Source organism: Bifidobacterium simiiventris, assembly GCF_019331715.1.
Lineage (GTDB): Bacteria > Actinomycetota > Actinomycetes > Actinomycetales > Bifidobacteriaceae > Bifidobacterium > Bifidobacterium simiiventris.
The window spans coordinates 1-115343 of sequence record NZ_JAHBBG010000002.1; the positions used below are offsets into that span (position 1 = coordinate 1).

General features: G+C 64.3%; 79 protein-coding genes, 1 tRNA gene and 3 pseudogenes. 47 read left to right on the top strand and 36 right to left on the bottom strand.

Features of this window, described 5'->3' with window-relative positions; translation table 11 throughout:
• Positions 1–4148, bottom strand: a 4148-nt coding sequence (locus KIH76_RS02495; RefSeq protein ID WP_219069201.1) for an Ig-like domain-containing protein, incomplete at its 3' end; no start/stop codon positions are given.
• A gap of 367 nt (positions 4149–4515) precedes the next feature.
• On the opposite strand from KIH76_RS02495, the gene KIH76_RS02500 reads away from it, so the two are divergent.
• Positions 4516–5871: a hypothetical protein gene (locus tag KIH76_RS02500; RefSeq protein ID WP_219069203.1), complete on the top strand. Its 1356-nt coding sequence runs from the start codon at positions 4516–4518 to the stop codon at positions 5869–5871.
• 155 nt (positions 5872–6026) lie between these two features.
• Here KIH76_RS02500 and KIH76_RS02505 read toward each other — a convergent pair whose 3' ends face one another.
• A complete protein-coding gene (locus tag KIH76_RS02505) occupies positions 6027–6983 on the bottom strand; it encodes a conjugal transfer protein (protein WP_219069205.1) in 957 nt (318 codons plus the stop codon).
• A gap of 210 nt (positions 6984–7193) precedes the next feature.
• Here KIH76_RS02505 and KIH76_RS02510 point away from each other — a divergent pair, with 210 nt between their 5' ends.
• From KIH76_RS02510 to KIH76_RS02535, 6 genes are all read left to right on the top strand, one after another.
• On the top strand, positions 7194–8339 hold the full coding sequence (locus KIH76_RS02510; RefSeq protein ID WP_219069207.1) for a hypothetical protein: 1146 nt from the start codon (positions 7194–7196) through the stop codon (positions 8337–8339).
• On the top strand, positions 8336–8974 hold the full coding sequence (locus KIH76_RS02515; protein WP_219069209.1) for a TetR/AcrR family transcriptional regulator: 639 nt from the start codon (positions 8336–8338) through the stop codon (positions 8972–8974). Before KIH76_RS02510 ends, KIH76_RS02515 begins: the two co-directional genes overlap by 4 nt.
• A 163-nt stretch (positions 8975–9137) precedes the next feature.
• Positions 9138–11483, top strand: a complete 2346-nt coding sequence (locus KIH76_RS02520; RefSeq protein WP_219069211.1) for a glycoside hydrolase family 3 N-terminal domain-containing protein — start codon at positions 9138–9140, stop codon at positions 11481–11483.
• 275 nt (positions 11484–11758) lie between these two features.
• A complete protein-coding gene (locus KIH76_RS02525; RefSeq protein WP_214373205.1) occupies positions 11759–12292 on the top strand; it encodes a MarR family winged helix-turn-helix transcriptional regulator in 534 nt (177 codons plus the stop codon).
• Positions 12289–14190, top strand: a complete 1902-nt coding sequence (locus KIH76_RS02530; protein ID WP_214373206.1) for an ABC transporter ATP-binding protein — start codon at positions 12289–12291, stop codon at positions 14188–14190. Before KIH76_RS02525 ends, KIH76_RS02530 begins: the two co-directional genes overlap by 4 nt.
• Positions 14187–16205 (top strand): ABC transporter ATP-binding protein, encoded by a 2019-nt coding sequence (locus KIH76_RS02535; protein WP_219069213.1) that lies wholly within the window; start codon positions 14187–14189, stop codon positions 16203–16205. Before KIH76_RS02530 ends, KIH76_RS02535 begins: the two co-directional genes overlap by 4 nt.
• Before the next feature lie 205 nt (positions 16206–16410).
• On the opposite strand, the gene ilvD is transcribed toward KIH76_RS02535, so the two are convergent.
• Complete coding sequence (gene ilvD / locus KIH76_RS02540; RefSeq protein WP_214373208.1) at positions 16411–18273, bottom strand: dihydroxy-acid dehydratase; 1863 nt, start codon at positions 18271–18273, stop codon at positions 16411–16413.
• Between the two features lie 111 nt (positions 18274–18384).
• Positions 18385–19098, bottom strand: a complete 714-nt coding sequence (locus tag KIH76_RS02545; protein WP_236036782.1) for a 3'-5' exonuclease — start codon at positions 19096–19098, stop codon at positions 18385–18387.
• A gap of 68 nt (positions 19099–19166) precedes the next feature.
• Here KIH76_RS02545 and KIH76_RS02550 point away from each other — a divergent pair, with 68 nt between their 5' ends.
• Entirely contained in the window at positions 19167–21329 is a 2163-nt protein-coding gene (locus tag KIH76_RS02550) for a GTP-binding protein (RefSeq protein ID WP_214373209.1), read from the top strand.
• 87 nt (positions 21330–21416) lie between these two features.
• Here the strand turns inward: KIH76_RS02550 and KIH76_RS02555 are convergent, their stop codons facing one another.
• Together KIH76_RS02555 and KIH76_RS02560 are read right to left on the bottom strand one after the other, a co-directional pair.
• Complete coding sequence (locus KIH76_RS02555) at positions 21417–23918, bottom strand: bifunctional lysylphosphatidylglycerol flippase/synthetase MprF (protein ID WP_236036810.1); 2502 nt, start codon at positions 23916–23918, stop codon at positions 21417–21419.
• Between the two features lie 185 nt (positions 23919–24103).
• The gene (locus KIH76_RS02560) at positions 24104–25480 is read right to left on the bottom strand and encodes an alpha/beta hydrolase (protein WP_236036783.1); all 1377 of its coding nucleotides are present in this window, start codon (positions 25478–25480) and stop codon (positions 24104–24106) included.
• Between the two features lie 410 nt (positions 25481–25890).
• Here KIH76_RS02560 and KIH76_RS02565 point away from each other — a divergent pair, with 410 nt between their 5' ends.
• Entirely contained in the window at positions 25891–28002 is a 2112-nt protein-coding gene (locus KIH76_RS02565; protein ID WP_214373332.1) for an LTA synthase family protein, read from the top strand.
• A 91-nt stretch (positions 28003–28093) separates the two neighbouring features.
• Here the strand turns inward: KIH76_RS02565 and KIH76_RS02570 are convergent, their stop codons facing one another.
• The 4 genes from KIH76_RS02570 to KIH76_RS02585 form a co-directional block, all read right to left on the bottom strand.
• Entirely contained in the window at positions 28094–28633 is a 540-nt protein-coding gene (locus KIH76_RS02570; protein ID WP_214373211.1) for an arsenate reductase/protein-tyrosine-phosphatase family protein, read from the bottom strand.
• A 223-nt stretch (positions 28634–28856) separates the two neighbouring features.
• The gene (locus KIH76_RS02575) at positions 28857–29804 is read right to left on the bottom strand and encodes an ROK family glucokinase (protein WP_214373212.1); all 948 of its coding nucleotides are present in this window, start codon (positions 29802–29804) and stop codon (positions 28857–28859) included.
• 259 nt (positions 29805–30063) lie between these two features.
• Positions 30064–30828, bottom strand: coding sequence for a DUF4391 domain-containing protein (locus KIH76_RS02580; protein WP_219069216.1), 765 nt, complete (start codon positions 30826–30828; stop codon positions 30064–30066).
• A gap of 279 nt (positions 30829–31107) precedes the next feature.
• A tRNA-Arg gene (locus tag KIH76_RS02585) sits at positions 31108–31183 on the bottom strand.
• A gap of 215 nt (positions 31184–31398) precedes the next feature.
• Between KIH76_RS02585 and KIH76_RS02590 the strand changes: the two genes are divergently transcribed.
• Positions 31399–32403 (top strand): endonuclease/exonuclease/phosphatase family protein, encoded by a 1005-nt coding sequence (locus KIH76_RS02590; protein ID WP_236036785.1) that lies wholly within the window; start codon positions 31399–31401, stop codon positions 32401–32403.
• Positions 32404–32525: 122 nt separating this feature from the next.
• Here KIH76_RS02590 and KIH76_RS02595 read toward each other — a convergent pair whose 3' ends face one another.
• Together KIH76_RS02595 and xseA are read right to left on the bottom strand one after the other, a co-directional pair.
• A complete protein-coding gene (locus KIH76_RS02595; protein WP_219069218.1) occupies positions 32526–32822 on the bottom strand; it encodes an exodeoxyribonuclease VII small subunit in 297 nt (98 codons plus the stop codon).
• A gap of 85 nt (positions 32823–32907) precedes the next feature.
• Positions 32908–34170, bottom strand: coding sequence for an exodeoxyribonuclease VII large subunit (xseA, locus tag KIH76_RS02600; protein WP_219069220.1), 1263 nt, complete (start codon positions 34168–34170; stop codon positions 32908–32910).
• Between the two features lie 301 nt (positions 34171–34471).
• Here xseA and nrdD point away from each other — a divergent pair, with 301 nt between their 5' ends.
• Positions 34472–36868, top strand: coding sequence for an anaerobic ribonucleoside-triphosphate reductase (nrdD, locus tag KIH76_RS02605; protein ID WP_219069223.1), 2397 nt, complete (start codon positions 34472–34474; stop codon positions 36866–36868).
• Positions 36869–37049: 181 nt separating this feature from the next.
• The gene (gene nrdG, locus KIH76_RS02610) at positions 37050–37760 is read left to right on the top strand and encodes an anaerobic ribonucleoside-triphosphate reductase activating protein (protein WP_219069432.1); all 711 of its coding nucleotides are present in this window, start codon (positions 37050–37052) and stop codon (positions 37758–37760) included.
• Positions 37761–37861: 101 nt separating this feature from the next.
• Here the strand turns inward: nrdG and KIH76_RS02615 are convergent, their stop codons facing one another.
• On the bottom strand, positions 37862–39193 hold the full coding sequence (locus KIH76_RS02615; protein WP_219069225.1) for an MFS transporter: 1332 nt from the start codon (positions 39191–39193) through the stop codon (positions 37862–37864).
• 659 nt (positions 39194–39852) lie between these two features.
• Here KIH76_RS02615 and KIH76_RS02620 point away from each other — a divergent pair.
• The 7 genes and pseudogenes from KIH76_RS02620 to pafA form a co-directional block, all read left to right on the top strand.
• Positions 39853–43219, top strand: a pseudogene (locus KIH76_RS02620) (acyl-CoA dehydratase activase-related protein); the annotation flags it as partial.
• Between the two features lie 86 nt (positions 43220–43305).
• Positions 43306–45000 (top strand): annotated as a pseudogene (locus KIH76_RS11740) (activase); the annotation flags it as partial.
• A 224-nt stretch (positions 45001–45224) separates the two neighbouring features.
• Complete coding sequence (locus KIH76_RS02625; RefSeq protein ID WP_214373218.1) at positions 45225–46496, top strand: glutamate-cysteine ligase family protein; 1272 nt, start codon at positions 45225–45227, stop codon at positions 46494–46496.
• A 98-nt stretch (positions 46497–46594) separates the two neighbouring features.
• Positions 46595–48235: a depupylase/deamidase Dop gene (dop, locus tag KIH76_RS02630; protein ID WP_214373219.1), complete on the top strand. Its 1641-nt coding sequence runs from the start codon at positions 46595–46597 to the stop codon at positions 48233–48235.
• A 126-nt stretch (positions 48236–48361) separates the two neighbouring features.
• Complete coding sequence (locus tag KIH76_RS02635; RefSeq protein WP_214373220.1) at positions 48362–49189, top strand: inositol monophosphatase family protein; 828 nt, start codon at positions 48362–48364, stop codon at positions 49187–49189.
• 87 nt (positions 49190–49276) lie between these two features.
• Complete coding sequence (locus KIH76_RS02640) at positions 49277–49468, top strand: ubiquitin-like protein Pup (protein WP_214373221.1); 192 nt, start codon at positions 49277–49279, stop codon at positions 49466–49468.
• Entirely contained in the window at positions 49468–50928 is a 1461-nt protein-coding gene (gene pafA / locus KIH76_RS02645; protein ID WP_219069230.1) for a Pup--protein ligase, read from the top strand. The genes KIH76_RS02640 and pafA overlap by 1 nt, the downstream gene beginning before the upstream one ends.
• A gap of 141 nt (positions 50929–51069) precedes the next feature.
• Here the strand turns inward: pafA and KIH76_RS02650 are convergent, their stop codons facing one another.
• From KIH76_RS02650 to purB, 3 genes are all read right to left on the bottom strand, one after another.
• Positions 51070–51351 (bottom strand): HU family DNA-binding protein, encoded by a 282-nt coding sequence (locus tag KIH76_RS02650; RefSeq protein WP_163228992.1) that lies wholly within the window; start codon positions 51349–51351, stop codon positions 51070–51072.
• 234 nt (positions 51352–51585) lie between these two features.
• Positions 51586–54114 carry a lysylphosphatidylglycerol synthase transmembrane domain-containing protein gene (locus tag KIH76_RS02655; RefSeq protein WP_214373223.1) on the bottom strand — a complete coding sequence of 843 codons (2529 nt, stop codon included), beginning with the start codon at positions 54112–54114 and terminating at the stop codon, positions 51586–51588.
• Between the two features lie 51 nt (positions 54115–54165).
• Positions 54166–55602, bottom strand: a complete 1437-nt coding sequence (purB, locus tag KIH76_RS02660; protein WP_214373224.1) for an adenylosuccinate lyase — start codon at positions 55600–55602, stop codon at positions 54166–54168.
• Between the two features lie 255 nt (positions 55603–55857).
• Here purB and KIH76_RS02665 point away from each other — a divergent pair, with 255 nt between their 5' ends.
• The 4 genes from KIH76_RS02665 (at position 55858) to KIH76_RS02680 (ending at position 59494) form a co-directional block, all read left to right on the top strand.
• Positions 55858–56619: a response regulator transcription factor gene (locus KIH76_RS02665; protein ID WP_214373225.1), complete on the top strand. Its 762-nt coding sequence runs from the start codon at positions 55858–55860 to the stop codon at positions 56617–56619.
• A gap of 129 nt (positions 56620–56748) precedes the next feature.
• Positions 56749–57696, top strand: coding sequence for an ATP-binding cassette domain-containing protein (locus tag KIH76_RS02670; RefSeq protein WP_214373226.1), 948 nt, complete (start codon positions 56749–56751; stop codon positions 57694–57696).
• The gene (locus KIH76_RS02675) at positions 57693–58568 is read left to right on the top strand and encodes an ABC-2 transporter permease (protein WP_214373227.1); all 876 of its coding nucleotides are present in this window, start codon (positions 57693–57695) and stop codon (positions 58566–58568) included. The genes KIH76_RS02670 and KIH76_RS02675 overlap by 4 nt, the downstream gene beginning before the upstream one ends.
• Before the next feature lie 92 nt (positions 58569–58660).
• Positions 58661–59494 (top strand): sensor histidine kinase, encoded by an 834-nt coding sequence (locus tag KIH76_RS02680; RefSeq protein ID WP_219069232.1) that lies wholly within the window; start codon positions 58661–58663, stop codon positions 59492–59494.
• Positions 59495–59528: 34 nt separating this feature from the next.
• On the opposite strand, the gene KIH76_RS02685 is transcribed toward KIH76_RS02680, so the two are convergent.
• The 9 genes from KIH76_RS02685 to KIH76_RS02725 form a co-directional block, all read right to left on the bottom strand.
• Complete coding sequence (locus KIH76_RS02685) at positions 59529–61130, bottom strand: alpha/beta fold hydrolase (protein WP_214373335.1); 1602 nt, start codon at positions 61128–61130, stop codon at positions 59529–59531.
• A complete protein-coding gene (locus KIH76_RS02690; protein ID WP_214373229.1) occupies positions 61130–61468 on the bottom strand; it encodes a hypothetical protein in 339 nt (112 codons plus the stop codon). The genes KIH76_RS02685 and KIH76_RS02690 overlap by 1 nt, the downstream gene beginning before the upstream one ends.
• A gap of 193 nt (positions 61469–61661) precedes the next feature.
• Positions 61662–62240 (bottom strand): DUF6466 family protein, encoded by a 579-nt coding sequence (locus tag KIH76_RS02695; RefSeq protein WP_214373230.1) that lies wholly within the window; start codon positions 62238–62240, stop codon positions 61662–61664.
• Positions 62237–63265, bottom strand: a complete 1029-nt coding sequence (locus KIH76_RS02700) for a vWA domain-containing protein (RefSeq protein ID WP_214373336.1) — start codon at positions 63263–63265, stop codon at positions 62237–62239. The genes KIH76_RS02695 and KIH76_RS02700 overlap by 4 nt, the downstream gene beginning before the upstream one ends.
• A 14-nt stretch (positions 63266–63279) precedes the next feature.
• Positions 63280–64353 (bottom strand): vWA domain-containing protein, encoded by a 1074-nt coding sequence (locus tag KIH76_RS02705; protein WP_219069434.1) that lies wholly within the window; start codon positions 64351–64353, stop codon positions 63280–63282.
• Positions 64353–64886 (bottom strand): hypothetical protein, encoded by a 534-nt coding sequence (locus KIH76_RS02710; RefSeq protein ID WP_219069234.1) that lies wholly within the window; start codon positions 64884–64886, stop codon positions 64353–64355. Before KIH76_RS02710 ends, KIH76_RS02705 begins: the two co-directional genes overlap by 1 nt.
• Positions 64883–65818, bottom strand: a complete 936-nt coding sequence (locus KIH76_RS02715; RefSeq protein WP_219069236.1) for a DUF58 domain-containing protein — start codon at positions 65816–65818, stop codon at positions 64883–64885. The genes KIH76_RS02710 and KIH76_RS02715 overlap by 4 nt, the downstream gene beginning before the upstream one ends.
• Positions 65815–66912 (bottom strand): AAA family ATPase, encoded by a 1098-nt coding sequence (locus KIH76_RS02720; protein ID WP_219069238.1) that lies wholly within the window; start codon positions 66910–66912, stop codon positions 65815–65817. The genes KIH76_RS02715 and KIH76_RS02720 overlap by 4 nt, the downstream gene beginning before the upstream one ends.
• Positions 66913–66948: 36 nt before the next feature.
• Entirely contained in the window at positions 66949–67662 is a 714-nt protein-coding gene (locus KIH76_RS02725) for a uracil-DNA glycosylase (protein ID WP_219069240.1), read from the bottom strand.
• A gap of 121 nt (positions 67663–67783) precedes the next feature.
• Between KIH76_RS02725 and KIH76_RS02730 the strand changes: the two genes are divergently transcribed.
• The 3 genes from KIH76_RS02730 (at position 67784) to groL (ending at position 70778) form a co-directional block, all read left to right on the top strand.
• Entirely contained in the window at positions 67784–68506 is a 723-nt protein-coding gene (locus KIH76_RS02730) for a LytR C-terminal domain-containing protein (protein ID WP_219069242.1), read from the top strand.
• Positions 68507–68700: 194 nt separating this feature from the next.
• Positions 68701–68904: a cold-shock protein gene (locus KIH76_RS02735; protein ID WP_094729628.1), complete on the top strand. Its 204-nt coding sequence runs from the start codon at positions 68701–68703 to the stop codon at positions 68902–68904.
• 254 nt (positions 68905–69158) lie between these two features.
• Positions 69159–70778: a chaperonin GroEL gene (groL, locus tag KIH76_RS02740; protein WP_214373237.1), complete on the top strand. Its 1620-nt coding sequence runs from the start codon at positions 69159–69161 to the stop codon at positions 70776–70778.
• 83 nt (positions 70779–70861) lie between these two features.
• Here groL and KIH76_RS02745 read toward each other — a convergent pair whose 3' ends face one another.
• Positions 70862–71152 (bottom strand): WXG100 family type VII secretion target, encoded by a 291-nt coding sequence (locus tag KIH76_RS02745; protein ID WP_219069244.1) that lies wholly within the window; start codon positions 71150–71152, stop codon positions 70862–70864.
• Between the two features lie 86 nt (positions 71153–71238).
• On the opposite strand from KIH76_RS02745, the gene KIH76_RS02750 reads away from it, so the two are divergent.
• The 5 genes from KIH76_RS02750 to KIH76_RS02770 all read left to right on the top strand — a co-directional run bounded on the left by KIH76_RS02750 (position 71239) and on the right by KIH76_RS02770 (position 76498).
• Complete coding sequence (locus KIH76_RS02750) at positions 71239–72087, top strand: TPM domain-containing protein (RefSeq protein ID WP_219069246.1); 849 nt, start codon at positions 71239–71241, stop codon at positions 72085–72087.
• Positions 72088–72141: 54 nt separating this feature from the next.
• Positions 72142–72885 carry a response regulator transcription factor gene (locus KIH76_RS02755; protein WP_219069249.1) on the top strand — a complete coding sequence of 248 codons (744 nt, stop codon included), beginning with the start codon at positions 72142–72144 and terminating at the stop codon, positions 72883–72885.
• Between the two features lie 152 nt (positions 72886–73037).
• On the top strand, positions 73038–74978 hold the full coding sequence (locus KIH76_RS02760; protein ID WP_219069436.1) for a sensor histidine kinase: 1941 nt from the start codon (positions 73038–73040) through the stop codon (positions 74976–74978).
• 89 nt (positions 74979–75067) lie between these two features.
• Positions 75068–75457, top strand: a complete 390-nt coding sequence (locus tag KIH76_RS02765) for a cold-shock protein (RefSeq protein ID WP_219069251.1) — start codon at positions 75068–75070, stop codon at positions 75455–75457.
• Between the two features lie 3 nt (positions 75458–75460).
• Positions 75461–76498 (top strand): DUF3027 domain-containing protein, encoded by a 1038-nt coding sequence (locus KIH76_RS02770; RefSeq protein ID WP_236036788.1) that lies wholly within the window; start codon positions 75461–75463, stop codon positions 76496–76498.
• 88 nt (positions 76499–76586) lie between these two features.
• On the opposite strand, the gene KIH76_RS02775 is transcribed toward KIH76_RS02770, so the two are convergent.
• Complete coding sequence (locus tag KIH76_RS02775) at positions 76587–77549, bottom strand: universal stress protein (protein ID WP_219069253.1); 963 nt, start codon at positions 77547–77549, stop codon at positions 76587–76589.
• Between the two features lie 151 nt (positions 77550–77700).
• On the opposite strand from KIH76_RS02775, the gene KIH76_RS02780 reads away from it, so the two are divergent.
• A complete protein-coding gene (locus tag KIH76_RS02780) occupies positions 77701–80304 on the top strand; it encodes an ATP-dependent Clp protease ATP-binding subunit (RefSeq protein WP_219069256.1) in 2604 nt (867 codons plus the stop codon).
• 370 nt (positions 80305–80674) lie between these two features.
• On the opposite strand, the gene KIH76_RS02785 is transcribed toward KIH76_RS02780, so the two are convergent.
• Positions 80675–82144 carry a DUF349 domain-containing protein gene (locus tag KIH76_RS02785; protein ID WP_219069258.1) on the bottom strand — a complete coding sequence of 490 codons (1470 nt, stop codon included), beginning with the start codon at positions 82142–82144 and terminating at the stop codon, positions 80675–80677.
• Between the two features lie 103 nt (positions 82145–82247).
• Here KIH76_RS02785 and hisS point away from each other — a divergent pair, with 103 nt between their 5' ends.
• Together hisS and aspS are read left to right on the top strand one after the other, a co-directional pair.
• Entirely contained in the window at positions 82248–83642 is a 1395-nt protein-coding gene (hisS, locus tag KIH76_RS02790; protein ID WP_214373247.1) for a histidine--tRNA ligase, read from the top strand.
• 80 nt (positions 83643–83722) lie between these two features.
• Positions 83723–85519, top strand: a complete 1797-nt coding sequence (aspS, locus tag KIH76_RS02795) for an aspartate--tRNA ligase (protein ID WP_219069260.1) — start codon at positions 83723–83725, stop codon at positions 85517–85519.
• Positions 85520–85727: 208 nt separating this feature from the next.
• Here aspS and KIH76_RS02800 read toward each other — a convergent pair whose 3' ends face one another.
• Positions 85728–85877: a hypothetical protein gene (locus KIH76_RS02800; RefSeq protein WP_219069262.1), complete on the bottom strand. Its 150-nt coding sequence runs from the start codon at positions 85875–85877 to the stop codon at positions 85728–85730.
• A gap of 231 nt (positions 85878–86108) precedes the next feature.
• Here KIH76_RS02800 and KIH76_RS02805 point away from each other — a divergent pair, with 231 nt between their 5' ends.
• Positions 86109–87797: a DUF6020 family protein gene (locus KIH76_RS02805; RefSeq protein WP_236036789.1), complete on the top strand. Its 1689-nt coding sequence runs from the start codon at positions 86109–86111 to the stop codon at positions 87795–87797.
• Between the two features lie 35 nt (positions 87798–87832).
• Positions 87833–88474, top strand: a complete 642-nt coding sequence (locus tag KIH76_RS02810; protein ID WP_219069266.1) for a response regulator transcription factor — start codon at positions 87833–87835, stop codon at positions 88472–88474.
• 130 nt (positions 88475–88604) lie between these two features.
• On the opposite strand, the gene KIH76_RS02815 is transcribed toward KIH76_RS02810, so the two are convergent.
• Positions 88605–89369, bottom strand: coding sequence for a hypothetical protein (locus KIH76_RS02815; protein WP_219069268.1), 765 nt, complete (start codon positions 89367–89369; stop codon positions 88605–88607).
• A gap of 247 nt (positions 89370–89616) precedes the next feature.
• On the opposite strand from KIH76_RS02815, the gene KIH76_RS02820 reads away from it, so the two are divergent.
• From KIH76_RS02820 to KIH76_RS02840, 5 genes and pseudogenes are all read left to right on the top strand, one after another.
• Entirely contained in the window at positions 89617–90168 is a 552-nt protein-coding gene (locus KIH76_RS02820) for a YbaK/EbsC family protein (RefSeq protein ID WP_214373253.1), read from the top strand.
• A 121-nt stretch (positions 90169–90289) separates the two neighbouring features.
• Complete coding sequence (locus KIH76_RS02825; RefSeq protein WP_236036790.1) at positions 90290–91093, top strand: amino acid ABC transporter ATP-binding protein; 804 nt, start codon at positions 90290–90292, stop codon at positions 91091–91093.
• A 62-nt stretch (positions 91094–91155) separates the two neighbouring features.
• On the top strand, positions 91156–91956 hold the full coding sequence (locus KIH76_RS02830; protein ID WP_214373340.1) for a glutamate ABC transporter substrate-binding protein: 801 nt from the start codon (positions 91156–91158) through the stop codon (positions 91954–91956).
• The gene (locus tag KIH76_RS02835; protein ID WP_214373341.1) at positions 91956–92633 is read left to right on the top strand and encodes an amino acid ABC transporter permease; all 678 of its coding nucleotides are present in this window, start codon (positions 91956–91958) and stop codon (positions 92631–92633) included. Before KIH76_RS02830 ends, KIH76_RS02835 begins: the two co-directional genes overlap by 1 nt.
• A 6-nt stretch (positions 92634–92639) precedes the next feature.
• Positions 92640–93737: pseudogene (locus KIH76_RS02840) on the top strand (amino acid ABC transporter permease); the annotation flags it as partial.
• 311 nt (positions 93738–94048) lie between these two features.
• Here the strand turns inward: KIH76_RS02840 and KIH76_RS02845 are convergent.
• Positions 94049–94816 carry a fibronectin type III domain-containing protein gene (locus KIH76_RS02845; RefSeq protein WP_214373255.1) on the bottom strand — a complete coding sequence of 256 codons (768 nt, stop codon included), beginning with the start codon at positions 94814–94816 and terminating at the stop codon, positions 94049–94051.
• Between the two features lie 311 nt (positions 94817–95127).
• On the opposite strand from KIH76_RS02845, the gene KIH76_RS02850 reads away from it, so the two are divergent.
• The 4 genes from KIH76_RS02850 to KIH76_RS02865 all read left to right on the top strand — a co-directional run bounded on the left by KIH76_RS02850 (position 95128) and on the right by KIH76_RS02865 (position 105751).
• A complete protein-coding gene (locus KIH76_RS02850; protein WP_214373256.1) occupies positions 95128–99243 on the top strand; it encodes a 5'-nucleotidase C-terminal domain-containing protein in 4116 nt (1371 codons plus the stop codon).
• Between the two features lie 187 nt (positions 99244–99430).
• The gene (locus KIH76_RS02855; protein ID WP_214373257.1) at positions 99431–100411 is read left to right on the top strand and encodes a PPK2 family polyphosphate kinase; all 981 of its coding nucleotides are present in this window, start codon (positions 99431–99433) and stop codon (positions 100409–100411) included.
• 211 nt (positions 100412–100622) lie between these two features.
• Positions 100623–103001, top strand: a complete 2379-nt coding sequence (locus tag KIH76_RS02860) for an alpha-L-rhamnosidase (RefSeq protein WP_214373258.1) — start codon at positions 100623–100625, stop codon at positions 102999–103001.
• Between the two features lie 185 nt (positions 103002–103186).
• Positions 103187–105751 (top strand): DEAD/DEAH box helicase, encoded by a 2565-nt coding sequence (locus KIH76_RS02865; protein WP_214373259.1) that lies wholly within the window; start codon positions 103187–103189, stop codon positions 105749–105751.
• A 68-nt stretch (positions 105752–105819) separates the two neighbouring features.
• Here the strand turns inward: KIH76_RS02865 and KIH76_RS02870 are convergent, their stop codons facing one another.
• Positions 105820–106959: a hypothetical protein gene (locus KIH76_RS02870; RefSeq protein WP_214373260.1), complete on the bottom strand. Its 1140-nt coding sequence runs from the start codon at positions 106957–106959 to the stop codon at positions 105820–105822.
• 217 nt (positions 106960–107176) lie between these two features.
• Here KIH76_RS02870 and KIH76_RS02875 point away from each other — a divergent pair, with 217 nt between their 5' ends.
• On the top strand, positions 107177–107887 hold the full coding sequence (locus KIH76_RS02875; protein WP_214373261.1) for a response regulator transcription factor: 711 nt from the start codon (positions 107177–107179) through the stop codon (positions 107885–107887).
• A gap of 189 nt (positions 107888–108076) precedes the next feature.
• A complete protein-coding gene (locus tag KIH76_RS02880) occupies positions 108077–109507 on the top strand; it encodes a sensor histidine kinase (protein WP_214373262.1) in 1431 nt (476 codons plus the stop codon).
• 107 nt (positions 109508–109614) lie between these two features.
• Here the strand turns inward: KIH76_RS02880 and KIH76_RS02885 are convergent, their stop codons facing one another.
• From KIH76_RS02885 to thiC, 4 genes are all read right to left on the bottom strand, one after another.
• Positions 109615–110988 carry an MFS transporter gene (locus KIH76_RS02885; RefSeq protein WP_214373263.1) on the bottom strand — a complete coding sequence of 458 codons (1374 nt, stop codon included), beginning with the start codon at positions 110986–110988 and terminating at the stop codon, positions 109615–109617.
• Between the two features lie 196 nt (positions 110989–111184).
• On the bottom strand, positions 111185–111556 hold the full coding sequence (locus KIH76_RS02890) for a thiamine-binding protein (protein WP_214373264.1): 372 nt from the start codon (positions 111554–111556) through the stop codon (positions 111185–111187).
• Between the two features lie 133 nt (positions 111557–111689).
• Positions 111690–112556 (bottom strand): bifunctional hydroxymethylpyrimidine kinase/phosphomethylpyrimidine kinase, encoded by an 867-nt coding sequence (thiD, locus tag KIH76_RS02895; RefSeq protein WP_214373265.1) that lies wholly within the window; start codon positions 112554–112556, stop codon positions 111690–111692.
• A 29-nt stretch (positions 112557–112585) separates the two neighbouring features.
• Positions 112586–115201: a phosphomethylpyrimidine synthase ThiC gene (gene thiC, locus KIH76_RS02900; protein ID WP_420829249.1), complete on the bottom strand. Its 2616-nt coding sequence runs from the start codon at positions 115199–115201 to the stop codon at positions 112586–112588.
• Between the last annotated feature and the right edge of the window lie 142 nt (positions 115202–115343).

Sequence of the window (115343 nt, forward strand, 5' to 3'; positions counted from 1 at the left end):
TAGGTGTACCAACCGTCGCATGAGGCTGACAGGCTGACGTATTTGACCGTGTCGCCGATGCGGTAGTACATCTTTGCCCCGTCCCACGATGCGGCCGGCTTGTAGTACACCGTCATCGGCTGCTTGGCAGCGGGAGCTGAACATTCAGGGGCCGTCGAGGATGTCTTGCCGTTCGTGACTGCAAGAATCTTTCCGCTGCCCCAGTAGCCGTTGGATTGTCCGTTGGTGCTGCCGTTGTTGTCGGTGTGCTTGTTCGGCCCGTCGGTGAATACGAGCTTTACCTTCGTTCCGCCGGTGTCCTCGATCTTGTAGGTGTACCAACCGTCGCATGAGGCTGACAGGCTGACGTATTTGACCGTGTCGCCGATGCGGTAGTACATCTTTGCCCCGTCCCACGATGCGGCCGGCTTGTAGTACACCGTCATCGGCTGCTTGGTCGCGGGCTTGGTGACGGTGAGCTTGACCGTGGCCTTCACGTTGCCGGATTCGGCGGTGATGGTGACGGTGCCGGTGGACTTGGCGGTCACCTCGCCCGTGCCCATCACCGTCGCGATGGACGAGTCAGAGGAGGACCAGGAGACGCGGGCCGTGTCCTGCGCGGACGCGGGCGTGACGGTGGCCTTCAGAATGGCCGACTTGCCGACCTGCAAGGACAGCTTGCCATTCTTCACACCGTCACCCGAAATCGTGATCTTCTCGACAGAAGCCACACACGGGCTTACGGAGCCGAGCTGGCCGTTCTTGAGCACGATGGTCGCGCCGGACGCCTTGTAGTTCTGGCCGCCGTTGTTGTCCCACTGGCCGGAGCCGTTGGTCACCACGAACTCGACCTGCTGCTCCTTCACGTCCTTGATCGTGTAGGAGACCCAACCGTCGCAGGCCGCGGTCATCTTCACGCCCGGAACGGTGGTCCAGGTGCCGGAACCGACACGGTAGTGCAGGTAGGTGGAGTTCGCGCCGAAACCGGTGCTCGGGTAGAACACGGTCGTGTTGTTCGCCACGGGCTTCTCACCGGTCACGGTCATGGCAACGGTCGCGGACTTGCCGCCCGCGGTCGCCGTAATCGTCGCGGTGCCCTTCTTCACGAACGTCACGAGGCCGTTCTTGTCAACGGTCGCGACCGAAGTATCGGACGACTTCCACGTGACCTTCTTGTTGGTCGCATTGTCAGGCTTGACGGTAGCGGTCAGCTGTGCGGAGGTCTTGCCGGCGGCCAGATCGGCCGTCAGCTTGCCGGACTTCACGCCGTCGCCGGAGATCGCCACGGACTCGACCTTCACGGTCGTGTCCTCGCCGGAACCGCCGTCGGAGGAATCCGAACCGCCGATGCGTGCGAAGTTCACGGTGAAGTTGTCCTGATCGGACTTCTCGAAGCTGTTGTTCTCCTGCGAGCCGGCCGAATCGTCCAGATCGGCGTTGTCGTTGACCGCGAGATCGTACGGGAGCGCATCCATGCCGGACTTGCCCATCGTGGCGACCAGCTGCACGCCGAGACCGCTCTTCGCGATCTTCGCCGCGTCGGTACCGAGTTCGCTCAGCGGGATGGACATCTCATAGTGGAAGTCCATCGTGGACGAGTTGTGGCCCTTCTCGTTGAAGTTGACCCAGTTCGCCTTGCCGTCGGCCTTCATGTCGCCGGGCACGCGGCCGTTGTTGGTGCCGTACGCGCCGTCGATGCCGTTGACCTGCGAGCTCAGAATACCGGTGCCGTACTTGAACACGATGCCGGACTTCTCGGTCTCGGTCTTCGCGTTGGCCGCCGGGCCGTACTGCGCGTTCGCGTTCAGGCCGTCGCTGTCGCCGCCGTAGATCCACGGGCCGTTCGCGCCGTTCGTGGAGATCGCGAGCACCTTGTTGAGCTTGTTCTGCCAGGTGATGCCGGAATCCCACAGCGTGCCGCCGGTGTTGAGCTGCGCGCTCTTGCCGATGCGCGTGGAGCTGTCGCCGGTGTCGAACGCGAAGAAGAACGGGACGTTCATGTTGTTAAACAGCGTGCCCTGCGTGAGCGGGTAGTTGTCGTTGGGTGCGACCACGTCCTGCACGTTGGTCATCTCCCACATCAGGTACAGGTTGTCGTCGTCGTACGTGCCGTACAGCGTGTACAGATCGATCGGGACCTCGTACATCGAGTTCGGACGGTACACGCGCGGATCGTCGTTCGCGGCGCCCTGCGCGATGATCATCGAGCTGTCCCAGTCGTTCGTGTCGCCGTCGACCGTGATGGTCTTCTTCGTGGCGTTCGTCTTCGTCTGGTACTGGGCGGCGAGATTTTGCGCTTCGACCTCGGTCTTCGTGTACGTGTACGTGTTCTTGAGCGTCTCTCCGGTCTCCGCGTTGGTGGCGGTAACGGTCACGGTGACCTTCTCGCCGATCTTCAGGGAGCCGCCGACTTCGATGGTGTCGCCGTCCTTGAACGAGCCGGACTTGCCTTCGGAGGTGGTGTACTTGGCGTCCTTCACGTTCTTCGCGTACAGCGTGACGGTGGTGGAGTCGGTGCTGAACGACTTGGATGCGGTGGCGGAGACGGAGGCGACCTTCGCGGTGCTGCCTTCGGCATCGTAGTAGACGCTCACGGCGTTGCCCTTGGCGGTGCCTTCGGTGATCTTGCCGCCCGCGACGGTGATGGTGCCGCCGTTGACCTGGTCCTTGTACGTGCCGTCGTCCAGCGTGGTGGCCGAACCGACCAGGCTTGTGTCGCCGCCCATGTTGGCGACCACGACGCCGTCGTTGGCATGGTTGCCGTCGGAGACGTAACGCTCGACCATGAGGCAGGAGTTCTGGCCGCTGCAGTTGCGCAGGTACTCGGCCTCGCCGTCCATCGCGTTGCGGAAGTGGTTGACCGCCACGACGGACTTGTCCTTCCACATGTCGTCGCCGGCGTCGCCGAGCTGGCTCTTCTCCGCGAACTGCGGGTTCGAGCCGCCGGATCCGACCGGACGGTTGAAGTACAGCGGCGCGCCGGCCTGACGGGAGGCGACGAGCGCCCAGCCCATCTTCAGCTGGTAGTCGTTGAGGTACGTGGATTCCTTGTCGCCGTTCGCGTAGTTGTCGTGCGATTCGACCCACGTGACGAGCTGGTCGTTCTTCGCACCGCCGTTCGACAGGTTGTTGAGCGTGCCGGCGCTCAGGTTGCCGTTCTTGATCGCGGCGCGCACGGTCTGGCCGTAGCTGGACGCGGTGTTGCCGCCGCCGTCCGACGAGTACTTGGTGAACAGGTCGGCGTAGCCCTTGTAGTTGAGGCTGGAATCACCCTGCAGCACTTCGCCGTACTGGTACTGCGCGCCGTTCTGCAGGATCGTGTCCCAGTAGATCGAGTGCTCGCCCAGCTCGTCCGGCAGCTCGACGTGCTTGGCCGCATCGAAGCGGAAGCCATCCACGCCGTCCGAGACGGCCTGCACGAGGAAGTCCTTCATCTTGTTCGCGGCGGTCTGGTTCTGCGTGTTGATGTCCCACAGGCCGAGCAGGTGGCACTGGGTGACCTGCCAGCGGTTGGAATAGTTGATGTTGTCGCCGTTCGCGCCGGAGCAGTTGGTGCGCTTGTGGAAGAGGCTGGTGTCCTTCCAGTCGGAGTCGATGGCGTTCCAGTCGGAGGTGAAGTGGTTGGCGACCACGTCGACGATGATGCGCACGCCGTACTTGTGCGCCTCGGCGGTGAGCGCCTTGAGATCGTCCTCGGTGCCGACGACGAAGTTGCCGATCTTCGTGTTCGTGGGCTGGTAGACGTAGTACCAGTTCTCGGTGAACTTCTTGCCGTTGGCGGTGTTGACCTTGATGTGGCTCATCGGTTCGGTCTGCACGGAGGTGTAGCCGGCCTCGGCGATGGCGGCCATGTTCTCCTTGATGGTGTTGAACGACCACATCCAGGCGTGCAGGATGGCGCCGGAATCCATTGATTCGGTCAGGCCGTACTTCTCGCGGGCGGCCTCGAACGTGGCGTTGCCGCGGGTGTTGGCGTAGCTGTCGGTCACGCCTTCGTCGGCTGTGGCCGACATGGTGGCGACGGATACGCCGCCGAGCAACGTGGCTGCGGCGGCGAGCCATGCGACCGCTTTCTTGCCAACCTTTGCAAACGGGGATTTGCGGCGGGCATGGCGCGGTTCTTGCGAACGCGCGCCGCCTTCCGAATCCGATGGATAGCCGGTATACATGCTGCTCCTTTGCTTCTGTGGTCTCACAAACGCGCGAACTGACGTTGAACTATGCACACGTTCCCATGTGTTTTGTTCGACGAAAATCGCTGTTTACTGCCGATTTCACCGCGTTTGCAGTATGTTGGCGGCTATTCTTCGACAACGTTTGCACTATTGGGTTATGTCGAGGGCAATACCTTGCTGTTCCGGTGGGCTTGTGGCTCCGGTTCATTCCGGTGCTGTGGAGAGGAACGCTCTCTTCAGCGTCTTTGCTTACTCTTGCACTCAATGGTAACCCATTTTTGCAAGCGTTGTCAATTTGAGGGATGTTCGTTGAACGGTGCGTTCGTTACGTGGGTGCGTTAGCATCGGGGCGATGACTGATGTGACTGAACCTATGATGATGCGGCGCGACGCGCGTGCGCTGACGTGGCTGTTTCCGATGTCCGACCGCAGCGACCTGCTGCTCTACCTGGCCGTGATCATGCTGCCGGTGGACGGCACGGTGGTCGGGCCGTACGCGCCGTTCTGGACGCCGATCTCGCCATGGCTGTTCCTCGCCTACGCGGTCGCGAACTGGCGCGACCTGCCGCGCGTATACCGCCGGTTCCGCGAATGGATGCTGCTGCCGGCCGTGCTGGTCGTGCTGTCGGCGCCCGGATGGGCGACATTCGCGTTCCATCCTGTTCCCGCGTTGACGAGTCTCATGGCGGTGGTCTGCGCGCTGGCCTGTCTCGCCTCGCTGGACATCGCCCTGCGTTGCAAACGGTTGCCGTGGCAGGGCCTGCTGCGTGCGCTCATCGCGGCGTACTGGTTCGCGTTCGCGGTGGGCGTGGTGCAATGGCTGGGCATCAGGCTGCACCTCGGCTCGGTGAAGTCGTACTTCACGCATCTCATGGCCCGCGAATACATCACCAGCACCTCCCATTGGGGCGGCGGACGCCCGCAGTTCCTGTTCGCCGAACCCAGCTACATTGGCATGCACCTGTTCGGTGTACTTTTACCGCTGCTGTGGGTGATACGTTCGCGCGACTCCATCTATCGCAAGCGTCTGCGCGACCTGATCGTCGTGTTCGCGGCCGGATCGGTGGTGATGGGGGCCGGCGTGCGCATCATTCTCGATTCGTTGGTCGCCCTGATTGTCGTGATCGTCGAACGCGTGCATTGGCGGCAACGCTCCCAGCGCAACCGCGGCATCGCGGCATTGGCCGGCACCATGCTGCTCGGCGCGGTCAGCATCGCGTTGAACAGCCGTCTCAACAGCATCGCGGCGAACGGCATGGACGGCGACGGTTCGTTCTACGGTCGCATCTGGCAGTCGCTGGGGCCGATCTGCGGACTGTTGCGGCATCCGCTGTACATCCTGACCGGCTACGGTGCCGGTAGCATCGCCGACGCCACCCATGCCGGGGCCCGCGACGCCGTGCGGTTGCTGGGGTCGCTGCATCTGAACACCGCCAGCCCGGTCGCATGGTATAGAAGTATGACGGCCGACAGCATCTGGACGATGAGTGCCTACACGAGCTTCCTGACCGAATACGGTCTGGTCGGGTTGGCTCTGGTCATGGGATTGCTGGCGTGGCGCATCACGGCTCGCCGCATGTGGACCAAGACGGTGATCTGCTGGTTCGTGCTCGTGGCTTACTTATACGTCCAGTTCGAAGGATACGCGTTCTACGCCATCCCGTTGCTGACGTGGTTCGTCGAGTGCGACGCGCGATCGTCGACGCACGCCATATAAACGACGGTGGGGGCGTTTCCGTATCGTTTGGAAACGCCCCCACCGTCGTGTGCTGGAAGATCAACTAATGCTTTGTCGGACTTAACGTGATGGGTCTGACGCTCCCTCAGTCGGCTTTGCCGACAGCTCCCTCGGCCGAGGGAGCCGAGAACAAATTAGGCCCGGTGAGCGCCGTGCGTATGTGTGTCGCGCTGGTACTGCGCGAAGATCTTTACGGCGTAGGCCAGCGTGGTCAAGATGGCGACCGCGACCAGAATCATCACGGTCGTGGCACCGGTCGAGGCGAGCGTGCCGGGCTGCTGGGTCTCGTTGGAAGCCGTCGCATGGGAAGCGGAGCCGGTACTGTTGGTGTTGTTGGACTTCGTGGCAGTCGCCTGGGTGGTGGACTTGCCGGTCGTTGCGGTGCCGGCGGATCCGTTGGACTGCGAATCCGTGCCGCTGGTCTTGGAGCCGTTGCCGGACGTGGTGCCGGAGACATTGGTGGTGGAACCGTTGACGGAGCTCGAGCCGCTCGTGCCGTTGCCGACGTTCTTCGTCGCGTCGGCGATCACCTTGCTCAGATTGTCGTGCCACTGCTGGAGCGTGTTCACGAGATCGAGATGATCTTGCTTGAGTTGGTCGTGATCCTGCTTGAGATCCTCGTGCGTCTGATCGAGATGCGTCTGCGCGTCCTGCGCATCCTGATGCAACGTGTCATGCGTGTCCTGCAGCCGATCCTTCGCGCCGTCGGCCGCATCCTTGATGTCGTCATGGGTCTGCTGCGCGTTCTGCCACGCCTGATCCGCATCCTGCCGCAGGTCGTCCGCGTCCTGATGAGCCTGATCATGCACATCCTCGGCATGCTGCTTGGCCGTATCGGCATCCTGCTTGATCTGATCCTTCGTATCGTTCGCATGCTGCTTGGCCGCGTCGATATCCTGCTTGATCTTGTCGTTCGTGTCCTTCACCTGCTGCAGGGCGTCGTCGATCTTGTCCGGCAGCGTACCAGACACGTCGGTCTGTCCGTCGATCGTCACATCCAAGCCATCCGCCATCGCGCCGGCCGGCAATCCGAACGCCAGACCGCACGTCGACAACACGGCGACCGTCGCCGCGAGGATCCTCTTCTTCATAGCCGTCGTCTCGTTTCCTTACGTTTTCGATATATGCTCATACGGGTTTCAACCCGGTATTATAGGCCGCCCGCGGGTTTGCGTCATCGGACAGTTGTATGGTTGTATGTCTATTGAGCGGGGAAGCGTTGCCGGTTTTCGACGATTGTCCGGTGAATGATGATAACGGATGCTGCGTGGCATGCCGGATGATGACCGAAGGAGCGAACCATGGAGACGTTGACGACATTGGCGGTCGACCCACACGTCGAACAGATGTCTGATCTCGAACCGGCCGGGCCTGATCTGCCGGATTTCTTCGACGGTGAGGAGCCGTCGTCGTGCGATTGGGAGGACGGTTGGTGCTCGGAACTCGCCACGCACTACATTCTCGCGTACTGCAGCTATCCGGACTGCAAGGACGACCATACGTCGCGGTACTGCCTGCGGCACTACATCATCAATCTTGGCCTCAAACTCGATCATCTTAAGGTGTGCCCGTCCATGCGCATCGCCTCGACGCCGGACGATATTAGGCGTGTGGTCATCGAGCATGTGCCCGGCTTCGGCGAGATCGGCGCGGAATCCCGCCGGCGGGGCAATGACGCGGCGCGTGACGATGCGGATCGTGACACGGTTCAGGATCCCGCGGAGGAACGGATGGCGGATGATGACAGGGTCGACGACGAGTTTGCCAAACTGGAGGAGTCTCGCGTCCACTCCGGCTCATACGACTCGCTGCACATGGACGAGACCACGACTCTCGCCGACGTGCAGCGGTGGCTGGACGGCCTGGAACTGTGCCATTGGCGGATGCGCGTCATGTATTTCAGCTGGCTGGACGACGAACTCATGTATCTGCAGGAAAGCCGGTACGACAATTCATGGGAGGGTGACCCGTACCGCTCCCGCGTCTACGATCCGATCGCGAACGAACTGGAATGGTCGGCGGCCGACAGTCTGTCGATCGAGCGTCGGGGACTGCTGGCGCCGAAACTCGTCACCGACCAGAATCCCGATACCGGTGAACTGCGGTACTGGTACACGTGCGACACGCTGCGGGCGCAGGAGATGATCGAATCCGGCCAGTTGACCGACAGCGAGATGATTCGCGTGCCGAAGACGTTCGCCCTCGTGGAGGAGCGCACGGACACGGTGATGCCGTTCACCGACGGTTCGTGGCTGCAATGGAAGGCGCAGTTCGACGGCGACGAGAACCAGATGACCATCTGCGATGCGGCGACGTTCCGGCGCTCCATCGTGCCGTACCTCGAGTACTACGACGAGAATCGGCCGCTTGACGTCGCCGAGGCGATGGCCAAGGCCGCGCAGCTCGAGGGGCGGATCAACCGCATGATCAGGGACGGTGTACGGTGAACGCCGCGGTGCATGAGGGCCGGCGTGTGCGCAAATCGCCCGATGAGCGGCGGCGTGAAATCCTCGACGCGGCCGTACGGCTGATCTCCGAACGCGGGTACAATGGCATCTCCCTGCAGGACGTGGCCGACGAGGTCGGCGTGACCAAGCAGGGCGTGCTGCGGTACATCGGCAGCAAGGACAACCTGCTGGCGATGGTGTACCGCGACAACTACAACGCCACCGGCAACGTCGAGGAATTCATGGAGTCGGGCCTGCCGGGCAGTGCGCCCGACGATCTGCGGTTCCCCGCCTACCTGCGGTTCCTGGTGCGGTACAACTCCGGCCGACGCATGCTGGTGCAGCTGTTCTCCGTGCTGCAGGTCGAATCGTTCAACCCCGATCATCCGTTGCACGCCGAGTTCGCGGGGCGTGCGGATGGGATGTGGGAATACTATTCCGCGTTCGACTGGCGTATTCCGCCGCGGATCGGCTCATGGGACGAGCATATGCGCCCGGTCGTCCGGCGCGCGATGGAGACGATGGACGGCGTGCAGCTGCGATGGCTGCGCGAGCCGGCTATCGATCTCAACGAGGAGTGGGCCGATCTCGAGCCGCTGCTGTTCCCGGCAGAGGTGTGGAAAGGGTATTGCTGACGGTTGGTTTAGCCATGGCGTGAGCTGATTTCGATGTCTGGCCATACGGCGTTTTCATGCGAATTACCTGTGCGCATGTGCGTGTCGTGCGCACCTTCATATTAAACTACCAATTGGTAACTATAAATTGTCGTTTGATTTCACCGAAGAAAGAGAAAACGCCATGGCCATAACCGCATCAACCTTGCCATATCGCGATCCGAGCCTGACGGATGACGAACGCGTCGCTGACCTGCTCTCCCGCATGACGCTGGAGGAAAAGGTCGGCCAGATGATGCAGCTCGACGCCCGCAGCGCCGACCTCGAGGACCTGATCGTCAACAAGCACGTCGGTTCGATTCTGCACACCAGCCCGGAGGGCCTGCCCCGCGCGGTCGAACTGGTGAACACGAAGACGCGCCTGGGCATTCCGCTGGTCATCGGCGACGACTGCATCCACGGATACTCGTTCTGGCCGGGCGCGAGCATCTTCCCCGAACAGCTCGGCATGGCCGCCAGCTGGGACGCCGACAAGATCGAGGCCGTGGGCCGCGCCACTGCCGAGGAGGTCTCCTGCACCGGCGTACATTGGACGTTCTCCCCGGTGCTGTGCATCGCTCGCGATACCCGCTGGGGACGCGTGGGGGAGACGTTCGGCGAGGATCCGTATCTGATCGGCGAACTGGCGTCCGCGATCGTGCGCGGCTATCAGGGCGGCGCCAAGGCCGGCGAACCGCTGCCCAAGGATGCGATCCTCGCCTGCGCCAAGCATTTCGCCGGTTACTCCGAGACGCAGGGCGGGCGTGACGCGTCCGAGGCCGATCTGAGCCACCGCAAGCTCGAGTCCTGGTTCCTGCCGCCGTTCGAGCGCGTCGCGAAGGAAGGCTGCGGCACGTTCATGCTCGGCTACGAGTCGATCGATGGTGTGCCGGTCACGTTCAACAAGTGGCTGCTCACCGACAAGCTGCGTGGGGCATGGGACTACCGTGGCATGCTCATCACCGACTGGGACAACGTCGGCCGTTCCGTATGGGAGCAGAGGATCAAGCCAGACTATGTGCGTGCCGCCGCCGACGCGGTCAGGGCCGGCAACGACCTTATCATGACCACGCCGCAGTTCTACGAGGGCGCGATCGAGGCCGTGCGCACTGGCCTGCTCGACGAATCACTCATCGACGCCGCCGTGAGCCGCATCCTCTCGGTCAAGTTCCGCCTCGGCCTGTTCGAGGACCCGCGCCTGCCCGACAAGGCTCGCATCGCATCCGTCATCGGGTCGGACGAACATCAGCGTCTCAATCTGGAAATCGCCCGGGAATCCGTCGTATTGCTGCGCAACGACGGTACGCTGCCGTTCGCTGCCGACGCGGTGCGCCGCATCGCCGTCGTCGGTCCGCTCGCCGACGATGCGCAGACGCAGCTCGGCGACTGGGCCGGCAGCTCCGGCCAGGTCAACTGGATGCCCGACGGCCAGCCGCGCGACATGATCGCCACCGTGCTCGACGGCATCCGCGAACTCGCCGGCGATTCCTGCGATGTCGTGTATTCGCGCGGCGCGAACGTCGTCGACCTTGTCGACGACCCGGCCGGCAAGTTCTTCCCAGACGGCCAGCCGCGGCCGAAGGTCGCCGTCAATGCGGCCGTCGACCAGGATCTGATCGACGAAGCCGTGGACAATGCGCGTCAATCCGACGTGATCGTCGCCGTGGTCGGCGACGTGGTGCAGCTGATCGGCGAAAGCTGTTCGACCGCCACGCTCGATCTGCTCGGCGGGCAGAACGCACTGCTCGACGCGCTCGCGGCCGTCTCCCGTGAAACCGGCAAGCCGATGGTCACCGTGCTCATCAGCTCCAAGCCGCAGATCCTGCCCGCGAGCATTGTCGGTGCGAACGACGTGTTCGCCAAGCGCTGCAACGATCCGGCAGCCGGCGTCGGTTCGATCCTGTGGGCGCCCAGCCCGGGCATGGAGGGCGGGCGTGCCATCGCCGAAATCATTTTTGGCCGGATCAACCCGTCCGGACGTCTGCCGATCACGTTCCCGCGTCACGCCGGCCAGCTACCGGTCTACTACAACCAGATCCGCGGCCAGCACGGCGACCGGTACGCCGACCTCACGCAGGATCCGGCGTTCGCGTTCGGCGAGGGGCTCGGTTATTCGACCTTCGAGTACGGCGATCCGGCGATCACCGGCGGTGCTTCGCACGGCGACGGCACATTCGCGGTAGACGACACCGTGCATGCCTCGATCACGCTGACGAACATCGGCGACCGGACCGGCACCGAAGTCGTGCAGGCGTACGTCAGCGACGTCGTCACCTCCTACAGCTGGACCGACCGCGAGCTCAAGGCGTTCCGCCGCGTGACCCTGGAGCCCGGCGAAAGCGCGACCGTCACGTTCGACATCCCCGTCGCCGACTGCGCGATCGTCGACCCGGACGCGCGCCGCATCGTCGAACCCGGCGAGTTCGAACTGCTCATCGGCCATTCGTCTCGCCGCGAGGATCTCAAGTCGATCTCGTTCATCGTCTCGTGACGCCCGCTGCGGCGAGATTCGGATAGGGGCGCGTGCCCGCATGCGGCAATGCGTGCGGGCACGGGGTGGCCGATCCGCAGGTGTTCGGGGACGATCGGGTGCTCGCCGTCGTCCGTGTCGGGGTGTTTCCCGCTCTCGCGTGTGTTGCAGTGACGTGCGACACGCCGATTGTTGTATGTGCAACTGTTGTATGAGGGGCGCATTAGTCTTTGATGTTGCATATACAACAGTTTCATATGGGACTGTTGCAGGTACAACATCATGATGGGAGGAATATGGATCAGCATGTCCTCAGCATCGAAATGCGTTCGCTGAGCAAGGCAGTGGATCGCTATCTGGGCGAAAGCATGCCGGAATCGGCGCGTGTGGCGACCGGGGGTAACGCGCATATCATCGTGTTCCTCGCCCGTAATCGCGACAAGGACATCTACCAGCACACCATCGAGCAGAAATTCTGCATCACCCGTTCCACCGCGTCTCGCGTACTTGCCCTGATGGAGAAGAAGGGGCTCATCATACGCGAACCGGTACCGCATGACGCACGGCTCAAACGCATCGTGCTCACCGCCAAGGCCGATGACATCGTCGCCGATCTGAAGGCGAACGCCGAACGGACGGAACGACTGCTGGTCGAAGGGCTGAGTCCCTTGGAGCGGGAGACACTGCGCCAATGCATCCGCCGCATGCGGCAGAACATCAACGAGGCGCAACACGAGTTTGAACAACATGCGGATTCCCGTGCGCATGCGGCGCTTGCGCCGGACGAGGAACCCGAAAACGACGACGATATGAAGGAGGAAAGCAAATGAGCGATAACGCAGCCGCAACCGAAGCGGCCATCGAACGGTCGCGCAAGGCCGTCGAACCGGACCGGCCGAAGCACATCATCCGCACACTGGCCGGATCGATGCGCGAGTATAAGAAGGAGAGCCTGCTCGCGCCGCTGTTCGTGTTCATCGAAAGCATTCTGGAAATCGTGATCCCCACGGTCATGGCCTCGCTCATCGATCAGGGCATCACCGGCGGCAGCATGCCCGCCATCGTCAAGTTCGGCCTGATCCTGCTCGTCTGCTCGCTCGTCTCGCTGTCCTGCGGATTCCTCGCCGGCAAGTTCGCGGCCATCGCCGCCGCCGGCTTCGCGAAGAACCTGCGACGCGACCAGTTCGAGAAGGTGCAGGCGTTCAGCTTCACCAACATCGACCGGTTCTCCACCGGCTCGATCATCACCCGCCTGACCACTGATGTGACCAACCTGCAGAACGCCTACGGCATGATGATCCGCATGGGCGTGCGCGCCCCGATCATGGTCGTCGTCGCATGGATCTTCTCGTTCCGCATCTCGCCGTCGATCTCGCTGGTGTTCCTTGCCTGCGTGCCGATCCTCGGCCTGGGCCTGTGCGGCCTTGCCGTGCTCGTGCACCCGGTGTTCGAGCGCGTGTTCCACACGTACGACGCGTTGAACAACGTCGTCGACGAGAACCTGCAGGGCATCCGCGTCGTCAAGTCCTACAACCGCGAATCCCATGAGATTTCCAAGTTCGACCGCATCTCGCAGCGCATCTTCAAGGACTTCACCAAGGCCGAGCGCATCATGAGCTTCAACAGCCCGATCATGATGTTCTGCATCTACGCGTCGATGATCCTCATCTCGTGGATGGGCGCGCAGCAGATCGTCGCCTCCGGCAACAACGCCGCACTCGGTCTGACCACCGGCGACCTGACCGCGCTGGTGACCTACGCGATGCAGATCCTCATGGCCATGATGATGCTGTCGATGATCTTCGTCATGATCATCATCTCCCAGGCGTCCGCCGAACGCATCTGCCAGGTGCTGCAGGAGGAAAGCACCGTGACGAACCCGTCCAAGCCGATCACGACCGTGGCCGACGGCTCGATCAGCTTCGACCACGTCACGTTCCGCTACTCCGGCACCTCCGAAAAGCCGGTGCTCGACGACATCGACCTCGGCATCCGCTCCGGCATGACCGTCGGCATCGTCGGCGGCACCGGCTCGTCCAAGTCGTCGCTCGTGCAGCTGATCCCGAGACTGTACGACGTGAGCGCCGGCTCGCTCAAGGTCGGCGGCGTGGACGTGCGCGACTACGATCTCGAGGTCCTGCGCGACCAGGTCGCGATGGTATTGCAGAAGAACGTGCTGTTCTCCGGCACCATCGCCGAAAACCTGCGTTGGGGCAACCCGGACGCCACCGACGAGGAGATCCGCCACGCCTGCCAGCTCGCGCAGGCCGACGGCTTCATCCAGGAATTCCCCGACAAGTACGACACGTACATCGAACAGGGCGGCACCAACGTCTCCGGCGGCCAGCGCCAGCGCCTGTGCATCGCGCGAGCGCTGCTCAAGAAGCCGAAGATCCTGATCCTCGACGACTCGACCTCTGCCGTCGACACCAAGACCGACAAGCTGATCCGCGCCGCGTTCCACAACGAGATCCCGGACACGACCAAGATCATCATCGCCCAACGCGTCGCCTCCGTGCAGGAATCCGACATGATCCTCGTCATGGACAACGGCCGCATCATGGCCCGCGGCACGCACGACGAACTGCTCAAGACCTGCGACGAATACCGGTCCATCTACGAATCCCAGACCAAGAACACCGCCGAAGGCCAGGCCGCGCTTGACGCGGAGGCCGCCCGCGAAGCCGCCGCGGTGCGCGAAGCCGCACAGGAAGGAGAGGCACGATGAGCGATAAGAAGCAGAACTTCAACAATCGCAAGCCGGGCATGGGCAAACCGGCCCCCGGCACCACCAAGCGCATCTTCGGATACATCATGGCATACCGGTGGCGTGTGGTCGCCATCGTGATCTGCATCCTCGTCGGCGCGGCCGCACAGGCCGGCTCGGCGCTGTTCCTCCAGTCGCTCATCGACACATATATCCTGCCGATGGTGGGAGCCGAGAACCCCGACTGGGGGCCGCTGCTGAGGGCCGTGACGCTCATGGGATGCCTGTATGTCGTCGGCATCGTGGCGAGCTGGCTGTGGCAGTGGCTCATCGTCACCGTCGAACAGGGCACGCTCAAGAAGATCCGCGACGACATGTTCGCCCACCAGCAGTACCTGCCGATCCGCTACTTCGACACCAACGAGCACGGCGACATCATGAGCCGCTACACGAACGACACCGACACGCTGCGCCAGGCCATCAGCCAGTCGTTCCCGCAGATGTTCGCCTCGATGATCTCCGCGATCGCCGCCATCATCTCCATGCTGTGGCTGTCCATCCCGATCACCGTGTTCGTGCTGCTGTTCACCGTGCTGCTCTTCTTCATCATCCGCAAGGTCGTCTCCCGCGCCGGCCGCTACTTTGTTAAGCAGCAGCAGTGGCTCGGCGACGTGAACGCGTTCGTCGAGGAATCCGTCAACGGACAGAAGGTCATCAAGGTCTTCAACCACGAGGACGCCACGCAGAAGACCTTTGACGAGAAGAACGAGGAACTGTTCGAGGCGGCCGCCGAGGCGAACACGTGGGGCAACGTCACCATGCCGATCGTCGGCAACATGGGCTACATGCTCTACATCCTGCTCGCCATCGTCGGCGGCGCGATGGCCCTCGGCGGGGTCGGCAACGTCGGCCTGTCGGGCTTCGGCACGCTCACGCTCGGCACCCTCATCTCCCTGCTCACCCTGTCGCGCTCGTTCATCAACCCGCTCGGCCAGGTCTCCATGCAGCTCAACATGGTGATGATGGCGCTCGCCGGCGCCTCCCGCATCTTCGCGCTCATGGACGAGCCGGTCGAGGCCGACAACGGCACCGTGACGCTCGTGAACGTCGAGCTGGGCGAGGACGGCCGCACTATGCGCGAGGTCGATCATGAGACCGGCCACTGGGCGTGGAAGCGCGAGGAGGGCGACGACGGTACCCGTTCGCTCAAGGCTGCCGAAAAGCTGCGCGGTTCCGCCCGCGAAGTCGCCGTCAAGGCCAAGGAACAGGCCATCACCTCGCCGGACGGCCGCTACACGCTGCTCAGGGGCGACGTGCGCTTCACCAACGTGACCTTCGGCTACAACCCCGACAAGCCGGTCTTGCACGACATCACCTGGTTCGCCAAGCCCGGCCAGAAGGTCGCGCTCGTCGGCGCGACCGGCGCGGGCAAGACCACGGTGACCAACCTCATCAACCGGTTCTACGACATCCAGGAAGGCCAGATCCTCTACGACGGCATTTCGGTCGCCGGCATCAAGAAGCCCGATCTGCGTCGTTCGCTCGGCATCGTGTTGCAGGACGTGAACCTGTTCACCGGCACCGTGATGGACAACATCCGCTACGGCCGGCTCGACGCCACCGACGAGGAATGCATCGAATCCGCGAAGCTCGTGAACGCGGACGGCTTCATCCGCATGCTGCCGCAGGGCTACCAGACCGTGCTCGAAGGCGACGGTTCGGGCCTGTCGCAGGGCCAGCGCCAGCTCATCTCGATCGCGCGCGCCGCGGTCGCCGACCCGCCGGCCCTGATCCTCGACGAGGCGACCTCGTCGATCGACACCCGCACCGAGGAGGTCGTGCAGGCCGGCATGGATGCGCTCATGAAGGGCCGTACCGTGTTCGTCATCGCACACCGTCTGTCCACCGTACGCAACTCCGACGTGATCATGGTGCTCGACCACGGCAACATCATCGAACGCGGCTCGCACGATGAGCTCATCGCGCAGCGAGGAGAGTATTACCAGCTTTACACGGGTGCGGTGGAACTCGAGTAATAGCCGATACGGACGGCCTGACGGCCGACTGTCGACATACCTCAGCGCTGCCGCGCTTCGGCGTCGCCTACGGACAGTCCACTGGACTGTCCGCTTGACGGCTCCGCAGCTCTACACGGGTGCGGTGGAACTCGAATAGGTTCGCCGCATACGAAGAAAGCCTCCGCGATTGCGGAGGCTTTCTTCATGATTGACGGAGAATCCGTCAGGCCAGACCGGAGAGCTTGTTGATCAGATCCGGATCGCGGGTGGCGCCCTTGTCGGCGGAGCGGGCGAAGGCGGCGTACGCCTTGAGCGCCTGGCTCACCTTGCGGTCGCGATGCGCCACATAGCCGTCGCCGGCCTCGAGCTCGGCACGGCGCTCGGCCAGCTGCTCGTCGGTCAGCTCCACGTTCACCGAACGGTTCTCGATATCGATGTTGATGATGTCGCCGTTCTTGATGAGCGCGATCGGGCCCTTGTTCGCGGCCTCAGGCGCGATATGGCCGATCGCCAGACCGGACGAACCGCCGGAGTAGCGGCCGTCGGTCAGCATGGCGACCTGCTTGCCGATGCCCTTGCCCTTGACGAACGAGGTCGGGTACAGCATCTCCTGCATGCCAGGGCCGCCCTTCGGGCCCTCGTAACGGATCACCAGCGCCATGCCCGGCTTGAGCGTGTCGTTCAGGATGACCTCGATGGCCTGCTCCTGCGATTCGACGACCAGCGCCGGGCCACGGAACTTCCAGATCTCCTGCGGCACGCCGGCGGTCTTCACCACGCATCCGTCGGGCGCGAGGTTGCCGCGCAGCACGGCCAGACCGCCCTCGTGGATCTCCGGGTGATCGATGTCGTGGATCGCGCCGTTCACGCGGTCGGTGTCGAGCGAGTCGAACAGCGTCTCGTGCGTCCACGGTTCCGGAGACACGATGTGGCCCGGTGCCGCGTGATACATGGTCTTGGCCTCTTCGGTGCAGGTCGGGCGCATGATGTCCCAATCGTCCAGTTTGGCTTCGAGCGACGGGTAGTCGACCGAATGCACGTCGCGGTGCAGCTTGCCGGCGCGGTCCAGCTCGCCGAGGATGCCGGTGATGCCGCCCGCGCGATGCACGTCGGAGATCTCCCACTTGCCAGACGGGGACGCCTTGCAAATGCACGGCACGGTGTGCGAGATACGCTCGATGTCGTCCAGCGTGAAGTCCACGTCGGCCGACTGCGCCATCGCGAGAATGTGCAGCACGGTGTTCGTGGATCCGCCCATCGCGACGTCCATCGTCATCGCGTTCTCGAACGCGTGCTTGGTCGCGATCGAACGCGGCAGCACGGAGTCGTCGTCCTCGTGATAGTAGCGGTTCGCGATGTGCACGATCTCGCGCGCGGCCTTGCGGAACAGCTCCTTGCGGAAACCGTGCGAGGCCAGGATCGTGCCGTTGCCCGGCAGAGCCAGGCCGATCGCCTCGGTGAGGCAGTTCATCGAGTTCGCGGTGAACATGCCGGCGCACGAACCGCAGGTCGGGCACACGGTCTTCTCGTAGTTGAGCAGATCCTCCTCCGAGATGTTGTCGTCGGCGGACGCGTACATGACGGAGATCAGATCGGTGTTCTTCTTGACGGTGCCGTCGGCCAGTACCGTGGTGCCAGCCTCCATCGGGCCGCCGGAGACGAAGATCGTCGGGATGTTCAGGCGCAGCGCGGCCATAAGCATGCCCGGGACGACCTTGTCGCAGTTCGGGATGCAGATCAGCGCGTCGGCGCAGTGCGCGTTCACCTGGTATTCGACCGTGTCGGCGATGATGTCGCGGGACGGCAGGGAGTACAGCATGCCGGTGTGGCCCATGGCGATGCCGTCGTCCACGGCCATTGTGTTGAACTCGCGCGGGATGCCGCCGGCCTCCTTGATCGCCTCGGAGACGATGCGTCCGACCTTGTTGAGGTGCACGTGGCCGGGAAGGAACTCGTCAAACGAATTGGCGATGGCGATAATCGGCTTGCCGAAATCCTTGCCGTCGACACCGGCGGCTCGGTAGAGGGCTCGGGCGCCCGCGAATACGCGCCCATTCATCAGTTTCGCGGATCTCATTTCTGCCATGACTCTATTCAAGCCCTTAATCGAGACACGCGTGTTGTCAATAGTCGGATAGTGGAATTCACATATCGTTTACGTTGCGCGGCGTCCGGGACACCGCGCGCAACTCCACGATCAGCGGTCGTGATCGCGCATCCATTCGAAGCACATGCGCGTCTGCTCGGCATCGGCCAGCGCACGATGTTCCTCCACATCGGCGATGTCGAACCGCTGGATCAGGTCGAGCAGCCGGTGGTGCCGTTCGTCGGGGAACATCGCCCGGCTCATCTCCAACGTGTCGATCACGCGGTTCGGCACCGGCCGGTGCAGCAGACGATCCGCCGCGGCGGCGATGAACCGGATGTCGAAACGGATGATGTTGTGCCCGATCAGCACGTCGTCGCCGCACCAGTCGAGGAACACAGGAAGCACGTCGTCTAGATCGGGGGCCGGCTCAAGCATGTCGTCGGTGATGCCGGTCAGCTGCGTGATGCGCCAGTGCAGTGGCCTCATCGGGTTGACGAGCTGCTGGAACGTGGCGACCGGTTTGCGATCGCGCACTTTGACCGCGCCGAATTCGATGATCGTGTCGCGCTGCCAGCTGATGCCGGTCGTCTCCAGATCGAGCACCACGTAATTGTCGGGCAGCTGCATGGTCATCGTCGTGTCTCCATATCTTTGTGATAATGCCGAACACCGCCGTCCGTCGCGCGGGTGCAGCATCGTGCGGTCCGTGCCGTGACGCGTGGGCGAATCATCATCATACAGGCATGCGGGCGACCGGCGCACGACGATGGGTATGCTGGTGGGGTAATGGCCGGACAGGCCGCGGAACAGGTCGTGGATCATGGATCATATGGTGCGGCGTCACGCGGCCGGCAGGCCGTATGGGCGAGGCAAAGGAGTTCGGGAACGGCATGAAGCACATCGTCGCAGGCATTCTCGCGCATGTGGACGCGGGCAAGACCACGCTGTCCGAGGCGTTGCTGTACTCCACTGGTACGATTCGCAAGCTCGGCCGCGTCGATCACGGCGACGCGTTCCTCGACACCAACGTGATGGAACGCGCCCGCGGCATCACGATCTTCAGCGAACCGGCCGTCATCGAGTCCGGAGACCTCGAACTCACCCTGCTCGACACGCCCGGCCACGTCGATTTCGCGGCCGAAACCGAACGCACGCTGCGGGTGCTCGACTATGCGGTGCTCGTCATCTCCGGCGCGGACGGTGTGCAGGGGCATACGGAGACGCTGTGGCGGCTGCTCGCGCGATACCGGGTGCCCACGTTCCTGTTCGTCAACAAGATGGATGCGCCCGGCGCGGACCGTGCGGCGTTGCTGGCGCAGCTCAAGCACCGGTTCGGCGACGGCGTGACCGATTTCGAGGATGCCGCGGCGACCCCCGAGACGAGCGAGGACGTCGCGATGCAGGACGAGGTGGCGACGGACGCGCTGCTGACGGACGGCATGATACCGCTCGACGACATCCGGCGCATGATCGCCGAGCGCAAACTGTTCCCCTGTTTCTGGGGTTCGGCGCTCAAGATGGACGGCATCGACGCGTTCCTGGCCGGATTCGAACGGTATGCGCGCGAACCGGATTATGATGCCGCGCCCGAATCGTTCGGCGCCCGCGTGTACAAGATCTCGCACGACGCGCAGGGCAACCGGCTGACGTGGCTGAAGGTGACCGGCGGCGAACTGAAAGCGAAGACGATGGTCGACGGCGGCTTGAACGGCGACGGGGCGCCGGACGCCATGCACGACGGCCGCGATGCGGACGCCGGGGACGGCTGGAGTGAGAAGATCGATCAGGTGCGCGTGTATTCCGGCGCGAAATTCACGACCGTCGAATCGGCGCCGGCAGGCTCGATCTGCGCGGTGACCGGCCTGACGTGCACGTTCCCCGGCGAGGGACTGGGCCGTGAGCGTGACGCCGCCAGCCCGAGCCTGCAGCCGGTGCTGACGTATACATTGCTGCCCGGTGACAACGATGTCCACAAATGTCTGCTGGCATTGCAGCAACTGGATGACGAGGATCCGCTGCTGCATGTGGTGTGGGTGCCGCGACTGCAGGAGATCCACGTGCAGCTCATGGGCGCGGTCCAGCTGGAGATCGTCCAGCAGATCCTGCACGACCGGTTCTCGCTGGACGTTGAATTCGGGCCGGGCGGCATCCTGTACCGTGAGACGATCACGCATGCGGTCGAAGGCGTCGGCCATTTCGAGCCGCTGCGGCATTACGCCGAGGCGCATATCCTGCTCGAACCGCTGGAACCCGGCAGCGGACTGCGGTTCGAAAGCGCGGTGAGCGTCGACGAGCTCGCGCGCAACTGGCAGCGGCTGATCCTGACCCATCTGGCGGAGAAGGAGCATCTGGGCGTGCTCACCGGCTCGCCGATCACCGATATGCGGCTCACGCTGGTCGCGGGGCGCGCCCATGAAAAGCACACGGAGGGCGGCGATTTCCGGCAGGCCACATACCGGGCCGTGCGTCAGGGCCTGATGATGGCGCGGGCCGAAGGCAACGTGTCCGGATACGGTTCCGATGCCGAAGATACGGCTTCGGATGGTATCGGTTCCGCGGCGGCCCACGATGACAACGCTGGCATGTCCGACGGCCGAACCACCGCTGCGAACGATGGCGACGATCGTCCGATCGAGCAGGGCTGGTGCCGGCTGCTCGAACCGTGGTACCGGTTCCGACTGGAAATCCCGCAGGATATGGTCGGCCGCGCGATGGCCGACATCCAGCGCATGGCCGGCACGTTCGACCCGGCCGATATCGACGGCGACTACGCGACGCTGACCGGCGACTGCCCGGTATCCGAAATGCGCGACTACGCGATGGACGTGAACGCCTACACGCACGGGCTCGGACGCCTGTCGTGCACATTCGGCGGCTACCGGCCATGTCATAACGCGGACGAGGTGATCCGCGAGAGTGCATACGATCCCGAATCCGATCTCGACAACACCCCGGACTCGGTGTTCTGCGCCCACGGCGCCGGCTACCCGGTCAAATGGTATAAGGTCCCCGAATTCATGCATCTCGGCTACGCCACCGCGATAGCGGTGTGAGCCTGACGGATGCCGCGGCCATGCGCCGATCGTGATACACATGGCCGCGGCGAGTCGGAAAGACGCGAAACGAACGGCCCGGATCCGTCACCGTTGCAGGGTCTTGAGCATGGCCAGGGCCTCGGACACGCTCACGGACGGTACATAGGCGCGCATGACCGCAAGCCCCAGCTGCGGCAGGGCGGCTGGATCGGGATAGCACACATACACCGGCTCCTCGCTCGGCTGGAACTTGCGCTTGAAGTTGAACAGGGAATGGAAACCGTACGCCGGCTCCATCCAGTCGGCCACGATCTGCAACGCGTGCTGCAGCATCGCCGTGCCGGTATCGGTGTGCCCGGTTCCGTCTGTATTGTCTCGGTCGGGATTCATGCCGGCCAGCGGCGCGGCCGACAGACTCATGAACTCGACCGCGCGGTCCGGATCATCCTGTCCCTCGTCACGCAGGCGTTCGGCCATGCGCGCGATCAGGAACTCCATGACGCCGTTCGGGGAATCGGTCCGATGCCGCATGAAATCCAACGTCCAGCCGACGATCCGGCCATCGCGCCACGTCGGCAGCCAACTGGTGACGCCCAGCACCAGTCCGTTTTCGTCGACCGCATACAGGATCCGCACGCGCGGGTCGCGCAGCTCCTCGACACCGCCCAGCGTGAACTTCATCTCCGGCAGCGCCTTCTGTCCGGCCCACTGCTCGGAAATCTCCTCGATCTGCTCGCGCACGTCCGCACCGGCGTCATCGAACGTCGTGAGCACGTCCACGATGCCGTCGCGCTTCGCCTTGTTGATCGCCGTGCGGATGTCCTGCCATTTCTTGCCGGTTGTCTTCCACGTGCGCGGATCGACGACCATCTCGCCGCCCACTTCAAGCGAATACCAGCCGGCGGCCACCAGCGCGTCTCGCTGTTCGCGATGCACTGCATAGAACGCCGGCGACCACGAATGCGCCGCGCAGAACCGTGCGAACTCGCGCAGATCGCTCAACCATTCGCTGCTCTCGCCGAACGGGCCGGTGCAGGTCAGGGCGATGCCGTTGACCACGCGGTACGCCACAGCGGAACGGCCGGTCGGGGAATACCAGTATCGGTTACCTTCCCACGTGGTCATGAAACTCATCGATTCGCCGTCGTGCTCGACCAATGCGCCGGCTTGATGTCGCGCGCGGTCGTCGATGACGAGCACATCGCGCAGCCAACGTACGCATACGATCAGCACCACCGCCCAGAACACAAAACCGACGCCCTGATACACCACGGACGCAGGTACTGTCAGCGGCATGAACCGCAGGCGTGTGCGGCTCAGGAACCCGATCGGAATGAACCGGCCCGGCAATTCGGCCAGCAGATCGGGCAACGTGGCCGATGGGCTGAACTCGCCCGGCCACAGCAGACCGTACCCGAGATAGACGACTACACAGGTCAGCAATGCGGCCAGCATCGAAATCAATCCCCGCCGCAGCCGCCGGGCATCGGTACGAATCGGGAAATGATGCAGCGACATGAGCAGCGCGGCGGCGAACGCGACGGGCAGCAGCGCGTTCGCCAGACATGCCATGATCGCCCCGTGGCGGGTCAATGACGCCAGACCGTCCGGGGCGAACGCCAGCGGCATGACCAGATAATAGACGACAGTCAGCGCGGCCGCGCCCAGATTGCACAGGGCCGTCACCCAAGCGGCGAGCCGGCGGCCACGATACAGCCCCCACGCCATGATGACCATCACCGTGGTCGGCAGCAGCGAACGCAGGATCGCGCCCGGCATCGAGGTGCGCAACAGATCGAACTGGAAGAAACATCCGCGATGCGCGGCACCTGCCAGACATGCGGCCAGACGGGTGGTATCCGGGTCGGCCGGGCTGAGCATCAGGCCAAGCGAGCTCAACGGTCCGACATGCGTAGGCGAGGTGATCGCGAGGATCGGGCCGAGCGCGAGCACCAGCGCGAACGCGGCGAACATGCGACGAGCCTCGAACGACGTGTTCAACTGCCAATGCATCGGATCGATGTGCGACGTGGCGGCACCGGAGCGCCGCACCATGAGCGAGCCGATCAGATGACCGGTCAGTGCGGCCGCCAGCATGCAGTAGTTGCCGGGATTGCCGCTGAACAGCAGCACGGCGAAGATCGACGCGTAGCCGATCAGCCTCATACGCCGCCTCCACAGCGGCCGGCTGAACGCGCTCGCCGCCATCAGCATGCCCACGCCAAGCGTCAGCGGACTGAGCACGAACCGAACACGGTCGATGACGGGCGTGCCCTGCATCAGCGCCGCGAAACCGGCGCACAGCAACAGTCCAAGCACCGTGCCGGCCAGCGTCGACACGGCGCCGACCAACAGCATGCGGACACGTCCCAACAGCGGTTCCGACAGCGACAACATGACCAGCAGCAGGACGACGTCGATCAGCAGTTGCAACACGCCTCGAGCCAGCAGCAGCGTCGCGAGCAGCTTCGACAAACTGAACTCGCCCATCGACGTGGCCAGTTCGGTCAGCGGCAGTCCATGACCGAGCATGGCGGCGATGATCCAGACGACCACGTTGCAGACCGCGAACGTGGCGGCGAACCAGACCGAAAGCAGGTGCGCCATGATCCAGCTGCGGACGTCGCCGAACAGCGCGCGCAGGGCGGGGGAGTACTGCTTGCTGGGCCAGGCGCGACGTCCGGTGCGGCCGCCGGTGGATGCGCCGTTGCGCGCCCCGGGTTCCGGCGGTTGTTTCACTGGCTCCGGCTGCGGCTGTGCCGGCTGTGCCGGATTGATATCTGTCGATACGCTCATCGAATCACCTTCAGTCTCGTGTAGTCCGACCATGTCTTGTCCGTCCTTCCCAATCCGATCCGCGCGCACCACCACGGCAGGGCCGCCTGAAGCGTCGCGTTCACCGCATGCCAGTCATGCCCGGTGCCGGGAACCTCCAGTGTGACCGTGTCCATGCCGGCCTTGCGCGCCGCCGCGCCGATCGTGCGCACATTGGCGAGTGACGTCTTGTCGTTCTCGCCGGCCGCCAACACCGCCGCCTGATCGGACGGCGCATGCGCGGCGATCGCGTTCGCCGGAACCTGAGATTCGTAGGCCCGCCTGTCGCCGCCGAAATACGTGGTGACCATGTGGTCCACGCTGCCGTCGGTCGGTGCGATCTCGCCGTCCACGGCGATCATCGTGCCGAACAGTTCCGGATGGCGCGGCGCCAGCTGCGTCGAACAGGTGCCGCCCTGCGAGAACCCGCCGATCGCCCAGTCCGCGGCTTTCGCGGACACCGGAAGGTGGGCTCGAATCCAAGCCGGCACATCGCCTGTCAGATACGTTTCCGCCTTGCCATGTTTCGTTGTGTCGGCGCACAGGCTGTTGATCGTGTCCGCACCGTTCTGATCAGGAGAGACAACGATCGGAGCAAGACCGTCATGCTCGGCGGCATAGTCGTCGAGCAGCGCGGTGATGCCGCTGGCCGACATCGCACGCCCCGGGCTGCCCGGCTGGCCGGCGAGCAGGATCAGCACCGGCAGTCGCGGCGGAGTTGTGCTCAACGCTGCCGGCGGCAGCCAGACCAGCGCGTCGCGCGCCTGAAAACCGGAGCGCTCATTGCCGATATGCTGCGAATACGTTTTGCCGTGTGCCGGCATGGACGGCAAATCGTCATCCGCCGCCAGCCTGCGCCACCGGGCCACGCTCATCGAGCCGTCTTTGAGTCCGGCCGAGTCGACCGACCGGTACGGCGTGTATCCGAACAACGAGCCGATCGTCTGGTATTCGCCGTAGATCGCGTCGATGCGCAAGCCCGTGCAGACCAGCAGGATCGGCACCATAAGCGCCGAGAGCGCGCGGCGTACACCATGTGCCTGCACCGCCGTCGCGACCGCGAATCCCATGGCGGCGCACCCTGCGGCGGCCGTGAATATCACAGGCCAGCCCAAGGAAACGCCGAACACCATGATGCCGTCGGAGATCAGCCATGCCGCCAGCAGTCCCAGCGCGCCCGAACCGAGCGCGACGGCAGCCTGCATGAGCAAAGCCTTCCTGTCGTCACGCAGCATCTGCCATACGACCAGCGATACGAGCCCGACCGCGCCCAGCGCGAACGCCGTCGACGGCACCGGTCCCGAGACCAGCCCGACCGACATTAACGAACGCATCCAAGCTGTCAACTCCTCCATATCGTGCCTCCCCATGCATGATCCAACCGCGATAGTGTAGGCGGCGAATCTGCAAGCGCAAATCCGCCGCGGGGACGATATCGGCGCGCGTATGCCGGTCGATACGATCGATGTCTCGCATACGCCGGGCGAAACACGAAACAATCGTGAACATCGCATGCGCCATGCGCGCTTTGTCAGCAACGGCGAGGACAATAGACGCGATATGCCGTCATGCATGGGGCCAGGAGGGCGAGGCGCCCGATCCCGATGACGGCTGACCGCGAAGCAAGCAGACAGTGAAACTACTCGTGAAGTGCAGGTTTATGACCAACGACAACAAACACGCTGTAAACGACGATGAGATCGAGGAACTGTGGATCGCCCGCAAGGGGGAGCGCCCCCACGTGGAGCCATCGACGGCCGGCACCATGCCCGATACCGCTGACGCGACCGACGGGAACGACGCTGCCGCGGATGACGCGCAGGACGACGACCAGTCTGACGAGCAGGCGGAACGCAACGAACGCCGGTGGTTCAAATTCCGCAGCAAGCCGTTCCCCGGCTGGCTGTACGCCATCTTCTTCGTCCTGTTCGATCTCGCCGCCGTCGCCGCACTGCAATGGGGCGTGTCGCTCAAAAGCACCCGCGTCAAGCTTTCCAGCCCCACCGTCGGATGGGGATTCGTCACCAAGATGTGGCTCAGCCACAACTTCGTGCTCGTGCTCAACCTCATCTTGTGGGGCGTCATCTATCTGATCCTGCTCATGCTCATCAACCGGTTCTGGATCGCCACACCGATTTTCCTCGCGATCGCGATCGTCATCGCCGTCATCGAGCATTTCAAGGTGCAGATCCGCTACGAGGCCGTGCTGCCCAGCGACCTGAACTTCCTCAAGGCCGATAAAGGCAACCTGCTGAGCTTCATGCCGCCCGGGGCCCACTGGACGATCATCGGCGCCAGCTCGATCTTCGTGGGCGTGGCGCTCGTATGCTACCTGCTGTACCGCATGGACGGACGCAACGGCCGACTGATCCGCTTCGACAACCGCGGACTGGGCTTCACGGTGCGTCTGCTGCTCATCCTCTTGCCGGGCATGTTCTTCACCCTGTACACGATGCAGGTGAGCACCGTTGGCTCGTGGGCGAAGTCGTTCGCCACCGTGATGGGCGACAAACCGAGTATGTGGGATTCCGTCTACGACGCGCAACGCAACGGCCCGCTCGTCTCGTTCACGCGCCAGCTCAACCCGCGCATCATGGAAAAGCCCGCGAACTACAGCGAGGAGACGATGCAGGCGCTCGCCAAGAAGTACGCGGGCGAGGCCGAGACGATCAATGAGAACCGTTCTGCGGACATGACCGATTCGACCGTGATCTACGTGCTGAGCGAATCGTTCTCCGACCCGTCGCGCGTACCCGGCCTCAAGGTCAACAAGGACTCCATGCCGAACATCCGCAAGATCAAAAGCGGCACCACATCCGGCCTCATGTTCTCGTCCGGGTACGGCGGCGGCACCGCGAACCTCGAGTATATGGGCCTGAGCGGCCTGAGCATGGCGAACTTCGATTCGTCGCTGTCGAGCCCGTACCAGCAGCTTGTGCCGAGCGAGCACTGGACGCCGACGATCAACCAGATGTGGGGCGCGGCCAAGTTCTCCGAGGCGTTCCATCCGTACGAATCGTCCATGTACTCGCGCCAGACGAATTATCAGAAGTTCGGGTTCTCGCATTTCTATACGCTGACCGGCGACGGCAAGGGCAACGACATCATCAAGTACCAGGACAAGATCGACGAGTCGCCGTACGTGTCCGACGAGGCGACGTACCGGAGCGCGCTCGAGGAGATCTCGAAGACGGACGAGAACCAGTTCATCCAGATCATCACGATGCAGAACCACATGCCGTACAACAACTGGTACTCCGACAACGATTTTACGGCCGAATCGACTGATCCGTCGCAACCGCTCGAGAAGGACGAGACGAAGTCGATCGAAACGTACCAGAAGGGCGCGAGCCTGACCGACGAGGCGACTGCCGCGTTCCTCGACGAACTCGACAAGCTCGACAAGCCGGTCACGGTCGTCTTCTACGGCGACCATCTGCCCGGCATCTACGAGACGGCCAGCGCGGACACGAACAACTCGCTCGCGCTGCATCTGACCGACTATTTCATCTGGTCGAACAAGGCGAGCGGTTCGCAGGGCACCGACATCGACAACGACGCCTACTCGTCGCCGAATTTCTTCGTGGCACAGGCGGCCGAGCATATGGATGCGAAGGTGTCGCCGTATCTCGCGTTCCTGACCGAGATGCATGCGAAGATCTCCGCGATGGAGCCGCCGGTGGTCAATTCGATCCAGGGTTGGGACCGGATTCCGGAAGGCCAGAACATCTACCTTGATGCCGACGGCAAGCCGATGGCCGAGTCCGATTTCGACGAGGAGACCAAACAGCTGTTGGAGGACTACCGGCTGATCCAGTACGACATCACAGCCGGCAAGAACTATCTCAAGTCCACCGGCTTCATGGATCTGCCGTAACGGAGGATATGCCCGTCCATCGTCTGCCTGGTACGGCGATGGACGGGCGCGGACAGACGGTGGACGGGATACGCAGGGGCGCGAAGGATTGTTATTCGGTGGCCTTGGCGATGATGGTCAGGGCCTGGCAGATCTGGTCGTACGCCTTCTGGAACACCGGGAAGTCCTTGCGGTGAGGGTCCTCGATCGAGATCGGGGCGGGCAGCATCGGGCGGATCATGGAAGCGTTGTCGATCACCGATTCCAGCCGTTCCTGGCGAGTGGAACCGATGATGAACCCCTGATTGGCGCAGTAGGCGCACATGTTCGCGAAATCGGGCAGCAGGAACGTGCGGCGGCCTGCGCGTGGCGCGATCGTGGCGATGTCCTGACGCTGGTGCGGTTCGAAGCAGAAGATCAGATCGGCAGAATCGGCCAGTTGCGGCGTGATGCGTTTGGAACGGAACGCGCTCGGGTCGATGCCGGCCTGTTCCATGAGTTTCGCGCTGGACGGGTCGATCGCGTGGCCGGCAAGGCCGCGGGTGCCGGCGCTGTCCACGGTGATCGACGGATCGTTGATGTAGTGGGGGAGCAGCAGCTCGCCCATCGGGGAACGGCAGATGTTGCCGGTGCACACGAACAGAATCTTCATGCCTACCACCTTAGTTCGGGGGAAAAGGGTGTGACGTCAGTGCGTGTCGGTTCCCGGGATCGGCCTTACCGGTCCCGGGAACCGGAAAAGTGACATATATGCACATTCGCACATTGCGATATCCCGGAATACCGCCGTTTCGTGCGAAAAAACGATCATGGCCGGTTCCCGGGATTTTCCGTGTGAGATCCCGGGAACCAGCCATGAGCTGCCATGCGGACGCTTAGCGCAGGGCGAGGTTCGCCGCACCGATCAGGCCGGCGTCCTGGCCGGCGGTGGCGGCGACGATCTTCGCATGGCCGCGGTAGGCGCTGCCTTCGAGGAAGCGGGCGTAGTTGTAGCGCGCCGGCTCGAGCAGGATGTCGCCGACGGCGACCACGCCGCCGCCGATCACGAAGATGTCCGGATCGAGCACCGCCGCGGTGGCGGCCATCGTGCGGCCCAGCCACTCGCCGATCTTGTTGAAGGCGTACAGGCCGAGCACGTCGCCCTCCTGGGCGGCCTGCGAGACCATCGGGCCCTCGAGCTTGGTGATGTCGCCGTCGCACAGCTCCAGCAGACGCTTGGCGTCCTGCGGGCGGCGGCGCACGGCCGACTTGGCGAAGTTCTCGAGCGAAGTGCCCGAGGTGTAGCGTTCGGCGCAGCCACGCAGGCCGCAGCCGCAGTGGTCGCCATCCGGGACCATCGGCAGGTGGCCGATCTCGGCGGCCATGCCGAAGGAGCCGCGGTACAGCTCGCCGTTGATCACGATCGCGCCGCCGAGACCGGTGCCCACGGTCAGCGCCACCATGTTCTTGCTGCCCTGGCCGGCGCCATGCACGTACTCGCCCCAGCCGGCGCAGTTCGCGTCGTTCTCGATGACGACCGGCACCGCGTGGTCGATGAGCGCGCCGATATGCTCGGACAGGTCGTAGTTGATCCACGCCGGGATGTTCGCGGCGAAGGTCATGGTCTTGCGATCCGCTCCGACGTTGCCGGCGGCGGAGACGCCGATCGCCTTGATGTCGTGGCCGGCGGCGGTGGCTTCGCGGTAGACCTTGGCGATGTTCTCGTTGATCGCGTCGGCGTTCATCGGCGTGGGGACGCGCCAGCGCTGGACGATGGCATCGTTTTCATCGCACACGGCCGCGGCGATCTTGGTTCCTCCGATATCGACGGCGAGGGTGGACATGGCTCTCCTTTGATTGTTCCTATGCCTGTTAGACACTGGAATGATAACGGTTGCGTGAGACGATGCGGACGATTTGCGCTTAGGATGCCGTCAAAACGTCGCCGTTGGTATGCTGGGAGCGTTCACACTCGGCGTGTCTTAGTTACCAACCGTCAAGCAAACGATGTCAGACGCAATCCGCTCCACGATGCGTGGTGGGCCGCTCCCTTTGCGGAATGTCTGGCCAGAGCAGCCTCCACGCATGCTTCGAGGGCGTGGGTTACTGGGCGCGCAATTCCTCCAGCTGCTGCCGGGCCTTGTGCAGCTTCGCGAAGATCTCGTTGCGCTGGTCGGCGTCCTTGGCCCGCTGGTGGTCGCGGGCCAGCTTGTCTATCGTCATCTCCAACTGGCCGATCTGCGCGCGGCGCACGATGCGCGCGTCCAGATCGGTGCCGTCCGTCGTGCCGAGGATGACCTGAGCGCACAGCGACGACCACAGATCGTCGACGGATGCATCCGTTCCGCTCTTCGCGACGGCATCCGTGTCGAGCCTCGCCTCGCCGGCCGGCCGCCACTCGTCGGCGAACACCTCGTGCACGGGCAGATGGCCGGCCCGTCCCGGCAACGCGCGTCGCACGGCGATCGCGCATTCCTCGCGGGACTCGCCGGCATGCGTCGCCTCGCGCACCACGGCGAACACGATGCCGGACTTGCGTTGGGCCGCGATCAGATCGATTACTTCACTGGGCACGGTGGTGGCCTTCGGCGCGAGCCTCAGGCCGATCACCAGGATCTCCGGCACGCGCGTGCCCGAGGCAAGAGCGGTGTTGGACGCCCTGAGCAGCGCCAGCATCGTGATGGATTCGATGTCGCTGGTCAGACGCTGCCGCAGTTTCGCGGAGATCTGCGCGCGGCCGACGAACATCGCCTTCGGCAGTCTGGATTTGGCTTCCGGGATCGCCGTCGTCGCGGGCAATCCCAACGTGAGTGCGGAAACGGAACCGCAATGCGCGATCGCGTGCGGCGCCTGCTGTTCGTCAGTCATCGTCGACCTTCCTTTCCGGTCCCTGCCGTGCGGGGGAACGGCTGCCCCGTGCCCCTCGACGGCATCAGGCCGTGTGCGTGACATCGGTCACTGACCACCCTAGCGCATCCGTTCGCTGAACGGTATGGTACGGCCGAAAACGGGAGTGGACCGAAAGCGTGGCCGGCTCTTCGCCGCCGGTCGCGGCGGGCGATTCGCAGGCAAAACGCGATGCCGTTCATGATCGCGGCGAATGCATATGCGAAGGGCTTGGAACCATGCGGATTCCAAGCCCTTCGATGGTGCCCTGGATCGGATTCGAACCGACGACACCCGCTTTAGGAGAGCGGTGCTCTATCCCCTGAGCTACCAAGGCGCAAGTGTCCATTGTACATGGTGCCGGCGGCATTGCGTCACGCGTGCCTCGAATTCGTGAAAGGAATGGAAAAATCGTGGCGATGATCGGCAATGACGCGATGGCGGCCGGGCATATCCGTTACAGTGGTCGCCGTGCGTGTGAAGCAGAGGAAACAAATCCGCAAGCCGGTTCGAAAGCCGGTCCGCCAGTCGCCGGCGTGGCGTGTTCGGGTCATGGGATGGATCGCATGGTTGCTGGCGGTGGCGGCGGTCGTGAGCACGGCCGCGCGCATGTTGCCTGCCGACATGCAGGCGTTGCCGTACGTGCCGGTGCTTGTAGCCGTCACGCCGTGGTTTGCGTTGGTCGCGGTGTTGGCTCTGGTACTGGCTTTGCTGGGCCGGCGCTGGGTTGCGGCGTTGATCGCGGTGCTGTGTCTCGCCGTACAGGTGTGGTGGCAGTACCCGTTCTTCCGCGCGTCAGCCGCATTGCCGGCCGAGGCCGGGCGGGCGGTGTCGGGAGCGTCGGCGAACACCGGCGACCGGTATGCCCGCGTCATGACCTGTAACGTCTATAAGGGACGTGCGGATGCGGCCGCCATCGTCGAACTGGTGCGCGACCAGCGCGTCGAAGTGCTCGCGTTGCAGGAGACAAGCGACGATTTCGTGGCGGCGCTCGATGAGGCCGGCATCAAGGATTATCTGCCGTACTCGCAGGTGTCCACGTCGGACGGCGTGTACGGCAATGGACTGTGGTCGGCGGCCCCGCTGGAGGATCCGGCCGACGACGACGTCAATTCGAGCGCATCGTTCATGCCGGGCGGCACCGTGACATTCGTCGGGGATGATGCGCAGGAGATGCCGATACGGTTCGTGTCCGTGCACACGACCTCGCCGACGCCGGGATACTGGGCGCAGTGGAAGCGGTCGCTGGACGAGCTGGCGCTGATGCGCTCGCACACCGATGCGAGGTACGTGTTCATGGGGGATTTCAACGCGACCGTTGACCATACTCCGTTCCGCATGTTTCTCGGCGACCGGTTCACGGACGCCGCATGGCAATCCGGCCATGGCTTCACGTTCACGTGGCCGGCCGACAAGTCCCCATTGCCGCTGTTCGCGGGCATCGACCATATCGTGCTCGACCAGGGCATCGTGGCCGGGCAGATGCAGGTTCGCAGGATCGCCGGCTCGGATCACGCGGCACTGCTCGCCACGATCGCGGTGGAACCGGCGAAGTGAGCGGCCGCGGTAGCGAGTCGCGAAGGGAACTCAGTCGAGATTGGACTGGGCTGAGCCGTTAAGCGGACGCGCAGCGTCTGTAGGCGAAGTGAGCGGCCGCGGTAGCGAGTCGCGAAGGGAACTCAGTCCAAATTGGACTGAGTTCCAGCGGTATCCGCGCTGGTGGCCTGTTCGGCCTGTGCCGCGTCGAGCTTCGCCCTGACGTCGTTCAGCAGGCTCTGCGCGCGCTTGGCGAGTGCCTCGCCGATCTCCCACTGGCGCATCGACTGGTCGAGGTTGAGGCCGCCGGCCTCGAGCGCCTGCACGGCCTGGATGAGCTTGTCGCGAGCCTCCTCGTAGGGCATCTGCGCGATGGCCTCGCGCTCCTTGTCGGTCAGGGAGGAGGTGGCGGCGGTGGTCTTATTGGTCTTGTCGGTCATGGTGAATTCCTTGTGTAATGGTGGGCGTATCCGCCCGGGTCGGTTTCGCTGACGTCTCCTTGTGCGGGAGTCGGGGGCACACGGTTCAGGAGACGGTGGCGTTGAGCGGCCCGTGCTTCAAGGTGATGGTCAACGGGTCGCCACTCGAGACGGCAGCGGGATCGTCGAGTACATGTCCGCCGGCCGCCTGCACGACCGCATAGCCGCGGTCGAGCGTCGATTGCGGGCTCAGCGCGGTCAGACTGGCGTGCAGCTTCTCGACCGTCAGGCTTGCGTCGTCCACGATGCGAGTCAGGCCGATGTCCATGCGCCGTCGGGCGTCGTCAAGGAACCGCTGATGCGGTTCGAGCATCGTCAACGGTCGAGTCAGGCTCGGCCTGTTCGCATATCCCTCGACCAGTCGGATCTCGCCTTCGACCCGTGCCTCGATGCGCATGCGCGCCCGATGGATCGCGTTGTCGATCAGCTGCCATTGCTCACGTACGTCCGGCACGACCTTCTTTGCTGCGTCGGTCGGCGTCGAGGCGCGCAGGTCGGCAGCCAGGTCGATCAGCGTCCAGTCGTCCTCGTGCCCGATCGCCGAGACGATCGGCGTGACGCAGGCCGCGGCCGCGCGCACAACCGACTCGTCCGAGAATCCGATGAGATCCTCGAACGCGCCGCCGCCGCGGGCCACGATGATCACGTCCACATCCGGATCCTCGTCCAGTCTGCGGATCGCGGCCACGATGTCGGGCGGGCATTGCGGTCCCTGCACGTGCGCATGCACGACCTTGAACCGCACGGACGGCCAGCGCAGGTTCACGTTCGTGATCACGTCGCCCTCCGCGCGGGCCTGTGGCGCGCAGATCAGGCCGATGCACGACGGGAACTCCGGCAGCGGCACCTTGCGGTCCGCGTCGAACAGTCCTTCGCCCTTGAGCTTCTTGCGCAGCTCGTCGATCTGCTCCTTGAGCCCTCCGCCCGAACCGATCTTGCGGATCTCATCGCCGATGAAACTCAACCGGGTCTGCTTGACCCAGATGTCGGCCTTGCCGTGGATCACCACGCGGTCGCCCTGCCGGAACGCAGCGGCCTGCGCGGCGAACGCGCGCCAGCCGGACACGGAGATCGCGATGTCCTCGAAGTCGTCGCGCACGGTCAGATACGCCGAACCGGCGCGGCGCGTGTTGATTTCGGTGATCTGACCGCAGATCCACGCGGACGGCCACTTCTCCACGGCGGTGTGGAACTTCTGGCTCAGCACCGACACCGGCCACGGCCGTTCCGCGGTCGTTTCGCTGGCCAGTCGCGGCAGTTGGTCGAGCGGCTGCGGCGCCGGCGCGTTGGTTCCCATATCCCAGTTCATACAGTCCAGATTCACCTATATAACGGACAAGGCCCGCTGGCAGGCAGCATTCGTCCGGGCGCCGCGGCGCGATCCCGCAGGGCTTGAGCGCGACACGCTGGGAGCAATTCGTTACGTAAATCACACAACTGCGCTTTCGGCTTGATTCTGCCACTTACCACTATATTTAGGAGAAACACGGCGCGCCGACACTAGATATCGGGGTGGGGTTGCCGTACAGTACATAGGGCTTAAAACTTAACGGCCATGGCTCGGCCGGCGGAAACCGGGCGGGACAGCCAGACGACAGGAAGGATTTCAGATGGAAACTCAGGTGATGGACACCGCCTCGACGACCACCCGTGCCACCAAGGGCGCGGTGCTGGTCGAGAAGCGTGACGGTCGCGTGGTCGACTTCGACCCGATCAACATCATCGAGGCCGTGAAGTCCGCCTTCGGCGACCTCGACAAGCAGATCGGACCCGAAGAGGAGAAGATGATCCGCGGCTTCGCCAACCAGGTCGAAGGCGAGATCAAGGGCCGCTACAACGGCCCGGCCAAGATCGAGGACATCCAGAACCTCGTCGAGCACGCGCTTATCGACGCGCACCTGTACGACGTGGCACGCGCCTACACCAACTACCGTCTCGACAAGGACATCCAGCGAGCCAAGGCCACCGACGTGAACGAGGCCGTCGCCCGCTTCATCAACCAGGACCCGACCCTGATCCACGAGAACGCGAACAAGGACGCCAACGTGTATGCCACGCAGCGCGACCTGCTCGCCGGCGCCGTCTCCAAGGCCGCCGCGTTCAACATGCTGCCGCCGGCCGTCTCCAACGCGCACATGAAGGGCGACATCCACTTCCACGACGCCGACTACTCGCCGTTCACCGCGCAGTCCAACTGCTCGCTGCCCAACTTCTGGGACATGCTCGCCAACGGCTTCACGCTCGGCAACGCGCCGATGGCCTCCCCGAAGTCCATCGCCATCGCCGCCACGCAGATCACGCAGATCATGAAGGACGTGGCCTCCAGCCAGTACGGCGGCCAGACCGCCAACCGCGCCGACGAGCACCTCGCCGTCTACGCGCGCAAGGACTACGAGAAGTTCCTCGAAGAGGCCCGCGAGACCATCCCCGACGGCATGCCGGTCGAATTCGCCCGCCGTCAGGTCGAGAACGCGAAGAAGAACGAGCCGACCAAGCTGCACTTCGGCTCCCGCGAGCCGCTGCCGATGGACACGCCGTTCCACACCGACGTCGACGAGCTTGAGCAGGAGCGCGAGATCCTCGCCAAGATCCGCACCCGCAAGGCCATTTACGACGCCATGCAGACGATGGAGTACCAGATCAACTCCAACCGCGTCTCCAACGGCCAGACCCCGTTCGTGACGATCGGCTTCGGCCTAGGCACCGACTGGTTCGCCCGCGAAATCCAGCGCGCGATCCTGTTGAACCGCATCCGTGGCCTCGGCAAGGAGCATCACACCGCCATCTTCCCGAAGCTCGTGTTCACCGTCAAGCACGGCGTGAACGCCGACAAGGGCGATCCGAACTACGACCTGAAGCAGCTTGCGCTCGAATGCGCCACCAAGCGCATGTACCCGGACGTCGTGTTCTACGAGAACATCGTCAAGATCACCGGCTCCTTCAAGGCGCCGATGGGCTGCCGCTCCTTCCTGCAGGGCTGGATCAACCCCGCCACCGGCAAGGACGAGGAAGACGGCCGCATGAACCTCGGCGTCGTCTCCGTCAACGTGCCGCGCATCGCGCTCGAATCCCACGGCGACAAGAACCGCTTCTGGAAGCTGTTCGAGGAGCGCATGGAAGTCGCGCACCAGGCCCTGCAGTTCCGCATCATGCGCTGCAAGCAGGCCACGCCGGTCAACGCCCCGACCCTGTTCCGCTTCGGCGCGTTCGGCCGTCTCGGCGCGAACGACAACGTCGACGAGCTGTTCAAGAACGAGCGCGCCACCGTCTCGCTCGGCTACATCGGACTCGCGGAGACGACCGCCGTGTTCTACGGCAAGAACTGGATCCGCGACCACGGCTGGGATCCGGAAGGCAAGGAGTTCGCGCTCTCGATCGTCAAGCGCATGAACGAGCTGTGCAAGCAGTGGAGCAAGCAGGAGGGCTACCACTACTCCGTGTACTCCACGCCGGCCGAGTCGCTCACCGACCGCTTCAACCGCATGGACCGCGAGAAGTTCGGCCGCGTCGAGGGCGTGACCGACCACGACTTCTACACCAACTCGTTCCACTACCCGGTGTGGCTGCAGCCGACCCCGATGGAGAAGCTCAACTACGAGAAGGACTTCCCGTACTACGCGTCCGGCGGCTTCATCAACTACTGCGAGTACCCGTGCCTGCAGGACAACCCGAAGGCGCTCGAAGCCGTGTGGGACTACGCCTACAATGTCGGCATCGGCTACCTCGGCACCAACACGCCGATCGACCACTGCTTCGTGTGCGGCTTCCAGGGCGACTTCGAGCCGACCGACGAAGGCTTCAAGTGCCCCGAATGCGGCAACTCCGACCCGGACAAGTGCAACGTGACCAAGCGCACCTGCGGCTACCTCGGCAACCCGGTCCAGCGTCCGATGGTGCACGGCCGCCACGAGGAGATCTCGCACCGCGTCAAGCACATGAGCGGCGAAACCGGCCACGTGACGCTGGCCGACGGCCAGACCCGCGAGTGGTTCGAAGAGGCCAAGTAACTACTGATATCGCGAAAGGTGTCCGCGTCCCGCTGGGGAAGCCGATACATGTTGCGTGACACGCTCCAGGCCGCTCGGCCGAGTCTTACGGTCTCGCAACATGTATCGGCTTCCCCAGCGGGACGCTCGTTTTCGCTCAACGTTACGGTTGGGCGGGAGCGGAAGGGGTAGGAGAGTGATGATGGATAAGACGCCGACGTTGCATGATTTTGCGGCGGGGGAGACGGGGCGGGGGCCTTCGATTCCGACTGGTGAGGCGAACAATCCTCGGGCCGGGCAGTGGGATGGAAGGCGCATGTCCAAGCGGATGATCGCCGACTACAAGACGTTCATCGTCACCGACGGCGAAGGCGTGCGCAACTCCCTGTACGTGTCCGGCTGCCCGTTCCACTGCGTCGACTGCTTCAACTCGTCCATCTGGGACTTTCAGGCCGGCCACGAATACACTCAGCGGCTCGAGGACAAGATCATCGACGACCTTCGCGCCCCGTGGGTGCAGGGCATCACGTTCCTCGGCGGCGAACCGCTGCTTAACACGCCGGTGCTCGTGCCGCTTGCCGAACGCATCCGCGCCGAGTTCGGGATGACCAAGGACATCTGGTGCTGGACCGGCTACACGTGGGAGGAACTCATGCGTCCCGGCGAAACGCCGGACAAGCTTGACCTGCTGCGTCTGATCGACATCCTCGTCGACGGCCGCTACATCAAATCGCAGCATGATTCGCTGCTGCAGTTCCGCGGTTCGAGGAACCAGCGCATCCTCGACGTCCCCGCCTCGCTTGAGGCCGGCAAACCGGTCATCTGGGCCGGTCTGCACGATCAGGAGCGCGACATCCCCGAAATCTACCTTAAGGACCGCATGGCCGGCGAGGACTCGCAGTCGTCGTCGTGACCGATCTGCGAACGTCTCTGCAATACATATGATGATGGCCCCGCACATGGCAAGATGTGCGGGGCCATCATCATATATGCGACTATCCGTCCGATCGTCGCTCACTTCACGCGCTTGACGGCGAGAATCAGCAGGCCGCCGATCACGCAGATGATCGTCTCGGTCGGGAAGATCCAGCGGTAGTCGTTGCCGGAGATCGTCAGGATCGCGCCGGCGATGGCCGGTCCGAAGATCTGGCCGAGCGTGTTCGCCATGTTGATGATGCCGAGGTCCTTCGCCGCGGTCTTCGGATCGGGCAGCACGGCCACGTTCAGCGCGCCGTCCACCGCGTTGTACGCGCCCATGCCGATGCCGGCCACCAGCGCGTACGCGTACATCGTCCACGGTTCGGCTGCGAAGAACGGGAAGAACGCGCCCACGCCGAGCATGATCGTCGTGATCGCGACCGGCAGCTTGAGCCGGTGGAACCGGTCGGCCAAGGGCCCCGCGATCACGCAGAACACGATGCCAGTGACCATCAGGATCATCGACATGATCTTCAATGCCGCGTTCTGGCCGTCCGCATCGAGCTTCATGTAGTCGCTGAAGATGTACAGCTGGTAGCCGACGATCACGTACTGACCGGTCACCATGAGCATCTTGCCGACGAGCGCGAAGTAGTAGTCGCGGCAGTTCTTCGTCGGGAACATGAAGTTGCGTTTGATCGACTCGGCGTCGAACTTGGCGCGCGCGGCGTTCAGATTGCTCGGCTCGCGCATGATGATCGGCGAGACGACGCCGCCCACGGCCGCGATGAGCGCGAAGATGAGCACGCCGGTCGAGATGGCCGCGTTGTCCTTGATGAAGCTCGACGCGATGATGCCCGAGCCGTAATTGCCGATGGCCATGCCGATGCCCCAGCACGAGGAGATCGTGCCGCGCCAGCGCGGGGCGATGCGGTCGGAGATCTGGGCGATCATCGGGGCGGTCACGCAGTTGAGCGCCACGTTGTACAGCGTCCAGATCACGAGCAGTGTCGGCCACGAGCCGGCGAACGCGAACCATACGAAGAACAGGCCGCACGCGATCGACGCGCACACGATCCACGGGGAGCGAGAGCCGAAGCGGGAACGCGTGATGTCGGACAGGGCGCCGGCGATGATGTTGGAGATGGTCGCGGCGATCATGGCGACCAGCGAGAACAGCGGGATGAGCGCGACCTTCTGGCTGGGGGCGAGGATCTGCAACTTGGCGGGCAGCAGCGTTGCGGACACGCCGACGTAGGCGAGCATCCAGCAGGCCGGGCCGACGAGGAGCCCTGCACCGAGGCGGGTGGGCAGCGTGGGCTGCTGGTCGTTGGTGACGCCGTACGCGGGCTGGTGTTCGGCGATTTCCATGGATGTGGTTGCGTTATCAGATCCGTTGCCTGCAGACGGCACTGTTTGTTCTGACATGCGATATTCTTCCTCTATTTGTCAGGCTTGTAGAAGGTCTGACTCCGTTTATTGATGATGTTTGCGTAAACATTTGCGTGATATATCATACGACATGCTGTGACATTGTGTGCACAAAAGTTACGAAATGTTGAACTTGCGACGGCAGATGTGGTGATGGACGCAGCCGTGGTTGCGGTGGCGGATACGGTAATGGCAGCAACGATGGGTGCAGTGATGACGGTGACGATGAGTGCGGTGGCGGGTGCGATGACGACGAAGACGCGATCCTGCGACCGTCAACCGTCATCATGTTCGAGTGATGATGAGAGCGGCTCGAACATAGTGATGATTCGGGTGGCTGAACCGTCACTATGTTCGAGCGGTGTCCGTAAAGACTCGAACATAGTGACGGTTACGGTGGCAGTCCCTTGGCCGCAATCCGACAAAGCGGGGAGACGTGCGGGGTTTACCGCCTTCCTCTGTTAGATAAATCACGCCGGCCCAGCTCCCCAGACGGCTGCTTGGGCGGGGCTTCAGACTACAGTATGAAAGCTGAGAGGCCGGGCAACGCATGAATCGGATGCGCCACGGGATGGCACGCATCCGCGACGGACGAACCGCGAAACAGCGAGCAGACCCATGATTTCATGCCCCGGAAGCAGCTTAAAGAGGTTTACATGGTGAACGAAGCACATACCGCGGCGGACCGCCACGATACGAAGCCGTTGCGCGTGGGACTCGACATCGGTTCCACCACGGTCAAGGCCGTGGTGCTCGATCAATCCGACTCACTGTCCGACACCATCTTCTCCGACTATCGCCGTCACCATGCCAACGTGCGAGCCACCGTCGCGGGACTGCTCGTCGACATCCACAAGGAACTCGAAACCCGAGGCCGCGGCGACGAGCCGATCCGTCTGGCCATCACCGGCTCCGGCGGCCTCGCGCTCGCCGACAGCATGCACGTGCCATTCGTGCAGGAGGTCATCGCCGAAACCGAGGCGATCGACAAGGAATACCCGGCCGCGGACGTCATCATCGAACTCGGCGGCGAAGACGCGAAGATCACGTACCTGAAGCCCACGCCCGAACAGCGCATGAACGGTTCGTGCGCGGGCGGCACCGGCGCGTTCATCGACCAGATGGCCACACTGCTTGACACCGACGCCTCAGGTCTCAACGAAATGGCAAAAAGCTACGAGAACCTGTATCCGATCGCGTCGCGCTGCGGTGTGTTCGCCAAAACCGACTTGCAGCCGCTCATCAACGACGGTGCCGCCAAGCCGGATCTCGCCGCGTCGATCTTCACGGCCGTCGCCACACAGACCATCGCCGGCCTCGCCTCCGGCCGCCCGATCCACGGCACCGTCATCTTCCTCGGCGGCCCGCTGTTCTTTATGAGCGAGCTGCGCGCCGCGTTCCAGCGCGCGCTCGACGGCAAGGTCGACGAGTTCATCGTGCCGACCAACGCCCACCTGTACGTCGCGTACGGCGCGGCATTGCAGGCCGACATGGACACCGACGACGAAGGACACCATTTCGAGGCGCGCACCTGCGACGACATCTTGCACCGTCTCGACGAGCTGAAGAACCTGCCGTCCAACACGCCCACCATGCCGCCGCTGTTCCCGACCGAGGCCGACCGCGAGGCGTTCAACGAGCGCCACCACCGCGAGCACATCCACATCGGCACACTCGACGGCGCGCACGGCCCGCACTTCCTCGGCATCGACGCGGGTTCGACCACCATCAAGGCGACCCTCGTCAACGACGACCGCGAGATCGTCTGGTCGAGCTATGCGAACAACGAGGGCAGCCCGCTGACCGCCGCGATCAACATCGTCAAGAAGATCCAGTCCCAGCTGCCTCAAGGCGCGTGGATCGCGCGATCCTGCGCGACCGGATACGGCGAGGGCCTGATCACCACCGGCCTGCACCTGGACGAGGGCGTGGTCGAGACGATGGCACACTACCGCGGCGCCGAAATGGTCAGCCCCGGCGTCACCGCCGTGATCGACATCGGCGGCCAGGACATGAAATACCTCGCCATCACCGACGGCGTGATCGATTCGATCGCCGTCAACGAGGCATGCTCGTCCGGTTGCGGTTCGTTCCTGCAGACGTTCGCCATGTCGATGGGCCTGACCATTCAGGAGTTCACGCAGAAGGCGCTCGCCTCGACCCATCCGGTCGACCTCGGCTCGCGCTGCACCGTGTTCATGAACTCGTCCGTCAAGCAGGCGCAGAAGGAAGGCGCCTCGATCGAGGACATCGCCGCCGGCCTGTGCTATTCGGTCGTGCGCAACGCACTGTACAAGGTCATCAAACTGCGCGATTCCGGCGAACTCGGCGACACCGTCGTCGTGCAGGGCGGCACGTTCCTGAACGACGCCGTGCTGCGCGCGTTCGAGCTGCTCACCGAACGTCAGGTGACCCGACCGAACATCGCCGGCCTGATGGGCGCGTACGGTGCGGCGCTCACCGCGCGCATGCACTACGAGGATATTGCCGACGACGATCACGAGCATGTACTCGCGGACGGATCGTCGGCCGAATCGAACGACGCGGCCGCCGCGAACGGCACCGGTACGGTCGCCGCCGACGGTGAGGCCAAGTCGGCCGACATGGCCGGCGTCGACGTGACCAATGCGGCCGACATTGCCGCCGGACACGAGCACGAGGTCGTCGTCGACGGCGTGCACCACACCGCATCGTCGATCCTGACCGGGGAAGCCCTCGACAACATGTCGATGACCACCGAACGCGACGTGTGCAAGCTGTGTCAGAACCACTGCAAGCTCACCATCACCACGTTCTCCGACGGCTCTCGCTTCGTGACCGGCAACCGCTGCGAACGCGGCGGCGACGCGAAGAAGCGGCGCTCCGACCGTCCGAACCTGTACGACTACAAGTACAAGCGCTGCTTCGCCTACCGCCGCCTGACCGACAAAAAGGCCACCCGCGGCGAGATCGGCATCCCGCGCGCGCTCAACATGTACGAGAACTACCCGTTCTGGTTCACGCTGCTCACCTCGCTCGGTTTCAAGGTCATGATCTCCGGCCGCAGCTCGCACGAACTGTTCGAGACCGGCATCGAATCGATCGCATCCGAGAACATCTGCTACCCGGCCAAGCTCGTGCACGGACACATCAAGTGGCTGCTCAACAAGGGCATCAAGACGATCTTCTACCCGTGCGTAAGCTACGAGGACAACCTCGTGCCCAACACCGACAACCACTACAACTGCCCGGTCGTGGCGAACTATCCGCTCGTCGTCGGCGCGAACATGCCCGAACTGCGCGCCGAGGGCGTGCGCTACATGCACCCGTACTTCAACCTCGCCAACCACGAGCTCATGGTCGACCGTATCGTCGAGGAGTTCGCGTGGGCGAACGTGACGCGCGAGGAGGCCGAAACGGCCGTCAAGGCCGCGTACGCCGAGGACAAGGTGTTCAAGAACGACGTGCAGCAGGAAGGCCTGAAGGCGCTCGCGTACATGAAGGAGCACGGCTGCCGCGGCATCGTGCTTGCCGGCCGCCCGTACCACGTCGACCCGGAGATCAACCACGGCATCCCCGAGACGATCTGCTCGCTCGGCATGGTCGTGCTCTCGGAAGACTCGATCTGCGAACTGCAGCCGGGCGAAAAGCTCGATTTGACCGAGTTCCTGGCCGCCGGCGAGGAGGACCCACGCAAGAAGAACGCGAACGGGTTCCGTCACGTCGGTGACCGCAAGGTGAGCGTCAACCGCATGCCGCTGCGCGTGACCAACCAGTGGGCGTACCATTCGCGGCTGTATGCGGCGGCGCATTTCGTTGCCTCGTATCCGGGACTCGAACTCGTGCAGCTCAACTCGTTCGGCTGCGGCCTCGACGCGATCACCACCGATCAGGTGTCGGAGATCCTCGCCGACAAGGCCGACGTGTACACGCTGCTCAAGATCGACGAGGTGTCGAACCTGGGTGCGGCGAAGATCCGTCTGCGCTCGCTCAAGGCCGCGGTCGAGGAGCGCGAACGCAACAAGGCGAAGGCGATTGCGGCCGTGTCCGCGGCGGCCAGTGCCGGTTCGCTCGGCGCGCAATCCGTCAGCAAGCATGATCAGGCGGTCTCCGCCGCGCCGTCCGCAGCCGACATCGAGGCTCGCAAGGCCGCCCAGGCCAAGGCGCAGGCCGATCTGGCCGCCGCGGAAACGCAGCTTCAGGCGGCGAAGGAACAGCTCGCCGCTGCGCAGGCAGCAGTCAAGGCCGCCGAAGCCAAGCGTGCGGCCGCCGGTGACGCTGCGGCTGCGGCCGCAGCACCAAAGTCGACCGGATTCCGCAAGACCGGTTCGGCCGCGCCGACCCCGGGCCGTCAGGTTTTGCTCGATACGACGATGGCCGCCAATCCGAAGCTCACCGAATCGGTGCGTCGCGCCTCGCGACTCGCCGCGCAGCGCGACATCGAGGCCGCCGCCTCACAGACTGGCACCGGCACATCGGCCGAAAAGCAGTCCAAGTCCGGCCACAACAACGCGACCATGTCGCGCTACGCGCACCGCCAGAAGTTCCTCAAGGACATGAAGAAGGACTACACGATCGTCGCCCCGCAGATGAGTCCGATCCACATGTCCCTGGTCGAGGCGGTCATCCGCTCCGGCGGCTACAAGTTCGATATCCTCAAGCACGCCAGCCGCGAGGACGTCGAAACCGGCCTCAAATACGTGAACAACGACGCCTGCTATCCGGCCATCATGGTCATCGGCCAGCTCATCGACGCGATCATCCAAGGCAAGTATGATCCCGACCACGTCGCGCTCGCGATCACGCAGACCGGCGGCATGTGCCGTGCAACCAACTACTTCGGCCTGATCCGCAAGGCCCTGATCGACGCGGGCTACCCGCAGATCCCGGTCATCGCGATCTCTACGCAAGGCCTGGAGGACAACCCGGGCTTCAAGGCCACGCCGGCGCTGCTGCATCGCGCGATCAAGGCGCTGATCCTCGGCGACCTACTCATGAAGTGCCTGTACCGCGTGCGTCCGTACGAGGTCGAGCCGGGCTCGGCAAACAAGCTGTACGAGCAGTGGGACACGATCGTGCGCGAGACGCTCGAACATCACGGCTTCTCGAAGACCGCGGCCAAGACCCCGTGGCTGGGGAAGGCGTACTTGCCGTACGGCACGCTCGCGGCCGAGATCGTCAAGTCGTTTGATGCGTTGCCGCTTAAGGACATCCCGCGCAAGGTGCGCGTCGGCGTCGTCGGCGAGATCCTCGTCAAATACCAGCCGGATGCGAACAACCATGTGGTCGACGTGATCGAATCGCAGGACTGCGAGGCCGTGGTGCCCGGCATCATGGAGTTCATGACGACCCGTCCGTACATCACCGACTGGAACGAACGCAACCTCGGCATGGGCGGCAATCAGCAGCTGTACGCGCTCATGCGCTGGGGCCTCGACCGGTACAACGCGCCGATCCGCAAGGCCATCGCGCTCGCGAACGGCAAGTTCAAGCAGGACGATCCGATGCCCGAGCTCGTCAAGAAGGCAGCCGAGGTCACGTCGATCGGCGTGCAGGCCGGCGAAGGCTGGCTGCTGACCGCGGAGATCCTTGAGCTGATCGAACAGGGATGCCCGAACGTGATCTGCGCGCAGCCGTTCGCATGCCTGCCCAACCACGTGACCGGCCGCGGCATGTTCGGCAAGATCCGCCGCCTGCACCCGGAGGCCAACATCGTCTCCATCGACTACGATCCGGGCGCGAGCGAGGCGAACCAGCTCAACCGCATCAAGCTCATGATCGCGGCGGCCAAGAAAGCTCACGACAAGTTGATTGCGGCGGATTAGTCTGTGATTGGGTGGCTTGGCCGCCGCCTTCGCGGGTTGCCTGTATTGCAACCCGCTCACTTCGCCTACGGACAGTGCACTGCACTGTCCGCTTAACGGCTCAGCCAAGAAAGCTCACGACAAGTTGATTGCGGCGGATTGATTGGCGGCCGGGTAGTCCGTTATCGGTTTTTCGTATAGCCGGACGGCCGCGTCGCGGCATATTCGTCGGCTAAGCTGGGCGCATGAGTACACCGCGCATCAGTTATGCCCATTTGCTGGCCAAACCGAATCCGAAGCATGTCCAAAGCCTGCTCGACTTCTTCGAGCATGGCCGGTCCAAACGCGGAACCGGCGGCTTCGGCGTGGAGATCGAACACTTGCCGGTGCACAACAGCGACGACACCGCCGTGAGCTACTACGAGCCGAACGGCATCGAGACCCTGCTCAAGCGCATCGCCCCGTACTACGACGAAACCAAGGAATACTGGGAGAACGGCCATTTGGTCGGCTTGGGCCGCGAAGGCATCGCCGTTTCGCTCGAACCGGGCGGGCAGGTCGAATGCTCGCTCGGCATCCTCAAGAAACCCGAGGACCTCAACACGCTGTACCGCTCGTTCCGCCGCGACGTCGACCCGGTGCTCGACGAACTGGGCTTCCGTCTCGTCAACTACGGCTACCAGCCGAAATCGAGCTATGCGGACGTGAAGGTCAACCCGAAGGACCGCTACGACGCGATGACCGCGTACCTGGGCCGCGTCGGCCAGTTCGGCCCGTGCATGATGCGCTGCTCCGCGTCCACGCAGGTGAGTATCGATTACGTGGATGAGCAGGATGCGATCGAAAAGCTGCGGCTCGGTACCGTGGTCGGTCCGATCCTCGCATGGTACTTCCGCAACACGCCGTACTTCGAAGGCGAGCCGAACCCATGGCCGCTGCTGCGCCAGCGTATGTGGGATTTCCTCGACTTCCAGCGCACGAACGTGATCCCCGGGCTGTTCGATCCGCGCTTCGGCTGGGAGGACTACGCGGTGGACGTACTGTCGACGCCGCTGATGTTCGCCGATCTGACGCATACGCCGGAGGCCGAGGGGCTCAGCGGCAAGGAACTGCATCACCCGGCGTTCTACGAGAACGCGGGGGAGGTGTACCCCGATCGTCCGCTCAACCCGTACGAGATCAACCACATCATCTCCACGCACTTCAACGACGTGCGCCTCAAGAACTTCATCGAACTGCGCCACTGGGATTCGCTGCCGCTGGCCCGTGCCGAACGGCTCACCGAAATCGTCGCGTCGTTGTTCTACGTGCCGGAGAACCGCGAACGGCTGGTCAGCTACTTCGATGGCATCCGCGAAGAGGACGTGTTCGAGGCGAAGACGAACCTGCAGGCGCACGGCCGCAATGCCGCGCCATACGGCCAGCCGCTCGAGTTCTGGAAGGAATTCCTCGGTCTCGAAGGCGTGCTGGCGGATGAGCCTGGCGATCCGAAGCACCCTGACGTGTTCCAGGAGTAATCCCCGGCAGACTCATGCCGGCGGTTCCCGCCCGTCCGCGCATTGGTTGGCCGGCCCGAATAGGATGCAAGAAAACAGGTGCATCGAAAGGGTCGACCATGAGCGTGATACGAGTGATGGGTACGGAAACCGAATACGCGGTGTCTCGCGCGGACGGGCAACACGCCAACCCCGTGCAGCTGTCGTTCGACGTGGTCGGCGCGGCAGCGACCGAGGCGAACGCGCACATCCGCTGGGACTACCGGCAGGAGGATCCGGTCAACGACGCGCGCGGCACCAGGCTTGAACGTGCCGCGGCCCGGCCCGACATGCTCACCGACGCGCCGCAGCTCAACATCGTCAACGTGATCGCCGCCAACGGGGGTCGCGTCTACGTCGACCATGCGCATCCCGAATACTCCGCGCCCGAAACCACCGACCCGTTCGAGGCGGTACGTTACGACCACGCCGGCGACCGCATCATGCTGGCCGCCGCACGCAAAGCCACCGATATCACCGGCCGGCCGATCGTCCTGCACCGCAACAACGTCGACGGCAAGGGTGCCAGCTGGGGGACGCACGAAAACTACATGATGCTGCGATCCGTGCCGTTCGACACCGTTGCACGCCTGATGACCGCGCACTTCGTCACCCGGCAGATCTACACCGGATCGGGCCGTGTCGGCATCGGCGAGCACAGCGAGACGGACGGCTACCAGCTGAGCCAGCGCGCCGACTACTTCCACATGAAGGTCGGTTTGCAGACCACGTTCGACCGTCCGATTATCAACACGCGCGACGAATCACACAGCACCGACCAATACCGCCGTCTGCACGTGATCGTCGGCGACGCGAACCGCATGGACGTGCCGCAGACCCTCAAGCTCGGCACGACGTCGATGCTGCTGTGGCTGGCCGAACATGCCGACGAAGCGGGACTTGACATGGACGACCTGCTCGGCCAGATCGAACTCGCCGACCCGGTCGCCGCCATACACGACGTCTCGCACGACCTGACACTCGCCGAACCGCTGCCGTTGGAGCACGGCGGCACGATGACCGCGTGGCAGATCCAGGTCACCCTGCGCGCCGCCGTCTACGCGGCGTCCGCAATGATGTACGGTACCGACACCAAGGGGGAGCCGGTCTGGCCCGACAAGCCGACGCGGTCGATCATGGCGATGTGGGGGCAGGCGCTCGCCGACACCGGGGCCATCCGGCACGCCGACGACGATCACCGACTGCAGCTGAGCGCCGAGGCCGGCCGCATCGAATGGCTGTTCAAATGGCAGCTGCTCGAAAAACTGCGCCGCAAAGGCTCCGGCAGCTGGCAGGATCCGAAGCTCAAGGCCGTTGATCTGAGCTGGGCCGCGCTCGATCCGGCGCGTTCGGTGTTCGGCAAGCTGCGTTCGCACACCGAACGCGTCAACACGGACGCCGAAATCGCCGCGGCGGCCGAACACGCGCCCGAAGACACCCGCGCATGGCTGCGTGCCGCGATCGTGAACCGGTACCCCGAACAGGTCGTTGCCGCGTCGTGGTCTCATCTGACGGTGCGCGCGCACCCCGATGCGGTCGACGACATCGACTGGTACGGCAACGCCAGTCGCCCGCAGATCAGACAGTCCGACCTGTTCACGCTTGACATGTCCGATCCGCTTCGTTTTGACCGGTCGGCATGTGAACGGATTGTGGACGAATGTTCGAGCGCAGCGGAAACGCTGTCGAGACTCTCTGCGATCATCACCACTTCCAGATAAAATCGAACATGGTAACTGAACGTTTCGCACAAGGGCACAGAGGAAGCCGGCGCGCCGGGCTCTTGGCGCCATGACGACCGAACATACAACCGCAATGCCGATATTCGGCGGTAGACGAGGAGACACATGGAACTGAGGGAACTTGCTCTGGAGGTGGCGCGCATCGCGCAGGACGCCGGACGGCACGCGCTGGGCGACCAGATGAACCCGCGCGATCTCAAGGGTCTGCACTTGGCCGAGGACAAGCCGTCCACCCTTGACGTGGATAACCGGCTCGTGCGGTTCATCACCAACCGTATTTCGTACGTGGAGAACTTCAACGGCCTGTGGCAGGACCGCCCCGCCGAATGCCATCCGGGGGAGCGCTACTGGTGCGTGGGCAACATCGACGGCATCATCAACTACACGCGCAACATGCCGGAATGGGCCATCACGATCTCGCTGTTCGAATTCAACGAGGAGCTGTCCGCCCAGCCGATCCTCGGCGTCGTGCATGCGCCCGGTCTCGGCCTGACTTATCTGGCCGCCCGCGGCCAGGGCGCCATCCGTATCCGCAAGACCGCGGTCGGCGAGAAACGTGAGAAGATCATGCCGTCCACCACCGCGCATCTGGAAGGTTCGGTCGTCAGCTACGGCATGTCCTACGTGCCCACCGAATCGAAGCGCGCGCTCGACGTGGTGAGCGCGATCGCCGGTCAGCCCGCCGACATCAAGCGTATCGGCCCGGCATCGCTTGACCTGTGCAAGGTCGCCGATGGCACCTACGACGCGTATTTCGAGCCGCACCTGCACAAGTGGGATGTGCCCGCCGTATCCGCCGGTGCGGTCGTATGCTGGGAGGCACAGGCCAAGCTGCGCACGTGGAAGGGCGGCCAGGTGCATTGGCGCCGAGGCAACGACATCGTCGCCTCGAACGGCCTGATCATCGATGAGCTGCGGCCGTATTTGCAGTGATGGAACGGTTATGATCGTATCGTGATCGCAAACGATTGCTCCCCTCGGGCCCTGCCCAAGGGGAGCATGTCTGTTATGGAGGGAACCATGCCTCAGGAATTTGTGCAGGGCAAGGCCGAACAGGCCGTCGAACACGGTGAGGAGACGACGCGCGTCGAAGCCGTCGAGGCGCAGGAGACCGGTGACGTGCTTGATTCGGTGCTGGACGACATCGAATCCGTGCTCGAGACCAACGCCGAGGAATACGTGAACAGTTTCGTGCAAAAGGGCGGCGAGTGATGCCCCAGCTGCGCGACAGCGGCAACAGCGGGCCCGGCGCATCGGTGCCGTTCTCCCCGCAGTTCGAAGGATTCGCCCGCATCTTCGGCGTGGAGACCGAGTACGGGGTGTCCGTCACGGGTGCGACCCGTCCGATCGAGGCCGGGCAGGTCGCGATGACGATGTTCCGGCCGATCGTCTCCCGGTCGCGTTCCACGAACACGTACCTGTCCAACGGATCCCGACTGTATCTCGACGTCGGCTCGCATCCGGAGTACGCCACGGCCGAGGCCCGTGACCCGCTGGACGCGCTCGCCCAGGATCTGGCCGGCGAACTGGTGATGCGCCGGCTCGCCGTGCAGGCGCAGGAACGGCTGCGTGACGCCGGATATGGCGAGGGGGCGCGCGTGCACGTGTTCAAGAACAACGCCGACTCCGCCGGACATTCGTTCGGATGCCATGAGAACTATCTTGTGCGCCGTTTCGTCTCGCTCGAACAGGTCGAGCACGAGTTGCTGCCGTTCCTCATCACGCGTCAGCTGTACACGGGCGCGGGCCGCGTTACCGACGAAGGCTTCGAGATCACCCAACGAGCCGATTACCTGGATGAGGCGGTGTCGTCGGCCACGACCAGGTCGCGTCCGATGGTCAACACGCGCGACGAACCGCACGCCGATCCGGAGGAATTCCGTCGTCTTCATGTGATCATCGGCGACTCCAACCGATCGCAGTGGGCGACCTGGATGAAACTCGCCGTGACCCATCTGGTGCTGTGCGCGATCGAAGATGCCGCGCGGCAAGGAAGGCCGAGCGGATTCGAATCGTTCGCATTGGCCGATGCGGGGGACGCCAACCGTGCGGTCAGCCGCGACCTGACCTGCCGCACTGCACGACTGCGGCTGGCCGATGGCCGCGAACTAGGCGCGTTGGACATCCAGCGCGGCTATCTGCATATCGTCGAACGGTTCATGGCCGACCGCCGCGAACCGATGAACGATGCGCTGCCGCACGACACGGCCGAACATATCCTTGACGAATGGCGGCATGTGCTGGATCTGCTCGAGTCCGGGCAAAGAGCCAGCCTCGCGGATCGCATCGATTGGGCGGCGAAGCTGCGCCTGTTCGACGCGTTACAGGCACGGCATGCCGGCAAGATCCCGCAGTCGAAGCTCGAGCAGCTCGACATGGATTACCACGACATCGTCAACGGCACGCTGTACGACTCGTTGCTGCGGCGTGGCGCGATGACTCGGCTGCTGGGGGACGACGATGCCCGTCAGGCATTGAGCGAACCGCCGGACGATACCCGTGCCGCGCTGCGCGGACGATTCGTCGCCGCAGCGTTGGCCGCCGGCGCGCAGTTCTCCTGCGATTGGACGCGACTGACCTTGACCAGTCCCGAACATCGCGAGGTCGTGATACTGGACCCGTTCGCGAACGATCCTGCGCCGGAATACCGGCAACTGCTGTCCGCACTGTAGAGCGGAGGGCGTTGTCGTGCGCGATCCCGAGCATCGCGTACCGTCGCAGCCCGGGCATGAAAAAGCCCCGACCGTCCATGGTCGGGGCTTATCTCGTCTGTCGTTGCCGAGACTACCGAGCGGAACCGCTTACTCGGTGATTCACTCGGTGACGGCCTTCTTCAGCAGGGAGCCGGCGGAGATGCGGACACCGTAGGTGGCCGGGATCTCGATGGTCTCGCCGGTACGCGGGTTGCGGCCGGTGCGAGCGGCACGCTTGACGCGCTCAGCGGAGAAGAGACCGGTCAGCTTCAGGCCTTCGCCGGACTGCATGGCCTCGATGAACACGTCCTGGAAAGCGTTGACAGCCGCCTCGGCCTGGGCCTTGGTCAGGTTGGACTTCTGGGCGATCTTCGAGACGAGATCAGACTTGTTGTATGCCATAAAGCATCCTTCTTGAGTCAGGGGATGGCCCTCCTAGGTCGAACCATCCACACGTTCATACTGAATAATAGCGCACGATCGCGCCAAATACCGCATTTTTCAAGGGTTTTCGAGGGAATTTACCCCGAAAACGACACATTGGACGCACCTGCGACAGCATTTGACCGTCCCGGGGGAGCGGAACGGTCGACAAACGGCTCCACCATTGGGCTTACGCGATGTGCTGGTCGGCGATCAGATGAGGTTGCGCCGGTCCAGCCATCGCATCGCCGCCGCACCCAAGGGGATGCGTACCCAGAAGAACACCACACGGTACAGCAGCGTCGCCGACAGTGCAACACCGGCGGGCACGCCCATCGCGCCGAACGATACGGTCAGTGCCGCCTCGACGCCGCCCAGGCCGCCCGGGGTGGGCACCGACGAGCCGACCGCATTGGCGATCATGAAGATGAAAAACGTTTCGATCGGATTCGTCATGTATCCGAACGCCAGCAGCGCCACCCAGAACCCCAGACCGGTCGCCACGTTGAGCACCAGCATACCTGCGATGCTCGGCAGCAGCTTCACCGGATCGGACAGGGTATCGACCAGTTGGCGGGCATAGGTCTTCACCAACGGCAATATGGTGCGTGCGGCGAAATGCCGCACCGGCGGGATCATCATCGCCACGGCCAGTGTCATCAACACCACGCCAAGCACCACGATCAGGGTGTTCGTCGGGATCATGCTGCTCAACGCGTCGCTGCCGGTGAACAGGCCGACTACCAGCGTGAGCAGCACCGTGCCGACATAATACACGACCAGCACCGCGCCCATGATCGCCGTGGCAGCGGTGTTGCGGTAGCCGCTTTTGCGCAGGAATTGCAGGTTGACAAACGCCGGGCCCACGCCGGCGGGCATCGACACCATTGCGAAGCTTTGCGCCACCTGCGACATGAATATGCCCACGGGATCACGTCGCTGCCTGTCCACGAACGCACCGAGCTCCAACGCGGATCCCAGCCACGCGACGAGTCCGAACGCCAGACAGATCACGGCCATCGCCGGGTTTGCATTGCGCACCGCGGAGATCACCTCGTCGGGCTTGAGCTGCGTGAACATCACGGATACCGCGACCACCAGCAGCGCCAGTCCGATGAACGAGCGCACACTGAACCGCGACAGCGTCACTGGCTCCGTCGTCTCGGCGGCATCCTGCGGCACCAGATCACGCAACCGGGCGCGCAGGTCGTCCAGCACATGGTTGTTCCAGCCGTCCAACGCGCGCGTCGCCTTCGGTATCGCCGCCTTCTGCACGAACGGGATCAGCTCGATGATCGTGTCGACACCCCAGACGCTGCGTCCTGCCGCGACCGCACGTTCCGGGCCGATCAGGGCGGCCAGCAACGCCAGCAGCTGCACTTGGTCGAGTGCCACGTTCGCCGCCGTGCTTGCATCGTCGCCGTTCTGCCATCCCGCAATGATCGGCGTGCCCGACTCAAGCCGGGCCAGTGTGTTCGGCGTGATGCGGCGGTGCGTGTAGCCTCGTCTGTTCGCCACGGACAGGAACCGCATCAGCGCGATCGCGTCCTCATCGCTGATCGTGTTGCGGTTGCATTCGTGCATCGCGTCATTGCCCTGCAGGACCAGAATCGACGATTCTCCCGTATCCGCCACGCCGTAGACGCGCGGCGTGGGCAGACCGCAGTTATGCAGCCCCAGCAGCATCGCCATATGATGCTGCGTGGCCTCGCGCGGGGAACGGTCGCGCCGCGTGGACACGCCGGTGAAACGAATCCACTGCCACAGTTGGCGCATGTATCCGGCCGTATGCGATTGGCTGTCGAGCACCGAGATCACGAAATGGCGGCCACGGTCGTCCTGCGCGTCATAGCGGCGTGAGCGTTCGACCAGATCGTCGTCGAGCGAGGACCGGGACGCGGCTGCGGAAACGGACTCGTCGCTGTCGATATGCCGGGACAGATACACCAGATGCAGATCGATGCCTGCCAAGGCCTGCACCAGCTCCTCGCCCCACACGCCCTGATTCTTGGTGCCGACCGCGAACCGCAGCAGCATGCCGATCAGACGGCCGATCGCGAACGACACCAGCACGCCGGCCACGGAATTGACCGACAGCAGCACCAGCAGCGCCGCCACGGTGTACAGGATGTTCCAGCCCCATTTGACGGTGGATCTTGTACGTCGCGGCCCGCCCGCCGTCAGCAAAGCGGCGGCGCCGGCGTAGAAATCGGGCAACAGACTGGACCCCGTCCAGCTGTTGGGCGAACTCAATGCGGCGATCAGCGTCGCGTCGCCGAAACGCGTCACGGTCAGGGAAATGCCCCACACGGCGCCCAAGGCGGCGAACATCGCCAACACCGACAATGCGGCCTGCATCCATGCGCGACTCAGCAGCAGCTGCGCGACCACCATCACCACGATGGAAACGATGGCCAGCTGCTGCAACAGCGTGGTCGGCAGATCGACCATCCAATTGAGCGCCTGCCCGGCCGTGTGTGCGTCGGTCTCGACGCCGGTGGTGATGCCGCGCAGGTACATGGCCGACAGCATCGCAACGACCGCAAGCACCACGGACGCGCCGGCCCGCAGCAGGTCGCCGACGTCATGGATGCGCCTCGGCGGCACGTCGTCGATGACGGTCGTGGTGACCGGAGCCGTCCCCTCGTCCGTCATCTTCGGAGTGATGTTCGTAAAACGCGATTCCGCCGACGAGGCGGTGCGCTCGTCGGCGGAATCGGTCGCATGCTGTTGATCGCTCATCAGAACCCTTCGCGATTGACTGCGTGCATGTCAGTGCGGCTGGGCCGCCGTTCAGCGGTCGAAATCGACCAGCTTGCTCGCCACGCCCGTGTATGTGGCCGGGGTGAGCACCTTGAGGCGTGCGGCGGTTTCGGGATCGAAGGACTGCTGGTCGATGAACGCCTCGACCTGTTCCTTGTTGATCTCATGGCCGCGCATGAGCTCCTTGACCTTCTCATACGGCTTGTCCATGCCGGGCAGGCCCTTGAGCTCGCAGGCGCGCATCGCGGTCTGGATCGGCTCGCCGAGCACCTCCCAGTTCTCGTCCAGCTCGCGCGAGATCACATGGTCGTTCGGATGGATGGACTTCAGGCCGCCCATGAGGTTGTACAGGGCCAGCTGCGAGTAGCCGAGCGCCGAGCCGATGTTGCGCTGCGTGGTCGAATCGGTCAGATCGCGCTGCCAACGGGACTCCACGAGCGTGGCCGACAGGGTGTCGAGCAGCGAGCAGGAGATCTCGAAGTTCGCCTCCGCGTTCTCGAAGCGGATCGGGTTGACCTTGTGCGGCATCGTGGACGAGCCGGTCGCGCCCTTGACCGGCACCTGCGCGAACACGCCGCGCGAGATGTACATCCACACGTCCACGCACAGGTTGTGCATGATGCGGTTCGCGTGGGAGACGGTCGAATACAGCTCGGCCTGCCAGTCGTGGGATTCGATTTGCGTGGTCAGCGGGTTCCACGTCAGTCCCATGCGGTTCGTGACGAACTCGCGGGAGACGGCGATCCAGTCGACGTCCGGGCAGGCGGCCAGATGCGCACCGAACGTGCCGGTTGCGCCGTTGATCTTGCCCAGGTACTCCTGGTTCTCGATGTGCTTCAACTGGCGGTTGAGACGGTAGACGTAGACCGCGAGCTCCTTGCCGAGCGTGGTCGGCGTGGCCGGCTGGCCGTGCGTGAGGGACAGCAGCGCCTTGTCGCGGTATTCGTCGGCCTTGGCGGCCAGGTGGTCGATGATCTCCTTGAACGCCGGGGTCCAAACCTGCTCCATCGCGTTCTTCACGCAACGGGCGATCGACAGGTTGTTGATGTCCTCGGACGTGCAGGCGAAGTGCACGAGGGTTTTCAACGCGTCGTTGATGTTGGTGAGTTCTTCCGGGGCCTTGTCGATCTGGTCGTCGATGTAGTACTCCACGGCCTTCACGTCGTGGTGGGTGACGGCCTCGTGCGCGGCGTGCTGCTTGATACCCTCGGCGCCGAAGTCCTCGGGGATCGCGCGCAGAAACGCCTTTTCTGCCTCGGTGAACGGCTTGACGCCGTCGATGATCGGCTGGTTGCCGTTGCCGTCGAAGCCGTTCGCCAGCAGGATCATCCATTCGACCTCGACGCGCATGCGCTCACGGTTCAGGGCCGGCTCGCTCAGGTATTCGACGAGCGGAGCGGTGGCGTTGTGGTAACGGCCATCGAGCGGGGTCAATGCGATTGCGGGGGAAATATCAGTAAGCTTCATGGATTCTAGGGTACTTCCAGCCGTGAACCGGACGACAGGGCGGTGTCAACGACAGTCCGGCACATGCCCGATGCGTACGGTATTGCCGAATGCTTCGGCGAAAACGTACGAATGGGCGATGTCAGCGTACGGTATTGCCGAGGTCGTCAGCGGAAACGTACGCGAAGCAGCCGTCAGCGTACGGTTGTGCCGACGGTTCCGGCAATAACGTACTGTGGGACGCGGTACCGTGGAACGATGCGGAGGGAGGCCGGCATGGGTGCGCGCATATTGGTGATCGAGGACGATGCGGACATCAACGAAGTGACCTGCACGCGGTTGAGCCGTGCCGGGTTCGACTGCACGGCCGCATACTCCGGTTCGGAGGCACGGCTGCTGCTGGAACGCGGGGCGACCGGATCGTCGGACGGCGGCTTCGACTGCATCATCACCGACCTCATGCTGCCCGGATTGAGCGGGGAACAGCTGGTGACGATGCTGCGCGAACGCGGGGCCGGCGTGCCGATCATCGTGATCTCCGCACGCGACACCGTCGCCGACCGCGTGACCTTGCTCAAGCTCGGCGCCGACGACTATCTCGTCAAACCGTTCGATCTGGATGAACTCGTTGTGCGCGTCGAAGCGCAGTTGCGCGGACGCGGCTACGGGCATGGCCGCACAACCGACTCGGTTTCCTCGGTCGAGAAAGCACCGGAACCGGTCGCCTCGGATGATCGCGCATCCCTGCTCACCGCCGGCCGCTGGACGCTCAGCCCGGCCGCCCACACGTTCGCCATCGACGGGCGGCCGGTATCCCTCACCAACACCGAATTCAACATCATCGAACTGCTCATGGCCCATCCCAGCACGGTCTTCACCAAACAGCAGGTCTACGAACTGTGCTGGAGGGAACCGTACATGGTCGACGACAACACCGTCACCGCGCACGTGAGCAAGATCCGCGCCAAATTGAAACCCTCCGGCACCGACTCGTATATCAAAACCGTCTGGGGACTCGGCTTCAAGCTCGACGTGTGAGCGTCGTCGATCGTCATACTTTCGCAAGGTTTCCGTGAGACTATCGCATGAGGTGAGTGGCGATTGCGCAAGATCCGTTCCGTACAGTGGGGTGCATCATCCAAGGAAACGTAAGGAAAGGAACGGAAGATGGACGCGATTCGCATACGGTCGCTTGCCAAACGGTACGCCGGCAAACGCGCGGTCGACCATTTCGACATGAGTGTGCCGCAAGGCGCGATCTACGGATTCGTCGGCAAGAACGGTGCCGGCAAGTCGACCGTGATGAAAATGATCGCCGGACTCATCACACCGAGCGGCGGCGAGATCACGCTGTTCGGCAACACGTCCGACGGCGCCGGCAATGCAGGCGGCGGCGTGCAACGCGTCGGCGCGCTCATCGAGAACCCCGGACTGCTGCCGCACATGAGCGCTTTCGACACGATGATGGCACAGGCGCTTGCCCTTGGAGTGGCCGATCCGAAACCCGTATGCCGCGACCTGCTCGACCAGGTCGGACTCGGCACCGTCGGCCGCAAGACAACCGGCGGCTTCTCGCTCGGTATGAAACAGCGGCTCGGGTTGGCGCTCGCCCTCGTCGGCGGGCCGGATCTGCTGCTGCTTGACGAGCCACTCAACGGCCTCGATCCGGACGGTGCGCGCACCATGCGCAATTATCTGGTGCAGCTCAACCAGCAGCGCGGCATCACCATCGTCATCAGCTCGCACGTCCTCGACCAGTTGGAACGCATGTGCACCCACTACGGCGTCATCGCGAACGGCCACATGGTGCGCGAAATGACCGCCGAGCAAGTCCAAGCCGAATGCGGCGACAGCCTTACCGTACGCACCGCCGACACCGCGACCGCGCTCGCCATGCTCGAGGACCGGTTGCCGGACAATCCGACAGATCCGGTGCGCTTCGCCGCCGAACCCGACGGCTCGATCACCATCGCCGGCGGATTCGACGCGGCCGAAGTATCCCGAATCCTGCATGAAACCAACCAAACCATCCTCGAACTGTCCGCGAAATCGCACGACATGGAAGACTTTTTCGTCGCTCTCATGGACGACGCCCATACGGAAGGGAGCCGATGATGCTCAACTTACTGCGTTCCGACCTGTACCGACTCATCCACGGCCGTAAATTCTGGGTCGTCACCATACTGGTCATTCTGCTGACCGCCGGTCTGCTCACTACGCTGATGCTGCTCGGCGCCGCCACGGGAGCTGCGCAAACCGACACCGACGGCGTTTCGGTCACGACTAATGCCACCGCCGGATTGGCGGCGACCGCCCGCATGATGGACTCGCATACCGCGATGCTGGCCAGTTCGGGATTGGGCGGCGGTTCCGTGTTGGCTGTGTTCGTCTCCGTGCTGGCAGTGCTCGTCGTCATGGACGACTGGGATGCCGGATTCGTCAAGAACCTCGTCTCCGGTCGTCCGAGCCGGACTGCCTACATCGCCGGCCGATTGCTGCTGTCGGTGCTGCTGTCCGTATGGAACGCGGTCGTGGCTATCGCCTCGCTGGAACTGGCCTGCTTTGTGCTCGGCGTGCGGTTCCGTCGTACGGAGAGTTTCGGCTCGTATCTTGGGTTCTGCGGCTTGAAGATACTGGGCGCGGCCACGCTTGTGCTGATCGTCGTCGCCGTGACGATGATCGTGCGGAGCAAGGCGTTCGGCATCGCCGCCGCGGTGCTGGTCGGCGCGGGCATCATGGGATCGATGACGAACATCGTATTGTCGGTGATCGCCGCGTATGCGCCGTGGACCGGGCAGTTGACGCAATGGCTGCCGTCAAACAACGCGAAACTGTATTCCGACAGTGCCGGACTGTTCGCCACGACGGCCGGCGGCATGTCGCTCGGCATGCCGGTCTGGGCACATGCGCTGATCTGCTTCGCCGGCTGGATCATCCTGTCCGTCGGCGCGACGCTTCTCGTCAACCGCCGTCGCGACGTGTGCTGACAATCGTTGCCATGGTGATTGTGGGGTTGCTGGTCGGACTGGTTGCGGGGATCGCGATCGGGGCGGCGGTGTATGAACGCGAGATGCGGCGGATGGCCAGGTTTCTGCGTGATCGACCGGCGGGAAGCAACGCGCGGCTGAACGTGGAACTGCCCAGCGGGGCGAGCCGTGAACTGGCACGGGAGATCAACGTGCAACTGGATGCGATACAGGGCGAGCGGATCGCCGCGATGGCCAAGACGCAGGAGTTCCAGCGTGATCTGTCGTCGTTGGCGCATGACGTGCGCACGCCGCTGATGGGCGCACAAGGTCATATCCAACTGGCGATGACGAAGGATCTGTCTGCGGATGACGGACGTCACCTGACGGTGGCGCTGCAGAGGCTGGATGACATGCGCGGGTTGCTCGACCAGCTGTTCGCCTATGCGCGGGCGAATGATCCCGATCGCACGCTGGATCTTGAGCCGGTTGCCGTGCAACCGCTCGTGGCGGAGGTGCTGGTCGGCCATTATCCCGAGTTTGAGGAACGCGGCTGGGAGCCGACCGTCGACTTCGACGACGAACGGTTCACGCTGGAGGCTGACCGGACCGCATTGCGTCGCATCGTCGACAACCTCGTCACCAACGCGTTGCGGCATGGCAGCGGCGCTCCCGTGATCACGCAACGCGGCGATGCCGTCTCGTTCTCCAATCCGATCAGCGCCGAAGCTGCTGCCGGCATCGATGCCGCCAAACTGTTCGACCGGTTCTATCAGGCCGACGATTCGCGCGGCACACACGGCTCCGGCTTGGGACTCGCGGTCGCACAGTCCCTGGCCCGGGCCATGCATCTGCATCTGGCGGCACGCATCGACCGAGATCCTGATACGAGAACCAGCGGGATTGTCATCGTCCTCGAACCGGCACCTGGCATCATGCGTTCTTGACGACCCGACCGGGTGAAAAACCGGCGTTTCCCGGTCAGTCGTCTGCGAGCGTATCCGTATCGATGCGGTGCGGAGACGGGGCGGTGGTGATGCCTCCGTGCATCATGCGGCCGCGATAGTAGCGGGTCTCCTCAAGCTCGCCGTCAATGACCTGCTGGAAATGCCGTTCGTGCGCGTCGACGGCGGGAGAGCCCAGGTCGGAGGCATTCCGATAGGCGGCCTGATGGTATTTGAGCCAGTGCGTGATCTCCTTGTCGTCCGGAGCGTCCTTGACTTCGGCGCCGGCGTAGTCGCGGCTCCACGACGACGATGCGGTGCCGGGCATGCAGGCCACGTCATCGTCGACCGTGCCGGTCGTGATGCCGTTGGCGGTTTTCGTCGCATAGCCGTGGACGGTCAGCCAGTTTTCGGTCGTGGGATTCGCGGCCCCGTCGAGCGCGGCGACCAGTTCGTCCTCCATTTCGATGCTGGTCACCCACGTCTTCGACGGGATCGGATGATTCGCGACCGGGGAACCGGCCGTCACCACATGCTCGATGGTGTACTGATCGGCCATATCCGCGGCGATCGCCGCGGCGACGATCCCGCCTTGGGAGTGGCCGATCAGTGCGACCGGCTCGTCGGAGCCGATGCCGGCCTGACGCATTGCCTCGACCACCATGCGCGCACTGTCCGCGTTCATACGTTGTTCGGGATCGTCGCTCATCAACTCGACGTTCTGCGCCCATCCGAACGGCGAATCGTCCTCGCCGTCCGTGCCTGGGATCGTTACGAGCCAGCCCACCGAATCGTCCGCTCGCCGGTACTTCTGGATCGCTATCGTCGCATAGTCCAAACCACTGTTCAGCTCGATCGTGCCGAGCCGTTCCTCGGCCAGCCGGCGCAGGTTCTCCAATGCCTGTGAGACGGATGAGGACGCGCCCACCACCGGCGCCCTGCTCGAGACCTCCTGCACGTCGAGCATGTCGCCCTGCCTGAGATCCTTCCACGGCTTGGTGACCCGCGCTATCCGGCCGGCCGCCACGTTCACCTCGTCGGTGCGGCCGATCCCGCCGATCGGATTGATGCCGCCCACGAACGCGCCCAGACCGCTCATCAGTCCCTCGTGCGTCTTGGCCGACGAGGTCAGTCCCCAGATCGGGTTGAACCGGCCTTCATGTAGGGATCCGGCGAGCATGCCTCCGCCGGCCAGCGCGGCCCCGCCGGCGGCCGAGAACTTCGGCTGGCTTGACGATATGCCTTGCAGCAGCTCGTTGAGCAGACGGGTCGCCCATGATTCCGACTCCGCATACAGCGAGTGCGCCCGGATCAGTAGCAGGGCCATGCCCGACAGTTCGTCGGCGATCAGACGACACCGGTTCGCATGGTCGGTGCATCGTTCCACCAGGCGGGCGTACGGCAGCGTGGCATGTCCGGGCATGGCGGTTGAGGGACTGCCGGACGCGAGCGTGGCGCACAACGGCACGCTGAACCGTTGCTGCGTCAGCCGCAGCGCCGCGGTGGACCATGCATTCGAGACCGCGCGCCAATCGGACGACGCGTCATGCAAAGCCCGAGCGGCGGCCCGGTATTCCTCGAACGCCGCAGACGAATACCGTCGTCCGCCGTGAATGACCGAAGTGACCTGCCATCCCATCATGCACCGCCGGTCCATGCCAGACGGTGCGTGACGGCGGCGTCATCGCACATGCGCCGGGCTTGCGCATCACAGTCGGACAGTCGTCGCCGGAACAAGGTGGCGGCATTGCCCTCCCAGGCGATATCCGAGGATCGCACATGCGCGGCCGCGGCATGCGCCGCCGCGTCGACCGTGCCACGTTCATGCATGGCGATCAGATCGCGGCCGTCCGTCACGACGGCGCGGCAGGCACATGCGGGAGACGATGCGCCGAAGAACGGGAACCCGCCGCTGACCTCGAACGGGCTGGACGTGGGGAATGACGATGCCGATTGCGGGAAATATGCGTTGTTCATGTTCTCATTGAACGGGATGCGGCTGGGCCCGTCCAACGGATACGGGACTGTGGACGCAATCGGCGGTCATCGGCGTGTTGTGGATAAGTCGCGGTGGATAATTCCATCCACAATGAGCCGCATTTCGGTACCGAACCGATTCACGGCACCGAGATACGGCTCGGACGTCAGCGTCAAGCCGCAGCCGAACAACTCACCAAGGCTTAGAACTGTTACCGGTGTTGTTCGTCGTTTCGGACTGCGATCCGTCGGCCGACGACCCATCTGCGGGAGCGTTCTGTCCGTTGGACTGCAGCAGTTCCTCCACCTGACGGCGCTGCTCGTCGGTCAGGCCGGACTGCGCCGAGCCGGAATCGTCCTGCGTCTGGTCGTTCGTGCCGCTCTGCCCCTCGGCCGTCTGGCCGTTCTGCTGATCGGTCTGCTCGCTCAGCCGTTGCCGTACCAGCTGCGTCAGTTTGGCGGAAACGTCGGCGTTCCTGGCGATCGCGTCACGTATCGACGGCAGCAGCACCGCACCGGCGGCCGCAGCGTCGCGGAACTGCGCGTCCGTCTGATCCTGCAGCGTGCTGAGCGCGTTGTAGTCCGGCGTCTCGGCGTTGACCGCCGCGATATGCTCCGTCAGATCGTCCGTGGCTCGGTTGAACGTGTCCACGGCGCGCAGGTTCACCGCCGCGAGCACTCCGAATACGACGAACACTGCGGCCGCCACGCCGAGCGCGACCCGCACCGCCAATCCCGCCCGAGCCTTGCGGGCCGAAGTCGTATCGCTCATATCAGCCTCCTCGACAATGCCAGCCACGAACCCGTCTCCCATGCCAGCAGCACCAGCGCGAGCAAGGCCAACGGCCAGACTACCGCGGTGGCGCGCGTGCGCTCTTTTACCGTTCGAGTGACCTGCCAGCGCGACGACAGTTCCTTGGACTGTCCTTCCGCCATGGTCGTGGTCGCGTTCACCGCAAGATACGATCCGCTCAGCTCGTCCGCGATGTCGCGCAGGTTCGTCTCATCCATGCGCGAGATGCCGGGCTGACCGGTGTCGGGATCAGTGACCCATGACCCGTCCTGCGTCTGTCCGCCGTCGGCTCCGTCCCGTATGACCGGGATCCTGCCGCCCTCCGTCGAACCCACGCCGACCGTGAACCCGTCGTTCACGTACTTGCGCAGCGTCGAATACGAACGCCGCGTCGTCGTTCCGGTCTCTTCGCCGTCGCTGATGAGATACACGATGATCGCGTCGTCCGGCCTGGATTCGTGCATCGCCTTGAGATTGACGAGCAGCTGGTCGAGGGGCGCGTCCAACGACGAACCCGCCGACACACTGGTCGCCTCCACGCCCAGCGTGTTCGCCCAGTTGCCGATCGCGCGCGCATCGGGGGTCAGCGGCACGTCCACCGTGCCGGACGAGCCGAAGCGCAATCCCATGAAACTGGCATCGGGGTACATCGCCGTGATATCGGCGACGGCACGCTTCGCGGCGTCGAGCCTGCTGATCGTCTCGTCCGAACCGTAGTGGGCGTCCGCAACGGCCATCGAACCGGTCACATCGACCGCGATGACCACGTCGGTCGCGTTGACGGCCTGGCTGGTCGTCGTCGAGACGATGCTGGGCGTGAGCGCCATCACCGCGAGCGTCACGCACAATGCCACGCGCCGTACGCAGGCCGCCACCGTCTCGTCGCTCGATCCGCGGTGCCGCACATGCACGATCACCGCGGCCGCCGCAAACGCCATCATGACCGTCGTCAGAACGATGCCGGCCGGCCAGCCGAGCGCGGGGGAGAACGTAAGATTCGTCAACATGCCGGTGAACGTCATCGACGCAACCTCCAAGCCAGGATCATCCAAACGGCTGTCACCACCGCAAGCGCGAGCGTCCACCAACCGGGGGCGTCGGTCACCGCGGCCTTGGCATCCGTCTGGCTGGCGGCCTCGCGCCTGTGGTTGATCTCGCGCACCAGCTGGCTGACGCTTGAGCCGTTCGACTGCGTGAGGAACATGCCGCCGTGCGCTTCGACGAGATTCCTCATATCGGTGGTCGTGGCCTCCGATTCGCTTGATTTCGGCCCCGAGAACAGGCCATCCACGGTGATGCCGGCACCGGAGACGAGGTCGAGGGCCGCGCTGAGCGTGTAAGTCGGGTCGCCGGAGACGACGTTATCGGTCGCCAGCACGATCGACGCGGCACGCTGGCGCTGCGCACCCGTGCCGGACGACGACCCGTAGGCGAATCCGGGCAGCATCGCCGCACAGCTGACCACGCCGTCGCCAATCAGCGAGGTCGCGTTCGTGCGGTTCTGCGTGCCGTCGAGCCAGTCGGAGATCTTCTGGTACTGTTCGTCGCTCATCTTGTCTATGTCGTCCTGCGTTTCGACCCCCTTGAGTATCTCGGCGGCCGATTCGAGTTGGGAGGCGACCAGATCGTAGTCGTCGGTCAGCGGGAACACGGTGCGCGACGTGGAGTTGAAGATGCTCAGTCCGATACGCTCACCTTGGAAATGGGACACGAGATCACGGTATGTTTCGATGACCTCGCGGTCATACGGCAGCGTGGAGCCGGATACGTCGAGACACAGCACGATGTCGCGTTTGCTGGCCCGTTCCTCGCTCACGTCGATGGAGGATGGACGCGCGACCAGCACGACGGCCAATGCGCCGGCTACGACGAGCAGTGCGACGGCGACGCGGTTGAGCGTGCGCCAGCGTCGCAACTGACGTGCGGCATGTTCGGTCGCCAGATCGTCGTCCAACGAGAACACGGGCGCGTCGTCGGCACGATCCCGCACCGGCCGGGAACAGACGACGATCAGTATGATCACGGCCACCGCAACCAGAACCGCGGCCAACGCGGCCCACGGCCATTGCCAGGTCAGCGTCGAGGGCTGCATCAGCGCCACCTTTCCATCAGATTCGACACCCAGCCTGCCGCCTCGTCCACGCTCGTCTCGCCGGCGATGCGGTTCAGTCCGGAGTCGGCGAACTCCGCTGGGTATAACGCCGAAATCGTCTGTTTGAGCAAGTCAAGGCTGCGGCGGTTGCCGTCCGTGCGCGGCATCACGGCAAGATCGCTCAGCGTGCTGGCTCGCATGTCCGTGCCGCTCGCTTCGCTTGCGAACCGTCTGGCGATATCGGCGAGCTCGACGAACGACTCCTCGCGAGACAGAGAGCCGTCATGATGACGACGCACGACGTCGTCGACGCGCCGCCGCCAGCGCGCCAGCATGCCGCCATCGACGTGGACGCCGTGCGCGCCGCGACGTGCGACGGTTCTTTTCGGACGCGACAACAACACGATCGCGACGATCAGGACGACCGCCGTCGCCACGCACGCGACGGCAACGGCGAGCAGCGGTGCGGTCAAGTCGAGTCGGCCGACCGGATCCAGGTCGTCCGTGCCGTCGGCAAGCAGTATGCCGATCATCGCGCACCTCCGGAACGTATCTCATTGAATGCGGGCGAGACCGTGGCCAGCGACACCAGCCGCACGAACTCGTCGAACATCGCCTCGCTGGACGCGCCGCGGATCATGCGCGAGCCGCACCGGGCCAGCTCCCGCTGCAGCGAGGCGGCCATGAATCCGCGGTGCACGTCCACCTGCTCGGCGCACGCCGCGTCGCGCAGGAACGCGGGGACCCGACGGCGACGCACGCCATCGACGACCGTCATGCCGGCATGTCTGGCGAATGGGTTGATCGTGGCCACGTCGATGAGCACGACCGGATGCGTGCGTGCGATGCGGCCGATCAATGCGACATGCCGTTCTCTGAGCGCATGTTCATCGGTGGCGAGCACGATCAGCGCATCGCGGTCGCGGATGCGCCTCGCATATTCCAACAGGGCGTCGATGTTACGTTCGTGCGTCCACTCGCGTTCCAGCGCCTGGTCGAGCGTGCGTTCGAACTGGCTGAACCCTCCATGGAACGGCACGCGTGTGATGCTCGCCGCATCGCCGAACACCAGCGAGATGTCATCGGAGCGACGCAGCGACAACGCCGCGAACATGCGCAGCGCGTTCGCGGCGATCTGCCATGCCCGCTCGCCTCCTTCGCACGCGCCGGTCATCTCGCGGCCGACGTCAAGCAGCAGCCAGACACGGCTCGTCGCGCGCCGTTCGCGCTGGGCGGCCATCGGTCGGCCCAGCCTGGCGCTCGCCTTCCAGTCAATGGCGCGTGCCTCGTCTCCGGGTCCGTAGACATGGATGTCCATCACGTCGTCGTTGCCGCCGCGACGACCCGAGGCATGCTCGCCTTCAAGGACGCCCAACGCCTTGCGCACGGTCGGCAGGCTCAGCGACGTGCCGAGGGATTCGATTTTCCTGCGAATCGGATCCTCGTTCGGCGTGCGTCCGATCATGGGACCGGAACCGCCTTGACGATCGAGTCGACCACCTGGTCGGCGCTCACGCCGTCGGCCAGTGCCTCGAACGTGAGCATGATGCGGTGACGTAGCACCTGATACGAGAACGCCTTGATGTCTTCGGGCACCACGTAGTCGCGTCCGGCCAGCAGGGCGTTCGCCTGCCCGATGCGCGTCAGTGCGATCGAAGCGCGCGGGCTCGCCCCGAGCCTGACCAACTGTGCCAGCCCCTTGACCGGATGCGTGCCTGCGCCGCGCGACGTGGCGGCCATATCGACCGCATAGCGCATGATCGCATCCGACACGTGCACGCGCCGCGCGGCCGCACGCAGGAACTCGACATCGCGGATCGACAATACGTCAGGAGCCAGCATGGACGGGTCGAGCGCGTCCGAACCGCGCCGGGTGAGCATCGCCAGCATGCGGGTCTCCTCGTCGGCGCTCGGATAGGTCATCACCGCCTTCATCATGAAGCGATCCATCTGCGCCTCGGGAAGGTTGAACGTGCCCTCCTCCTCGATGGGGTTCTGCGTGGCGATCACCATGAACGGCGTGGGCAGCGCGATGCGCTCGCCGCCGATGGTCGTCGCGCCTTCGGCCATCGCCTCGAGCATAGCGGACTGGGTCTTCGCATTGGAACGGTTGATCTCGTCAAGCAGCACGAAATTCGCGTGGATCGGGCCGATCTGTGTGGTGAATCGCTGCGAGGCGAAGTCGAAGACCTGCGTGCCCACCAGATCGGACGGCATAAGATCAGGCGTGCACTGGACGCGCTTGAACGTGCCTGACACCGAGGTGGCGAGTGTCTGGGCGGCCGTGGTCTTCGCCAGGCCCGGCACTGATTCGATGAGGATGTGTCCACCGGCCACGAGCGTGACGATGAGCGATTCGCGCAGGTTGTCCTGTCCGATCAGCGTAGATGCGAAACGGGAGCGGAGACGGTCGGCGAGCTGACGGGCGCGGGCCACGTCGTCCGCGGCCAGGCCGACCGTCGAAGACGGCTGCGGTATGGCCGGCATCGACGGCGCGGCGGGCGGCATGGCGGAGCCGGGCTGCGGCGGAACGTTCGGTTGCATCGGAAATAAAGGCATGCGCCCCACTGTAACCGCACTTGCTGAGATTTGATTTCAGCTGTGGGCGGGAAGGGTCCAGTCCACAGGATCGGCGCCCATGGCCTCGAGGGCGGCGTTGGCGCGGGAGAACGGCTTTGATCCGAAGAAGCCGCGCGAGGCGGACAGCGGGCTCGGATGAGGGGATTTGATGATGACCGCGTTCGTCAGCAGCGGTTCGAGCGTTTGCGCATTGCGCCCCCATAGGATGGCCACCAGCGGTTTGGGTTTGCCGTCGGCGTCGGTGCGCGCGTTCAGCGCCCGGATGGCGGCGTCGGTGATCTGTTCCCAACCTTTGCCCTGATGCGAATTCGGCCTGCCGACCCCGACCGTCAGACATCTGTTGAGCAGCATCACTCCCTGATGCGTCCATGGCGTCAGGTCGCCGTTGGCCGGCGCCGGCACACCCAGATCGTCGACCAGCTCCTTGTAGATGTTGATCAGGCTCTTCGGCAGCGGCCGCACGTCGGGCGCGACGCAGAAGCTCAATCCCACCGGATGCCCTGGCGTGGGATACGGGTCCTGGCCGACGATCAGCACCTTGATCGAATCGAACGGGATCGTGAACGCCCTGAGGATATTGCGGCTCGCCGGCAGGTAGTGGCGTCCCGCGGCGAGTTCGGCGCGCAGGAAATCGCCCATGCGGTGCACGTCGGGCTCCACCGGGGCGAGCGCCTCGGCCCATCCGGCCTCGACGAGTTGCGACAACGGTTTGACATGAGTTACATCCATGTGAAAATACTGTAGGCGTACCGCCGGTCGTCCGCATCGCCGAGCGCCTCGGCCGGTTCCGCCGGCCGCTTGGGCAAGGTGGCGGTTAGACTCTTGACTAGCTGTGTATGGAAGGGCTGATATGGCGAAACAAGACAAAGCGACCTACGATTCGTATGCTCCCGACATGTTCGACAACCCGCCGGTCGGGCCGGTGGGCGTTCATCGCGGGCCTCGTTCGCTGGGTGCGCGTGTCGCCCCGTATCTCACCGTGCTCGTCGTCGCGATTCTCGCCGGCGCGCTGACCTGGAGCGTCGTGACGGGCGAGTTCTCCAAGATGTTCGGCCTGTCGGGCGGTTCCGATGCCACCACTTCGCAGACCAGCGGCAGTTCGTCGGACCAGACGTCCTCATCCGACTCCGGCACCGGTTCGGACGCCGGTTCCAGCGATGCCTCATCGAATGCCGACGCCAATGCCGACGGCTCGGGCTCCACCGACGGCGACGGCACGACGGACAGCCAGTCGAACGATCAGAACACTGATTCCCAGAACACTGATTCCCAGAACGGCGACCAGAGCGACCAGAGCGCGCAGGTGAACAAGGCGGCCTCGGTGCGCGTCGTGAACGCCTCCGGCATCAACGGATACGCGGGCCAGAAGAAGACCTCGCTCGAAGCGGCCGGGTACACGTCCGTAGAAGCCGCGAATCCGACCTCGAGCGATCTGCCGACGGCCAACGTCGTGTGGTACCAGAACGACACGGACAAGGCGACCGCCGAGGACGTGGCCGCCACGCTCGGCATCTCCGACGTGCAGCAGACGACCGGTCTGGATGTGTCCGTGGTGGTCGTGCTGCTCAACTGACTTCGATGCGCGCCGCGCATCGTCGCGGCGCGCATCACGATCGGCTCAGGCCCGTCAAGCCGGCCGACGAATGCGCTTCGTCCCGCCACTCGCTACAATAGGGATAGTCGCAAGGCGGGGGGAGTGCGATTTGTGCTGTGTGTGTTCTCTTCCTTTGAGTCTGCGATGTTCGGATTACCAAAGAAAGAATGGTTATGGCACACGGAACCGTGAAGTTCTTCAGCGCAGGAAAGGGTTACGGCTTCATCAACCCGGATGATGGTGGCGATGATGTGTTTGTCCACTACTCGGTGATACAGGCCGATGGATTCAAGACGCTGGACGAGGGGGACAAGGTCGAATATGAGGCCGAGCGCGGCCCCAAAGGCATGCAGGCAACCAAGGTGATCAAGCTGTAGGGATCGTCTTGTTCGACAGTCTTCCGTCAATCAGCCCCGAACGCATTCACGTGCGTTTCGGGGCTGATTTTGTATGTGGGCAGTTTGCCGTAAGCACAATCGCCGGGCGACCGGTTGGCACTCGGGCACCGAGAGTGCTAATCTCCCAATTAGCACTCGGAAGGTGAGAGTGATAACCGGCAGCTGACGGCCGGCCTCGCCCGGAGCCTTCCGGTGAGAACAAGTACCGTGAAGCCATTTGGAGGATATCAACCATGGCAAAGATCATTTCGTACGACGAGGAAGCTCGCCAGGGAATGCTCGCGGGCCTCGACAAGCTCGCCAACACCGTCAAGGTCACCCTCGGCCCGAAGGGCCGCAACGTGGTGCTCGACAAGACCTACGGCGCGCCGACCATCACCAACGATGGCGTCTCCATCGCCAAGGAGATCGATCTTGAGGATCCGTACGAGCGCATCGGCGCCGAGCTGGTCAAGGAAGTCGCCAAGAAGACCGACGACGTCGCCGGCGACGGCACCACCACCGCCACCGTGCTGGCCCAGGCCCTCGTGCACGAAGGTCTGAAGAACGTGACCGCAGGCTCCAACCCGATCGCGCTGCGCCGCGGCATCGAGAAGGCCACCGAGGCCATCGTCAAGGAGCTGAAGGCCTCCGCCAAGGAAGTCGAGACCAAGGAAGAGATCGCCGCCACCGCGACCATCTCCGCCGGCGACGAGGAGATCGGCGACAAGATCGCCGAGGCGCTCGACAAGGTCGGCGAGGACGGCGTCGTGACCGTCGAGGACAACCAGGGATTCGGCCTGGATCTCGAGTTCACCGAGGGCATGCGCTTCGACAAGGGCTACATCTCCGGCTACTTCGCCGCTGGTTCCGAGAACCAGACCGTGTCGTTCGACGACCCGTACATCCTGCTGACCACCAGCAAGATGTCGAGCATGACCGACTTCACCCACATCGCCGAGCAGGTCGTCAAGACCGGCAAGCCGCTGCTGGTCATCGCAGAGGACGTTGACGGCGAGGCCCTGGCCGGCATGGTCATCAACCACACCCGTGGCGCGATCAAGTGCTGCGCCGTCAAGGCCCCGGGCTTCGGCGACCGCCGCAAGGCCATGCTGCAGGATATGGCCATCCTGACCGGCGGCCAGGTCGTCTCCGACGATCTGGGCCTCAAGCTCGACTCCGTCGATCTGTCCATGCTGGGCTCCGCCAAGAAGGTCACCGTGACCAAGGACGAGACCACCATCGTGTCCGGTGCCGGCTCCGCCGATGAGATCGCCGCTCGCGTCGAGCAGATCCGCGGCGAAATGGCCAACACCGATTCCGACTACGACCGCGAGAAGCTGCAGGAGCGCCTGTCCAAGCTCGCCGGCGGCGTGGCCGTCATCAAGGTCGGTGCCGCCACCGAGGTCGAGGCCAAGGAACGCAAGCACCGCATCGAGGACGCCGTGCGCAACGCCAAGGCCGCCATTGAGGAAGGCCTGCTGCCCGGTGGTGGCGTGGCCCTGATTCAGGCTGCCGCCAAGGCCGAGAAGGACGTCAAGCTCGACGGCGACGAGGCCACCGGTGCCGCGATCGTGTTCCGCGCGATCGAAGCCCCGATCAAGCAGATCGCCGAGAACGCTGGTCTGTCCGGCGACGTCGTCATCGACAAGGTTCGTGCGCTGCCTGCGGGCCAGGGCCTGAACGCCGCGACCGACACCTACGAGGACCTGCTGGCCGCCGGCGTTGCCGACCCGGCCAAGGTGACCCGTTCCGCGCTGCAGAACGCTGCCTCCATCGCCGGCCTGTTCCTGACCACCGAAGCCGTGGTGGCCAACAAGCCGGAACCGCCGGCAGCTCCGGCCGCCGGTGCCGGCGCCGACATGGGCTACTGATCCCGTCGGTGACTGACTGATTGCAGGGAGACTCCCCTTGGGGAGTCTCCCTTTTTTTGTTGCGGTCCCTTTTCGTTGCGGTATTACGAAGTGAACAGACGTGCGGCCTGCGCCTCGGCCTCGGCGTAGACGCTGGATGCGGACGCCAGCGCACGCTGGATCGATTCGAGCGACTGCTCCATCTGTTGCTGTGCGGCACGCCACTGCTCGGCGACGGACGCGAACTGCGTGGCGGCGCCGCCACGCCAGACGCCCTGCAGATGGTTGAGATTGGCGTACATGCCGTTGACTGCCTGACGAATCGCGTTGACCGACGCGTTCACGGCTGCCGACGAGGACTGGATCTGTTCGGAATCCACTTGATACTGGGGCATGGTGTTCTCCTTTCCGAAAGAACGGGTTGTGTGTGGTTATGGCAGCGGCCGGATGCTTGGCGAAGCCGGCCGCTAAGGTGGACGATATGACAGATCACGAAATCGCAGCGACGAAAACGACCTATGTGGTCGAACGGTATTCTCACGGCGTGTCGCCAGTGTTCGCAGTACTTGCGGCGCTGCTCACCCTGATTTTGTGTTTTGGAAATTTCTCCGCGATCGCCCTCGCCGACGATACGGGTACGACGAATGACGCCACCGGCGGCGATTCGTCATCCGATACGTCGGGCGCTACATCCACCTTCACCGATGACGTCACCGACGTCAACAACCTGCTTGGTGCCGACCTGACCAAGGTGACCGACGCCATCAAGACGACCAAGGACGAGACCGGCGTCACGGTGCGCTTGATGTACATCCCAAGCTTCGGCACGACGAGCAAGCCGGCCAAATGGGCGAGTGACGTGCTGGAGGCCATGTCTCCGGCCAAAAACACGGTGATGCTGGCGGTGGCGTCCAACGACGGCAATCTGGTGGTGGCTGTTTCGTCGAATTCCGACGAATGGCTGAAAAAGCAGCAGACTGTCGATGACCTGTCGAAGGCCGCGGCCGACCCGCTGCTGGAGAGCACGCCCGACTGGGCCGGATCGGCCACCGCGATGATGGACGAGCTGGTCAAACAGAACAAGACCGCGACATCGAGTTCCTCGGTGACGGTCGGCATCGTCGTGATGGTCGTCGTGCTGGCCGTACTGGTGGCGATCATCGCCGCGACCGTCGTGATCCGGCGCCGCATCAAACGCAAGGTGATGAGGATGGCCGCTGAACGCAGGAAATCCGCAGCCGGCTCCGGCGAAGAGGGCGGCGAGGGCGAAGAACGTCTCAGCCGCAAGGAGATCCGCATGCGCCGCAAGGCCGGCATGTGGAAACAATAAAATCTACAGACGGCATTCAGGAAACCTTCAGATCGGCGCGACATGCTGGGAGGCATGAGTAAGCCTATTGAAGCATCGATCGTAGTTGTGGACGACGAACCCTCCATCCGCGAGCTGCTCGTCGCATCCTTGCATTTCGCCGGTTTCGAGGTCGCCACCGCGGCTTCGGGCTCCGAGGCCATCGAAGTCATCGAGAAGACCGATCCTGATCTCATCGTGCTCGACGTGATGCTGCCTGACATCGACGGCTTCACCGTGACGCGTCGCATCCGTCAGGAAGGCATCGGTGCGCCCGTGCTGTTCCTCACCGCACGTGACGACACGCAGGACAAGGTCATGGGGCTGACCGTTGGCGGCGACGACTACGTCACCAAGCCGTTCAGCCTTGAGGAGGTGGTTGCCCGCATCCGCGCGATCCTGCGCCGCACCCGCGAGCAGGTCGAGGACGACCCGATCATCCGCGTCGGCGATCTGGAAATCAACGAGGACTCGCACGACGTGTCGCGCGCCGGACAGGCGATCGACCTGAGCCCCACCGAGTACAAGCTGTTGCGCTATCTCATGGACAACGAGGGCCGCGTACTCTCCAAGGCGCAGATCCTCGACCACGTCTGGCAGTACGACTGGGGCGGTGACGCGGCCATCGTCGAATCGTACATCTCGTACCTGCGCAAGAAGGTGGACGGCATCACCTACACCGACGCCAACGGCGAGACGCGCAAGGTCACCCCGCTGATCGAAACCAAGCGCGGCATCGGCTACATGATCCGCGAACCGAAGACCGCACCCGGCGCATGAGCAACGTACCACCGCAACCCACGGGCGGCGCACCGTCGAACGGGAACCCCATGAACGGGAACCCGGCGAACGGCGCGCCGCAGCTGTCTTCCGACATCTCGCAGCAACCGCAATCCCAGCCGTCGGCAGCCGCCAGGCCGGCCGCGTCGAACATGCCGAACGCCGCGACGCCGGCCATCGTCGCGCAGGCCAGGCCGAACTGGTTCCAGCGTCACGTGCGCCGCCGCATCGACGCGGTTCCGCTGAGCACCAAACTCGTCGCATGCATCATTGTGCTGCTCACCATCGGATCGTTCGCCCTGTCGTTCTCCATCCGCCAGCTCGTCAGCAGCTATCTGATGGAAAAGACCGACAAGCAGCTGTCCAACCAGAGCGAACTGGTCGTCAACGCGGCCGACATCCTCGCCAAAACCGATCCCAGCCAATCCAACTTCGGCCTCAACGACTACTACGTACAGCTGCGCGACCTCGACTACAAGATCGTGCGCGTGCCGCTCAAGCCCACGTCCGCGAACGGCACGGCCAGCATCGCGCCGCTGCTGCCGGACGACGGATCGATGGGGTCGGTGCAGCTCGGCGTGCCGTTCACCACCACCGCGGTGATCACGACAGAGACGGTCTCCGGTCAAAACTCCCAAAACTCGCAAAACGGCTCGAGCGACCCGCAGAACGGCTCGAACGGCGGGACCCAGGACGATTCCGGCAGCCAGAGCGCGCAGAACAGCCAGAGCGCGCAGAGCCAGCAGGGCCAGATCACCGTCACCAAGTCGAATGCGCCATGGCGCGTGCTTGTGCTGCCCACCGCCGACAAGAACGGCACGCCCAACGGCTACGCGTTCATCGCGTTGCCGCTCAAGGACGTAGTCGACACCACCAACACGCTCACCCGGTACAGCGCGATGGTCGGCATCGCGGTCGTGCTGCTCGGCGCGGCGATCGGCACACTGCTCGTGCAGACCACGCTCACCCCGCTCAAGCGCATCGAGAAAACGGCCGCGAAGATCGCCGCCGGCGACCTGAGCCAGCGTGTGCCGTCCGCGCCGGAAAACACCGAGGTCGGCTCGCTTGCCGCATCCCTGAACGCCATGCTCGCCCGCATCGAACAAAGCTTCCACGAGCAGCAGGAGACGACCGAGAAAATGAAACGGTTCGTCTCCGACGCCAGCCACGAGCTGCGCACGCCGCTCGCCGCCATCCACGGCTACGCGGAGCTGTACAAGATGCAGCGCGAGTTCCCGGGGGCGCTCGAGCGCGCCGACGAGTCGATCGAGCACATCGAGGCATCCAGCGCGCGCATGACCGTGCTCGTCGAGGACCTGCTCTCGCTCGCGCGCCTCGACGAAGGCCGCGGCATCGACCTGACCCAGCAGGTGCCGCTCACGTCGATCGTCTCCGACGCCACCGAGGACCTGCATGCGCTCGACCCCGAACGCGGCATCCGCTCGGGACGGCTCGAATTGGTGCCCGCCGAGGACGGCAGCGGTTCTCGGTTCGCGTTCACGCCGGGCGACATGCCGCAGATCACGCTGTCCGGCGACGGATCGCGCCTGCGCCAGGTCGTCACGAACATCGTCGGCAACATCCACCGCTACACGCCGGCCGACTCGCCCGTCGAGGTGTCGATGGGCGTGCTGCCCGCATCGATCAGTCCCGAATCACTGGCCCGCATGCCCGCCACTGAAGCCTCGATGAAACATCTTGTCGAAGCGGTCGAAGTCGGCCAGACCATGCACGTCGGCATGAACTACGCGTTCATCCGATTCTCGGACCACGGCCCCGGCGTGCCCGAGGAGTCGCGTTCCCAGATATTCGAACGCTTCTACACCGCCGATCCGTCGCGTGCGCGTCTCAAGGGCGGCACCGGACTCGGCATGGCGATCGCGCTGTCGGTCGTCAAGGCGCACCGCGGGTTCATCTGTGCGTCCGGGTCGGAAGGAGGCGGACTGACGTTGACGGTGGTGCTGCCGATCGCACCGGTCGAGCCTCAGGTCGACGCCGCGCACGGGACGATGGCAGCGCCGGCCGCCGTGATGAACGCCGCCGAGACGCGGCAGCGTTCCGCTAAGCCGGACAAGAAAACCCGCGTTCGCTGAACAGACCTTGAGGTAAACTGTTACTTTGGTTTGAAGTCGGCGGGCACGGGGCCCGCCGACATGCGAGGCGAAGAACGAGGTGTGAAACAATGCCCAGTGGACGAGTGCGCTGGTTCGATGCGAACAAGAAGTACGGTTTCATCATCAACGAGGAAGGCAAGGACGTGTTCCTGCCGGCCACCGCGTTGCCTGCAGGCGTCACTACGCTGCGCAAGGGCGCGAAGGTGGAGTATTCGGTGGTCGACGGCCGTCGCGGTCCGCAGGCGATGGGCGTGACGTTGGTCGAAAGCGCCCCCTCGCTGGTCAAGGCCACGCGTCCGAAGCCGGACGACATGGCCGCCATCGTCGAGGACCTCATCAAGCTGCTCGACTCGGCCGGCAACGACCTGCGCCGCCACCATTACCCATCCGCCGCCGACAGCAAGAAGCTGGCCACGCTCATGCGCGCTGTGGCCGACAATTTCGACGTACAGGAATGATCCATGAGCGATGAGATGACCATGCAGGACATGGCCCAGACGCAGGAGCCTGCCGAGCTCGCCCGCGCGGTGGCGCTCGACATGGCCGACGAACCCGAGCAGGTCGGCGCGTTCGTGGAATCGATCGATCTGGGCGACCATGTGACCGATTTCCGGTTCGTCTGCGGCATCAGGGGCTACGAAGGCTGGCAGTGGTCGGTCACGCTCTACCATGACGAGGATGCCGGCCGGTGGACGGTCAACGAATCGTCGTTGATCCCCACGGAGACCGCATTGCGGCCGCCGCAATGGGTGCCGTGGAAGGATCGTCTGGAACCGACCGATCTGTCGGTGACCGACTCGATCGGCACCGATCCCGACGACCCGCGCATCGAGGACGGATTCCGCCGGACGCAACCGGTTGACGGCGAGGTTGCGGATCGTGCTGTGGCCGACGGTTCGGACGACGGTACGCCGTCTGGTGGTGATGCCGGTGATGCCGATGCCGTTCGCACGGATGCTGCTGATGCCGATGGCGCCGGGCATGCGGGGGAGCCCGCGCAGTCTGGTGACGAGTCGGCGCAGGCCGTCACGTCCGAGCAGGACGTGGACGACGCCGTGACCGAATTCGAGCTGTCGAGACGCCATGTGCTGAGCGCGCTCGGCCGCTCCCAGACCGCGAAACGCTGGTACGAAGGGCCGCACGGCCCGAAGTCGCTGTCCACGAAGACCGCAGACGGCAATATCTGCGCGAACTGCGGGTTCTTCATCCAGCTCAAGGGCGAATTGAACGTCCTGTTTGGCGTGTGCGCGAACAAATGGAGCCCGGATGACGGCCGCGTGGTGTCGGTGGATCACGGATGCGGTGAGCATTCCGAGATCGCCCCGCCCGAGCCGACGCATCTGTGGGTGCAGTCCAAGCCGGCCTACGACGACTATCATATCGATGTGATCGCGCAGGCACCGCGTGAGGAGAGCGGCCAGATCGAGCTGCTCGAACGTCTGGCCGATGCCGGCATCAAGGTCGGCAAGGGCGTGATCGTTCTCAAGTCGCAGCTCTAGACTGCTGTAGATGCAGCGAGGGGACGCTGGAACCGACTTCCAGCGTCCCCTCGCTCGTTTTTCGCCGTTTATGTGCCCGGCCCATACGTCAGTGCACGACGGTGAGGGTGCATTCGGACAGGGCGACGAGCTGCTTGGATACCGAACCGAGGAAATGCGCGTCCAGTCCGGACAGCCCGCGCGACCCCACGACCAGATGGCTCGCGTACCGCGATGCCGCGATCAGTCCCTTCGCCGCGGCGATATGGAACGCGTGCGCATGCGCTTCAACACCGTCGGGGAACGACGTGTCCCGCATGAGATCGTCGAGCATCTGCTCGGCGCGGCTCTGACCCGCATCCACCGAGGCGATGGCGTTCTCGTAGCCGGGCACCGTGCCCAGATCGCGCAGCTGCCAGCAGAACAGCACATGCAGCGGCAGACCGTGCACCTGTGCCTCATGGGCGGCGAACTCCAGCGCTCGCCGCGACGTGGTCGAACCGTCCACGCCGACCACCACCGGCCGTCCGCTGGTCTCGAGATTCGGACGGTCGTACCCGGTCGTCACGTTCGCCGGGGTCAGCGCGTTCGCGATCGCATCCTGCATCGACTCGTCCTCGTCAGAGAAGATGCGCACCACCGTCACCGGCACGCTCGCCTCCTCGGCCAGCGAAGCCGAGAACGAGCCGGTGAACCAACGGGCCACCCGTCCCAGGGAACGCCTGCCCACGACCAGCTGCTGGGCGTCCTCGCCGATCTTCAGCAGTGCGGCCGAACCGGACGCATGCACCGACGTGAGCTTGACCTTGTCCAGCGACACGTCGCCCATGCCGGCCACCGCGGCATCGACCCAGTCCCTGAGCCGCTCCGCGATCCTCAGCCGCAGTTGCTCCCAACCGTCCTCGCTGTCCGGTTCGGGACCCATGTCCCACGAACGTGTCCATCCGTACACGGCGTTCACCTGCTGGCCGGTCAGCTGGGACTCGCGTAACGCCCAGCGCAGCGCGGCGAACGACTCGTCGGAACCATCCACGCCGACCACGATGTCGGCCAGATTCATATTGTCAGCCATGATGCCTCCCTTGTGCAACGTGCATAACAACAGCCATGTTCCCAGCATAATGGTTCACGTTGCGTCCACAGCGCAATTCGCGGAATGTCGGCAATAAACGTCACCGCGAATCGGTAGAGTGTTATGGACTAACAAGAGTGGAAGGACAAGCATGTTCGAACGGTTTACCGACCGTGCCCGGCACGTGATCGTGCTGGCGCAGGAAGAGGCTCGTGCCCTCCAGCACAACTATATTGGCACCGAGCATCTGCTGCTCGGCCTGATCCGCGAAGGCGAAGGAGTGGCCGCGAAGGCGCTCGCCTCCAAGGGCGTGACCCTTGAAGACACCCGCAAACAGGTCGAGGAGATGATCGGCAAGGGCAACGCAACCCCCGGAGGTCACATTCCCTTTACTCCGCACGCCAAGCAGGTGCTGGAACTGAGTCTGCGCGAGGCGCTGCAGCTGGGACACAGCTATATCGGCACCGAGCACATCCTGCTCGGCCTGATCCGCGAAGGCGAGGGCGTCGGCACGCAGGTGCTCATCAAGATGGACGTCGATCTGGGCGAGCTGCGCAGCGCCACCATCGATCTGATCCGCGGCAACTCCGCCGGCTCGGACGGCCAGGCCAAGGGCGATCTCGCGAACGCGGGCGGCGTGCAGGACAAGCGCGCGCAGACCGGTTCCGCGATCCTCGACCAGTTCGGCCGCAACCTGACGGCCGAGGCCGCCGAAGGCAAGCTCGACCCGGTCATCGGACGCTCCAAGGAAATCGAACGCGTGATGGTCGTGCTGTCCCGTCGCACCAAGAACAACCCGGTGCTGATCGGCGAGCCCGGCGTCGGCAAAACCGCCGTCGTCGAGGGCCTCGCGCAGAAGATCAACGCGGGCGACGTGCCGGAAACGCTCAAGGGCAAGCAGGTCTACTCGCTCGACCTCGGTTCGATGGTGGCCGGCTCGCGCTACCGTGGCGATTTCGAGGAGCGCCTCAAGAAGGTGCTCAAGGAGATCAAGACGCGCGGCGACATCGTGCTGTTCATCGACGAGATCCACACGATCGTCGGCGCCGGCTCGGCCGACGGTGCGCTCGGCGCATCCGATATGTTGAAGCCGATGCTCGCGCGCGGCGAACTGCAGACCATCGGCGCGACCACGACCGACGAGTACCGCAAGTACATCGAGAAGGACGCGGCGCTGGAACGCCGTTTCCAGCCGATCCAGGTGCATGAGCCGTCGATCGCGGAAACCATCGAGATCCTGAAGGGCCTGCGCTCGCGCTACGAGAACCACCACAAGGTGACCATCACCGACGGCGCGCTGCAGGCCGCGGCCGAACTGTCGGCACGGTACATCCAGGACCGCAACCTCCCGGACAAGGCGATCGACCTGATCGACGAGGCCGGCGCACGACTGCGCATCAAGCGTCTGACCGCGCCGCCGGAGCTCAAGGAGCTCGACGGCAAGATCGCCAAGCTCGCCGCCGACAAGGACGAGGCCATCAAGGCCCAGGACTTCGAGAAGGCCGCCACGCTGCGCGACAGCCAGGAGAAGCTGGAAGCCGAGCGCAAGGACAAGGAAACGGCTTGGAAGCAAGGCGAATCCGACGTCAAGATGACCGTGGACGAGGACGTGATCGCCGAAGTGATCTCGAACACCACGGGCATCCCGGTGTTCAAGCTCACGCAGGCCGAATCCAAGAAGCTCATGAACATGGAGGCCGAGCTGCACAAGCGCATCATCGGCCAGGACGAGGCCGTCTCCGCGCTGTCCCGTTCGATCCGCCGCGCCCGCGTGGGCCTGAAGGACCCGAAGCGCCCCGCCGGCTCGTTCATCTTTGCCGGCCCGACCGGCGTCGGCAAGACCGAGCTGGCCAAGGCGCTCGCCGAGTTCCTGTTCGACGATGAGGACGCGCTGATCCGCGTCGACATGTCCGAGTTCTCCGAGAAGTATGCCGCGTCGCGTCTGTTCGGCGCGCCCCCGGGATACGTCGGCTACGAGGAAGGCGGCGAGCTCACCGAGAAGGTGCGTCGCAAGCCGTTCTCCGTCGTGCTGTTCGACGAGATCGAGAAGGCGCATCCGGACATCTTCAACACGCTGCTGCAGGTGCTGGACGACGGCCACCTGACCGATGGCCAGGGACGCAAGGTGGACTTCAAGAACACCATCATCATCCTGACCACGAACCTCGGCACGCGCGATATCGCGAAGATGGCGAACACGGGCTTCAACCTCGGCACGAACACCGAGTCGAGCTACCAGCGCATGAAGGACCAGGTGAGCACGGAATTGAAGCAGCAGTTCCGTCCCGAGTTCCTCAACCGTCTGGACGACATCATCGTGTTCAAGCAGCTCACCGAGCCGCAGGTGCGCCAGATCGTCGATCTGGACGTCAAGCAGCTCAACGACCGTCTGTTCGACCGTCACATGTCGCTCGAACTGACGGACGCGGCCAAGGACCTGCTCGCGCAGAAGGGCTTCGACCCGCTGCTCGGCGCGCGTCCGCTGCGCCGCGTCATCCAGCGCGACATCGAGGATGCGATCTCCGAGAAGATCCTCATGGGCGAGCTGGAGGACGGCCAGCGCGTGATCGTGGGCACCGAAGGCGACAACGTGCTTGAAGAGGAGTTCACCTTCAAGGGCGAGAAGTTCGAGGAGCCGGCGACCGCTGGTGCCGAGGCTGCCGGCGCGTCCGGCGATGCGTCCGAGAACGTCGACCAGCCGCAGCCTGTCGTCGCCGACAGCGGTGACGCCGCTCAGGAGCACGCCGCTGAATAAACGGTGAATTGACGGTTGCCGCCAACAGCTGCCAACGGTTAAGGGGGTTCAGTCCACATTCGGGCTGAACCCCCTTACTTTGTGTTTGGACCACACCCGGACGACGCGACGATGTGTCGTTCTCCGGGAATAGTTGCGCCGAGAACGTGGGAATTGCTATGAGCCGACTGTTCGGTGGGGGCAGTCGGATTGACGGTGGAAGATTCCATGGGATGACGTGAATAATGACACGGGATCAGTCGGGCATAGACGAAGAGGCGGGTATCGGAACAGACATCCCGATACCCGCCTCTTGCGATGTGAGATGATGTCGGAGCAGGCAGAATCGGGTCCGATTCTGCCTGCTCCGACATCAGGATGGGCGAAGAAGTTACTTGATGGCGTTGAGCCACTGCTCCTTGGTGGCCTTCTCGGCCTCGAGCTTGGCCTTCTTCTTCGGATCGGACTCGGCAGCGATCTTCTCGTTCAGCTCGGCGAGCTGTGCGTTGAGCTGCTCCTCGAAGCTGGACTTACGTGCGTCGGCCTCCGGATCGGTCTTCTTCCACGCGGCGTCCTCGACGGCCTTGATCTGCTTGTCGACCGCGTCGAGACGGCCTTCGATGCGGCGCATATCGTCACGCGGCACGTAGCCGATCTGATCCCACTCTTCCTGGATGGCGGCGAGGGCCTGACGGGCCTTCTTCGCGGACGCCTCGTCGGAGACCGGCACGAGCGCCTCGGCCTTGACCAGCAGCGCCTCCTTCTTGGCGAGGTTCTCCTTCTCGGAGGAGGAGATCTGGTCGCGGTCGGCCTGACGCGCGTTGAAGAACGCGTCGGCGGCGGCGCGGAACTGCGCCCACAGGGCGTCGTCCTCGTTGCGGCCAGCGCGGCCGGCCTGCTTCCAGCGGTCCATCAGCTCGTTGAACTTGCGCGACGTCTCGCCCCACGCGGTCGAATCCTTGAGTGCGTTCGCCTCGGCGATGATGGCCTCCTTGGCCTCCTTGGCGGCGTTGCGCTCGGTGTCGCGGGCCTGCGCCCACTTGCGGCGGGCCTGATTGAACGTGGTGCGGGCGGCGGAGAAGCGCTTCCACAGCGCGTCCGCATCGGCCTTGTCGATGCGGACCGTGGTGCGCTGGTGCTCCTGCCACTGGTCGAACAGGGCACGGAACTTGTCAGCGGTGGAACGCCAGTTCGTGCTGTCGCCCAGCGAAGCGGCCAGCTCCTCGGCCTTGACGACGATCGCGGTACGCTCCTCGACGGCCTTGGCCATCGCGGCCTTGCGGGCCTCGGTGATCTTCGCCTTCTTGGCCTCGCCCTCGGCCTTGAGGGCCTCGAACTGCGCCTTGAGCGCGGCGATATCGCCTACGACGTCCGGCTGAGCGGTCTCCTCGGCGAGCGTCTTGATCGTCTCGTCGATCTCATGCGCCTTCACGTTGTTGGACTTGAGGCGCCCGGCGAACAGGTTCAGCTTGCCCTTGAGGTCGAGGAAACGGCGGGCGTACAGCGCCAGCGCCTCCTCCTTCGACACGTCGGGGAACTGGCCGACCTCGCGCTCGGCCTCGCCGTCCTTGACGAAGACGGTGCCGTTGTCGTCCACGCGGCCGAACGCCTCGGCGGCCTTGACCTGATCCTCGGCGTAGCCGGTGACGGCCGGGGCCGGGGCGGCGGTGTGCTGCGGCTTCTTAGCGAACGCGGCCGGCGACGGCGCGTGCGGCTTCGCCAACGCGGCCGGCGACGGCTTCGCGGCTGCTGCGGGTGACGGTGTTGCGGCGGCGCTGGCCGGCTCCTGGGGAGCGGGCGTGCTTGCCTGCTCGGTGGTTTCGGTGGTGTTCTCGGATTCGGTGACGTTCTCGTCGGCCATGGCCAGCTCCTTAAGCTACAAGGTGGTAGAGGGGTTTCGGATCGCGTGCAGGGCAACGAAAACCCTGCCGCGTTTTCCGCAACCTCCCTTATTATAGGGAACCGTGGCTAAAGGCGCATCTATTTCAGGATTTCCAGAGTGGCTCCCCTCTGAACGTGTCGTGGAGCAGCGTGTCATCGACACGCTCCGTAGGGTGTTCGAGCTTAATGGCTTCATCGGCATTGAGACTCGCGCGGTCGAGCAGGGTTCCAGCCTGCTCAAGAAAGGCGAGACCAGCAAGGAGATCTACCTGCTGAGCCGTCTGCAGGAGGTCGGTCAGGAGAACGACACCCCGATCGAGGACCGTCTCGGCCTGCACTTCGACCTGACCGTGCCGCTGAGCCGGTACGTCGTCGAGCATTCCGGCGATCTCGCGTTCCCGTTCAAGCGCTGGCAGATCCAGAAGGTGTGGCGTGGCGAACGCCCGCAGGAAGGCCGTTTCCGCGAGTTCGTGCAGGCCGACATCGACGTGATCGGCCAGGGTGATCTGCCCGACCACTATGAGGTCGAGCTGCCGCTGGTCATGGTCTCCGCGCTCGAGCAGTTGCGCGCATATGGTCTTCCGAAGGCGACCGTGCACGCGAACAACCGCAAGCTGTCCGAAGGCTTTTACCGCGGTCTTGGGCTGACCGACATCGAAGGCGTGCTGCGTGAGATCGACAAGCTCGACAAGATCGGCGCGGACGAGGTCGTCAAACTCCTGGTCGACGGCTGCGGCGCGAACGAAGCGCAGGCCCGCGCGTGCCTCGAGCTGGCCGATCTGACCGCCGCGAACGGCGACGAACTGGCCGTCAAGTTCGACGCGCTGTGCGCCAAGCACAACATCGCCGCCGATTCGGAAGCGTACGTGCTTGCCCGTCAGGGACTCGACACGCTCGCGATGATCGTCGACGAATCCGCCCGCATCCGCCCGGGCTCGGTGATCGCCGACCTCAAGATCGCCCGCGGACTCGACTACTACACCGGCTCCGTCTACGAAACGTTCCTCGACGGCGCCGCGTCGCTCGGATCGATCTGCTCCGGCGGCCGCTACGACAACCTCGCCTCGCAGGGCAACCGCAAGTACCCCGGCGTCGGCCTGTCGATCGGCCTGTCGCGACTCGTGTCGTACATGCTGCACACCGCCGGTGCGCACGCCAGCCGTGTCTCGCCGGCCGCCGTGCTCGTCGCCGTGTGGAACGAGGAGGACCGCACCCAGTCCAACCTCATCGCGGCCAACCTGCGTGCGCGCGGCATCGCCGCCGACGTGGCCCCCACTGCGGCCAAGCTCGGCAAGCAGATCAAGTACGCCGACAAGCTTGGCATCCCGTACGTGTGGTTCCCGGCCGACAAGGCCGATGAGAACGCTCACGACGAAGTCAAGAACATCGTGTCGGGCGAGCAGATGCAAGCCGATTCCCAGTCTTGGGAGCCGGATAGTGTGGTTGCCCGGCAAACCGTGGAAGTAGCGGATCGCTGAGTCCGTTTGTTGCGGCGTCTGCCCGTCCGCGCCAGTTCGTGCGGACGGGCAGACGCCCATGACACAGAAATAGAGGAAGCATGAGCCAGACGGCTTACAGAACACATCATGCGACCGACGTGACCGAAGCGCTCGTCGGCCAGAAGGTGACGCTCGCGGGTTGGGTCGACCGTCGCCGTGACCACGGCGGCGTGGCCTTCATCGATCTTCGCGATTCGACCGGCCTTGTGCAGGTCGTGATCTACGACGAGGAGATGGCGCGTCCGCTGCGTTCCGAATTCGTCATCCAGGTCGTCGGCGAGGTGCGCCTGCGCCCGGACGGCAACGAGAACACGCATCTGGCGACCGGCAAGATCGAGGTCGTGGCCGAGTCTATCGAGATCCTCGCCAAGGCCGACGCCCTGCCGTTCCAGGTCTCCACCGCACTCGAGAACGAGTCCGAGAACAAGCTGCCGGGCGAGGACGTGCGCCTCAAGTACCGCTACCTCGACCTGCGCCGCCCGTCCATGCAGCACAACCTCAAGCTGCGCTCCGACATGGCCAAGGCCGCCCGTCACGCGCTCGAGGACATGGACTTCACCGAGGTCGAGACCCCGACGTTCATCAAGTCCACGCCGGAAGGCGCCCGCGACTTCCTCGTGCCGGCCCGCCTCGTGCCCGGCTCGTGGTACGCGCTGCCGCAGTCCCCGCAGCTCTTGAAGCAGCTGCTCATGGTCTCCGGCGTCGAGCGTTACTACCAGCTCGCCCGCTGCTACCGTGATGAGGACTTCCGCGCCGACCGTCAGCCCGAGTTCACGCAGCTCGACATGGAGATGAGCTACGTCGACCAGGAAGACGTGATGGCCATGGCCGAGAAGGTCGTCGCCGCGATCTGGAAGACCGCCGGCTATGAGATCCAGCTGCCGCTGCCGCGCATCTCGTGGCAGGAGGCGATGGACAAGTACGGTTCCGACAAGCCGGATCTGCGCTTCGGCAACCCGCTCGTCGAGCTGACCGACTACTTCAAGAACACGCCGTTCCGCGTGTTCCAGGCCCCGTACGTGGGTGCCGTCGTGTTCAAGGGCGGTGCCGCCACGCCGCGTCGTCAGTTCGACGCATGGCAGGAGTGGGCGAAGCAGCGCGGTGCCAAGGGCCTCGCGTACGTGGTCTTCGCCGAGGACGGTGAGCTCAAGGGACCCGTCGCCAAGAACCTGTCCGACGAGGAGCGTGCCGGCCTGCGCGAGGCCGTGAACGCCGAGCCGGGCGACGCCGTGTTCTTCGCCGCCGGTTCGCGCGAGTCCTCGCAGCTGCTGCTCGGCGCCGTGCGCGTCGAACTGGCCCGCCGCGAAGGCCTGCTCGACCCGAAGAAGTTCGCGTTCACCTGGGTCGTCGACTTCCCGCTGTTCAAGCGCACCGACGATCCGGACGACGACGATGTGGCGGTCGGCCACTCCAAGTGGACCTCCATGCACCACCCGTTCACCATGCCGTCCAAGGACTGGATCGACAAGTTCGATCAGGATCCGGAGCACGCCATGTCCGACTCCTACGACATCGTCTGCAACGGCGAGGAGATGGGCGGCGGTTCCGTGCGTATCCACCGCGACGACATTCAGGACCGCGTGCTCAACGTGCTCGGCATCGGCAAGGAGGAGGCCGAGGAGAAGTTCGGCTTCCTGCTCGAGGCGTTCAAGTATGGCGCCCCGCCGCACGCGGGCATCGCGCTCGGCTGGGATCGCACCGTGTCGATTCTCGCCGGCACCGACACCATTCGCGACGTTATCGCCTTCCCGAAGGCCGGCGGCGGCCGCGATCCGCTGACCGGCGCCCCGGCTCCGATCACCGACGCGCAGCGCGCCGAGACCGGCGTCGACTACGACCCGGAGGACGAAGACTGATCTGCGGAGCGTATGCCGCCTTTCCTCACCCTCGACGTACCCGTTGTACGCCTTCGGGTTCGGACGGCGGCCTCCGCACGCGCGGCCCGGTTTTCCAGGGAGTGCGAGCAGATAATCGCTGATTGACAAGAAGGGCGGTTCCCCTAGGGGAGCCGCCCTTCTTGTTGCGTCGGTGCTCGATGGAACGCGAGCAGTGAATGATGCCTGGTCAGTCGTCCGGCTGGCTTACGATCACGCCGTCGGCGATGGAGCCGTCGACGCCGCGGTGGGAGGTGCCCGCGGCCGTCGCATCGCTCGCCATGACGATCTCGGTATGTAACAGGTACTGTTCGGCAAAATCCAATGTGGTGTATACCATCCGCGCTTCCCCCTTTCGTTGCGTGACGCGGCAGTAATCGAACGGCGTTCCCCTCCGCCGTTGAACGACAATCAAATCATGAAACCGCACACGACACAAGACCGGCGTCATAGCGATTGCCGATGACGCGTTCCTGGTTCGACTGATAGGTGCCCGCGACACATCGCGGCGACGATTAGACTGAATGCTGGCAATCGAGGGGACGATCATATGCGGCGATTCAAATCAACCATGACGGCTCTGTCCAAGCGGGTGACCGCGCGCCGTCCGTCCACGCTTGGAACGGCGGTGCGTTCGCGGTTCATGCCGTACTGGACGCTGTTGATCGTGGCATGGCTGCCGTATCTCGTGCTGGTCTGGCCGGGCGCGCTGCGCGACGACACGCTCGCGCAATACCTGCAGACCGCCGGACTGCACCGGTACTACACGCAGCATCCCCTGTTCGACACGCTGGTTTTCGGACTGTTCTGGAAGGTCGGCGGCATGCTCGGCTCGCCGCTGATCGGCGAGGCGATCTACACGGGCGTGCAGGCGTTGCTGCTGTCTGCCGGATGCGCGCTGGTCCTGTGCTACATCCGCAAACTCGGCGCGCCACGGTGGCTGCGCGTATCGGGACTGCTGTACCTCGCCACGAGCTACGTGGTGGTCGGCTCGGTCGGCACGATGGGCAAGGATTCGCTGCATACGGTGTTCTTCCTGCCGTTCGCCGTGCTGTTCGCGGAAACGTGCCTGACCTGTGGTCGGGTACTGATGCGTCGTCCTGCGGCGCTTGCGTTCGTGGCGCTCGCATTCGCCGTGATCGTATCGAAACGCACGGCGCTGATGATCGTGCTGTGTGCCGGAGCTCCGTTGCTGGCCGTGTGCGCTCGTGGACGGATCCGCCGTCGGGCGTTCGTGTGCCTGCTGTCGGCGATCGTGCTTGCGCAGGGCGTGTTCACGCCGGTCGTCGCCGCTGTGACGCACGCCAACCAGTCGCCGTCGCGCGAGCTGTGGGGCATCATGACCCAGTCGGTCGCCCAGGTCGCGCATGACCGTCCACAGGCGATATCGGGGGAGCGGAAAGACGCGCTGGACAAGGTCATGCGACTCGATCAGGCGGCGCTCGCCATCAACCCGCATCGCACCGACGAGACGTTCCACACGCTGCGCGAGGACCCGCAGCCGTCGGCGGGCGAAAAACTCGCGGCGTTGCGCGCATGGGCCGGATTGGGCCTCTCATATCCGGATGAGTATCTCAAGGCGTGGGCCGGGCCGATTCACGGCTGGTGGGACATGCGCGTGAACTTCGCGTATCCGACCGATTCGGATTACCTGCTGCGCGGCGGATACCTGCGGCAATGGGCCACGTTCCTGCCCGAGGACGCGGGAATCGCGGGACGACGGGATGTCGATGCCGCCGATGCCGACGCCGTTGCGGCATTGCGCGTTGCCCGGATCGGCCGTGATCTGGCACCGCTGATGGGGACCTCGCGCAAGCCGGCGTGGCGGCGGGCGCTGCTGGGACGGCTGCGCCGGTGGGTTCGTGACGACAATCCGCTCACCGCGATGGCCCTGTACGTCACGTGGATTCCGTTGATGACCATGGCGGCGTTGTTGGTGCAGCTGATGCGCAAGCGTTCGTCATCGCGGCTGGGCGGCTCCTCCATCTCTTCGCAGGCCGCCGTTCCCATGCCGTCCAGGCCGGACTCGTCTGACTTGCCGTCTCGACCGAGCGTGTTTTCTTCTTTGTCATCTCGACCGAGCGAAGCGAGCGGAGAGACCTTTCCGCCTCGCCTGCGCCTCGCCGCGTTCTCCCTGTTGTTCTTTACGATCCTGTCGTTGTATGCTTCTCCGGAAGCCCTGTTCTGGTATCCGATCCCGGTGTTCCTTTCCATGCCGTTGTTCTCCGCGCTGCCGTTCGCCGGGGCATGCCGCGTGTAGCCGGACGCGACGGTCCATGCGGGATAATGATGTCTATGACAACGATCGCGATTGTGGACAATGATCGGTTTGCGCTGGGCATGCTGACGCAGATCGTCGGGCGGGCCATGCCCGGTGCGAACGTGATCTGGACGGCGGAGGACGGGCGGACGGCCGTGCACCGTTGCCTGTACGAAGGCGAGGCGCAGGTGCCGGATGTGTTGGTGCTCGACATGTCGCTGGGGGAGCCGGGCATGGGTGCCGACGGCGCGGACGCATGCCGTATGATTCGCGAGGCTTCGGCCCGGCCGGCGATCCTGTGCCTGACTTCGTATTCGCGCGCGCATTACCGCCAGACGGCCATCGACGCCGGCGCGCAGGGACTGATCGGCAAGGATTCGACGCCGAGGGAACTCGCCGCGGCGGTCATAGCCGTGGCGGACGGACAGATTCTCGACGGGTTCATGGACGTGAACGCCGCGCATGCGGCATTGGCGTCCGTCGCGCAGCGGACGGCGGCGTTGTCCGATCAAGAGCGCGAGGTGATGCGTTTGTATGCGACGAACCATACCACCGAGGAGATCGCGCAACGACTGGGCATCAAGGCATCCACCGTGTTCGTCGTCACACGCCATGCGAAACGCAAACTCGGGGCTTCCAGCAGAGCCGAAGCCATCCGAATATTGCTGGGCGGGTGACGGTCTCCTCCATTCGCGCTTCATCTGCCGCATACCCCACCGCGTAAGTGGGCAAAACCGGACTCGGATTTTCATAAGTGGGTAAAACCCGTCTAGAAAACCCTGTTGCGATCTTCTATCTAGTAGAGATCTACCCACCTATGGTGCTACGTGGCCTGTCTGTGTCCGGATCTGCCCACTTTTGAGTCGGATCTGTCGGTTTGACGGTACCGTCGAGTGTGTCGATGGCCTGATAGGTGCCGGTCATGGCGTGTTGGATGAACGAACGGATCGTGCGTAGGTCGTCCAACTGGGAAGGCGGCAGATCGTCGCGTTCCAGATCGGCGTTGATCAGCATGATCGCGTTTGCCAGATCGTTCGTTGTCCGGTCATGCAGCGACGAGGTGATGCGCTCGCGCTCGCGACGCTGCCGAGCTTGGTCGTGCAGCCGGCGATGATCGGCCATCCACCTCGACACCAGGCCGATGACGATTGCGAACATGCAATAGGCGAACGAGATCACCACCGAATCGGTCACCCCGAGCCCGAACAGCAGCCTGCGGTCGACCAGCAGCGCGGTGACGGCCAGTCCGGCGGCCAATCCCGCAGCCCATCGGTTCTCGCGCCAGATCAGTCCTGCGGCGAGCGTCATTGCCATCAGATACGAATACGACATCGGGAACGGCGAGACAAGGCCCACACAGGTCAGCGTCGTCACGAGCCACGCTCCCGCTTCCGGAACGAACGGCAGTGCGGCAAGCGATGCCAACGCCAGCAACGGGATCAGCAGATACGACAGGTGGAAGTTCGTGGCCGGCCAGCGCAGCACGGTTTCCACGATCACGCAGCATGCGATGCCCACGCATGCGACGGTCATGCGGTGCTGTGACGCGAATGGCGGCTGAGAACGGTTCATACGACCATGATCCCACGTGTCGTGTCGACGATGTCGGATTACGGTCGTTCCAGAGTCGGAATCGACCGCAACTCAATGGTGGTGAGGCGTTTGTGTTGAGTTACGGTCGTGCGGGAGCGGGGAAGGATCTGCGCGATGATGATGGCCGCGGATAAACGGTCATAAGGAACGTCTATAGGGCAGCGGTGTTGCGCGAGTGGCATGGCCGGTAAGCTGGCGCGTAACAAGTTGCGGGGGAGGCATACCTATGACTCTGGAAATACTGGACTGGCATGATGGGGATCTGCTGGCGAAACCGGTGTTCGACGCGTTGAAGGGGCTCGTCGAGGCCGGTGTGCCGGAGAGCAAGATCCTCGGGGTCACGATCAATACGGACGAGGAATCGGACACCGACCTGTGGTGCCCGAAATACGGGGTGCCGTTCGAGAACACGGGCAACGTGGTCGTCGTGCACACGCACAAGACGCGCAAGGCGCCGCCGCAGTTCGCCGCCGCGTTCGTGACGGCGGACACCCGGGCCGACCTGAACGGTGTGGTCAAGCACACGCTGGAGGTGAGCAAGGTCAGCTTCGCGCCGATCGCGGATGCCGTGGAGGCGACCGGCATGGAGTCGGGCGGCATGTCGCCGATCGGATTGCCGGGCGACTGGCCACTGCTGGTGGACCAGCATATTCTCGCGGTGCCGAAACTGTATATCGGCTCGGGCATCCGCCCGTCGAAGCTGGTGATCGACGGGTCGATCTTCGCGGACATCCCCGGAGTGACGTTCGTGGCCGGATTGGGCAAGCCGCGCGGGTGATTGATCGATCTGCGCGGGTGAGCGTTCACGTTCCGTACGTGAACGCTCACTGTCTCATGAAGCGTCCGAAACATGGACGGCATGTGTCGAATCGGTAACATACGGCCGATATACTGCCCGCATGCCAGAAATCCAAGAAGAAGAGAAAACCGCCCGCACTCCGCTGGTGCCGGGCGTCGAATACCCCGATCACCCGCTCGTCGAGCTGACCCACGTCGAAAAGTACTTCGGCGACCTGCACGTCCTCAAGGACATCAACCTGACCGTTAACAAGGGCGAGGTGCTCGTCATCGTCGGCCCGTCCGGCTCCGGCAAGTCCACCATGTGCCGCACCATCAACCGACTCGAGACCATCGACTCGGGCGACATCCGCATCGACGGCAAAGCCCTGCCGCAGGAAGGCAAGGAACTTGCGAACCTGCGCGCCGAGGTCGGCATGGTGTTCCAGTCGTTCAACCTGTTCGCCAACAAGACCATCCTCGAGAACGTCACCCTCGCGCCGATCAAGGTGCGCCACATGAACAAGACCGAGGCCGAGCACCTCGCGATGGACCTGCTCGCCCGCGTGGGCGTCGACTCGCAGGCCCACAAGATGCCCTCGCAGCTGTCGGGCGGCCAGCAGCAGCGCGTCGCCATCGCCCGCGCGCTCGCCATGAAGCCGAAGGTCATGCTGTTCGACGAGCCGACCTCCGCGCTCGACCCGGAAATGGTCAACGAGGTGCTCGACGTGATGGTCGAGCTGGCGCACGAGGGCATGACCATGCTGTGCGTCACCCATGAGATGGGCTTCGCGCGCAAGGCCGCGGATCGCATCGTGTTCATGGCCGACGGCCAGATCCTCGAACAGAACACGCCCGACGAGTTCTTCGAGCATCCGCAGACCGACCGCGCCAAGGACTTCCTGTCGAAGATCCTCACCCACTGAGATTCGCGCGGGGAGACTATCACATGACTGTGAAACTATCTGTGAAACGCATTGCCACGCGCATGATCGCCGCCGTGGCCGCGCTCGCCTGCACGTTCTCGCTCGCGGCGTGCGGCGAGGACGAGGCCGGCAAGATCCGCATCGGCATCAAATTCGACCAGCCGGGCCTCGGCTTCAAGAAGTCCGGCACCTACGTCGGCTTCGACGTGGACGTGGCCAAGTACATCGCCAAGAAACTCGGCTACTCCGAGGACGAGATCATCTGGAAGGAGGCGCCGAGCAAGCAGCGTGAGGCCATGCTGCAGAACGGCGACGTCGACATGATCCTCGCCACATACTCGATCACCGACGAACGCAAGAAGGCCGTCTCCTTCGCCGGTCCGTACTTCGTCGCCGGCCAGGACCTGCTCGTACGCAAGGACGACCATTCGATCAAGGGGCCGGAGGATCTGAACGGCAAGCGCCTGTGCTCCGTCACCGGTTCGACCTCGGCCGCGACCGTCAAGGAGAAGTTCGCCTCCGAGGTCCAGCTCATGGAGCAGCCCGGCTACGCGGAATGCGCGACTGCGCTGTTCTCCGGCATCGTGGATGCGGTGACCACCGACGACATCATCCTCGCCGGCCTCGCCTCCGCCTCACGCGGCAAGCTGCGCGTCGTCGGCAAGCCGTTCACGCAGGAATACTACGGCGTGGGCATCAAGAAGGGCGACACGAAACTCGCCACGCAGATCAACAATGCGATCGTGCAGATGATCCAGGACGGCTCATGGCAGCGGGCCATCAGCGACAACACCGAAGGCACCGACTACACGCCGGACGTGCGCTTCAATCCGCCGACGCCGAACGAAGGGGAGGGGGAGTGATGAACGGATTCCTCGAACTGTTCAGCCAGTACGACGTGCTCGGCGCGTTCCTCGTCAACATCGAACTGACCCTGTGGAGCACGCTGTTCTCGCTCGTGCTCGGCGTGATCCTCGTCATGATGCGCATCTCGCCGATCTCGTCGCTGCGCTTCGTGGCCGGCGCGTACGTCGAGCTGTTCAAGAACCTGCCGCTGACGATCATCATGGTCTTCATGGTGCTCGGCGCGTACGCGCAGTTGAAGCTCAGCTTCTCCGACACGTTCGCCACGAACTTCTTCTGGCTCGCCGTCACCGGTCTGAGCCTGTACACGGCCGCGTTCGTATGCGAATCGCTGCGAAGCGGCATCAACACCGTGCCGATCGGCCAGGCCGAGGCCGCGCGTGCGCTGGGACTCGGCTTCATGCAGTCGGCCACGCAGATCATCCTGCCGCAGGCGTTCCGCGGTTCGGTGGCCCCGCTCGGCAACACGCTGATCGCACTGCTCAAGAACTCGACCGTCGCCGCGGCCGCGTCCGTGTCGACCGAAACGTCGTCGCTCATGAGTTCGATGATCGAATTCCGTCCGGACGTGATCATCCAGATCTTCCTGATCTTCGCGTTCGGCTATGTGATCCTGATCATCCCGATCGGCATGCTTACCACGTACCTGTCCAACAAGCTCGCCGTCAGGAGGTGATTTCGGATGGCTGATACTTCCAATTCCGTACTGTTCGACGCGCCCGGCCCGAAGGGTCGGCGCACCATCCGCATCGCCAACTGGATCGCCGGCGTGATCTTTGCGATCGTGCTTGTGCTGATTCTGATGCGTCTGCACAATCCGCCGCAGGGCGAAAACCAGCTGAGCTGGGAGCTGTGGAAGCCCGCGATCGAACGCGAGGCATGGACCGACTTCTACCTGCCCGGCCTGTGGGCCACGATCCGCGCGACGATCGTCGCCGTGATCGGCGCGGTCGCGTTCGGCCTCGTGTTCGGCGTCGGCCGACTGCTGCCGAACATCGTGATCCGGTCGATCTCCGCGGTGATCGTCGAGTTCTGCCGTGCGGTGCCCGTGCTGCTGCTTATGATCTTCTTCTGGCGCTGGTTCGCGTTTGCCGGAATGCCCAGCCCGTCGTACTGGGCGGTCGTGCTCGCGCTCGTGTTGTACAACGGCTCGGTCGTGGCCGAACTCGTGCGCTCCGGCGTCGGCAACCTGCCGAACGGCCAGCGCGAGGCCGCCGTGGCGCTGGGTCTGACCGAAACGCAGTCGCTCATGCAGGTCGAAGTGCCGCAGGCCGTGTACGCGATGCTGCCGGCCGCCGTCACGCAGCTGGTCGTCGTGTTGAAGGACACCGCGCTCGGCTCGATCATCATGTACACCGACCTGTTGCAGGAATCGCGCCGACTCGGCTCGATGTACTTCAACATCCTGCAGACGCTCGTCATGGCTGCGGTGATCTACTTCGTCGCCTGTTGGCTGCTGTCGCGTCTGGCCGAATGGCTGCCCGAGCGCATGCAGCAGCGCACGGCCGCGCCGGCCGAACCCGAGCCGGTCGCGCCGATCGCCATCATGGACCCGTCGAACGTCAACCAGATCGCCGTCGCGAAGGAAGTCAAGGAGCTGCCGCTCGGCGGCACGCCGCGCAAGTACCATGTGCACCACCGCGGCACGAACGCGTCGATCCGCAACTGGCGGCGCACCCGCTACGAGCAGGGTTACGACGAGACGCATCCCGAGTCGCAGGTCGATCCGCTGACCGGCGAGTTCCCGGCCGCCCGCAAGGCCGCCGAGGACGAGAAGGCCGCCAAGGCGAAGGCCGTGCGCGCCAAGCGCAAGGCCGAAGCGGAAGCCGCCGACGGTGCCGACCGTCACGGCGACAAGGCCGCGCACCACACCGACGCCATGCCCGAACACAACCCCGTGTTCAAGCACGGCAACGACGTGGGCAAGGGCCATCCGAACCTCGGCGGCAAGCCGAAGATCTGAGACCGCTGACGCGTTGGCGTCTCGCTCGCATAGGTAAGGAGCCGGTTTCCTCATCAGGGAACCGGCTCCTTGTCGTATTGTGCGACCGCCCGTCATGCTGTCGCCGCCTGCAAGGCCGCCGGGCGGGATCAGATGGTGTCGGCGGCGAAGCTGATGCCGCGCGCGTGCAGCAGGCGGATGTTGGCCGCGCCGGTCGCCGCTGGCCGGGAACCGGTACTCGATGCGCACATGGTCGAACAGCATATGCTCGAACACCGGCACCTGACCGGAATCCTCGCCATCGTCGGTGTACGGCACGCCGTGCAGTTGGCCGGGCCGTTGTGATCCAGCTCGCCGATGTTGATCAGACTTGACAGGCAGTCCATTTCGATGCCCTCGAACCGGCTTCGGATATACGGCTCGTAATCGGCCGGGTTTGTCGTGCCCTGCAGTGTCGCGCCCGCGGCGACGACGAGTTCAGTGTGCGAGTGCATGCGCAGCGCGCCGGTGAGGAACGTGCCGGCCGGGATGAGCACTGCGGAGTCGGCGTCGCAATCGTCCAATGCGCGTTGGATGACAGTCGTGTTGAGCGTACGGCCGTTGCCGACCGCGCAGTATGGCGGCTTGGTGACGTCGAGCATACGTTTGACGGCGGTCGTGCGGGCCGTTATGGTTCCCAGCTCCCGGCACGCATGACCGTCGCCGTCCGCGTCGAGAGACACGGCGATGCGGTACGTATGCGATGGCTGCAGGTCGTCGATCGTGTAGTGCGTCACCGTCGTCTCGTGCGTTTCGTGCGCCGCGCCGCCGCTGACCGTCACCTGATAACGGTGACCGGGCCGCGCGTCGCCCGGTCGGTCCCACCATATCGTCAACGATTCGTCCGTCGCCGCATACCGCAACCCTGCGTCAGCCATATTCGTTCCTTGCATCCGTGAAACCGCCATATTCGTACGGTTTACGGTATCCACAGCGGAGACATCGACGACAGACCGTTGCCATGTTTTGCCCTATGCCGCGTTCGCACTAACCGTGCATGACGAACGGTGCGGCCGGCTGCGGAAGCCGGCGGTTTGCCCAGTGTTCAGATGCGGTATGGCCGGCGTTCGCGTGGATACGGTGTCGGGTTCACTCGGGGTTTCTAGCGTGGGATTCGTCCATATCGATCGGCGGCGGGCTACGGTGAGGTGCATGCCCGCCCGTCGGTGCAGAAGAAGGGGTATCACGCATGGGGAACCATCACCGTATCGCGGCGTCACGCCGTGCGATCGCGCTGCTGACCGCGGCGGCGACGCTGTCGGGACTGGCGGCCGTCGCCGTGCCGACCGCGGTGGCCGAAGCGCCGGCCGCGGCCAAGCCGTCCGTCATCATCAACGAGGTCTTCGCCGGCAACACGAAGGAACTCGGCGATCCGGTCGCGCAACGCGACGACTGGGTCGAGCTGAAGAACACCGGTGACAAGCCGGTCGACGTCAAAGGCTGGGGCATCTACGACGAGAAGCAGAAGAAGCACTACACGATTGGCGTCGACAAGGAGATCAACGCCGACACCGTCGTGCAGCCGAACGGCTATCTCGTCGCCTACATCGACTACAACGGCGAGCCCGGTCTTGGGTCGGACGCCGATTCCGTCTATCTGACCTCGTCCGTCGGCGACAAGTACGATGCCGGAGCCGAAGTCGATGCGACCACGTGGAAGCTTGCTGACAAGATGACCGCCGCGCAGTCGTGGTCGCGTGCCGACGACGGCACGTTCAAGGTCAGCGACCAGCCGACGCCGGGCGCGGCCAACGAATTCCCGTCATCGACCCCGACCCCCGAACCGGGCGAGACGATGACCGTCGACGCATGGCCGGGCCTCGACACCGTCACCGCGATCGACGCGGACGGCGAATTCGGCGCGAAAGGCCAGTCCGGCGACCATACCGACGGCAACCTGTCCGGACTGGTGTACGAGTCCGGCCGCGACGGCGCCGCCGACACGCTGTGGGCCGCCGACAACGATCTCAACCCGACGCTCGGCAACACCGAAGACAAGGGGCCGGGATCGATCAACAAGTTCGTGCTTGACGCCGCGACCGGCACGTGGAAGCAGGACCCGACCGGCGGATGGACGTTCGACGTGAACGGCCAGACCAAGGGCGGCAAGCAGCTGCACTTCAAGGACGGCAAGGGCGGCGTCGACTCCGAAGGCATCACGCTCATCGACGGCGACTCGTCCAAGGGCGTGTTCATCGGCGCCGAGCGCGACAACGAGAACAAGAACGTGCCTCGTCCGTCCATCCTCTCGTACGACGCGAACGCGGCCGCCACCGACACGAACGGCGACGGCGCGCAGGACCTCGCCGCCATGCACGAGTGGAACCTCGTCGCGCCGCTGAGCCAGTTCGGCGTCACGCTTGGCAAGGATGACGCCAACCTCGGCGTCGAAGGCATCGCGTTCATTCCGGACGGCGTACTCACCGCCAAGCATTTCAAGGTCAACCTCGATCCGAACAACGTTCACGACTACGATCCGGCCGGCACCGCCAACGACTACGGCGGCCTGTTCTTCGCCGCGCTCGAGAAGACCAACGCGATCTACGCGTTCGCGCTCGCCACGGTCGCAGGCAAGGACGTGGCCTATCCGATCGCGCAGATCCCGTTGCCCGCCGCCGCGGCCAACGCCGGATTCGACGGCCCGCGCGACCTGACCTGGGACGGCGAACACGGCCAGCTCCTCGCCGAAGGCGACAACGACAACGGCACCGGCGCGAAGATCGCCACCTACACCTTTGACCAGAACGGCACGCTCGCACTCACCAAGCTCACCGCGACCCCGGCCGAGATCGCCGGTCAGAACTCCGAAGGCTTCGCGATCACGCCCGATTCGGCCGCCACCACCGTGAAGGGCGGCGTCGAGGGCAAGACCTACAAGCCGGTCTTCTGGGCCGACGACGGCGTGACCGGCGGCCACTCGCTGCGCCGGGGCTGGATCGAGGCGACCAACCCGAACCCCCAGCCGAACCCGCAGGATTCCGCCAAGGTGACGCTGTTCGGCATCACCGACTTCCACGGCCACATCGAAAACGGCGGCTACCTCGCCACCGCGCTCAAGGAAACCAAGGCCGCCAACCCGAACACGCTGTTCGTCGGCGCGGGCGATCTGGTCGGCGCGTCCGCGTTCGAATCGTCCATCGCGAACGACGTGCCCGCCATGGATCAGCTCAAGGCGATGGGACTCGCCGTCTCCGCCACCGGCAACCACGAGTACGACAAGGGCGCCGCCGATCTGGCGAATCGCATCGTGCCCGGCATCGCGCCGGCCAAATACGTCGTCGCGAACGTGACCGGCGACGTGCTCAAGGGCAAGGTCCAGCCATACGTGATCGAGGAATCGGGCGGCAAGAAGATCGCCTTCATCGGCGGCATCTTCAAAACGCTTGCCGACTCCGTCTCCCCGGCCGGCATGAAGGGCATCACCGTCACCGATCCGATCGAGGCGATCAACAAGTACGCCGACCAGCTGTCCGACGGCGACCCGTCCAACGGCGAGGCCGATGCGGTCGTCGCGCTCGTCCACGCCGACGCGAACGATCTGAAGAACCTCGACGCGAACGTCGACGCGGTGCTCGCCGGCCACACGCACCTGTACGAGACCGCGAAGACCGACACGGGCGCGCCGATCATCGAAACCGCGAACTACGGCGTCGAATACTCCACTACCGATCTGGAGATCACCGGCAGCGGCAAGGACGCGAAGGTGAGTGCCACGGCGGCCAAGCACGACGTGTTCACGCAAGACCAGGACGGCAAGGACGTGCCGCTGTTCGAGGCCGACCCGGCCGTCAACCAGATCTACCTCGACGCGAAGGCCGCCGCCGACGCGAAAGGCAATGAAGTACTCGGCACGCTGGCCGACGACGCCACGTTCAACCGCGGCGCCAGCAAGCCCGGCGACCTGAGCACCGTCGGCAACAACCGCGGCGTCGAATCCACGCTCGGCATCCTCAACGGCAACGCCGCGAAGTGGGCCGCAGAACAGTCCGGGCAGAAGGCCGACATCGGCGTGATCAACGCGGGCGGCATGCGCGCCGACCTTGACCCGAACGGCGACAAACAGGTGACGCTCAAGGAGGCGCACGACGTACTGCCGTTCGGCAACTCCAACGCCGTCGTCACCCTGACCGGCAAGCAGCTCAAGACGCTCATCGAACAGCAGTGGCAGCCGGCCGACGCGCAGCGGCCCGTGCTCTGGCTCGGCTTCTCCGACAACGTCGACTACCAGTACGACACGTACGTCGCCACCGTCGACGGCAAGCAAGTGCCGCGCGGCGCCGTGCACGACCTGACCGTCAACGGCAAGGCCGTGCACGACAACGACACGTATCTGATCGCCGGCAACTCGTTCCTGCTCGCGGGCGGCGACAACTTCACCGTCTTCCAGCAAGGCACGGGCTACGTCGACACCGGATACATCGACTTCGACGGATTCTCCGACTACCTCAAGGCACACCCGAAGCTCGAATCCGCGAAAACCCGCCACAGCGCCGGCTTCTCGGCGGCGCGCCTGGCCGACGACGGTACGGTGACGTTCACCGTGAGCGGCCTCGCGTTCACCACCGACGAACCGCGGCCGTGGGGCGTGCGGCTGACCGCGAACGGCGTCGACTTCGGCGACCTGACCGGGCTGGACTACACCGGCGAGGAGCAGGGCCCGGGCGCGGGCTCGATCACCGTGACCAAGAAGCTGACCGACGCCGAACGCGCCGCATTCGTGGCTGCGGCGGCAAAGGCTCCGGCGGCGGCGAAGGATGCGGCCGCGGCCGACGGCGGGGCGTTCGCGATCGGCGCTGCGACGGTGGAGACGCTGCTGACGAAGCCGCAGGCGGAGCGGCCGACGCCTCAGCCTGAGCCGACCCCGACTCCGGAGCCGACCCCCGAGCCTCAGCCTGAGCCGACCCCGGAACCCACGCCGACTCCGGAGCCAGAGCCGACGCCGTCTCCTGAACCTGAGCCGAACCCCACGCCGACCCCGGATCATGAGACGCCGACGACACAGGAGCAGCCTATCTCCAAGCCGCAGAACAAACCCCAGGCACAACAAACGGATACCGCCACCGGCACTCCGAACGGGGGCGCGCAACATGGGCGGCAAGACACGTCGAAGCCGTCCGTCCAGTCTCAGGGCAAGACGGGCAAGCCCGTTACGGCGGAACGCGGCGGCTCGGCGCAGGTGACCGTGCGTCGTCTCGCAGATACCGGTTCATCCGTGGCGTGGATGGCGCTCGCCACCGCCGTCCTGTTGGCATTGGGCGTCATCGGAGTCGCCGCCTTGGGTGTGCGACGCGACGATGGACGGTGATGTATAGGTGCGTCTTTGATGCACGCCAGACGGGATGCGCCGCCGAGGGGCTACTCGGCGGCGTATCCCGTCTGTTCCATAGGAGATTTACGCCGTTTGACGGTGTTCTCGCGGTGCATGACGGCGGTCGGTCGGATGATATGCGCCGCTGCCGTTGGAGCATCCCGATCGGACGTACAATCATGGCATGGGCAAGGACGCTGTCAAAACCATCACCAAGACGCTCAAACGCGCCGAAAACGGCATCGAAGCCATCGAAACAAGCGGCGGCGTGGCCGAGCGGCTCGCGCGCGCGGCCAAATCGAGCGAACTGCTCAGCGCGGTCTGGTCGTTGCCACCCGCCCAGAGGCTCATGTTCCATCCCGGCATGCAGGTCGCGCAGATCCGCGGCGCGTCCACGCCCGGCTTCGACGGTGACAAGGCCGACGCCGAACGGTTCATCGCGCTGAGTTCCGCCGAAATCGCCCGATATCAGAACCTGCTCTATGCCAACGGCGTGCACGGTTCGTCCCGCCGTCTGCTCATCGTGCTGCAGGGCATGGATGCCTCCGGCAAGGGCGGCATCGTCAAGCACGTGTTCCGTCAGGGCAACCCGATGGGCATCCACTACCACGGGTTCGGCAAGCCGACCGCCGAAGAACAGGCGCACGACTTCCTGTGGCGCGTCGAACGCGAACTGCCCGACCCCGGCTGGATCGCCGTCTTCGACCGCTCACACTACGAGGACATCGTCATGCCGCATGTCTACGGCACGCTGCCCGAGGAAACATGGCGTGCACGATACGAGATCATCAATGATTTCGAGCGCGACCTTGCCGCCAGCGGCTGCACGGTCATCAAGATCTTCCTCGTCGTCAGCCGCGACGAGCAGAAACGCCACTTCCTCGCCCGTCTCGACGACCCGACCAAGCGGTGGAAGTTCGACATGTCTGATCTTGATGCGCGCGACCGCTGGGACGACTACATGGCCGCATGGCAGGAGGTGTTCGAGCGCACGAGCACGCCCGTCGCGCCGTGGTATCTCGTGCCTGCCGACAATCGCTGGTATTCGCGGGCCGTCGTTTCCGAACTGCTGCGCACGAGCCTGAAGAACATGAACATGACTTGGCCGGCGCTGAAGTCCGGCATCGATCCGGACGAGGCGAGGCGGCGGCTTGCGGTGGAGTGACATGTGGAATCATGCGCTGGCTCGCAGTCGAAATGACATATATATGTAACGATACATGTTGGCATTGCTGAGAATATCGTGATTGTATAACTTGCTTATTCGTATCAGTATGATTACTGTATGTACCGATACATTGATGACGGTCGGCGATGTTCGGTTGGTTGCGGATGACCGGTGCCGGATCGATGATGCCAATGAAGGAGCGCGAGCAATGACGACGATGACGGAACCGGTGCGCTGGCAGGCACAGATGATCGGAGGTCCGGACGATGCCGTGGTGGTCGACCCGGTCAAAGCGGGCGGCGAGATGCGGCGGCCGCCGGTGATCCGCTGCGATTTCGACGTGGCCGGCACGCCGGCTGCGGCCCGGCTATGCGTGACCGCGTGGGGCCTGTTCGAGGCGGAACTGAACGGCCGCCGGGTCGGCGAGGATGTGCTCGCGCCCGGCTGGACCGTGTACGACGAACGTTTGCCGTACTGGACCTACGACGTGACCGATCTGGTGCATGACGGTGCGAACGTGCTGGGTTTCCGGCTCGGCGACGGATGGTATCGCGGCCAGATCGGATTCAACGGCGGGCAATGCGACAACTATGGCGACCGGCTGGGCGTGTTCGCGCAGCTGGAGCTGACGGATGCGGACGGCACGGTCACGATCGTCGCGTCGAACGCCGACGACGGGCGCTGGAAAGCGGGTTATGGGCCAATTCTCGCCAGCGGACTGTACGAGGGGGAGACGCTCGACGCGAGGGAAGAACGCGACCCGTTCGCGGAGGAGCTCTCCGACCATCATTGGCGGCCGGTCGAACGGCTCGACTTTGATCAATCGGTGCTGTATCCGGCAGACGAGTCGACTGCCGTGTGTTGCATCGGCGAGCATCAGCCGGTATCCATCAACCGGCTGCCGGACGGCCGCTGGCTCGTCGACTTCGGCCAGAACTGCACGCAGCGCGTCGTCCTGACCGTCCCCGCGACTGAGCCCGGTCGCGAGATCGACATCCAGCACGTCGAAGTCATCAATCCCGACGGCACACCGGCCACGCGCCCGTTGCGCCGCGCCATCCAGCACGACCATTACATCAGCGACGGCTCACCGGCCGTCTGGGAGCCGCGCTTCACCATGCACGGTTTCAGATACGCGGTCATCGGCGGCTGGCCGGCCGATCGCCCGCTCACCGCCGCCGACCTGCATACGCGCGTATACAGTTCCGCGCGACACCGTCTCGGCTGGTTCTCCTGCTCCGACGAACGCGTCAACCGGCTCGCCGAAAACGCGCGCTGGTCGATGCTGTCGAACTTCGTCTCCATCCCCACCGACTGCCCGCAACGCGACGAACGCTTCGGCTGGACCGGCGACATCGCCGTGTTCGCGCCCACCGCCGCCTACCTGTACGACGTGAACGGTTTCCTTGACAGTTGGCTCACAGACGTTGCGATCGAAACGGAACGCTGGGGCACTGTGCCGTACTATGTGCCGTATCCGTTTCCAGGCTGGGGCAAGCCGGATGCGGTCGCGCTGTGGGGCGACGCGGCGACGATGGTGCCGTGGGCGCTGTACATGGCGACCGGCGACGTCGCGGTGCTGCGACGGCATATCGGGCTGTCCCGGCGCTGGATGGACGAGGTCGCCGGACTGCTCGCGGACGACGGCGTGTGGGATCGCAAGCCCGACGTGTGGTGCGGCCAGCTCGGCGACTGGCTCGACCCGACCGCGCCGCCGGACGATGCGGCCCGCGCCATGACCGACAAGGCGCTCGTCGCCACCGCGTTCGCCGCGCACTCGGCCGATCTGGTCGCGCGCATGCTGCGTGTGCTCGGGGACACGGCCGCGCAAGAACATTACGAGAAGCTCGCCGCGCATATCCGCGCCGGGTTCCGCGCGCGGTTCGTGCGATCGGACGGCACGATGACTTCGGACACGCAGTGCGCGTACGCGCTGCTCATCGCGCTCGACCTGCTGGCCGGCGTGGGTGGAACCGCGGAATACGACCGGCTGCGTGCGGCGGCGGGGGAACGGCTCGTGAAACTCGTGCGCGAGCGCGGCTTCGTGGTCGGCACCGGATTTGCCGGCACGCCGTTCGTGCTGCCCGCATTGTGCGCGACCGGACATGCGGACGAGGCGTTCTCGCTGTTCCTGTCCGACCGTTGCCCATCATGGCTGTACCAGGTGCGCATGGGTGCGACGACCACATGGGAACGTTGGGATTCGATGCTGGAGAACGGCGAGGTGAACCCGGGCGATATGACCTCGTTCAACCATTACGCGTTCGGCTCGGTGCTCGACTGGATGCACTCGGCGATCGGCGGGCTGGAACTTGCCGACGCCGGCTGGAGCCGCGTACGCGTGCGGCCGCAGATCGTCGCGGCGTTGGCGCATGGCGTGACCTCGGGTTCGGCCGCGCATGTCACGCTGCACGGTAGGGTGTCGGTTTCTTGGAGCGAGGGCGACGACGGGCATGTTCGTCTTGACGTGGACGTGCCGCAGGGCGTCGAGGCGGAGCTCGGCCTTGACCTCCGGGACGAGACCGGCCGCCGTCTGCCTGCCGGAACGCTTGTCGCGCCGGGCGTGCATCGGCTGGTTCTGGCATAGGTCCGGTTCCCGGGATTTCATCGGAACAATCCCGGGAACCGACTATGTACGTTTCATCGCGGACGATCCTTGGAAAATCAACGATCGCAATGTGCGAATTGTCAGCTTATGCGCGATTGCCGGTTCCCGGGATTTTCCCGGCGAATCCCGGGAACCGCATGGGACGAAGTAGACTGGGGAGCATTATGGCTGATACTGAGACTTATGGTTCCCTGGGGGCGTTGGCGCCGAGCTGGGACGACGGCGAGCGCAACATCGATTCGGACGAGATCTATGAGCGGTTCTTCGGCTGGGTGCATGACGTCAAGCGCATCGAGCCGTGGCCGCATCAGGAGGAGGCCATCATGGACCTTCTCGCCGGCGACCATGTGATCCTCAACACGCCCACCGGCTCGGGCAAGTCGCTGGTCGCACTCGGCATGCATTTCGCCGCGCTGTGCACCGGGCGGCGCTCGTATTACACCGCGCCGATCAAGGCGCTCGTCTCGGAGAAGTTCTTCGATCTGGTCGACGTGTTCGGCCGCGACAACGTGGGCATGATCACCGGCGACACGCATATCAACGCGGATGCGCCGATCATCTGCTGCACGGCCGAGATTTTGGCGAATCGGGCGTTGCGCGAGGGCCGGCATGCCGACGTCGGCTGCGTGGCGATGGACGAATTCCATTACTACGGAGACCCGGAGCGCGGCTGGGCGTGGCAGGTGCCGCTGCTGACCTTGTCGAAGACGCAGTTCCTGCTGATGAGTGCGACGCTCGGCAACGTGGATGCGATCGCCGACAAGCTCGAGGACATGACTGACACGGACGTGGACATCATCGCCGACGCGCCGCGACCGGTGCCGCTGACGTATGAATACACGCTCGATCCGCTCGAGAAGACCGTCGAGCTTGCGTTCCGCGAAGGTTCCACGCCGATCTACGTCGTGCATTTCTCGCAGGATGCGGCGTTGGAGACCGCGCAGGCGCTCGCCTCGACCGGCGTGTCGAGCAAGGAGCAGCGTGCGGCCATCGCCGAGGCGATCAAGGGCGTCAAGTTCACCACCGCGTTCGGCAAGATCCTGCAACGACTGCTGCGCACCGGCGTCGGCATCCATCATGCCGGCATGCTGCCGCGCTACCGTCGTCTGGTCGAACAGCTTGCCCAGCAGGGCCTCTTGCCGGTCATCTGCGGCACCGACACGCTCGGCGTCGGCATCAACGTGCCGATCCATTCGGTGGTTCTCACGGCGCTCACCAAGTTCGACGGCACGCACATGCGCAAGCTGCGCGCGCGTGAGTTCCATCAGATCGCCGGTCGTGCGGGCCGCATGGGATTCGACACGGAAGGGCTTGTGATCGCGGAGGCCCCCGAGTTTGAGATCGAGAACGCGAAGGCCGTGGCCAAGGCCGGCAATGATCCGAAGAAACTCAAGAAGGTCAAGCGCAAGAAGGCGCCGGAAGGGTTCGTCACGTGGAATCAGGCCACGTTCGACAAGCTCATCGACGCGGCCCCCGAAACGCTCGTGCCGCACATGAAGATCACGCATTCGATGGTGCTGAACGAGGTCGCGCAGGGCGGCGACGCGCGCTACCGCGTTGACCGGCTCATCGACGACTCCGCGCAGAGCCCCGACCAGAAGGAGAAGCTGCACCAGCGCGCCGACGAGATCTTCCAGACCCTGTTCGACACGAAGGTCATCGAAACCGAGGATCGCGACGACGGCGGCAAGAACTACTATCTCGACGTCGACGTGCCCGACGATTTCGCGCTCGACCAGCCGCTGTCGCCGTTCCTGCTCGCGGCGTTGGAACTGCTCGACCCCGAATCCGATACCTATGCGCTCGACGTGATCTCGATGGTCGAAGCCACGCTCGAGGACCCCAAGCAGGTCCTGAAGGCGCAGGAGCGGCAGGCGCGCGACAAGGCGCTTATCGAGATGAAGGAAGACGGGCTCGAATACGACGAGCGCATGGACAAGCTGCAGGAGATCACGTACCCCAAGCCGCTTGAAGACATGCTGCAGGCCGCGTTCGACCAGTACCGGCAGGACGTGCCGTGGGCGAACGACTACTGGCTGTCGCCGAAGTCCGTCGTACGCGACATGGTCGAGACCGCGTCCGATTTCACGGGGTATATTGCCCGCTACAACATCGCTCGTTCCGAAGGCACGCTGCTGCGCTACCTGTCGGACGCGTACCGCGCGCTGGCGCGCACCGTGCCGGCCGAGAAACGCGACGAGCAGCTGGACGACATCATCTCGTGGCTGCGCGTGGTCGTCCGTTCGATCGACTCCAGCCTCGTGGACGAATGGGAGCATGCGGGCGACGAATCCGATGCGGCCGCCGAAGCCGCAGCGAACCTGGCCGCGCCGGGCGGCGCTCGCGAGGCCGTGGTCGAGGACCGTCGCGGACTGATCGTGCTCATCCGCAACGCGATGTTCCGCCGCGTGCAGCTCATGGACTTGGACAAGCCCGAGGAACTCGGCGCGCTCGACAAGGACTGGGGATACGGCGTGCACGAATGGGAGGACGTGCTCGACGATTATTACGACGAGCACGAGTACGTCGGCATCGATGCGGCCGCCCGTTCCGGCAAGCTGTTCATCCTCGACGATTCGCTCGAACAGAAGGAACATGCGTGGAAGGTGCGGCAGATCATCGACGACTCCGACGGCGACCATGACTGGGCCATCACCGGCACCGTTGATCTCGACACCACGCAGGAGACCGGCGAGGTCGTCTTCTTCGACTACCACGTCGGCAACTGAACCCATCGCGTGGCGGTTTGCTCTCACGGGGTTCGGCTCAGTGAGAGCAAACCGCCACGCGACCTTGGTCATAAACGGGAACGTATCGCGCGGGCGATGAACCGCACGATCAGCACCACACCGTAGCCGAGATAGCCGGCGACGAGATACAGCACCAGAAACGACGGCACCGTATCGACCAGCGTCGTCCAGTCGATGAACCAGCCGTTGCCGATCGGCGTGCACACGCCGTTGATCGGGCATTCATCCTGATACGGTGCAGCCAACACGAATACCGCGACCGCGCCGATCAGCGTGCACGCCGCAGGGAACAGCAGCGAACGCAGCCAATCGGGAACCACTCGCTGCCTGCCGCCGTCCGGTCCGGCTTCGCCGGCGTTCGTTCCCGGGCCGGCGACCCGGCATCCGCCCGGCATCGCCGCGTCACGGCTCGCGTATGCGCCGCACGTCACCAGCAGGACCGGCGGTACCACGAAATTGATCATCAGCGCCGCGGCCATCGCCAGCTGCCCGCGTATCAGCGAGAACGCGATCACCAATCCATAGGTGATCGCCAGCGTCAGCCAGCAGCCGAACCGCACCGCGTCACGCCGCGCCCACGTGACCATCCGGCCGCTCGCGCTCGTCTCAGATGGGGCAATGAACAGTCGGCGCAATCCGTATCGGCCAATCGCAAAGCAACAGAACGCCACTGCGGCGTACGCGAGCAGCAACACCGCGCATCCGCCCAGCGCCTGCACGGCCAACTCCCCACCATGCTCGCGCATCAGCTCCAGCCAGTCGTCCCACCGGTAGTATTCGACGTAGCCGAGCATGCGCAGATGCGCCCAGCCGAAGCCAAGCGGTCCCATCAGCGCGCTGACCAACGGAAACGAGAGCGAGCCGGAACGGATCGAGCCGAGAACGAGATTCGCGACACCCAATCCGACCGGCCAGTAACCCGCCGTCATGACGGGCGTCCAAACGAAACCATCCGGAATCGGCCGGCCGTCGAGTTCGGGCAGGAACGTGGCGAGACGGGAATACGAGATCAGCAACAGAAGGACCGCGAGGGCGATGACGCCGATCCAGTGGGCGCGGTTCCACGAGCACTGTTGCGCGAAACGGCTCACGACGCCGTGTGCGGGACGCGTCGTGCGGCGGTCGGCGTTGCCGTCCGGAGGCGTGTTCGGGCCTTGCGCGGCGGGATTGGTGTGTACCGAGGTCATGATGGCCTCCTTTCCGGTCGGCTGTGACGACCGTCCAAGCCGGGCGGCGGGCCACGTCGGATAATCGACACGGTGATCGCCCACTCGCTCGGCGTGTTGTGGTGATTCCAGTATGGAACAGACGCGAGCCGTGGAATGATGGATGTCATAGCCCGTATGACGCGGCGCGACGGTGCGGCCGCGCGGGCGCGCATGATGGTGACACGGGGAGGTGCGCATGACCGGGACGTCTGGAGAGCGGTATGACCATGCTGCTGCTGACGGTGCAAACGCGCGTATTCATATCGGCATCGTCGACAACGATCCGTACGCGGTGGCCGTGCTCTCGACGATGATCGCGCGCATGGACGCGCGGTTTGACGTGGTCTGGACGTGCGAACTCGGCGCGGTCGCGATCAGCAGATGCCTGAACCGTGCGCAACGGCCGGACGTGCTCGTGACCGACATGTCGATGAACGACGTGCCCGGCACCGAGGTATGCCGGGCGATCCGCGTCAAACGCGCGGACGTGGGCGTGGTCGGCGTGACCTCGTACGCGGTCGACTCGTTTCTGGACGAGGCGACGCGCTGCGGCATGCAGGCGTTGGTCAGCAAAACCGATCTTGCCGGTATGGCCGTGGCGATCCGACGCGCCGCGCTGGGGCTGGCGACGAACGCGAATACCGGACTGCCACAGTTCCTCGACGCCGCCGAAGCGCACACCTTACTGGAGGATGCGTCGTACGACGCCGGCCGCGGGGCGCTTTCGCCCAAGGAACGGGACGTGCTGCGGCTGTACGCGGACGGGCTGACCACGCGCGAGATTGCGGATCGGCTCGGCATCGGCACGCCGACGGTTGCCACGTTCGAGCGGCGGGCGCTCGCCAAACTCGGCGCCCGCAGCCGCGCCCACGCGATCTCGATCTGCGTGCGACGGCATGTGTTCTGATCCTGCTGCCATGTCGGGCGAAAGCCCAATGAACCGGCTGTATCGATGGGGACGACCAAATGAATTTGTCATTTCGAGCGAGGCGAAGCCGAGTCGAGAAATCTTTCTTGTCGTTGTCGCGCTGGAAAGATTTCTCCGTTCGCTTCGCTCGGTCGAAATGACATATATGTGAAAGCGAGGTGACGGAGGATGACTGAGTGGCTGGAACGGTTGGACGACGCCGACCGGCGGACGGACAACGCGTGGCTGCTGACGGCGGTGCTGGTCGTGGCGCTGGTCTGCGCCGGCGAAACCCTGGGAGCCGTGACATCCGGCGTGATGCCGGCCGCGGATGCGGCGTGCACGTTCGCTGTCGTGGCGGCGACGATGCTCATGGCGTTCCGCCCGGTGACCGGCGCGTTCACGGTCACGGCGCTGTGGTCGTCCCTCAGCGTCGCCGCGGTCGACATGCCGTCGGCCATGCTGCTGTGTCTACTGGCCGCCATCGGCATCCTCGGCTACGCCTATCGTCGCACGGCCGTGGCCGTCACCATCATCGCGCTGGCCGTCTGGATGTTCACCCAAGGCGGCGTCGCATTGCCATCGGGAAATACCGGAACCGGATCGTCGTACAGCAGTAATATGGACTCGCCATCGTCAGACAGCCAGCCGGATCAATCGAATCAGTCATCATCCGGCAACGCCGACGATCCGGCGAATACAGCCACCGATCCCAATGATCACGTTCTGCTCGGCACGGTCGCGATGTCCGGCATCGCGCCGGTCGCCGTCCTGTTCGCGGGATTCCTGCTCGGCGGCATGGCCGCACGCTGGAACCATGAGCGGCACAGCGAGCGCATGGAACTCGCCTACCGCCGCCAACGCGCCCGCGCCGCGCAGGACATCCACGACTACGTGTCGAACGATCTCGCGTACCTGATCCTGCGACTGGACAAGGATATCGCCGACGGCAAATCGCCCGGCGTCGAAGAATTGCGCGAGCTGCGCGACGTGGCGTCCGGCGCGCTTGACCGCACGCATCAGGTCATCGGCGTGATCGAGGGTCGGGAAACCGGGCAGCAGGCGACAGCGGCAAACGGTCGCACCGGTGCCACCGCTCCATCCGTGGCACCATGCATCGACGATCGGCCATCCGACCATTCCGGCGCGTCGTCGTCGTTCGGAAGTCATCATGCGCGGCGATCATCCGGATTATCCGTCGTCAATCCGAACGCCGAACGCGACGACTGCCCGCTCGCCGAGCAACTGCGTACGATTGCATACGCCGGCGATCATCGGCTCAAGGAACTCGGTTTCGACGGCCAGACGATCATCACGAATGCGAACGATAGCGCCGAGCCGGACGATCTGATCGCGGGATTCCTCGAGGAACTGTACGGCAACATCGCCAAACACGCCGATCCCGCCGGCGGCTATGTGCTTACGATCGGCATCGGCCGCGACGCCGTGCAGATCGCGCTCGTGGACACGGCGCTGGATAATACGTCATCTCACGCAAGCCTGTCTCTTGGTACCGGGCTCGATAGATATCGGATGCGGGTTGATTCTCGTGGTGGCGTGTTTGATATCAATGCGCGAAACGATGAATGGACGCTGTCAGTGTTGATTCCCCTGCGGTAGCAGAAGCGTGGGGTTGCCAGCAATTTTTGTGGCCACCGTTGCTAGTGACAGAGAAGGCTCGTCTGACATACATCAGACGAGCCTTCTCTGCCACTAATGGTAAGAGATCAGCCGACGGAGCGCTGGGAGGTTTCGGCGCCGAAGAAGCCGACGATGAGCATCGAGAAGATGGCGATCACGCTGATCGACACGAAGATCGAGGTCGCGCCGAGCGCGGTGAGCATCCAGCCCACCACCATCGGCATCAACACGTTGAGCAGCTTGGCGATCGCGTTCGCGAGTCCCACGCAACGGAAGCGGACCTTGGTGGCGAACAGTTCCGGCGCGTACACGGCCACGACCGACGCCATCAGCGTGTACAGGCACATCATGAGCAGGAAGCCGACGATGATCGCGCCGGCGGTCGAGGTCTGGAACGCGTACGCCATGCCGAACACGCCGGTGAACAGGAACGCGGGCACGATCGTGCGCTTGCGGCCGATGCGGTCGATGAGCAGGGACCCGATCAGGCAGCCGACCGGGGCGCCGAGCATCATGAGCGTGGACGTGGTCAGCGACGCAGACAGGTTGATGCCGCGCTTGACGAGGATCGTCGGCACCCACGAGGTGAACGCGTACGAGCACACGTTGGTCGCGCCCACGGCCACGATCGCCACGAGCAGGCAGATGCCGAGCGAACGGCCGCCCGCGTTGCGGTTCTGCGCGGCCGCGTCGGCGGCGGTGTCGAATGCGGAAGCCGGTTCGGAACCGTTGGCCTCCATTTCCTTGACGATCGCGTCCGCCTCATCGTAGCGGCCATGCACGGCGAGCCAGCGCGGGGATTCGGGGATGTCGCGGCGCAGCCACCAGATCACGGCGGCCACCACGCCGATGCCGACGAACAGCGGGCGCCAGCTCCAGCGCGGGATGATGAACGCGCACAGCAGCATGGCGATCGGCACGCCGCAGTTGGCGACGAGTGAGACGATCGCGCACCAGTGGCCGCGGCGGTTCATCGGCGCGAACTCGTTGACCATCGCGAAACCGGTCACGATCTCGGCGCCGAGGCCGAGACCCGCGCCGAGACGGCACAGGGAAAGCACGGCCATGTTCGGAGCGAACGCGCCGAGGAACGTGAAGCCGCCGAACAGCAGCAGGTTGATCTGGTAGGCGGTGCGGCGGCCCTTGAGATCGCCGACGAAGCCGGCCAGCAGGGAGCCGATGAGCAGGCCGAGGAAGCCGGCCGACATGAACGTCGAATTCTGCTTGACGGTAGACCAGCCGGTGGCCAGCGCGCTGGACGCGACGGCGGAGCCGATGTACACGTCGATGCTGTCCATCAGCATGCCGGCCGCGACGAGCGCGACGATGCGATGGAACATCGTGGTTTCATGGGCGCGATCCACGCGCGAGATGATGTCCTGCACTTGTGCCGGATCCGCGGTTGCCTCGCTGGTGCGGGCGGCCGCGGCGGCGGAAATCTGCTGTTCTGCAGCAGTCATGATCTTCAAACCTCTACTTGGGAATCTTGGCTGGTCGATCGGCGTCCTAACGATCCCATTGTGTGGGATGCGCGGTGTGCGCGAAAACCGGCCTTGAACCCGGAACGCCCGCCTATTGTGTAGGCGAGCGTTGTCCTTGTCGATAGATTAGGTTTGTGTGCGCCGGATGCCCGGGAACGGTCACATAGTGGACGGATCAGGCGTTCTTGCCTAGAATCTCGTCGACGATCTTGGGCTTTTCCGTGAGCTGGCCGGTGAATCCGGGGCGGATATCCATATGCAGCACGAGGCTCGTGCGGTATCCCTGCTCGGCGAGCTTCTTGGCGGCCTCGCCGGCGACGTGCAGCACCTCGTCAAGATCGCCCTCGACATCGGTGAACAGCGCGTTGGTCTCCTGAGACAGACCGGATTCGCGGATCACCTGAATGGCCTGGGCCACGTACGGCGAGACCTCGGAGCCAGCGCCGGAGACGGACACCTGAATCGCGGCGACCGTGTTGAGGTAGGGCTTGCCGGTCTTCGGGTCGATGGGGACTTCCTGCTTGACGGCATTGCGATCAATAGGCATGATGGTTGCTCCTTTGTGTTCAACGGCTCGGTCCTGCAATTACGGACGCGCCGTTGGCGCGGCGGATTTTTGCCTTCGTTCGGCTTTCGCCTCGCTCAGGGCTCGCCTACAGGAAGCCCACAGGGCTTCCTGCTTAACGGCTCGCCCATGCGTGGTCCATCGGGCCGGAACCGTGGCCGAGATTGAGTTGGGCATTGAGCGCGCCGGTCAGATAGTTCTTGGCGTGCCGGATCGCGTCGGGCAGCAGCTCGCCTTTGGCGAGGTTCGCGGCGATGGCCGACGACAGCGTGCACCCGGTGCCATGCGTGTTCGGATTATCGACGCGCGTACCCGGGAACCATGTCGCGGTGCAGTCCGGTCCGACCAGCAGATCGTTCGCGTCGGTCACGCCGTGCCCGCCCTTGACGAGTACCGCGCAGCCATATCGGCCGGCCACGGTGCGGCCGGCCTGTTCCATCGCGGCATGCGCGTCATCGGCCTGTGCGAGCGGCGAGACGGCAGGGGAGAACCATTGCGCGGTGTCGAGCGCGGCGGACTGATGCTGGATCAATCCGACCAGCTCCTCGGTTTCGGGGATGTTCGGCGTGACCAGCGTCGCCAGCGGGAACAGCCGTTCGGTGAGGGCCGCGATCGCGTCATCGTCGATGAGCTTCGCGCCGGACGTGGCGACCATGACCGGGTCGAGCACGATGTTGCGCGCGTGATGCGCGGCGAGACGGTCGGCGATCGTCTCGATGATCCCGGCCGACGAGACCATGCCGATTTTGACGGCCGCCGGCGGGATGTCCGCGAACACCGCGTCGATCTGCGCGGCGACCATGCTCGCCGGCACGTTCTCGACCGCGGTGACGCCCATCGTGTTCTGCGCGGTGATCGCCGTGATCGCGGACATGCCGAACACGCCGTTGGCGAGCATGGTCTTGAGATCGGCCTGCATGCCCGCCCCGCCGGACGAATCCGACCCGGAGATCGCCAGTACGGCGGGAAGCGTGGTGGGCATGCAAGTTCCTTTCTGTTGATGGATACGGGTCACTGGGCGGTGGTGTAGAGCTTGCCGCCCTGCTCCTTGAACTTCTCGCTCATCGCGGCCATGCCCTTGGCGATCTCCTCGGCGGACTCGTTGACGATCTGCTCCTGCTGAGCGGCGTTGCCGAACTGCTTGCGGATGTTCTGCGAGATGGCCATCGAGCAGAACTTCGGGCCGCACATCGAGCAGAAGTGCGCCATCTTCGCCGGCTCGGCCGGCAGCGTGTCGTCGTGGAACGCGATCGCGGTGTCCGGATCGTAGCTCAGGTTGAACTGGTCGAGCCAACGGAACTCGAAGCGGGCCTTCGAGATCGCAAGATCACGATCCTGCGCGTGCGGGTGGTGCTTGGCGATGTCGGCCGCATGACAGGCGATCTTGTACGCGATCACGCCCTGCTTGACGTCGTCCTTGTTCGGCAGACCCAGATGTTCCTTCGGCGTCACGTAGCACAGCATGGCCGTGCCGTAGCGGGCGATCTCCACGCCGCCGATCGCGGACGTGATGTGGTCGTAACCCGGCGCGGTATCGGTCGTCAGCGGCCCCAGCGTGTAGAACGGCGCGTCGTTGCAGATCGCCTTCTCCATCTCGATGTTCATGCGCACCGTGTCGAACGGGATGTGGCCCGGGCCTTCGATCATGACCTGCACGTCCTTGGCCCACGCGCGCTTGGTCAGCTCGCCCAGCGTCATCAGCTCGGCCAGCTGCGCCGGATCGTTCGCGTCCGCAAGCGAACCCGGACGCAGGCCGTCGCCCAACGAGAACGCGACGTCGTACTTGGCGAAGATGTCGCACAGCTCGTCGAAGTGCGTGTACAGGAAGCTTTCCTGATGATGCTGCAGGCACCATTCGGCCATGATCGAACCGCCGCGCGAGACGATGCCGGTCACGCGGTTCGCGGTCAGCGGCACGAAGCGTAGCAGCACGCCCGCGTGGATGGTCATATAGTCGACGCCCTGCTCGCACTGTTCGATCACGGTGTCGCGGAACAGCTCCCAGCTCAGCTTCGACGCGTCGTCCTCGACCTTCTCCAGCGCCTGATACATCGGCACGGTGCCGATCGGGACAGGGGAGTTGCGCAGAATCCATTCGCGCGTGGTATGGATGTCGTTGCCGGTGGACAGGTCCATGACCGTGTCCGCGCCCCACTTGGTGGCCCACGTCAGCTTCTCGACCTCCTCGTCGATGGACGAGGTGACGGCCGAGTTGCCCATGTTCGCGTTGAGCTTGGTGAGGAACGCGGAACCGATGATCATCGGCTCCGCCTCGGGGTGGTTGATGTTGCACGGCATGACCGCGCGGCCAGCGGCGAGTTCGGAACGCACCAGCTCGACGTCGCAGTTCTCACGCTCGGCCACGTACTTCATCTCAGGGGTGATGATGCCGTGGCGGGCGTACCACATCTGCGTGATCGGGTGGTCCTTGGCCTTGAGCGGGTTGTGCTTGCGGCCGCGCCATTCCTTGGTGGCCTTGCCGCGCTTGATGGCGCGCTTGCCGTCGTCCGCGAGGTTGCGTTCGCGGCCCTCGTACTCCTCAACGTCGCCGCGGTCGAGGATCCAGTCGAGGCGCAGGGGCTTCAGACCCTCCTTCGGATCGCACTTGGGGCCTTCGGTGTTGTAGTCGTGGAACGGCGGGTTCGGGCCGACGCCGGGCGTGTCCGAGAGCTTAATCTCGGTGTACGGCACCTCGAGATCGTAGGAGCCGAACTGGTTTTCGAAATGCACCGACTTGGTTTTGCGGATATGCGCCTTGTCGCGCTGCTTGGAGCCGCGGGCTGCGATGTCGACGCGCTGCTGCTTGGCGAGCTTCTGCGCCTCCTTGGCCTCCTTCGCGTTGGTGAACTTCGGCTCGGCGGACTCGGCGGCTGCGCCTTCGCTGGTTTCCGGCTTGGCGATCACGCGCTTGGCGTAGCCGTGCTTCGCGTCGCCGCGCACGGCCTTCCAGCCCTCGACCATCGCGCGGGTCGCGGCCTGCGGATCGTCCGCACCGGCGATCGCGGAGACAGCGAACCAGCCGGCGGCCTTGGTGTGCGCGAGCATGTCCATGTCGGCCGCGGTCACGCCGCCGCCGACCACGACCGGGAAGTCGCAGGCCGAGCAGATCGTGTTGATCTGGTCCGCGTCGAGCGTGCGGCCGGAACCGTCATTGCCACCGACCGAAGCCTCGGGCTTGGTCGTGGAAACGTGCAGCGGACCGGCGCCGATGTAGTCGATGCAGCCGTCGGGCAGCTCGTTGATGATCTTGACGAGGCTTTCGGTCTCCGCCGACAGGCCGACGATCGCGTCGTCGCCGAGCATCGCGCGGGCCTCGCGCGGCTCCATGTCGGTCTGGCCGATGTGCACGCCGTCGACCTTGATGCCCTTGTTGCGGCACTGCCACACGACATCCACGCGGTCATCGATCACGAACGCGACCGAATCGGACTTGTCGTTGTCCTCGATGATCTGCGCGATGTCCTGGGCAAGCGAGGTGATCTCCTTGGCGTCGGCATCCTTGGCGCGCAGCTGGATGAACGTCGCGCCGCCGCGCAGCGCCTCCTCGATCACATCGGTGACCGGTCGGTCGTGCGTGTCCTGCGGGCCGACGACGAAATACGCGGACAGGTCGAACGAGTCGCGCATCGATGCGAATGGATAGTTGTTCATGTGGTTTTCCTTTTGGGTTGATTAATAGGAAAGTCTTGGTTGATGTTGGATTGGTGCTGGCGGAGCCTTGGCTCCCTCGGCTGAGGGAGCTGGCAGCCGAAGGCTGACTGAGGGAGCG

Bases quoted from the DNA above. Each gene is read 5' to 3' on its own strand.
- pafA (WP_219069230.1), top strand. From the start codon at position 49,468: ATGCCCCAGCTGCGCGACAGCGGCAACAGCGGGCCCGGCGCATCGGTG.
- KIH76_RS02510 (WP_219069207.1), top strand. From the start codon at position 7,194: ATGGAGACGTTGACGACATTGGCGGTCGACCCACACGTCGAACAGATG.
- dop (WP_214373219.1), top strand. From the start codon at position 46,595: ATGAGCGTGATACGAGTGATGGGTACGGAAACCGAATACGCGGTGTCT.
- thiC (WP_420829249.1), bottom strand. From the start codon at position 115,201: ATGCGCGACTCGTTCGACCTGTCCGCGTATTTCGTCGTCGGCCCGCAG.
- KIH76_RS02875 (WP_214373261.1), top strand. From the start codon at position 107,177: ATGACCGGGACGTCTGGAGAGCGGTATGACCATGCTGCTGCTGACGGT.
- KIH76_RS02825 (WP_236036790.1), top strand. From the start codon at position 90,290: ATGCCAGAAATCCAAGAAGAAGAGAAAACCGCCCGCACTCCGCTGGTG.
- KIH76_RS02780 (WP_219069256.1), top strand. From the start codon at position 77,701: ATGTTCGAACGGTTTACCGACCGTGCCCGGCACGTGATCGTGCTGGCG.
- KIH76_RS02615 (WP_219069225.1), bottom strand. From the start codon at position 39,193: ATGTCAGAACAAACAGTGCCGTCTGCAGGCAACGGATCTGATAACGCA.
- KIH76_RS02735 (WP_094729628.1), top strand. From the start codon at position 68,701: ATGGCACACGGAACCGTGAAGTTCTTCAGCGCAGGAAAGGGTTACGGC.
- KIH76_RS02685 (WP_214373335.1), bottom strand. From the start codon at position 61,130: ATGGGATGGCAGGTCACTTCGGTCATTCACGGCGGACGACGGTATTCG.
- KIH76_RS02535 (WP_219069213.1), top strand. From the start codon at position 14,187: ATGAGCGATAAGAAGCAGAACTTCAACAATCGCAAGCCGGGCATGGGC.
- KIH76_RS02525 (WP_214373205.1), top strand. From the start codon at position 11,759: ATGGATCAGCATGTCCTCAGCATCGAAATGCGTTCGCTGAGCAAGGCA.
- aspS (WP_219069260.1), top strand. From the start codon at position 83,723: ATGAGCCAGACGGCTTACAGAACACATCATGCGACCGACGTGACCGAA.
- KIH76_RS02560 (WP_236036783.1), bottom strand. From the start codon at position 25,480: ATGGAGGAGTTGACAGCTTGGATGCGTTCGTTAATGTCGGTCGGGCTG.
- KIH76_RS02670 (WP_214373226.1), top strand. From the start codon at position 56,749: ATGGACGCGATTCGCATACGGTCGCTTGCCAAACGGTACGCCGGCAAA.
- KIH76_RS02635 (WP_214373220.1), top strand. From the start codon at position 48,362: ATGGAACTGAGGGAACTTGCTCTGGAGGTGGCGCGCATCGCGCAGGAC.
- KIH76_RS02680 (WP_219069232.1), top strand. From the start codon at position 58,661: ATGGCCAGGTTTCTGCGTGATCGACCGGCGGGAAGCAACGCGCGGCTG.
- KIH76_RS02580 (WP_219069216.1), bottom strand. From the start codon at position 30,828: ATGACTGACGAACAGCAGGCGCCGCACGCGATCGCGCATTGCGGTTCC.
- xseA (WP_219069220.1), bottom strand. From the start codon at position 34,170: ATGAACTGGGATATGGGAACCAACGCGCCGGCGCCGCAGCCGCTCGAC.
- KIH76_RS02590 (WP_236036785.1), top strand. From the start codon at position 31,399: ATGGGATGGATCGCATGGTTGCTGGCGGTGGCGGCGGTCGTGAGCACG.
- KIH76_RS02550 (WP_214373209.1), top strand. From the start codon at position 19,167: ATGAAGCACATCGTCGCAGGCATTCTCGCGCATGTGGACGCGGGCAAG.
- KIH76_RS02750 (WP_219069246.1), top strand. From the start codon at position 71,239: ATGACAGATCACGAAATCGCAGCGACGAAAACGACCTATGTGGTCGAA.
- groL (WP_214373237.1), top strand. From the start codon at position 69,159: ATGGCAAAGATCATTTCGTACGACGAGGAAGCTCGCCAGGGAATGCTC.
- KIH76_RS02640 (WP_214373221.1), top strand. From the start codon at position 49,277: ATGCCTCAGGAATTTGTGCAGGGCAAGGCCGAACAGGCCGTCGAACAC.
- KIH76_RS02575 (WP_214373212.1), bottom strand. From the start codon at position 29,804: ATGTCCACCCTCGCCGTCGATATCGGAGGAACCAAGATCGCCGCGGCC.
- KIH76_RS02545 (WP_236036782.1), bottom strand. From the start codon at position 19,098: ATGATCCACGACCTGTTCCGCGGCCTGTCCGGCCATTACCCCACCAGC.
- KIH76_RS02890 (WP_214373264.1), bottom strand. From the start codon at position 111,556: ATGCCTATTGATCGCAATGCCGTCAAGCAGGAAGTCCCCATCGACCCG.
- KIH76_RS02530 (WP_214373206.1), top strand. From the start codon at position 12,289: ATGAGCGATAACGCAGCCGCAACCGAAGCGGCCATCGAACGGTCGCGC.
- KIH76_RS02885 (WP_214373263.1), bottom strand. From the start codon at position 110,988: ATGACTGCTGCAGAACAGCAGATTTCCGCCGCCGCGGCCGCCCGCACC.
- KIH76_RS02850 (WP_214373256.1), top strand. From the start codon at position 95,128: ATGGGGAACCATCACCGTATCGCGGCGTCACGCCGTGCGATCGCGCTG.
- KIH76_RS02745 (WP_219069244.1), bottom strand. From the start codon at position 71,152: ATGCCCCAGTATCAAGTGGATTCCGAACAGATCCAGTCCTCGTCGGCA.
- KIH76_RS02865 (WP_214373259.1), top strand. From the start codon at position 103,187: ATGGCTGATACTGAGACTTATGGTTCCCTGGGGGCGTTGGCGCCGAGC.
- KIH76_RS02710 (WP_219069234.1), bottom strand. From the start codon at position 64,886: ATGATCGGCATACTGCTTGCCGACGGCACGGACGACCTGGATCCGGTC.
- KIH76_RS02650 (WP_163228992.1), bottom strand. From the start codon at position 51,351: ATGGCATACAACAAGTCTGATCTCGTCTCGAAGATCGCCCAGAAGTCC.
- KIH76_RS02655 (WP_214373223.1), bottom strand. From the start codon at position 54,114: ATGAGCGATCAACAGCATGCGACCGATTCCGCCGACGAGCGCACCGCC.
- KIH76_RS02845 (WP_214373255.1), bottom strand. From the start codon at position 94,816: ATGGCTGACGCAGGGTTGCGGTATGCGGCGACGGACGAATCGTTGACG.
- KIH76_RS02675 (WP_214373227.1), top strand. From the start codon at position 57,693: ATGATGCTCAACTTACTGCGTTCCGACCTGTACCGACTCATCCACGGC.
- KIH76_RS02760 (WP_219069436.1), top strand. From the start codon at position 73,038: ATGCCGAACGCCGCGACGCCGGCCATCGTCGCGCAGGCCAGGCCGAAC.
- KIH76_RS02625 (WP_214373218.1), top strand. From the start codon at position 45,225: ATGAGTACACCGCGCATCAGTTATGCCCATTTGCTGGCCAAACCGAAT.
- KIH76_RS02555 (WP_236036810.1), bottom strand. From the start codon at position 23,918: ATGGCGCACCTGCTTTCGGTCTGGTTCGCCGCCACGTTCGCGGTCTGC.
- KIH76_RS02855 (WP_214373257.1), top strand. From the start codon at position 99,431: ATGGGCAAGGACGCTGTCAAAACCATCACCAAGACGCTCAAACGCGCC.
- KIH76_RS02715 (WP_219069236.1), bottom strand. From the start codon at position 65,818: ATGATCGGACGCACGCCGAACGAGGATCCGATTCGCAGGAAAATCGAA.
- KIH76_RS02695 (WP_214373230.1), bottom strand. From the start codon at position 62,240: ATGAGCGATACGACTTCGGCCCGCAAGGCTCGGGCGGGATTGGCGGTG.
- KIH76_RS02505 (WP_219069205.1), bottom strand. From the start codon at position 6,983: ATGAAGAAGAGGATCCTCGCGGCGACGGTCGCCGTGTTGTCGACGTGC.
- KIH76_RS02770 (WP_236036788.1), top strand. From the start codon at position 75,461: ATGAGCGATGAGATGACCATGCAGGACATGGCCCAGACGCAGGAGCCT.
- KIH76_RS02800 (WP_219069262.1), bottom strand. From the start codon at position 85,877: ATGGTATACACCACATTGGATTTTGCCGAACAGTACCTGTTACATACC.
- KIH76_RS02755 (WP_219069249.1), top strand. From the start codon at position 72,142: ATGAGTAAGCCTATTGAAGCATCGATCGTAGTTGTGGACGACGAACCC.
- purB (WP_214373224.1), bottom strand. From the start codon at position 55,602: ATGAAGCTTACTGATATTTCCCCCGCAATCGCATTGACCCCGCTCGAT.
- KIH76_RS02665 (WP_214373225.1), top strand. From the start codon at position 55,858: ATGGGTGCGCGCATATTGGTGATCGAGGACGATGCGGACATCAACGAA.
- KIH76_RS02765 (WP_219069251.1), top strand. From the start codon at position 75,068: ATGCCCAGTGGACGAGTGCGCTGGTTCGATGCGAACAAGAAGTACGGT.
- KIH76_RS02730 (WP_219069242.1), top strand. From the start codon at position 67,784: ATGGCGAAACAAGACAAAGCGACCTACGATTCGTATGCTCCCGACATG.
- KIH76_RS02815 (WP_219069268.1), bottom strand. From the start codon at position 89,369: ATGAACCGTTCTCAGCCGCCATTCGCGTCACAGCACCGCATGACCGTC.
- KIH76_RS02725 (WP_219069240.1), bottom strand. From the start codon at position 67,662: ATGGATGTAACTCATGTCAAACCGTTGTCGCAACTCGTCGAGGCCGGA.
- KIH76_RS02520 (WP_219069211.1), top strand. From the start codon at position 9,138: ATGGCCATAACCGCATCAACCTTGCCATATCGCGATCCGAGCCTGACG.
- KIH76_RS02810 (WP_219069266.1), top strand. From the start codon at position 87,833: ATGACAACGATCGCGATTGTGGACAATGATCGGTTTGCGCTGGGCATG.
- KIH76_RS02705 (WP_219069434.1), bottom strand. From the start codon at position 64,353: ATGCAGCCCTCGACGCTGACCTGGCAATGGCCGTGGGCCGCGTTGGCC.
- KIH76_RS02570 (WP_214373211.1), bottom strand. From the start codon at position 28,633: ATGAAGATTCTGTTCGTGTGCACCGGCAACATCTGCCGTTCCCCGATG.
- ilvD (WP_214373208.1), bottom strand. From the start codon at position 18,273: ATGGCAGAAATGAGATCCGCGAAACTGATGAATGGGCGCGTATTCGCG.
- KIH76_RS02595 (WP_219069218.1), bottom strand. From the start codon at position 32,822: ATGACCGACAAGACCAATAAGACCACCGCCGCCACCTCCTCCCTGACC.
- KIH76_RS02690 (WP_214373229.1), bottom strand. From the start codon at position 61,468: ATGAACAACGCATATTTCCCGCAATCGGCATCGTCATTCCCCACGTCC.
- thiD (WP_214373265.1), bottom strand. From the start codon at position 112,556: ATGCCCACCACGCTTCCCGCCGTACTGGCGATCTCCGGGTCGGATTCG.
- KIH76_RS02835 (WP_214373341.1), top strand. From the start codon at position 91,956: ATGAACGGATTCCTCGAACTGTTCAGCCAGTACGACGTGCTCGGCGCG.
- KIH76_RS02880 (WP_214373262.1), top strand. From the start codon at position 108,077: ATGACTGAGTGGCTGGAACGGTTGGACGACGCCGACCGGCGGACGGAC.
- KIH76_RS02830 (WP_214373340.1), top strand. From the start codon at position 91,156: ATGATCGCCGCCGTGGCCGCGCTCGCCTGCACGTTCTCGCTCGCGGCG.
- KIH76_RS02820 (WP_214373253.1), top strand. From the start codon at position 89,617: ATGACTCTGGAAATACTGGACTGGCATGATGGGGATCTGCTGGCGAAA.
- KIH76_RS02785 (WP_219069258.1), bottom strand. From the start codon at position 82,144: ATGGCCGACGAGAACGTCACCGAATCCGAGAACACCACCGAAACCACC.
- KIH76_RS02775 (WP_219069253.1), bottom strand. From the start codon at position 77,549: ATGGCTGACAATATGAATCTGGCCGACATCGTGGTCGGCGTGGATGGT.
- nrdD (WP_219069223.1), top strand. From the start codon at position 34,472: ATGGAAACTCAGGTGATGGACACCGCCTCGACGACCACCCGTGCCACC.
- nrdG (WP_219069432.1), top strand. From the start codon at position 37,050: ATGGATAAGACGCCGACGTTGCATGATTTTGCGGCGGGGGAGACGGGG.
- KIH76_RS02565 (WP_214373332.1), top strand. From the start codon at position 25,891: ATGCCCGATACCGCTGACGCGACCGACGGGAACGACGCTGCCGCGGAT.
- KIH76_RS02870 (WP_214373260.1), bottom strand. From the start codon at position 106,959: ATGACCTCGGTACACACCAATCCCGCCGCGCAAGGCCCGAACACGCCT.
- KIH76_RS02860 (WP_214373258.1), top strand. From the start codon at position 100,623: ATGACGACGATGACGGAACCGGTGCGCTGGCAGGCACAGATGATCGGA.
- KIH76_RS02805 (WP_236036789.1), top strand. From the start codon at position 86,109: ATGACGGCTCTGTCCAAGCGGGTGACCGCGCGCCGTCCGTCCACGCTT.
- KIH76_RS02720 (WP_219069238.1), bottom strand. From the start codon at position 66,912: ATGCCTTTATTTCCGATGCAACCGAACGTTCCGCCGCAGCCCGGCTCC.